This is a genomic window from Streptomyces sp. NPDC102279 (assembly GCF_044766365.1).
GTDB lineage: Bacteria > Actinomycetota > Actinomycetes > Streptomycetales > Streptomycetaceae > Streptomyces.
This window is the reverse complement of sequence record NZ_JBIWLU010000008.1, coordinates 133,378-248,720: the sequence shown is the minus strand read 5'-3', so window position 1 is coordinate 248,720 and position 115,343 is coordinate 133,378. Positions and strand designations below refer to the sequence as shown.

Annotated in this window: 91 protein-coding genes (1 of these 91 running past the window's edge); 41 read left to right on the top strand and 50 right to left on the bottom strand. The window is 72.2% G+C overall.

All coding sequences use genetic code 11. The annotated features are described in order from the left end of the window. Positions 1–370: the 5' portion of a hypothetical protein gene (locus ACIRQH_RS22215; protein WP_388931143.1), read on the bottom strand. It extends 146 nt beyond the left edge of the window; only the first 370 of its 516 coding nucleotides appear in the window; the start codon lies at positions 368–370; its stop codon lies beyond the left edge, outside the window. A gap of 392 nt (positions 371–762) precedes the next feature. Here ACIRQH_RS22215 and ACIRQH_RS22210 point away from each other — a divergent pair, with 392 nt between their 5' ends. Next, positions 763–1,290, top strand: a complete 528-nt coding sequence (locus ACIRQH_RS22210; protein WP_164370626.1) for a universal stress protein — start codon at positions 763–765, stop codon at positions 1,288–1,290. Positions 1,291–1,650: 360 nt separating this feature from the next. On the opposite strand, the gene glmS is transcribed toward ACIRQH_RS22210, so the two are convergent. After that, the gene (gene glmS, locus ACIRQH_RS22205; protein WP_358814912.1) at positions 1,651–3,468 is read right to left on the bottom strand and encodes a glutamine--fructose-6-phosphate transaminase (isomerizing); all 1,818 of its coding nucleotides are present in this window, start codon (positions 3,466–3,468) and stop codon (positions 1,651–1,653) included. Positions 3,469–3,481: 13 nt separating this feature from the next. After that, positions 3,482–3,739 (bottom strand): hypothetical protein, encoded by a 258-nt coding sequence (locus tag ACIRQH_RS22200; protein ID WP_355863081.1) that lies wholly within the window; start codon positions 3,737–3,739, stop codon positions 3,482–3,484. Between the two features lie 164 nt (positions 3,740–3,903). Here ACIRQH_RS22200 and ACIRQH_RS22195 point away from each other — a divergent pair, with 164 nt between their 5' ends. Beyond that, positions 3,904–5,475 (top strand): metallophosphoesterase family protein, encoded by a 1,572-nt coding sequence (locus ACIRQH_RS22195; RefSeq protein ID WP_358814911.1) that lies wholly within the window; start codon positions 3,904–3,906, stop codon positions 5,473–5,475. A gap of 75 nt (positions 5,476–5,550) precedes the next feature. Here ACIRQH_RS22195 and ACIRQH_RS22190 read toward each other — a convergent pair whose 3' ends face one another. After that, positions 5,551–6,441, bottom strand: coding sequence for a DUF4429 domain-containing protein (locus ACIRQH_RS22190; protein WP_358814910.1), 891 nt, complete (start codon positions 6,439–6,441; stop codon positions 5,551–5,553). A 116-nt stretch (positions 6,442–6,557) separates the two neighbouring features. Between ACIRQH_RS22190 and ACIRQH_RS22185 the strand changes: the two genes are divergently transcribed. After that, positions 6,558–8,153, top strand: a complete 1,596-nt coding sequence (locus ACIRQH_RS22185) for a beta-N-acetylhexosaminidase (protein WP_404226854.1) — start codon at positions 6,558–6,560, stop codon at positions 8,151–8,153. Positions 8,154–8,231: 78 nt separating this feature from the next. On the opposite strand, the gene ACIRQH_RS22180 is transcribed toward ACIRQH_RS22185, so the two are convergent. From ACIRQH_RS22180 to ACIRQH_RS22135, 10 genes are all read right to left on the bottom strand, one after another. Beyond that, entirely contained in the window at positions 8,232–10,004 is a 1,773-nt protein-coding gene (locus tag ACIRQH_RS22180; protein ID WP_388866039.1) for an IucA/IucC family protein, read from the bottom strand. Beyond that, positions 10,001–10,540: a GNAT family N-acetyltransferase gene (locus tag ACIRQH_RS22175; protein WP_358814907.1), complete on the bottom strand. Its 540-nt coding sequence runs from the start codon at positions 10,538–10,540 to the stop codon at positions 10,001–10,003. Before ACIRQH_RS22175 ends, ACIRQH_RS22180 begins: the two co-directional genes overlap by 4 nt. Next, positions 10,537–11,820 carry a lysine N(6)-hydroxylase/L-ornithine N(5)-oxygenase family protein gene (locus tag ACIRQH_RS22170; protein ID WP_404226853.1) on the bottom strand — a complete coding sequence of 428 codons (1,284 nt, stop codon included), beginning with the start codon at positions 11,818–11,820 and terminating at the stop codon, positions 10,537–10,539. Before ACIRQH_RS22170 ends, ACIRQH_RS22175 begins: the two co-directional genes overlap by 4 nt. Continuing rightward, positions 11,804–13,246, bottom strand: coding sequence for a lysine decarboxylase DesA (gene desA, locus ACIRQH_RS22165; protein WP_388866033.1), 1,443 nt, complete (start codon positions 13,244–13,246; stop codon positions 11,804–11,806). The genes ACIRQH_RS22170 and desA overlap by 17 nt, the downstream gene beginning before the upstream one ends. Before the next feature lie 176 nt (positions 13,247–13,422). After that, positions 13,423–14,298, bottom strand: a complete 876-nt coding sequence (locus ACIRQH_RS22160) for a siderophore-interacting protein (protein WP_404226852.1) — start codon at positions 14,296–14,298, stop codon at positions 13,423–13,425. A gap of 41 nt (positions 14,299–14,339) precedes the next feature. Beyond that, positions 14,340–15,389 (bottom strand): ABC transporter substrate-binding protein, encoded by a 1,050-nt coding sequence (locus tag ACIRQH_RS22155; RefSeq protein ID WP_388866027.1) that lies wholly within the window; start codon positions 15,387–15,389, stop codon positions 14,340–14,342. Between the two features lie 186 nt (positions 15,390–15,575). Continuing rightward, on the bottom strand, positions 15,576–16,736 hold the full coding sequence (locus ACIRQH_RS22150) for an acyl-CoA dehydrogenase family protein (protein ID WP_356172116.1): 1,161 nt from the start codon (positions 16,734–16,736) through the stop codon (positions 15,576–15,578). 11 nt (positions 16,737–16,747) lie between these two features. Next, on the bottom strand, positions 16,748–17,692 hold the full coding sequence (locus ACIRQH_RS22145) for a hydroxymethylglutaryl-CoA lyase (RefSeq protein WP_388866024.1): 945 nt from the start codon (positions 17,690–17,692) through the stop codon (positions 16,748–16,750). After that, positions 17,689–19,623, bottom strand: a complete 1,935-nt coding sequence (locus tag ACIRQH_RS22140) for an acetyl-CoA carboxylase biotin carboxylase subunit (RefSeq protein ID WP_388866021.1) — start codon at positions 19,621–19,623, stop codon at positions 17,689–17,691. The genes ACIRQH_RS22145 and ACIRQH_RS22140 overlap by 4 nt, the downstream gene beginning before the upstream one ends. A gap of 8 nt (positions 19,624–19,631) precedes the next feature. Continuing rightward, positions 19,632–21,248 carry a carboxyl transferase domain-containing protein gene (locus ACIRQH_RS22135; RefSeq protein WP_388866018.1) on the bottom strand — a complete coding sequence of 539 codons (1,617 nt, stop codon included), beginning with the start codon at positions 21,246–21,248 and terminating at the stop codon, positions 19,632–19,634. A gap of 96 nt (positions 21,249–21,344) precedes the next feature. On the opposite strand from ACIRQH_RS22135, the gene ACIRQH_RS22130 reads away from it, so the two are divergent. From ACIRQH_RS22130 to ACIRQH_RS22115, 4 genes are all read left to right on the top strand, one after another. Then, positions 21,345–21,947: a TetR/AcrR family transcriptional regulator gene (locus tag ACIRQH_RS22130; RefSeq protein WP_358814899.1), complete on the top strand. Its 603-nt coding sequence runs from the start codon at positions 21,345–21,347 to the stop codon at positions 21,945–21,947. A 107-nt stretch (positions 21,948–22,054) separates the two neighbouring features. After that, complete coding sequence (locus ACIRQH_RS22125; protein ID WP_358814898.1) at positions 22,055–23,212, top strand: acyl-CoA dehydrogenase family protein; 1,158 nt, start codon at positions 22,055–22,057, stop codon at positions 23,210–23,212. 34 nt (positions 23,213–23,246) lie between these two features. Next, positions 23,247–24,143 carry an acyl-CoA thioesterase gene (locus ACIRQH_RS22120; protein WP_388866014.1) on the top strand — a complete coding sequence of 299 codons (897 nt, stop codon included), beginning with the start codon at positions 23,247–23,249 and terminating at the stop codon, positions 24,141–24,143. 9 nt (positions 24,144–24,152) lie between these two features. Next, on the top strand, positions 24,153–25,139 hold the full coding sequence (locus ACIRQH_RS22115; protein ID WP_388866011.1) for a cation diffusion facilitator family transporter: 987 nt from the start codon (positions 24,153–24,155) through the stop codon (positions 25,137–25,139). A gap of 65 nt (positions 25,140–25,204) precedes the next feature. On the opposite strand, the gene ACIRQH_RS22110 is transcribed toward ACIRQH_RS22115, so the two are convergent. Continuing rightward, on the bottom strand, positions 25,205–25,993 hold the full coding sequence (locus tag ACIRQH_RS22110) for a phosphatase (protein ID WP_358814895.1): 789 nt from the start codon (positions 25,991–25,993) through the stop codon (positions 25,205–25,207). A 169-nt stretch (positions 25,994–26,162) separates the two neighbouring features. Here ACIRQH_RS22110 and ACIRQH_RS22105 point away from each other — a divergent pair, with 169 nt between their 5' ends. Next, on the top strand, positions 26,163–26,528 hold the full coding sequence (locus ACIRQH_RS22105; protein WP_388866008.1) for a DUF5713 family protein: 366 nt from the start codon (positions 26,163–26,165) through the stop codon (positions 26,526–26,528). 43 nt (positions 26,529–26,571) lie between these two features. On the opposite strand, the gene ACIRQH_RS22100 is transcribed toward ACIRQH_RS22105, so the two are convergent. Next, positions 26,572–28,356 (bottom strand): helix-turn-helix domain-containing protein, encoded by a 1,785-nt coding sequence (locus tag ACIRQH_RS22100; protein WP_404226851.1) that lies wholly within the window; start codon positions 28,354–28,356, stop codon positions 26,572–26,574. A gap of 166 nt (positions 28,357–28,522) precedes the next feature. Between ACIRQH_RS22100 and ACIRQH_RS22095 the strand changes: the two genes are divergently transcribed. The 3 genes from ACIRQH_RS22095 to ACIRQH_RS22085 all read left to right on the top strand — a co-directional run bounded on the left by ACIRQH_RS22095 (position 28,523) and on the right by ACIRQH_RS22085 (position 32,694). Continuing rightward, positions 28,523–29,983: a sodium:solute symporter gene (locus ACIRQH_RS22095; RefSeq protein ID WP_388866003.1), complete on the top strand. Its 1,461-nt coding sequence runs from the start codon at positions 28,523–28,525 to the stop codon at positions 29,981–29,983. A 63-nt stretch (positions 29,984–30,046) separates the two neighbouring features. After that, a complete protein-coding gene (gene speB, locus ACIRQH_RS22090) occupies positions 30,047–31,012 on the top strand; it encodes an agmatinase (RefSeq protein ID WP_081217395.1) in 966 nt (321 codons plus the stop codon). After that, positions 31,009–32,694, top strand: coding sequence for a thiamine pyrophosphate-binding protein (locus ACIRQH_RS22085; protein WP_358814892.1), 1,686 nt, complete (start codon positions 31,009–31,011; stop codon positions 32,692–32,694). Before speB ends, ACIRQH_RS22085 begins: the two co-directional genes overlap by 4 nt. Positions 32,695–32,776: 82 nt before the next feature. On the opposite strand, the gene ACIRQH_RS22080 is transcribed toward ACIRQH_RS22085, so the two are convergent. The 3 genes from ACIRQH_RS22080 to ACIRQH_RS22070 all read right to left on the bottom strand — a co-directional run bounded on the left by ACIRQH_RS22080 (position 32,777) and on the right by ACIRQH_RS22070 (position 37,768). Continuing rightward, on the bottom strand, positions 32,777–34,264 hold the full coding sequence (locus tag ACIRQH_RS22080; RefSeq protein ID WP_388931113.1) for an FG-GAP repeat domain-containing protein: 1,488 nt from the start codon (positions 34,262–34,264) through the stop codon (positions 32,777–32,779). A 192-nt stretch (positions 34,265–34,456) separates the two neighbouring features. Further along, positions 34,457–35,260 (bottom strand): endonuclease I family protein, encoded by an 804-nt coding sequence (locus tag ACIRQH_RS22075; RefSeq protein WP_388865997.1) that lies wholly within the window; start codon positions 35,258–35,260, stop codon positions 34,457–34,459. 222 nt (positions 35,261–35,482) lie between these two features. Beyond that, entirely contained in the window at positions 35,483–37,768 is a 2,286-nt protein-coding gene (locus ACIRQH_RS22070) for an ArnT family glycosyltransferase (protein ID WP_404226850.1), read from the bottom strand. Positions 37,769–37,983: 215 nt separating this feature from the next. On the opposite strand from ACIRQH_RS22070, the gene ACIRQH_RS22065 reads away from it, so the two are divergent. From ACIRQH_RS22065 to ACIRQH_RS22050, 4 genes are all read left to right on the top strand, one after another. Then, positions 37,984–38,907 carry a serine hydrolase gene (locus tag ACIRQH_RS22065; protein WP_404226849.1) on the top strand — a complete coding sequence of 308 codons (924 nt, stop codon included), beginning with the start codon at positions 37,984–37,986 and terminating at the stop codon, positions 38,905–38,907. Positions 38,908–39,039: 132 nt separating this feature from the next. Further along, positions 39,040–42,768: an ABC transporter ATP-binding protein gene (locus ACIRQH_RS22060; RefSeq protein ID WP_388865991.1), complete on the top strand. Its 3,729-nt coding sequence runs from the start codon at positions 39,040–39,042 to the stop codon at positions 42,766–42,768. A 118-nt stretch (positions 42,769–42,886) separates the two neighbouring features. Next, a complete protein-coding gene (locus tag ACIRQH_RS22055; RefSeq protein WP_404226927.1) occupies positions 42,887–43,276 on the top strand; it encodes a hypothetical protein in 390 nt (129 codons plus the stop codon). A 133-nt stretch (positions 43,277–43,409) separates the two neighbouring features. Further along, the gene (locus ACIRQH_RS22050) at positions 43,410–44,870 is read left to right on the top strand and encodes a S28 family serine protease (RefSeq protein WP_404226848.1); all 1,461 of its coding nucleotides are present in this window, start codon (positions 43,410–43,412) and stop codon (positions 44,868–44,870) included. Between the two features lie 22 nt (positions 44,871–44,892). Here ACIRQH_RS22050 and ACIRQH_RS22045 read toward each other — a convergent pair whose 3' ends face one another. From ACIRQH_RS22045 to ACIRQH_RS22035, 3 genes are all read right to left on the bottom strand, one after another. Then, positions 44,893–45,525, bottom strand: coding sequence for a hypothetical protein (locus tag ACIRQH_RS22045; RefSeq protein ID WP_358814885.1), 633 nt, complete (start codon positions 45,523–45,525; stop codon positions 44,893–44,895). Positions 45,526–45,635: 110 nt separating this feature from the next. Next, the gene (locus ACIRQH_RS22040) at positions 45,636–47,507 is read right to left on the bottom strand and encodes a glycoside hydrolase family 3 protein (protein WP_388865986.1); all 1,872 of its coding nucleotides are present in this window, start codon (positions 47,505–47,507) and stop codon (positions 45,636–45,638) included. A gap of 348 nt (positions 47,508–47,855) precedes the next feature. After that, the gene (locus tag ACIRQH_RS22035) at positions 47,856–48,767 is read right to left on the bottom strand and encodes a LysR family transcriptional regulator (RefSeq protein WP_388866469.1); all 912 of its coding nucleotides are present in this window, start codon (positions 48,765–48,767) and stop codon (positions 47,856–47,858) included. Between the two features lie 115 nt (positions 48,768–48,882). Between ACIRQH_RS22035 and ACIRQH_RS22030 the strand changes: the two genes are divergently transcribed. Together ACIRQH_RS22030 and ACIRQH_RS22025 are read left to right on the top strand one after the other, a co-directional pair. After that, on the top strand, positions 48,883–49,848 hold the full coding sequence (locus ACIRQH_RS22030; RefSeq protein WP_388865983.1) for an EamA family transporter: 966 nt from the start codon (positions 48,883–48,885) through the stop codon (positions 49,846–49,848). Beyond that, positions 49,845–51,119, top strand: a complete 1,275-nt coding sequence (locus tag ACIRQH_RS22025; protein WP_388865981.1) for a Gfo/Idh/MocA family protein — start codon at positions 49,845–49,847, stop codon at positions 51,117–51,119. Before ACIRQH_RS22030 ends, ACIRQH_RS22025 begins: the two co-directional genes overlap by 4 nt. Here the strand turns inward: ACIRQH_RS22025 and ACIRQH_RS22020 are convergent. Next, positions 51,116–52,084: a LysR family transcriptional regulator gene (locus ACIRQH_RS22020; protein WP_388865978.1), complete on the bottom strand. Its 969-nt coding sequence runs from the start codon at positions 52,082–52,084 to the stop codon at positions 51,116–51,118. The two genes, ACIRQH_RS22025 and ACIRQH_RS22020, sit on opposite strands and share 4 nt — an antisense overlap. A gap of 50 nt (positions 52,085–52,134) precedes the next feature. Here ACIRQH_RS22020 and ACIRQH_RS22015 point away from each other — a divergent pair, with 50 nt between their 5' ends. Next, the gene (locus ACIRQH_RS22015) at positions 52,135–52,803 is read left to right on the top strand and encodes an alpha/beta hydrolase (protein ID WP_358814880.1); all 669 of its coding nucleotides are present in this window, start codon (positions 52,135–52,137) and stop codon (positions 52,801–52,803) included. 73 nt (positions 52,804–52,876) lie between these two features. Here the strand turns inward: ACIRQH_RS22015 and ACIRQH_RS22010 are convergent, their stop codons facing one another. Together ACIRQH_RS22010 and ACIRQH_RS22005 are read right to left on the bottom strand one after the other, a co-directional pair. Next, positions 52,877–53,686, bottom strand: coding sequence for a sugar phosphate isomerase/epimerase family protein (locus tag ACIRQH_RS22010; protein WP_388865973.1), 810 nt, complete (start codon positions 53,684–53,686; stop codon positions 52,877–52,879). Between the two features lie 226 nt (positions 53,687–53,912). After that, the gene (locus tag ACIRQH_RS22005) at positions 53,913–54,962 is read right to left on the bottom strand and encodes a LacI family DNA-binding transcriptional regulator (RefSeq protein WP_358814878.1); all 1,050 of its coding nucleotides are present in this window, start codon (positions 54,960–54,962) and stop codon (positions 53,913–53,915) included. Between the two features lie 306 nt (positions 54,963–55,268). Between ACIRQH_RS22005 and ACIRQH_RS22000 the strand changes: the two genes are divergently transcribed. The 3 genes from ACIRQH_RS22000 to ACIRQH_RS21990 are packed head-to-tail and all read left to right on the top strand — an operon-like array spanning position 55,269 to position 58,401. Continuing rightward, positions 55,269–56,420, top strand: a complete 1,152-nt coding sequence (locus ACIRQH_RS22000; RefSeq protein WP_388865970.1) for a Gfo/Idh/MocA family protein — start codon at positions 55,269–55,271, stop codon at positions 56,418–56,420. Beyond that, positions 56,417–57,574, top strand: a complete 1,158-nt coding sequence (locus tag ACIRQH_RS21995; RefSeq protein WP_388865967.1) for a dihydrodipicolinate synthase family protein — start codon at positions 56,417–56,419, stop codon at positions 57,572–57,574. Before ACIRQH_RS22000 ends, ACIRQH_RS21995 begins: the two co-directional genes overlap by 4 nt. A 29-nt stretch (positions 57,575–57,603) precedes the next feature. After that, positions 57,604–58,401: a sugar phosphate isomerase/epimerase family protein gene (locus tag ACIRQH_RS21990; protein WP_404226926.1), complete on the top strand. Its 798-nt coding sequence runs from the start codon at positions 57,604–57,606 to the stop codon at positions 58,399–58,401. 185 nt (positions 58,402–58,586) lie between these two features. On the opposite strand, the gene rbsD is transcribed toward ACIRQH_RS21990, so the two are convergent. From rbsD to ACIRQH_RS21965, 5 genes are all read right to left on the bottom strand, one after another. Then, a complete protein-coding gene (gene rbsD / locus ACIRQH_RS21985) occupies positions 58,587–58,976 on the bottom strand; it encodes a D-ribose pyranase (protein WP_358814875.1) in 390 nt (129 codons plus the stop codon). Then, complete coding sequence (locus tag ACIRQH_RS21980) at positions 58,973–59,875, bottom strand: ribokinase (RefSeq protein WP_388865964.1); 903 nt, start codon at positions 59,873–59,875, stop codon at positions 58,973–58,975. The genes rbsD and ACIRQH_RS21980 overlap by 4 nt, the downstream gene beginning before the upstream one ends. Positions 59,876–59,966: 91 nt before the next feature. Beyond that, entirely contained in the window at positions 59,967–61,916 is a 1,950-nt protein-coding gene (locus ACIRQH_RS21975; protein WP_388865961.1) for a substrate-binding domain-containing protein, read from the bottom strand. Continuing rightward, on the bottom strand, positions 61,906–63,456 hold the full coding sequence (locus ACIRQH_RS21970; RefSeq protein WP_358814872.1) for a sugar ABC transporter ATP-binding protein: 1,551 nt from the start codon (positions 63,454–63,456) through the stop codon (positions 61,906–61,908). Before ACIRQH_RS21970 ends, ACIRQH_RS21975 begins: the two co-directional genes overlap by 11 nt. After that, positions 63,453–64,511 carry a LacI family DNA-binding transcriptional regulator gene (locus ACIRQH_RS21965; protein ID WP_404226847.1) on the bottom strand — a complete coding sequence of 353 codons (1,059 nt, stop codon included), beginning with the start codon at positions 64,509–64,511 and terminating at the stop codon, positions 63,453–63,455. Before ACIRQH_RS21965 ends, ACIRQH_RS21970 begins: the two co-directional genes overlap by 4 nt. 188 nt (positions 64,512–64,699) lie before the next feature. Between ACIRQH_RS21965 and ACIRQH_RS21960 the strand changes: the two genes are divergently transcribed. Further along, complete coding sequence (locus ACIRQH_RS21960) at positions 64,700–66,955, top strand: ATP-dependent RecD-like DNA helicase (protein WP_358814870.1); 2,256 nt, start codon at positions 64,700–64,702, stop codon at positions 66,953–66,955. Between the two features lie 242 nt (positions 66,956–67,197). Next, positions 67,198–68,487 carry a citrate synthase gene (locus tag ACIRQH_RS21955; RefSeq protein WP_355863166.1) on the top strand — a complete coding sequence of 430 codons (1,290 nt, stop codon included), beginning with the start codon at positions 67,198–67,200 and terminating at the stop codon, positions 68,485–68,487. Between the two features lie 602 nt (positions 68,488–69,089). Here the strand turns inward: ACIRQH_RS21955 and ACIRQH_RS21950 are convergent. The 3 genes from ACIRQH_RS21950 to ACIRQH_RS21940 form a co-directional block, all read right to left on the bottom strand. After that, complete coding sequence (locus tag ACIRQH_RS21950; RefSeq protein ID WP_404226846.1) at positions 69,090–71,333, bottom strand: heavy metal translocating P-type ATPase; 2,244 nt, start codon at positions 71,331–71,333, stop codon at positions 69,090–69,092. Positions 71,334–71,421: 88 nt separating this feature from the next. Beyond that, positions 71,422–71,661 carry a heavy-metal-associated domain-containing protein gene (locus tag ACIRQH_RS21945; RefSeq protein WP_388931080.1) on the bottom strand — a complete coding sequence of 80 codons (240 nt, stop codon included), beginning with the start codon at positions 71,659–71,661 and terminating at the stop codon, positions 71,422–71,424. A 235-nt stretch (positions 71,662–71,896) separates the two neighbouring features. Continuing rightward, positions 71,897–72,571, bottom strand: coding sequence for a TetR family transcriptional regulator (locus tag ACIRQH_RS21940; protein WP_388931077.1), 675 nt, complete (start codon positions 72,569–72,571; stop codon positions 71,897–71,899). A gap of 167 nt (positions 72,572–72,738) precedes the next feature. Here ACIRQH_RS21940 and ACIRQH_RS21935 point away from each other — a divergent pair, with 167 nt between their 5' ends. Together ACIRQH_RS21935 and ACIRQH_RS21930 are read left to right on the top strand one after the other, a co-directional pair. Then, the gene (locus tag ACIRQH_RS21935; protein WP_404226845.1) at positions 72,739–75,078 is read left to right on the top strand and encodes an MMPL family transporter; all 2,340 of its coding nucleotides are present in this window, start codon (positions 72,739–72,741) and stop codon (positions 75,076–75,078) included. A 52-nt stretch (positions 75,079–75,130) separates the two neighbouring features. After that, positions 75,131–76,174 carry a zinc-dependent alcohol dehydrogenase family protein gene (locus ACIRQH_RS21930; RefSeq protein ID WP_404226844.1) on the top strand — a complete coding sequence of 348 codons (1,044 nt, stop codon included), beginning with the start codon at positions 75,131–75,133 and terminating at the stop codon, positions 76,172–76,174. Between the two features lie 85 nt (positions 76,175–76,259). On the opposite strand, the gene ACIRQH_RS21925 is transcribed toward ACIRQH_RS21930, so the two are convergent. From ACIRQH_RS21925 to ACIRQH_RS21915, 3 genes are all read right to left on the bottom strand, one after another. Next, positions 76,260–76,835 carry a GNAT family N-acetyltransferase gene (locus ACIRQH_RS21925; protein ID WP_404226843.1) on the bottom strand — a complete coding sequence of 192 codons (576 nt, stop codon included), beginning with the start codon at positions 76,833–76,835 and terminating at the stop codon, positions 76,260–76,262. Positions 76,836–76,955: 120 nt separating this feature from the next. Further along, on the bottom strand, positions 76,956–77,156 hold the full coding sequence (locus ACIRQH_RS21920; protein WP_081217364.1) for an AlpA family transcriptional regulator: 201 nt from the start codon (positions 77,154–77,156) through the stop codon (positions 76,956–76,958). Between the two features lie 372 nt (positions 77,157–77,528). Beyond that, positions 77,529–78,494, bottom strand: a complete 966-nt coding sequence (locus ACIRQH_RS21915; RefSeq protein ID WP_388865937.1) for a sugar phosphate isomerase/epimerase family protein — start codon at positions 78,492–78,494, stop codon at positions 77,529–77,531. 123 nt (positions 78,495–78,617) lie between these two features. Between ACIRQH_RS21915 and iolC the strand changes: the two genes are divergently transcribed. From iolC to ACIRQH_RS21885, 6 genes are all read left to right on the top strand, one after another. Next, positions 78,618–79,568, top strand: a complete 951-nt coding sequence (iolC, locus tag ACIRQH_RS21910) for a 5-dehydro-2-deoxygluconokinase (RefSeq protein WP_358814862.1) — start codon at positions 78,618–78,620, stop codon at positions 79,566–79,568. Next, complete coding sequence (locus ACIRQH_RS21905) at positions 79,565–80,557, top strand: deoxyribose-phosphate aldolase (protein ID WP_404226842.1); 993 nt, start codon at positions 79,565–79,567, stop codon at positions 80,555–80,557. The genes iolC and ACIRQH_RS21905 overlap by 4 nt, the downstream gene beginning before the upstream one ends. Before the next feature lie 7 nt (positions 80,558–80,564). Beyond that, positions 80,565–81,407 (top strand): 5-deoxy-glucuronate isomerase, encoded by an 843-nt coding sequence (gene iolB / locus ACIRQH_RS21900; protein ID WP_388931066.1) that lies wholly within the window; start codon positions 80,565–80,567, stop codon positions 81,405–81,407. After that, entirely contained in the window at positions 81,404–83,287 is a 1,884-nt protein-coding gene (iolD, locus tag ACIRQH_RS21895) for a 3D-(3,5/4)-trihydroxycyclohexane-1,2-dione acylhydrolase (decyclizing) (protein WP_404226841.1), read from the top strand. Before iolB ends, iolD begins: the two co-directional genes overlap by 4 nt. A 14-nt stretch (positions 83,288–83,301) precedes the next feature. Then, positions 83,302–84,813 (top strand): CoA-acylating methylmalonate-semialdehyde dehydrogenase, encoded by a 1,512-nt coding sequence (gene mmsA / locus ACIRQH_RS21890; RefSeq protein WP_388865927.1) that lies wholly within the window; start codon positions 83,302–83,304, stop codon positions 84,811–84,813. A 477-nt stretch (positions 84,814–85,290) separates the two neighbouring features. Next, the gene (locus ACIRQH_RS21885; RefSeq protein ID WP_404226840.1) at positions 85,291–86,700 is read left to right on the top strand and encodes an APC family permease; all 1,410 of its coding nucleotides are present in this window, start codon (positions 85,291–85,293) and stop codon (positions 86,698–86,700) included. Positions 86,701–86,743: 43 nt separating this feature from the next. Here ACIRQH_RS21885 and ACIRQH_RS21880 read toward each other — a convergent pair whose 3' ends face one another. After that, positions 86,744–87,154 carry a GNAT family N-acetyltransferase gene (locus ACIRQH_RS21880; RefSeq protein WP_358814856.1) on the bottom strand — a complete coding sequence of 137 codons (411 nt, stop codon included), beginning with the start codon at positions 87,152–87,154 and terminating at the stop codon, positions 86,744–86,746. Positions 87,155–87,271: 117 nt separating this feature from the next. Between ACIRQH_RS21880 and ACIRQH_RS21875 the strand changes: the two genes are divergently transcribed. From ACIRQH_RS21875 to ACIRQH_RS21860, 4 genes are all read left to right on the top strand, one after another. After that, entirely contained in the window at positions 87,272–89,956 is a 2,685-nt protein-coding gene (locus tag ACIRQH_RS21875; protein WP_404226839.1) for an alpha/beta fold hydrolase, read from the top strand. After that, positions 89,953–90,816, top strand: a complete 864-nt coding sequence (locus ACIRQH_RS21870; protein WP_358814854.1) for an ABC transporter permease — start codon at positions 89,953–89,955, stop codon at positions 90,814–90,816. The genes ACIRQH_RS21875 and ACIRQH_RS21870 overlap by 4 nt, the downstream gene beginning before the upstream one ends. A 198-nt stretch (positions 90,817–91,014) precedes the next feature. Then, on the top strand, positions 91,015–92,628 hold the full coding sequence (locus ACIRQH_RS21865) for a von Willebrand factor type A domain-containing protein (protein WP_404226838.1): 1,614 nt from the start codon (positions 91,015–91,017) through the stop codon (positions 92,626–92,628). A gap of 177 nt (positions 92,629–92,805) precedes the next feature. After that, positions 92,806–94,725 (top strand): AMP-dependent synthetase/ligase, encoded by a 1,920-nt coding sequence (locus ACIRQH_RS21860; RefSeq protein ID WP_404226837.1) that lies wholly within the window; start codon positions 92,806–92,808, stop codon positions 94,723–94,725. Positions 94,726–94,811: 86 nt separating this feature from the next. Here the strand turns inward: ACIRQH_RS21860 and ACIRQH_RS21855 are convergent, their stop codons facing one another. Continuing rightward, positions 94,812–95,222, bottom strand: coding sequence for a rodlin (locus ACIRQH_RS21855; RefSeq protein ID WP_404226836.1), 411 nt, complete (start codon positions 95,220–95,222; stop codon positions 94,812–94,814). A 204-nt stretch (positions 95,223–95,426) separates the two neighbouring features. Beyond that, positions 95,427–95,840, bottom strand: a complete 414-nt coding sequence (locus ACIRQH_RS21850; protein ID WP_355863205.1) for a rodlin — start codon at positions 95,838–95,840, stop codon at positions 95,427–95,429. A 250-nt stretch (positions 95,841–96,090) separates the two neighbouring features. Here ACIRQH_RS21850 and ACIRQH_RS21845 point away from each other — a divergent pair, with 250 nt between their 5' ends. The 3 genes from ACIRQH_RS21845 (at position 96,091) to ACIRQH_RS21835 (ending at position 98,233) form a co-directional block, all read left to right on the top strand. Further along, positions 96,091–96,507: a rodlin gene (locus ACIRQH_RS21845; RefSeq protein WP_388865912.1), complete on the top strand. Its 417-nt coding sequence runs from the start codon at positions 96,091–96,093 to the stop codon at positions 96,505–96,507. A gap of 357 nt (positions 96,508–96,864) precedes the next feature. Further along, positions 96,865–97,122: a chaplin gene (locus ACIRQH_RS21840; protein ID WP_358814849.1), complete on the top strand. Its 258-nt coding sequence runs from the start codon at positions 96,865–96,867 to the stop codon at positions 97,120–97,122. Between the two features lie 103 nt (positions 97,123–97,225). After that, positions 97,226–98,233 carry a chaplin gene (locus tag ACIRQH_RS21835; protein WP_404226835.1) on the top strand — a complete coding sequence of 336 codons (1,008 nt, stop codon included), beginning with the start codon at positions 97,226–97,228 and terminating at the stop codon, positions 98,231–98,233. Between the two features lie 74 nt (positions 98,234–98,307). Here the strand turns inward: ACIRQH_RS21835 and ACIRQH_RS21830 are convergent, their stop codons facing one another. Next, positions 98,308–99,579, bottom strand: coding sequence for an NAD(P)-binding domain-containing protein (locus ACIRQH_RS21830; protein ID WP_358814847.1), 1,272 nt, complete (start codon positions 99,577–99,579; stop codon positions 98,308–98,310). Further along, complete coding sequence (locus tag ACIRQH_RS21825; protein ID WP_388931052.1) at positions 99,579–101,033, bottom strand: ATP-grasp domain-containing protein; 1,455 nt, start codon at positions 101,031–101,033, stop codon at positions 99,579–99,581. Before ACIRQH_RS21825 ends, ACIRQH_RS21830 begins: the two co-directional genes overlap by 1 nt. 237 nt (positions 101,034–101,270) lie before the next feature. Between ACIRQH_RS21825 and ACIRQH_RS21820 the strand changes: the two genes are divergently transcribed. After that, positions 101,271–102,632 carry a glycosyl hydrolase gene (locus tag ACIRQH_RS21820; protein ID WP_388865903.1) on the top strand — a complete coding sequence of 454 codons (1,362 nt, stop codon included), beginning with the start codon at positions 101,271–101,273 and terminating at the stop codon, positions 102,630–102,632. Between the two features lie 22 nt (positions 102,633–102,654). Here the strand turns inward: ACIRQH_RS21820 and ACIRQH_RS21815 are convergent, their stop codons facing one another. The 9 genes from ACIRQH_RS21815 to ACIRQH_RS21775 all read right to left on the bottom strand — a co-directional run bounded on the left by ACIRQH_RS21815 (position 102,655) and on the right by ACIRQH_RS21775 (position 113,716). Next, on the bottom strand, positions 102,655–103,782 hold the full coding sequence (locus ACIRQH_RS21815; RefSeq protein WP_404226834.1) for a GNAT family N-acetyltransferase: 1,128 nt from the start codon (positions 103,780–103,782) through the stop codon (positions 102,655–102,657). Further along, positions 103,779–104,435, bottom strand: coding sequence for a lipopolysaccharide biosynthesis protein (locus ACIRQH_RS21810; protein ID WP_358814843.1), 657 nt, complete (start codon positions 104,433–104,435; stop codon positions 103,779–103,781). The genes ACIRQH_RS21815 and ACIRQH_RS21810 overlap by 4 nt, the downstream gene beginning before the upstream one ends. A gap of 17 nt (positions 104,436–104,452) precedes the next feature. Then, positions 104,453–105,565 carry a glycosyltransferase gene (locus tag ACIRQH_RS21805; RefSeq protein ID WP_358814842.1) on the bottom strand — a complete coding sequence of 371 codons (1,113 nt, stop codon included), beginning with the start codon at positions 105,563–105,565 and terminating at the stop codon, positions 104,453–104,455. Then, positions 105,565–106,326, bottom strand: a complete 762-nt coding sequence (locus ACIRQH_RS21800) for a polysaccharide deacetylase family protein (RefSeq protein WP_358814841.1) — start codon at positions 106,324–106,326, stop codon at positions 105,565–105,567. The genes ACIRQH_RS21805 and ACIRQH_RS21800 overlap by 1 nt, the downstream gene beginning before the upstream one ends. Further along, complete coding sequence (locus ACIRQH_RS21795) at positions 106,310–108,142, bottom strand: lipid II flippase MurJ (protein ID WP_404226925.1); 1,833 nt, start codon at positions 108,140–108,142, stop codon at positions 106,310–106,312. Before ACIRQH_RS21795 ends, ACIRQH_RS21800 begins: the two co-directional genes overlap by 17 nt. Positions 108,143–108,471: 329 nt before the next feature. Next, entirely contained in the window at positions 108,472–109,875 is a 1,404-nt protein-coding gene (locus ACIRQH_RS21790) for an O-antigen ligase family protein (RefSeq protein WP_388865894.1), read from the bottom strand. A 4-nt stretch (positions 109,876–109,879) separates the two neighbouring features. Further along, the gene (locus ACIRQH_RS21785) at positions 109,880–111,313 is read right to left on the bottom strand and encodes an exopolysaccharide biosynthesis polyprenyl glycosylphosphotransferase (RefSeq protein WP_388931044.1); all 1,434 of its coding nucleotides are present in this window, start codon (positions 111,311–111,313) and stop codon (positions 109,880–109,882) included. Further along, entirely contained in the window at positions 111,310–112,509 is a 1,200-nt protein-coding gene (locus ACIRQH_RS21780; RefSeq protein WP_404226833.1) for a glycosyltransferase, read from the bottom strand. Before ACIRQH_RS21780 ends, ACIRQH_RS21785 begins: the two co-directional genes overlap by 4 nt. Before the next feature lie 40 nt (positions 112,510–112,549). Continuing rightward, positions 112,550–113,716: a DUF3344 domain-containing protein gene (locus tag ACIRQH_RS21775; RefSeq protein ID WP_388865885.1), complete on the bottom strand. Its 1,167-nt coding sequence runs from the start codon at positions 113,714–113,716 to the stop codon at positions 112,550–112,552. A 318-nt stretch (positions 113,717–114,034) separates the two neighbouring features. On the opposite strand from ACIRQH_RS21775, the gene chpG reads away from it, so the two are divergent. Both chpG and ACIRQH_RS21765 read left to right on the top strand, forming a co-directional pair. Continuing rightward, positions 114,035–114,274 carry a chaplin ChpG gene (gene chpG, locus ACIRQH_RS21770; protein ID WP_358814835.1) on the top strand — a complete coding sequence of 80 codons (240 nt, stop codon included), beginning with the start codon at positions 114,035–114,037 and terminating at the stop codon, positions 114,272–114,274. A gap of 227 nt (positions 114,275–114,501) precedes the next feature. Next, positions 114,502–115,167 (top strand): hypothetical protein, encoded by a 666-nt coding sequence (locus tag ACIRQH_RS21765; protein WP_388931038.1) that lies wholly within the window; start codon positions 114,502–114,504, stop codon positions 115,165–115,167. Positions 115,168–115,343 lie beyond the last annotated feature (176 nt).

Below are 115,343 nucleotides of genomic sequence, written 5' to 3'. Positions count from 1 at the left end.
CCCGCTGCTGCGGCGCCCGCTGCCGCTCGGACGACCGCGCGGCGTCCCGCTGTTGCTCGCGCAGGACCGCCGCGCCCCGCTCGGACCGGCGCAGCAGCACCAGGCAGGCTCCGGTCACGGCCGCGAGACCGAGGGCGGTGCCGGTCGCGCCGGCCAGTGAGGTGCCGTACCAGAAGAGGACCACGGGGACGAGGACACAGCTGAAGGCCGCCCAGCGGACCAGGTCGCTCACCGTGTCGGGCGCGGGCGCCGTCGCGGGGCGGGGGGCGGCGTGCGATCCGGGGTGCGCCGCGGGGCAGGATCCGGACGGGGGCGTGGCGGGGGAAGCGGACGGGGCGGAGGGAAGGGGGGCGGTGTCGGGTGCGGGCACGTTCTGCTCCCTGGTACTCCTGTGTTCTCCATGCTCTCCATGGCGGTGGCTGCGCAGGGTTCAACGCATGGTCGACCGGCCGGTCACTGCCCGGCGCCCTGTCTCCGCCGTCCGGCAGGGTGGTGCGGGCCCGCGCCAGAGGCACCGTACGGCCGGGAAAGCGCCCGTCCCCGGGTGAACCCTGCGCAAACCGCCTGTACGGGGCAGCAACCATTGCGTTACGGGCGCCTCTCATGCATGCTCCCTGGAACGCCGCGTAAGGCGCGCGCGATCTGGGCAGAGGAGGCGTGCCGCCGTACCCTTGGGGGTATGGGGTTGGGAAGATGTTTCCCAGACACAGCTCTGCCGATCGTTGTCGTCCCCACCACGAGGATCCAGACGCCGAGACAACCATGGCCGGTCACGAATTCTTCGATCACGCGGACCGCAAGCGCCCGCTCGCCGATCCCACGGCGGCTGAGCCCCTGGCGGCGGAAGCTCCGCGCCAGTCCTGCGATCCCGCTTTCAAGCACGGCGTCGTCGTCGGTTTCGACGGCTCGACGTCCAGCGAGCGCGCCCTCGCCTACGCGATCGGCATGGCTCACCGCTCCGGCTCGGGCCTGATCATCGTGCACGTGGCCAACCGGCTGCCCACCACGGTGTGGGCGGGCTGCGAGCCGCCCGTCTTCGTCGACGTCCCCGACCACCGCACCGAGGTGCTCGGACTGGAACTGGCCTGCGCCGAGTACCTCTCCGAGGTGCCGTGGATCCTGGTCGAGCGCGGCGGAGACATCTGCCACGAACTCGAAGAGGTGGGGCGGGAGTACGAGGCGGACGCGATCGTCGTCGGCTCCACGCACGGCATCGTCGGGCGCATCTTCGGCTCCGTCGCGGGGCGGCTCGCCAAGCGAGCCAGGCGCCCCGTGATCGTCATTCCCTGACGCTCCGTCGCCCCGGCCGTACCGATCCCGGGAGCGGGTTCCCCCTTCTGCGCGCGACGGGTCAACCTACCGGCGCGTAGCGGGTGTTCGTGCCCTGGTGGGGGGAATACACCGGACGCCGGTCCTTGTGGCGGCGACCGCCGGGACGCGGCACTTCGACCGCACCGGACAGCAGGACACTCCACGCCGCCCCAGGACTGCCGCGACGCGCCGCGGCCGGGGTGTGACGGCCACCGGCTGAGATCGGCGCGGGCCGGGGTATTGGGCGGCTCCGGCCCTTCGGGAACGGTCCCCGTGCGCAGGTGGCGCGCACGGGGACCGTTCATGTCCGGCTTTCCGTAAGGGACTTGGCGTGACGGACTACTCGACGGTGACCGACTTGGCCAGGTTGCGCGGCTTGTCGATGTCCCGGCCGAGCGCCAACGCCGTGTGGTAGGCCAGCAGTTGGAGCGGGATGCCCATCAGGATCGGGTCGAGCTCGTCCTCGTTCTTCGGGACGACGATCGTCTGGTCGGCCTTCTCCTGCTCCTGGTGCGCGACGGCGAGGATCTTGCCGCTGCGTGCCTTGATCTCCTCCAGGGCGGCGCGGTTCTTCTCCAGCAGGTCGTCGTCCGGGACGATCGCGACCGTGGGGAGCGCGGGCTCGATGAGGGCCAGCGGACCGTGCTTCAACTCGGAGGCCGGGTAGGCCTCGGCGTGGATGTACGAGACCTCCTTGAGCTTCAGGGAGGCCTCACGGGCCACCGGGTAGCCCCGGACGCGGCCGATGAAGAGCATCGAGCGGGCCTCGGCGTACTGCTCGGCCAGCTTCTTGATCTCGTCCTCGCGCTCCAGGATCTCGGAGATCTGCGCGGGCAGCTTGCGCAGGCCCTCGATGATCCGCTTGCCGTCGCGGACCGACAGGTCACGCGTGCGGCCGAGGTGCAGGGCGAGCAGCGCGAACGCCACCGTGGTGTTGGTGAAGCACTTCGTCGAGACGACGCAGACCTCGGGGCCCGCGTGGACGTACATGCCGCCGTCGGCCTCGCGGGCGATCGCCGAACCGACGACGTTGACCACGCCGAGCACCCGCGCGCCCTTGCGCTTCAGCTCCTGCACGGCGGCCAGCACGTCGTACGTCTCACCGGACTGGGAGACGGCGACGTACAGGGTGTCGGGGTCGACGACCGCGTTGCGGTAGCGGAACTCGGAGGCCGGCTCGGCGTCCGCGGGGATGCGGGCCAGCTCCTCGATCATCTGGGCGCCGATCATGCCCGCGTGGTACGAGGTGCCGCAGCCGAGGATCTTCACGCGGCGGATCTGACGCGCCTCACGGGCGTCCAGGTTCAGGCCGCCGAGGTGGACCGTCGAGAACCGGTCGTCGATCCGGCCGCGCAGCACCCGGTCCACGGCCTCGGGCTGCTCGTGGATCTCCTTGTGCATGTACGTGTCGTGGCCGCCCATGTCGTACGACGCGGCCTCCCACTCCACGGTGGTCGGCTCGGACGTCGTCCGGGTGCCCTCGGTGGTGTAGGTCCGGAAGTCGTCGGCCTTGAGGGTGGCCATCTCGCCGTCGTCGAGGGTCACGATCTGGCGGGTGTGGGTGACCAGCGCGGCGATGTCCGAGGCGACGAACATCTCCTTCTCGCCGATGCCGAGCACGACGGGGGAGCCGTTGCGCGCCACCACGATGCGGTCGGGGAAGTCGGCGTGCATCACGGCGATGCCGTAGGTGCCCTCGATGACCCGCAGGGTCTCGCGGACCTTGTCCTCCAGCTTCTCCTGCCCGGAGCGGGCGATGAGGTGGGTGAGGACCTCGGTGTCGGTCTCGGAGAGGAACTCGACGCCGTCCGCCTCCAGCTTCTTGCGCAGGTCGGAGGCGTTGTCGATGATGCCGTTGTGGACGACGGCGACCGAGCTGTCGGCCGACATGTGGGGGTGCGCGTTCACGTCGGAGGGGGCGCCGTGCGTGGCCCAGCGGGTGTGGGCGATGCCGGTGGTGCCGGCGAACCGCTTGGGGACCTTGGCCTCCAGGTCACGGACCCGGCCCTTGGCCTTGACCATCTTCAGGCCGGTGGCCTTCGGGGAGGTCACGACGATGCCCGCCGAGTCGTAGCCGCGGTACTCCAGGCGCTGCAGGCCCTCCAGGAGCAGCGGCGCCACGTCACGCCTGCCGATGTATCCGACGATTCCGCACATATATACGTATTCCTCAGCCGTAGACGATGCGGCGCAGCTGCCTGAGGCTGAGCTCGGGCGGCGCGACCGCGCGGTACTTCAGGTCCGCCTCGATCCGTTCGAAGATCGTCGCGTTCACCAGGCCCTGCGCCTGGAGTTCGCGGTGGCGGCGACGGACGTACTCCTCGGTCGTCTCGTCGAACCAGGCGAGCACGTCCTGGACCACGCGCAGCGCCTCGCCCCGGCTCAGGGGCGTGGACCGCGTCAGGTGATCAACAAGTTCGTCGTGCACCCGTTGATCCTGGGGTACCGAAAGGTGATTCGCAAGAATCCTGCCCGATATCGGGCAAGTGGTTGTTGAAACTCTTATGGACCGCTGTTTACAAGCTGTCCATGCGGCGTCTTGCGCCCCGTCGATTGCCGGGAGCAACTTCTGGACCCATGGACACTCCACGCATGGGCGTACCCGAGCGGCTCGCCGAGAACATGAGCATGGCCGAGCAGCACGAGTACCTTCGCGCCAAGTTCTCCCGGCGCAACATGATCAGAGGCGGCGCCGTGACCCTCGGCGCCGTCGCGGGCGGCGCCTTCGTGCCGGCCGCCGTCGCCCAGGCGGCGGTCCCGACACAGCGGACCTCCGCCCCCGCCTCGACGGAGAAGGTGGACGGCGCGCTCGTCGCCCCCTTCGGCCGCCACCTCGCCTTCGGCAACGACCCGCGCACCGAGATGACCGTCTCGTGGCAGGTGCCGACCGCGGTCAGCCGGCCCTACATCCGCATAGGCGCCCAGCCCTGGGACCTCTCCCGCAAGATCGACGCCGAGGTCCGCAGCCTCTACACCCCGGCCGGCGTGGGCGCGAGCGGCGACCACACCCAGTACTACCTGCACGCCAAGCTCACCCACCTGCGCCCCGGCAGGACGTACTACTACGGCGTGGGCCACGCCGGCTTCGACCCCGCCGCGCCCCACCTCCTCGGCACCCTCGGCACCTTCACCACCGCGCCCGACCGCGCAGAGCCGTTCACCTTCACCGCCTTCGGCGACGAGGGCGTCGGCTACCACGGCCTCGCCAACGACGCCCTGCTGCTCGCCCAGAACCCGTCCTTCCACCTGCACGCCGGCGACATCGCGTACGCGGACCCGTCCGGCGCGGGCAAGAAGGAGGACACCGGCTTCGACTCGCGCATCTGGGACCAGTTCCTCGCCCAGACCGAGACGGTCGCCAAGCAGGTCCCCTGGATGCCGGCCTACGGCAACCACGACATGGAGGCCTGGTACTCGCCCAACGGGTACGGCGGCGAGGAGGCGCGCTGGACGCTGCCCGACAACGGCCCCGACAAGGCCAACCTGCCCGGCGTCTACTCCTTCGTCCACGGCAACACCGCGATCATCTCGCTGGACGCCAACGACATCTCCTTCGAGATCCCGGCCAACCTCGGCATCTCCGGCGGCACGCAGACGAAGTGGCTGGAGACCCAGCTCAAGAAGTACCGGGCAGCGCGGGACATCGACTTCATCGTGATCTTCTTCCACCACTGCGCGTACTGCACCTCCACGGCGCACGCCTCGGAGGGGGGCGTGCGACAGGAGTGGGTGCCGCTGTTCGAGAAGTACACCGTCGACCTGGTGATCAACGGCCACAACCACCAGTACGAGCGCACCGACGTCATCAAGAACAACGCGGTCACCAAGAAGCTGCCGATCGGCGGCACGGCCTACCCGGAGACCGACGGCGTCGTCTACGTCACGGCGGGCGCGGCCGGCCGCAGCCTCTACGCCTTCACCGCCCCGGAGTCCTACGAGGGCAAGGAGAACGAGGTCGAGTCGGTCGCCTCCTTCGTCAACCTGAAGGACGGCAAGCAGAACGAGACGGTCACCTGGTCGCGCGTGCGCTACCTCAACTACTCGTTCCTGCGCGTCGACGTCACGCCGGCCTCCCGGGGCCGCCTGGCCACGCTGAAGGTCCGCGGCATCGCCGAGACCGGCGCCGAGGTCGACCACTTCACGGTCGCCCGCCGCGCCAAGTAGGCACCCCCGTACGCCCACGGCGCGGGGCGCGGGGTCGCTGAGCCCGCGATCGGGCGGTCCTCGACGCGTCTGTCGTCACAGGCGCTTGAGGACCGCCTGCTTGGCCAGCGCGAACTCCTCGTCGGTCAGGACGCCCTCGCGGCGCAGCTCGCCCAGTTCCCGGAGCCTGCGCAGCAGGGCGTCGTGATCGGCCTCGGACGCCGGTGCGGGAATCGCCGCCCGGCCCGCCTCCACGGCCCGTACGGCGGCCCCCTCGGGCACGGACGCCGCCGGATGCGGCAGCCGCGCCTGCACAGCCGCCGCGACCAGCGCCATCAGCGGGTCCTTCTTGAAGCCCCACAGCTCCACGGAGTTGGGGTCGAACTTCGGCGGCGCCTTCGTCTCCGCGCCCCGCACGGTGAAGCGCAGACAGCCGTTCTCCAGGCCGACCGCCGGATGCCACTCGACGGCCCTGATGTCGCCGAGAGCGAGCGTGCGCGCGCCGGCCGCCGACTTCGCCTCCTCCGTCTTCCAGTTCCATTCCAGGCGTACGGACTCGCCGTCGAAGGTCGCCGTGCCGTCACCGGCGGAGGCGGCCAGCGGAACCGCCGGGCCGGGCAGCAGATAGCCGTCGACGGGCCCCGCGGGCACCTCGTCGAGCAGCAGCGCGTTGCGCACCTCGTCCACGAAGTACTCGGCGACGCCCAACCGGTCCGCCTCGACCGTCAGTTGGTAGGGATCGTTCGGATCGCCGAGCTTGCCGCCCGTCGCCTGCAGCAGCGGGTCCGCGCCGTCGCGCAGCCGCAGCCTCAGCCGCCCCGACTTCTTGCCCTGCTCCAGCGATACACCCGCCAACGCGCCCAGCGGCACCGCCAGTTCACCCAGCTCCTTGCGCAGCAGGCCGACGTTCCTGTCCCGTCCCGGGGTCAGCCGCAGCGCGTCGCCGTCGAAGACCCAGGTGCCGTCCCGCTGGATGATTTCCGCCATGAGGGGGATTGTTCCACCGCGACTGCGGGAGAGTGGTCTCGACCAATTCGACGGCACGGTGAGCGGCCCACCCCAGGACCGGTCGGAGCCCGTGCCGGGCATCGATGGGAGCGCATGTGAGACAGCACCGCAGAACGCCCCGCCTTCTCGGAACACTGCTGCTCGTGGCCGCGGCCGGTATCTCCCTCACCGGAGCCGCCCCGACCGTACGGGCCACCCCCTCCACCCCCACACCGCTGGGCCGGGTCGTCCCCGCCCCCGCCTCCGTCGCCCCCGGCGGATCCCCGTACCGCGTCACCCCGGACACCCACATCCGCGTCGACGACTCCCACGCCGTCCGCGCGGTCGGCGCGTACCTCGCGGACGTCCTGCGGCCCTCCACCGGCTACCGGCTGCCCGTCACCGCGCACGGCGACGGGGCGATCCGGCTGCGGCTCGGCGGCAAGGGCCTCGGCGAGGAGGGCTACCGCCTCGTCAGCGGCAGGTCGGGCGTCACCATCACGGCCGGCCGGCCCGCCGGCCTCTTCCACGGCGTCCAGACCCTGCGCCAGCTGCTCCCCGCCGCCGTCGAGAAGAACTCCGTCCAGTCCGGACCCTGGCTGATCGCCGGCGGCACCGTCACGGACACCCCGCGCTACGGCTACCGCGGCGCCATGCTCGACGTCTCCCGGCACTTCTTCACCGTCCCCCAGGTCAAGCGCTACATCGACGAACTGGCCCTGTACAAGGTCAACAAGCTGCATCTGCACCTCAGTGACGACCAGGGCTGGCGCATCGCCCTCGACTCCTGGCCGCGCCTCGCCACCTACGGCGGCTCCACCGAGACCAATGGCGGGCCGGGCGGCTTCTACACCAAGGCCGACTACCGCGAGATCGTCCGCTACGCCGCCTCCCGCTACCTGGAGGTCGTCCCGGAGATCGACATGCCCGGGCACACCAACGCCGTGCTCGCCTCCTACGCGCAGTTGAACTGCGACGGTGTCGCGCCGCCCCTGTACACCGGCACCGAGGTCGGCTTCAGCTCGCTGTGCGTGAACAAGCCGGTGACGTACGACTTCGTGGGCGACGTCATCCGCGAACTGGCCGCGCTCACCCCGGGCGAGTACCTCCACATCGGCGGTGACGAGGCCCACTCCACCAGCCACGCCGACTACGTGACCTTCATGGACAAGGTGCAGCCCCTGGTCGCCAAGTACGGCAAGAAGGTGATCGGCTGGCACCAGCTCACCGGAGCCACTCCGGCGAAGGGCGCCATCGCGCAGTACTGGGGGCTCGACGACACCGACGCCGCCGAGAAGGCACAGGTCGCCCGGGCCGCGCAGAAGGGCACGGGCATCGTCCTGTCGCCCGCCGACCGGCTCTACCTCGACATGAAGTACACCGCCGACACCCCGCTCGGCCAGGACTGGGCCGGACTGGTCGAGGTGCGCAGGGCGTACGACTGGGACCCGGGCAGCTACCTCGACGGCGTGCCCGCCTCGGCCGTCAGGGGCGTCGAGGCGCCGCTGTGGACGGAGACGATCGTGACCTCCGCCGACATCGACGTCATGGCCTTCCCGAGGCTGCCCGGAGCCGCGGAACTCGGCTGGTCGCCCGCGTCCACGCACGACTGGGACACCTACAAGGTGCGCCTCGCCGCGCAGGCCCCGCGCTGGGACGCGCTCGGGATCGGCTACCACCGCTCGCCCCAGGTCCCCTGGCCCGCGGGCTAGCCCGGCATGCCGACGGGCGCCCCGGAGGACCGTCTCCGGGGCGCCCGCCCGTCTCTCGGGCTCCTGGGAGCCCGGTGCTCAGAACCCGGCGATCGGGTTCTTCAGCGTGCCGATCAGCTGGAGCGCACCCGACGGGTCCGCCAGGTCCACCATCTGCCGGTTGTCGCGCAGCTGGAGCCGGTTGAGGCAGGACAGCGCGAACTCGGGCGCGAACAGGTCGTACTGCCGGAACTTGTCCTCGAGTTCGGGCGTCGCCTCCTGGTAGGCGCGCACGGACTCGGCGACCGTTCGCCAGAAGCCGTCCTCGTCGAGGATGCCCTCAGCCGCCAACTGCGCCGCCAGGAACCGGAAGTAGCAGTCGAAGACGTCCGTGAAGATCGACAGCAGCTTCTTGTCCTCGGGGACCTCGACCCGGATCCGCTCCACCGCGGGCGGCAGCACCGCCTGCGGGTCCATCACCGCGATCTCCTCGGCGATGTCCTTGTAGACCGCCCGCCGCACCGCACCGTCCTTCAGGACGAGGATGACGTTCTCGCCGTGCGGCATGTAGACGAGGTCGTACGCGTAGAAGCTGTGCAGCAGCGGGGTGAGGTAGGCGCGCAGGTAGTCGCGCAGCCACTCCACGGGTGTCTGCCCCGACCGCTCGATCAGCGCGCCCGCGAAGGACGCGCCCTCGTGGTCGACATGGACCAGCGACGCCATCGTGGCGAGGCTCTCGCCCTCCCGGAGCGAGGACACCGGGCTCTCGCGCCACAGCGCGGCCAGCATCTTGCGGTAGGGGGAGTACCGGTCGGTGGCGGCCTCGTACTCAAGGTGCCGGTAGCCGACGGCGGCCCGCTCGCGGATGATCGACAGACCCGTCGATTTCAGCACCGGGTCGTTCTCGATCAGCTGCGCCAGCCAGTCGTTGATGGCCGGGGTCGCCTCCATGTACGCGGCGGACAGACCGCGCATGAAGCCCATGTTGAGGACGCTCAGCGCCGTCTTCACATAGTGCTTCTCCGGGCTGGTCTTGTTGAAGAACGTCCGGATCGACTGCTGCGCGAGGTACTCGTCGTCGCCCTCGCCGAGACAGACCAGGTTCCGCCGGGCGATCTCGGCGGCGAAGGTCACGGACAGCTTGTTCCACCACTGCCAGGGGTGGACGGGGATGAGCAGGTAGTCCTCCGGGTCGAGGCCCTGCCCGGACAGTGTCCGGGCGAACCGCCCAACCGTCTCCTCGCCCAGCTCGTCCCGCACGAAGGACTCGTACGCGATGCCGACCCCGGCCGTGAACGCGGCCCGGGAGCGGTGCGCGGCCAGCCAGACGAGCCGGACGGGGTGCGCGGTCTCGGGGGCGTAGGCGAGGTACTCCTGCACGCCGAAGCCGAGCCGTCCGTTGTTGGCGACGAAGCAGGGATGGCCCTCGGTCATGCCGGTCTCGATGGCCTGGAAGCCGGCGTCGGCCAGTTCACGGACCGGTGTCCGCGGCTTGGTCAGTTTGAAGCAGGTGCCCGAGAGCGTGGAGGAGATCTCCTCCAGATAGACCGGGAGGACCTCGTCGCTCAGCCCCAGCGACTCCTTCAGCTCGATGAAGAAGTCCATTGCCGCCAGGGGCAGTTCGGTGCCGTCACGGTGCCGGGTGATGGACTCGGCGTCCACCTGCCAGTGGTCGAGGGACCGACGCACCGCCGTGTAGCGGTAGCGGGTCTGCCCGTCGTCGCCGCGGACCTCGTAGCGGCCGTCCGGCAGCGGATCCGGAGTGATCAGCCGCTCGTGGGCGAACTCGGCGAGCGCCTTGCGGACGAGGAGGCGGTTGGCGGTGGCCCAGCGCTCGGGGGAGAGGTGGGCGACGCTGTCGGCGAGGGTCATGCCGCCACCGCCTTCGCGAACTGCTCCCGGGTGCAGAAGCTCAGCAGCGCCTGCTTCTCCGGCTTGCGGATCTCCCGCTCCGGCACGAAGCCGACGGCCTCGTTCAGGGCGTGCACCGCCCTGTTGCTCACGTCGGGCTCCACGACGACGCGCCGGGTGGCCGGGTCGGCGAACAGGTCCTCCATCACGGCGGTGATCACGGCGCGGGTGAAGCCGTGCACGGGGGTGTCGCTCGGCGCGACCAGGAAGTGCATGCCGACGTCGCCGGGTTCGGGCTCGTACAGCCCGACGAGTTCCACGTACCGGGGGTCGTAGCGCTCCATCAGGAAGGCGGGCTCGCCGTCCAGCAGGCCGAGGTGAGCGTCGTGGTGCTCACTGGCCGCGATGGCCATGTACTCGCGCTCCACGTCGTGCAGTTTCGCCTCCTGCATCATCCAGAAGGACGCCTTGGGGTGCGTCACCCAGCGGTGCAGCAGCGGGGCGTCCTCGACGGGGTCGAGGGGGCGGATGTCGAACGTGCCGATGGCGGTGGTCATACGGAGAACTCCTGGAACGCGATGGTCTTCTCGACCGGGTAGTACTCGGTGCCGAGCAGCTCGCGGATGATGTACGCGTTGCGGTACGCGCCCATGCCGAGGTCCGGCGAGGTGATCGAGTGCGTGTGGACGCCCGCGTTCTGCAGGAAGATCCCGCGTCCCGTGGTGTCGATGGCGTAGTTGCGGGCCACGTCGAAGTTGCCCTGGGTGTCGTAGCGAAGCCGGTCGCGGACCGGCGCGAGGAACGCCGGCTCCGTGTATCTGTAGCCCGTCGCGAGGATCAGGCCCTGCGAATGCAGTTCGTAGTCCTTGACCTGCTCCCGCTGGCGCAGGCCCAGCGTGTACACGCCGTTCTCGTGACGGACCGATTCCAGGGCGGAGTTGGTGAGGAGCCGCGCGGGGACCGGGCCGCCGAGGTTCTTCTGGTAGAGCAGGTCGAAGATCTCGTTGATCAGGTCGCCGTCGATGCCCTTGAACAGGCCCTTCTGCTCCGCCTGGAGGCGGTAGCGGGTCGGCTCGGGCAGTGCGTGGAAGTAGTCGATGTACTCCGGAGAGGTCATCTCCAGGGTGAGCTTGGTGTATTCGAGCGGGAAGAAGCGCGGCGAGCGGGTCACCCAGTTCAGCCGGTAGCCGTGGACGTCGATCTCGCTCAGCAGGTCGTGGAAGATCTCCGCGGCGGACTGGCCGCTGCCGACCAGGGTGATCGACTCCTTGGCCTGCAACTCCCGCTTGTTCTGCATGTAGCGGGAGTTGTGGATGAAGTCGCCGCCGAGACCCGCGCAGGCCTCCGGGACGTAGGGCTGGGTCCCGGTGCCGAGGACCAGGTGGCGGGCGCGGTACACCTCGCCGGCCTCCGTCCGCACGACGTACACCTCGGCATCGCCCTCGTAGGTCACGTCGGCGACCGTCGTCCCGAAGCGGACGCTGCTGAGCTTGTTCGCGGCCCAGCGGCAGTAGTCGTCGTACTCGACGCGCAGCGGGTAGAAGTTCTCGCGGATGTAGAACGAGTACAGGCGGCCCGATTCCTTCAGGTAGCTGAGGAAGGAGTACGGGGACGTCGGGTCGGCGAGGGTGACCAGGTCCGACATGAACGGGGTCTGGAGGTGGGCACCTTCCAGGAACATCCCGGAGTGCCACGCGAACGTGGGCTTCGACTCCAGGAAGACGCCGTCCAGTTCGGCGATCGGCTCGGTCAGGCAGGCGAGGCCGAGGTTGAAGGGCCCGAGCCCGATCCCCACGAAGTCGTAGGTCCTGTCCGTGGGTTCAGCAAGCGCGGTCAAGGGAGTCTCCCAGATACTGCTCGGCGTGGCCGGCGATCAGGTCGAGGACGGCGGCGATGTCGTCCACCGTCGTCTCGGGGTTGAGCAACGTGAACTTCAGGTAGTGGCGTCCGCCGACCTTGGTGCCCGCGACGACGGCGTCACCGGAGGCGAACAGGGCCTTGCGGGCGTACAGGTTGGCGCGGTCGATCTCGGCCGGGTCGGTGACGCCGGACGGGATGACGCGGAAGACGAGGGTGGAGAGCGAGGGCTCGACCACGACGTCGAAGCGCGGGTCGGCGGCGAGCAGTTCCCAGCCCTCGGCCGCCAGGTCGCAGACCTCGTCGAAGAGTTCGCCGATGCCGTCGGCGCCCATCACCCGCAGGGTCATCCACAGCTTGAGGGCGTCGAACCTACGGGTGGTCTGCAGGGACTTGTCGACCTGGTTGGGGATGCGCTCCTCGACCATCCGGCGCGGGTTGAGGTACTCCGCGTGGTAGGTCGCGTGGCGCAGCGTGGCCACGTCGCGGACCAGCAGGGCCGAGGAACTCACCGGCTGGAAGAAGGACTTGTGGTAGTCGACCGTGACGGAGTCGGCCCGCTCGATGCCGTCGATGCGGCCGCGGTTCTTCAGCGAGGCGAGCAGGCCGCAGCCGTAGGCCGCGTCCACGTGCATCCAGGCCCCGAACTGCGAGCACAGTTGGGCGACTTCGGGCAGCGGGTCGATGGAACCGAAGTCGGTGGTGCCGGCGGTGGCGACGACGGCCATGGGGACGAGGCCGTCCTCCTTGCAGCGCTCCAGCTCCCGGGCCAGGGCGAGCGTCTGCATGCGCTTGTCGTGGTCGACGGGGATCGAGACGACCGCGTCGGCGCCGAGGCCGAGGAGTTTGGCGGACTTCCTGACGCTGAAGTGGCTGACCTCCGAGGCGAAGATCCGCAGGTCGGCGAGGTTCTCCCACTTGCCCTCCTCGCGGGCCAGCAGCAGTGCCTGGAGGTTGGACTGGCTGCCGCCGCTGGTGAACACGCCGTCGGCGGAGGGCCCGAAGCCGATGCGCTCGTTCGTCCAGTCGATGAGCTTGCGCTCGATGAGGGTGCCGCCGGCCGACTGGTCCCAGGTGTCCAGGGAGGAGTTGACGGCGGAGAGCACGGCCTCGCCGAGCACGGCCGGTATGACGACCGGGCAGTTGAGGTGGGCGAGATAGCGGGGGTGGTGGAAGTAGATCGCGTCCCGGAGGTAGACCTCCTCCAGTTCGTCGAGGACGGCCGTCGTGTCATGGAGCGGCTTGTCGAGGTCGATCCCCTCGATGCGGGGAGTGAGGTCGTCGACCGTGACACCCGTGAACGGGCGCGTGGTGGTGGCGAGTCTGGCCGCCACCCGCTCGACGCCTTCGGTCACGGAGCGGCGATACCGGTCCGCGGTGGTGTCGTTGAGCAGGTGCGAGCGCATGTGGGGGTCCTCCGTGCGGGGGAGAGTCCGAGCGGGACAGGAGAAAGGGCGGGTCGCGACGTTCAACTTAGGTTAGCCTAACCTAAGTCGATCGGGCGACCCCGCCTCACCTGTGTCTTTCGTGCGGCACGTCTCGGTCCGGACTGCCGGGAGGCGCCGCGGTCGAGCAGCCCGGACTAGTCGGCCCGCTCCCGCAGTTGTTCCTCCGTCAGCCCCTGTCGCCAGTACCCCACGAAGGTGACGCGCCCGCGGTCGATGCCGCGTTCGCGCACGAGATGGCGGCGCAGTTCCCTCACGCGGCCGGACTCGCCCGCGATCCAGGCGTACGGGGCCCGCGCGGCCGGGAGTTGAGCTGCCCGCAGGGCGTCGAGCGCCAGGGAGGAGCTCGGCGGTCTCGCGTCGGAGCGTTCGTCCCGCACGAGCCAGGTGATCTCGGCGTCGGCCGCGGTCGCCGGTTCCAGGATGTCGCCGGCGTGCTGGACCTCCAGCCAGGCCCGGACGCGCAGGCCCGCCGGGAGCGACTCGAGGATGGCGCAGGCGGCGGGGAGGGCCGTCTCGTCGCCCCACAGGACCACCAGGTCGGTGTCGGCCGGCGGCCGGAAGCGGATGGCCCGGTTGTCCGCGAGGGCGGGGCCGAGCAGGACGACCCGGTCTCCGGCCCGCGCGCCGGACGCCCAGCGCGAGGCGGGCCCGGCGGGGACCGCCGCACCCGGGTCCGTGCCGTGCAGCACGAAGTCGATGTCGACCTCGGTGGGCACGCCGGGCCCGCGGCGCAGCGAGCGCAGGGTGTACGAGCGCATCACGGCGCGTACGTCGTCGGGGAGTTCGCGCCATCCCTGCCACCAGCCGTCGCCGAGCTCGACCGGCACGGCCGGCTCGCTCTGGCCTGGGTGCGGCAGGAAGAGGGAGAGGGACTGGTCGCGTCCGTCGGAGTGGAACGCCTCCAGGTCGGGCCCGCCGAAGGTCACCCGGACCAGAGACGGACCGAGCCGCCTCGTCCGTACGACCCGGAGGGAGAAGAAACGGAACGGGGCGGCTACGGCCGTCGTCATGAGTGCTCCTGAGTGATTGTCAGGGGATCACGGTGGGGGTGTCAGGCGACCTTCTTCGCGTTCTCGATGGCCTCGGCGAGCTTGTCGAGGATCGGGGTGCACTTGTCGTACGACAGGATCGGCTCGGGCGTGCGCGCGATGACCTGGCCGGCCTTGACGGCGGGCAGCTTCTTCCAGGTGGCCTCGGTGATGTCGGCCGGCTGGATGGTCGAGGTGCGGTCGTCCATGATGATGATGTCGGCCGGGTACTTGTCGACGTTCTCCCAGCTCAGGTTCTCGAACCAGCCGCCGCTGGCCTTCAGGGCCTTGGCGGAGGGCTCGACGATGTTCACGCCGAGGGCCTTGAAGTACTCCAGGTCGATGGAGAGGTTCGAGCCGGACACGTAGAAGATGTCCTGGCTCGCGCTGCCGGCGAGGACCTTGATCTCCGGGCGGGCCTTGGCGGCCTTGCGCAGCCGCTCGGCGGCCGTCTCGAACGTCTTCTTCGCCTCGACGATCTTCGCGGACTTCACGTCGGCGCCGAGCGACTCGGCCAGGGCGAGCATCCGCTGGAGCGGCTGCGGCATCTGCGTGTCGAAGACGGAGACGCCGACGCTGGGGGCCAGCTTGAGGATCTTGTCCTTGGACTCCTCGGGGACGTACCAGAGGGTGCCGGCGCTGTCGAACATCGTGGAGATCAGGACGTCGGGAGCCAGGCCCGCGTACTTCTCGATGTTGAACTGGCCCCACTCGTTGCCGAGAAGGGTCACCTTGCTGATGTCCATGTCGCCGGCCTGGACGTCGGCCTTGCCGTCCTTGGTCCTGGTCGGGCCGAACACACCCTTGACCTCGATGCCGTAGTCGAACAGGGCGGCGGCGACACCGGTGAAGGCGACGATGTTCGCCGGGGTCCTGTCCAGCCTCACCGTCGTGCCGCGGTCGTCCTTGAACGTCCACGGGCCGGACTTGGCGGCGGCCTTCGTCGCGTCCGAGCCACCGTTCTTCGAGGCGTCGTCGTCGCCACAGGCGGCGAGGACGGCACCGAGGCCGAGGGCGCCGCCCGCGGCGAGGATGCCGCGACGGGTGAGGTGGGTGGCACGGGCGTTGGGCATGAGGGTGACTGCTTTCGGCACGGGGCGGGGACGCCCGCCGGACAAGTTCGAGGATAGGTTAGCCTAACCTCACCATCTGTCCAGCGGGCCGGGGTGCTCCGCGGTCGGACGTACCGGGCGGAACACGGCGGACCGCCCGCGCCGGACCGCCCGCGCCGGACCGTCCTCGCCGAGGCCGCCGACGGATCAGCCCGTGAGCCCCAACTCCCGGGCGATCAGCATGCGCTGGACCTCGCTGGTGCCCTCGCCGATCTCCAGGATCTTGGAGTCGCGCCACATGCGGGCCACCGGGTACTCGTTCATGAAGCCGTAGCCGCCGTGGACCTGGGTGGCGTCACGGGCGTTGTCGACGGCGATCGTGGAGGAGTACAGCTTGGCGATCGCCGCCTCCTTCTTGAACGGCTCGCCCGCGACGAGGCGGGACGCGGCGTCGCGCCAGCCGACGCGGGCCATGTGGGCCTTCATCTCCATGTCGGCGATCTTGAACTGGATCGCCTGGTTGGCGCCGATCGGGCGCCCGAACGCGTGCCGTTCCTTCGCGTACGTGACCGACTCGTCGACGCAGCCCTGCGCGAGCCCCGTCGCGAGCGCGGCGATGGCGATGCGGCCCTCGTCCAGGATGCGCAGGAACTGGGCGTAGCCGCGGCCCTCTTCGCCCAGCAGGTTCGCCGCGGGCACGCGCACGTCGGCGAAGGACAGCTCGCGGGTGTCGGAGGCGTTCCAGCCGACCTTCGAGTACGGCGCCGCGACCGTGAAGCCCGGGGTGCCCGAGGGGACGATGATCGCGGAGATCTGCGGCCGGCCGTCGGGCTTGCGCCCGGTGACCGCGGTGACCGTCACCAGGCCGGTGATGTCCGTACCGGAGTTGGTGATGAAGCACTTGCTGCCGTTGATGACCCACTCGTCGGTGTCGGGGTCGAGCCGCGCCGTCGTACGGGTCGCGCCCGCGTCCGAGCCGCCGTCCGGCTCGGTCAGGCCGAACGCGCCGAGGATCTCACCGGAGCAGAGCCGGGGCAGCCACTCGGCCTTCTGGGCCTCCGTGCCGAACAGGTGGATGGGCATGGCGCCCAGCGAGACGCCCGCCTCCAGCGTGATGGCCACGGACGAGTCGACCCGCGCCAGCTCCTCCAGGGCGACGCCGAGGGCGAGATAGTCGCCGCCCATGCCGCCGTACTCCTCCGGGAACGGCAGCCCGAACAGGCCCATGCGGCCCATCTCCCGCACGATCTCGTACGGGAACTCGTGCCGCTCGTAGAGGTCACCGATCTTGGGGGCGACGACGTCGTGCGCGAACTCCTCCACCGTGCGGCGGAGTTCCTCGAGTTCGGGGGAGAGACGGTGGTCCAGGGACATGAGGATCACTCCTGGTGGGAGAGGGCTTTGACGGTGCGGGACGGGCTGGGTCGGCCCAGTTGTCCGGCCATCCACACGCTGGTGGCGGTGAGGCGGCCGAGGTCGACCCCGGTGTCGATACCGAGGCCCTGGAGCATCCACACGAGGTCTTCGGTGGCGAGGTTGCCGGTCGCGGACTTCGCGTACGGGCAGCCGCCGAGGCCGCCCGCGGAGGCGTCGACGGTGCTGACGCCGTGCTGGAGGGCGGCCAGGGTGTTGGAGAGCGCCTGGCCGTAGGTGTCGTGGAAGTGCACGCCGATCGAGCTGGTCGGTACGCCCTCCGCGTTCAGCTCGGCGAGCAGGGACTGCACATGGCCGGGGGTGGCCACGCCGATCGTGTCGCCGAGGCTCAGCTCGTCGGCGCCCATGTCCATGAGCGCCTTGCAGACCCGGACGACCTGGTGGACCGGGACCGGGCCCTCCCACGGGTCGCCGAAGCACATCGACACGTAGGCGCGGACCGTGAGGTGTTCGTCCTTCGCTCGGCGCACCACCGGATCGAACATGGCGAGCGCCTCGTCGAGGCCGCGGTTCAGGTTGGCCTTGGCGAAGGACTCCGTCGCGCTGGCGAAGACGGCCACGTGCCGGGCGCCGAGCGCGAGCGCCCGGTCCAGCCCGCGTTCGTTCGGCACGAGGACGGGGAGCGTCACCGGAAGGCCGGACACCTGAGGGAACAGCTGCTCGGCGTCGGCCAGTTGGGGAACCCACTTGGGGTGCACGAAGCTCGTCGCCTCGATGGTGGTCAGTCCCGCGTCGGCGAGACGGCGGATGAACTCCGCCTTGACCTCGGTCGGCACGGTCGCCTTCTCGTTCTGCAGACCGTCGCGCGCGCCGACCTCGTAGATCCGCACCCGGGCGGGCAGGTCCTGCGCCGGTACGGCCATCGGCAGGCCCAGTTCGGACGTGCTCATGCTGTCTCCGCCTCCTCGGCAGGGGTGACGACCGCGAGGACCTGGTCCATGGCGACCGTGGTGCCCGGCGTGACGTCCAGCTCGCTGACGGTGCCGGCGTGCGGCGCGGAGATGACGTGCTCCATCTTCATCGCCTCGACCACCAGCAGGCTCTGCCCGGCGGTCACCTCGTCGCCGACGGCGACCTTCACGACGGTCACCGTGCCCGGCATCGGGGCGGTCAGCGAGTCGGCCCCGGCGTGCGCGGAGCCGGTCAGCGACGCGGCCACCGGGTCGTGGTCGCGGACGTGCCAGGCGTCGCCGTCGCGGCCGATCCAGTCGGCGGCGCGGTGGAAGGTGTGGCGCACCCCGTCCAGGGTCACCGATACCTGTCCCTCGCCGACCGTGTGGGTGCCGCGCGGGGTGTACTCGACGGGGTCGAGGACCCGCAGCGAGAAGGCGGCCGGCTTGGGCGTGCCGCCCAGCCGCCAGCCGGTCGGCACGGAGAACGGGTCGGTCCAGCCGTCGCCCGCCGGGGTCAGCTCGGCGAGCCGCACGGCGGCGGCCGCCTCGTACACCTCCTCCGGCACCCCGTCCGGGACCAGGCCGGCCGCCTCGCGCTCGACCAGACCGGTGTCCAGGTCGCCGGCCACCACGTCCGGGTGGGCCAGCAGCCGGCGCAGGAAGCCCGCGTTGGTCTGGACGCCGAGGGTGACCGTGTCGGCGAGGGCGGCCCGCAGCCGGCGCAGCGCCGTCGGCCGGTCGGGGCCGTACGCGATGACCTTGGAGAGCATCGGGTCGTAGAGGCTGCCGACCTCGGTGCCCTCCGAGAGGCCCGAGTCGGTGCGCACTCCGTCGCCCTGGGGCTCGCGCAGCGCGAGCACCGTGCCGCCGGAGGGGAGGAAGCCGCGCGCGGGGTCCTCGGCGCAGATCCGGGCCTCCACGGCGTGCCCGGTGAGGGTGATGTCGTCCTGCTCGTAGGGGAGCGGCTCCCCGGCGGCGACCCGCAGCTGCCACTCGACGAGGTCGAGGCCGGTGACCAGCTCGGTGACCGGGTGCTCCACCTGGAGGCGGGTGTTCATCTCCATGAAGTAGTACGACGACGCGTCGCCGCCCGGGACGATGAACTCGACCGTGCCCGCGCCGCGGTAGCCGCAGGAGCGGGCCGCCTGGACGGCCGCCTCGCCCATCGCGGCCCGGGTGGCGGGGTCGAGGAACACGCTGGGCGCCTCCTCGATGATCTTCTGGTGGCGGCGCTGGAGCGAGCACTCGCGCTCGCCCAGGTGCACCACCCGGCCGTGCCCGTCCGCGAGGACCTGGATCTCGATGTGCCGCGGGCGGTCCACCCAGCGCTCGACGAGCAGGGTGTCGTCGCCGAAGGAGGCGCGCGCCTCGCGGCGGGCCGCGGCGATCTCGTCGGGCAGGGCGCCGGCGTCGCGGACCAGGCGCATGCCCTTGCCGCCGCCGCCCGCGCTCGGCTTCAGGAGCACCGGCACGCCGATCTCGTGGGCCGCCTCGATCAGTTCGGCGTCCGTCAGACCGCTGCCGGAGGAGCCGGGGACGACCGGGACCCCGGCCTTCTTCACCGTCTCCTTGGCGCGGATCTTGTCGCCCATGAGGGAGATCGCCTCGGGGGAGGGCCCGATGAACACGAGTCCGGCGTCCGCGCAGGCCTGCGCGAAGGCGGCGTTCTCGGCGAGGAAGCCGTACCCCGGGTGGACGGCCTGGGCGCCGGTCCTGGCCGCCGCCTCCAGCAGCCGCTCCACCGACAGATAACTCTCGGACGCGGGCGCCGGCCCGATCCGAACGGCCGTGTCGGCCTCCCGGACGTGCCGCGCGTCGGCGTCGGCGTCCGAGAAGACGGCCACCGAGCGCACGCCGAGCGCGCGCAGCGTGCGGATGACGCGTACGGCGATCTCGCCCCGGTTGGCCACAAGCACCGTGTCGAACATGGGTCCCCTCACATCCGGAAGACGCCGAACTGGGGGTCACCCAGGGGCGCGTTGGCACAGGCGGTCAGGGCGAGTCCCAGGACCTGCCGGGTCTCCATCGGGTCGATCACGCCGTCGTCCCAGAGGCGGGCCGTCGCGTAGTAGGCGTTTCCCTGGCGCTCGTACTGCTGACGGATCGGCGCCTTGAAGTCCTCCTCGTCCTCGGCCGGCCACGACTCGCCGCGTCCCTCCAGCTGGTCGCGCTTGACCGTGGCGAGGACCGAGGCGGCCTGCTCGCCGCCCATCACGGAGATCTTCGCGCCGGGCCACATCCACAGGAAGCGCGGCGAGTACGCCCGGCCGCACATCGAGTAGTTGCCCGCGCCGTACGACCCGCCGATCACGACGGTCAGCTTCGGCACGCGTGTGCAGGCGACGGCCGTCACCATCTTGGCGCCGTGCTTGGCGATGCCACCGGCCTCGTACTGGCGGCCGACCATGAAGCCCGAGATGTTCTGGAGGAACACCAGCGGGATGCCGCGCTGGTCGCACAGCTCGATGAAGTGGGCGCCCTTCTGGGCCGACTCGGAGAAGAGGATGCCGTTGTTCGCGACGATGCCGACCGGGTGGCCGTGGATCCGGGCGAACCCGGTGACCAGGGTCTGCCCGAACTCGGCCTTGAACTCGGCGAATCGGGAACCGTCGACCACGCGCGCGATGACCTCGCGTACGTCGTAGGGGGTGCGGGAGTCGACCGGCACCGCGCCGTACAGCCCGAACGGATCGACCTTGGGCTCGACCGACGGCTCCACGGACCAGGGCAGCTCCCCGCGCGCGGGGAGGGTGGCCGCGATGGTGCGGACGATCCGCAGCGCGTGCGCGTCGTCCTCCGCTAGGTGGTCGGCGACGCCCGACACGCGTGCGTGCACCTCGCCGCCGCCCAGCTCCTCGGCCGTGACGACCTCGCCGGTGGCGGCCTTCACCAGCGGCGGACCGCCGAGGAAGATCGTGCCCTGACCGCGGACGATCACGGCCTCGTCGCTCATCGCCGGGACGTACGCCCCGCCCGCCGTGCAGGAGCCGAGGACGGCGGCGATCTGCGGGATGCCCGCGCCGGACATCCGCGCCTGGTTGTAGAAGATCCGCCCGAAGTGGTCGCGGTCGGGGAACACCTCGTCCTGCATCGGCAGGAAGGCGCCCCCGGAGTCCACGAGGTAGATGCACGGCAGGCGGTTCTCCAGCGCGACCTCCTGGGCGCGCAGGTGCTTCTTCACCGTCATCGGGTAGTACGTGCCGCCCTTGACCGTGGCGTCGTTGGCGACGATCACGCATTCACGGCCGCTGACCCTGCCGATCCCCGCGACGACGCCGGCGGCCGGGGCCTGCCCGTCGTACATCCCGTCGGCGGCGAGCGGCGCCAGCTCCAGGAACGGCGAGCCGGGGTCGAGGAGGGTGTCCACGCGGTCGCGGGGCAGCAGCTTCCCGCGCGCGGTGTGCCGGGCGCGCGCCTTCTCGCCGCCGCCGAGCCGCGCCGCGGCCAGCTTCTGGCGCAGCTCCTCGCCCAGCGCGCGGTGCGCGGCCTCGTTGGCCCGCCAGGCCTCCGACGCGGGATCGGCCGCGCTCGTCAGCTCCGGTGCCTCGTGCATCCTGCGGTCCCCTCACCAGTGGTCGACCAGTTAATGAGCGTTAACGCATTTCCTTCAGGTTAACGACCGCTAACCTCCCTGTCTAGAATCACTTGTATGGCCATGAGAACCGACGCCCCCACCCGCCGCGAGCAGATCCTCAAGGAGGCGGCCCGGCTCTTCGCCGAGCGCGGCTTCCACGGTGTGGGCGTGGACGAGATAGGGGCCGCGGTCGGCATCAGCGGCCCCGGGCTGTACCGGCACTTCCCGGGCAAGGACGCGATGCTCGCCGAGCTGCTGGTGGGCATCAGCGGCCAGCTCCTCACCGGCGGCAAACGCCGCGTGGCCGAGGCCGACGGAGGCGCGGAGGCGCTGCTCGACTCGCTCATCGAGGGGCACATCGACTTCGCGCTCGACGACCGCCCCCTGATCACCCTGCACGACCGTGAGCTGGACCGGCTGCGGGACAGCGACCGCAAGCTCGTGCGCCAGCTCCAGCGCCAGTACGTCGAGCTGTGGGTGGAGGTGGTCCGCGAGGTGTACCCGGAGCTGGCCGAGCCCGCCGCCCGGTCGGCCGTGCACTCGGTCTTCGGCCTGCTGAACTCGACCCCGCACCTGGGGCGCCCCGGCGCACTCCCGGGGCGCGCGGTGACGGCCGGGCTGCTGCACCGGATGGCCCGGGGTGCCTTCGGGGCGGCCGCCGCGTCGCCGGGCGCGTGACGAGCGTCTCGGAGGGTGGCCCCTGGCGTCCGTCGTGACCGGCGGGTAACCTGATATCTGAGCAAGCGCTTAGACATGACCCAGATATTCAGGCGGAGGTGGCGGCGGTGCGCCGTACTGTGTTCAACGAGGACCACGAGGCGTTCCGGGAGACCCTGCGCGCCTTCATCGAGGCCGAGGTCGTCCCGGTCTACGACGAGTGGTTCGCCGCCGGCCAGGCGCCGCGCGACTTCTACCACAAGCTCGCCGAGCTGGGCGTCTTCGGCATCCGCGTCGACGAGGAGTTCGGCGGCGCCGGCATCGACTCCTACAAGTTCGAAGCCGTGATGTACGAGGAGACCGCGCGCGCCGGTGTCCAGTTCGGCGGCTCGGGCGTGCACGTGCTGCTCGGCCTGCCCTACATCAAGACGCTCGCCACCGACGAGCAGAAGAAGCGCTTCCTGCCGAAGTTCGTCACCGGCGAGGAGATGTGGGCCCTCGCGATGACCGAGCCGGGCACCGGCTCCGACCTCGCGGGCATGAAGACCACCGCCAAGCTCTCCGAGGACGGCACGCACTACGTCCTCAACGGCTCCAAGACCTTCATCACCGGTGGCGTGCACGCCGACCGCGTGATCGTCTGCGCGCGCACCTCCGCGCCCACCGCCGACGACCGCCGCTTCGGCATCTCGCTGTTCGCCGTGGACACCAAGGCCGAGGGCTACTCCATCGGCCGCAAGCTCGACAAGCTCGGCCTGAAGACCTCCGACACCGCCGAGCTGGCGTTCGTCGACGTGAAGGTGCCCGTCGAGGACCTGCTCGGCGAGGAGAACAAGGGCTTCTCCTACCTCGGCCACAACCTCGCCTCCGAGCGCTGGGGCATCGCCTTCGGCGCCTACGCGCAGGCCAAGGCCGCCGTCCGGTTCGCCAAGGAGTACGTCCAGGAGCGCACCGTCTTCGGCAAGCCCGTCGCGTCCTTCCAGAACACCAAGTTCGAGCTGGCCGCCTGTCAGGCCGAGGTGGACGCGGCCGAGGCCGTCGCCGACCGTGCCCTGGAGGCCCTCGACGCGGGCGAGCTGACCCCCGCCGAGGCCGCCAGCGCCAAGCTGTTCTGCACCGAGGTCGCGCACCGCGTCATCGACCGCTGCCTCCAACTGCACGGCGGCTACGGCTTCATGAACGAGTACCCGATCGCCCGCCTGTACGCGGACAACCGGGTCAACCGCATCTACGGCGGCACCAGCGAGATCATGAAGACGATCATCGCCAAGAACATGGGCCTGTAAGGCCCGCGAAACGACTGCACGGTACAACTGCCCCATGAGCGAGGCACTTCAGTCCCTCCTCGATCTGCTCGACCTCGAGCGGATCGAGGAGGACATCTTCCGCGGCCGGTCCCGTTCGGCCGTCGTCCCCCGCGTCTTCGGCGGGCAGGTGGCGGCGCAGGCACTGGTCGCCGCCGGGCGCACGGTCCCCGGGGACCGGCACGCCCACTCCCTGCACGCCTACTTCCTGCGGGCGGGCGACCCGGGCGCCCCCATCGTCTACACCGTGGACCGCATCCGTGACGGACGGTCCTTCACCACCCGCCGGGTGGTCGCCGTCCAGCACGGACAGCCGATCTTCCACCTCTCCGCGTCCTTCCAGACGTACGAGGAGGGACTGGAGCACCAGGCGGCGATGCCGCCCGCGCCCGACCCCGAGACGCTGCCCACGGCCGCCGAACTGCTGCCCCGGTACGCCGACCGCTTCTCCGGATCCGACGTCCTGGAACGCCTTCTGGAGACACGCGAGTCCGTCGACCTGCGCTATGTCGACGCACCGCCGTACGGCACCGTCGGCGAGGTCCGCGAACCGCGCTCCCAGGTGTGGTTCCGCACCAACGGCAAACTCGACGGCGCCGTCGACCAGCCGCTGCTGCACGTCGTCCTCGCCACCTACGTCTCCGACATGACCCTCCTCGACTCGATCCTCCTCGCGCACGGGCGCGGCGGCTGGGTGACCGGGGACGTCGTCGGGGCGTCCCTGGACCACGCGATGTGGTTCCACCGCCCGTTCCGCGCCGACGAATGGCTCCTGTACGACCAGGAGTCGCCGTCCGCGTCCGGCGGCCGGGGTCTCGGCCAGGCCCGCATCTACACCCGGGACGGCCGGCTGGCCATCTCGGTGATCCAGGAAGGTGTGGTCCGCGTCCCGCGCCAGCCCTTTCGCCGGTAAGACTGGGGCATGACTGAAGCAGCGCGGGACGAAGCGGCGGGGCCGGACGGCGGGGGCGAGAGCGTCGCCACGGTGATCGTCGCCGCCGTCGCCAATCTCGGGATCGCCCTCGCCAAGGCGGTCGCCGGCATCATCAGCGGATCCAGCGCGATGCTGTCGGAGGCCGCGCACTCGGTCGCCGACACGGTCACGGAACTCCTGCTGCTCACGGCCCTGAAACGCAGCGAGAAACCGGCCGACGAGGAGCATCCGCTGGGCTACGGCCCCGAGCGCTACATCTGGGCGCTGCTCGCCGCCGTCGCCACCTTCGTCGGCGGCGCGGTCTTCTCGATCTACGACGGCATCCACACCCTGGTCGCGGGGGAGGAGCTGGGCAACCCCCTCGTCTCGTACATCGTGCTCGGTGTCGCCTTCCTGCTGGAGGGCTTCTCCCTGCGGACGGGACTGCGGCAGGCCCGCGGGGAGGCCGCCCGCGTCGACACCACGTTCAAGCACTACCTGCGGCACACGCCGGACACCGCCGTGAAGGCCGTCGTCCTGGAGGACTCGGCGGCGCTGGTCGGCCTGGTGCTCGCCGCGGGCGGCCTGCTGGGCGGCCAGCTCACCGGCTCGGGCGTCTGGGACGGCGTCGCCTCGCTCCTCATCGGCGTGCTGCTGCTCTACGTCGCCTGGGTGCTCGGGCGGTCCAACGCGGAACTCCTCATCGGACGGCCGCTGCCCAAGGCGATGCGGGAGCGGATCCGGGCGGAGCTGCTGGCGGTCGAGCATGTGGAGGCCGTCCTGGAGCTGACCACGCTCGTGCAGGGGCCGCGCGAGGCACTCGTGGCCGCCAAGGTCGACTTCCGGGACGTGTCGACGGCGGCCCAGATCGAGTGGGCCTGCGAACAGGCCGAGGACCGGCTCCGGGCGGTGTTCCCCTCGGTGATCCGGGTCTACCTGGACCCGACGCCGGGGTACGCCCAGCGCCGCGCGGAGGGCCTGAACCCCTGGCCGTGACCGGGCTCGGACCGTTCACCCGGGGATCCGGCGCCACGCGCGTGTGCCGTACGGCATGCCGGGCGCTACGCCAGGCCGGCTTCCTTCAGCAGATACGCGGTCATCGGGTCGTAGTGGCGCGGGCTGACGACGTGGTCGTCGAGCGGGACCACGACCTGGACGGTGCCCTCCGCCTCGGCGAGGAACAGGGCCGGGTCGTTGGAGTCGGCGTACCCCACGGAGTCCACGCCCTGCTGGCCCGCGCGGCCCGCCCATCCGTGGTCGGCGACGACCAGGTCGGGCAGCGGCCGTCCCTCGCGCGCCAGGCCGTCGAGGATCGCGCGCATCGGCTCACCGGAGTGGGTGTGCCACAGCGTGGCCCCGTGCTCCAGCATGGCGACGTCCGCGAACTGCATGACGTAGCCCTCGTCCGTCTGGAGGCCTTCCGGGATCACCACGATCTCGCAGCCGGCGGCGCGCAGCGCGGCGGCCGTGGCCCGGTGCACATCGAGCAGACCGCCGGGGTGGCCGGTCGCGAACAGCACCCGCTGCCGCCCCTCGGCCGCCTTGCGCAGCCGGGCCGCGAGGCGGTCCAGACCGTCCACGGTCAGCTCGGGGTCGATGGTGTCCTGCCCGTACCGGAACTCCGGGTCGTCGTTGACACCGACCCGCTCCGCCATCACCGCGAGCACGTCCTGCTCGTCGGTCCAGCGGTCGCCGAGCTCCAGGCCGAGCCACCAGTTGCGCTCGCCGTTGGCCAACTTGCGGTAGTGGGAGAGGTTGTTCTCGCGGGGGGTGGCGACATCGCCCGCGATGCGGGTCTTCACGAGATGGTCGACAAGTTCGGCGCGGCTGGGAGTCCCGGGTATCGGCATACCACCATTGTGCCGGTGGGTTCCCGTCCGGGGCGCGGCCGTCCCGGTCGCTGGGACATGCGTCACTCGGGCGCAGGGGCCGGTGCGGCGCCGGGCCCCGGTGCGACCGGAGTCCGGGCGGGGCCCGTTGTCAGTGGCGTGGTGCAGGATCTTCCCCACGGGTCGAGTGATGTCCGACGGACGGGGGGAAGCAGTGGCGGTCACCAATGTTCAGGTGGGGGAGCACGCGTTCCTCCGCAGGCTGTACGGCGACGCGTACTACCCGGACCACGTGCTCGACCGCGGCCGGGCCGTCCTGCTCGGCCTGTGCGAGCGGATCGAGGCGGAGCGCCCCGCGGACCTCGCGGCGCTGTACGCGCTCACCCACGCGGCGACCGAGGAGTTCAACGCGCTGCAGGACGCCTTCGAGGAGGCGGACAGCGAGATCGAGACGGTCGCCCGCGAGGAGATAGCGGAGGACTTCTGGTTCGTGGCCTCGGCGTACGGATTCGCCGCCGCGGACGTGGAGGAGCTGATCGCCCCGCGGGACTGGTGAGTTCGCGGGAGCGGGGTTCTCCGGACCGTCGGCGGTCCGTGCCTCACCCCGCTCTGAGCGCGAACCACAACTCCATCCGTACGTCCGGGTCGTCGAGGTCCGCCCCCAGCAACGCCGAGCAGCGGGCGATGCGTTGGCGGACGGTGTTGCGGTGGACGGCGAGGGCCACCGCCGTCCGGTCCCAACTGCCGTGCAGGGAGAGCCAGGCACGCAGGGTCTCGGTCAGCGCGGGCGTCCCGGCGATCGGCGCGAGAAGAGCGAGGGCGTGGGCCTCGGCGTCGACCGCCGCGAGGAGATCGGCGAGCGCGGGACGGTCGCCGTGCCGGACCAGGGCGGTGCGGGTCGCCCGGGCCCGGGCCAGCGCGCGGGCGGCCTGCGTGTCGGCGGACGCCCAGGCGTCCGGGCCGGCGGGCGCGCTGACCCCGCAGGTCCAGCCCGGCTGCTCGGCCGGCGCGCGGTCACCGGGGACGAGGACGCGGACGACGTCACCGTCCACGTCGACCAGGGCGGTGCCGAGGGCGGCCCCGAGCGCGGTGGCGGTGACGGCGTCCGGGGCGGGCCCTTCGCTGCTGCGGCACGCGTGCACGACGGTCCACCGTTCGCCGCCGAGGAGCGGCGCCACCGCCTCGGGCGCGGCACCGAGCAGCATCCGCACCAGAGCCGCCGACCGGGCCGCACCGCTGCCGCTCTGCTGCTCCCCGGTCAGGAGCGAGAGCAGCACGGACGCCACGGAGGCGATCGTGTGGTCACCGGGGTCGCGGCGCGGCGCGGCGACGCCGAGCACGAACCCCTGACCGCTGCCGAGCGCGTAGGCGGCGAGGTGGACACCGCCGACGGTGTCGGTGGCGGAGGAGGGCGTGGGGGACGGGACGGGGGCGGCGCCACCCGGTCCGGCGGCCGGCCGGACGACCCCGGCAAGCTCGGCGAGGGCGGCCTCGGGAGGCGTCACGGTGACACGCGCGTCGGCCGACCCGGCCGCGGGCCCCCCGGCGGGGGGCGGGTTTGCGCGGGTGCTCGCGGACGCGCTGGGCCGGGAGCCGGGAGAGCTCGCGGGGGTGGCCGCGGGGTTGCCGGTGGCGGTGGCCGCCGAGCCCGCCGGGGAGGTGGACCTCGTGGCGCCTCGCCCGGAGATGCCCTCGGTCGAGGACGGGTCCGGGATCCTGCCGGTCCGGGCCAGTTCCGTGCCCTCCGGGCCGTACAGCACCGCGAGGCCGCCCACCCGCTGGGCGAGCTGCCGGAGCACGGCCGGGACCGGATCAGGGCGGGCCGCCGCTGCCGCGAGGCTCTGCTGCGCCTCGGTCACCCGCCGCAGTTCCGCCAGCCGGGCCTGCGCCATGAGCTGCCACACGGCGCGGGCGACCCCGGAGAACGTCGTCCGGGGCGGCACCTCCAGCAGAGGCAGACCGTGGGCGTCGCAGGCCGCGACCAGCGCGGGCGGCACCCGGTCGTGCACCGGCGCCAGTCCGAAGCCGAGAGCCGCCCCGCCCGCCGCGACGATGCGGGACACGTAGGCGTCGAAATACCCCCGCAGGCTTCCGGCGTCCCCGGTGCGGGTGGTGCCGTCCGGACCCGCGGGCGGCTGAGGGACGTGGACCCCGGCGGTCAGCAGCAGTTCGCCGCCCAGCAGGTAGGGATACGGGTCGGACATCTCCGAGGTGTGCGCCCAGCGGATCACGGTGCCGGGCCCGGCGGGACCGGCGATCTGCCGCAGGCCCAGGTCCTCGCGGGCGAGGAGCGCCGACAGCGCCACCGGGGGAGTCGGCGGGACGGCGGGGACGGACGGGGCTGACGGTGACTGCGGGTCCGGCACGGTGGACGGTTCCTCCATCCCGTTCGGATCGAATGGATGAAACGTACACTTCGCAGTCGCTTTCCGGCCACCTAGTGTCGGTCCGGACCGGCAGCCGTGGGTACGGGCGGATGTCCCCGCGATCAGTCGCCGGCTCGCCCCCCACCACCCGCACGACACGCCACCGAGAGCCCGGAGGACACCCATGGCCATCGACTACGCAGTGATCGTCGTCTATCTGGCCGGCATGCTGGCCATGGGCTGGTGGGGCATGCGCCGCGCCAAGTCCAAGAGCGACTTCCTCGTGGCGGGGCGGCGCCTCGGGCCCGCCATGTACTCCGGCACCATGGCCGCCATCGTGCTCGGCGGCGCGTCCACCATCGGCGGCGTCGGGCTCGGCTACCAGTACGGCCTCTCCGGGGCCTGGATGGTCTTCACCATCGGCCTCGGCCTGCTGGCCCTCAGCGTCTTCTTCTCCGCCCGCATCGCCCGCCTGAAGGTCTACACCGTCTCCGAGATGCTCGACCTGCGCTACGGCGGCCGGGCCGGCGTCATCTCCGGTGTCGTCATGTGGGCGTACACCCTGATGCTGGCGGTCACCTCGACCATCGCGTACGCCACGATCTTCGACGTCCTCTTCGACATGAACCGGACGCTCGCGATCATCATCGGCGGCTCGATCGTCGTCGCCTACTCGACGCTCGGCGGTATGTGGTCGATCACCCTCACCGACATGGTGCAGTTCGTCGTCAAGACCATCGGCGTGCTGCTCCTGCTGCTGCCCATCGCCGTCGTCAAGGCGGGCGGGTTCAGCGAGATGAAGGCCAAGCTGCCCACCGAGTACTTCGACCCGCTGGGCATCGGCGGCGAGACGATCTTCACCTACGTCCTCATCTACACGTTCGGCATGCTGATCGGGCAGGACATCTGGCAGCGCGTGTTCACCTCGCGCAGCGACAGGACGGCCAGGTGGGGCGGCACCGTCGCCGGCACCTACTGCCTGGTCTACGCCGTCGCCGGCGCCGTCATCGGCACCGCGGCCAAGGTGATGTACCCGAAGCTGCCCAGCGCCGACACCGCCTTCGCGACCATCGTCAAGGACGAACTCCCCGTCGGCGTGCGCGGCCTGGTGCTCGCCGCGGCGCTCGCCGCCGTGATGTCCACCTCCTCGGGCGCGCTCATCGCCTGCGCCACCGTCGCCAACAACGACATCTGGTCGCGGCTGCGCGGTGCCGTGAAGCCCGGCGCCGCCGAACACGACGAGGTCAAGGGCAACCGCGTCTTCATCCTGATCATGGGCGTCGCGGCGATCGGCACGGCGATCGCGCTCAACAACGTCGTCGAGGCGCTGACCGTCGCGTACAACCTGCTCGTGGCCGGACTGCTCGTGCCGATCCTCGGCGGACTGCTGTGGAAGCGCGGTACGGCGCAGGGCGCGCTCGCCTCCGTCGTGGTGGGCGGTCTCGCCGTCATCGGCCTGATGGCCGGGTACGGCATCCTCGCCAACGAGCCCGTCTACTACGGGCTGCTCCTCTCCCTGGCCGCCTACGTGATCGTCTCGCTGGCCACGCCCGCGACCGACGCCGCGGTGCTGGCCACCTGGCGCGAGCGGCTGGCCGGCCGCGACGCCGAACCCTTGTCCGAACCGGTCCCGGTTCACCAGTAGAGTCGTACTACTTGTACTTAGTTGTACATACGCGACGAAGCGTAGGAAAGAAGGCATCACCCCATGAGCAACGAGACGCCCCGCGGCCCCGTCGACTCGTCCCGCGTCCCGCGGTACGCCGGCCCCGCGACCTTCGCCCGGCTGCCGCGCCTCGACGAGGTCGGCACCGCCGACGTCGCCGTGGTCGGTGTGCCGTTCGACTCCGGCGTCTCGTACCGGCCGGGCGCCCGCTTCGGCGGCAACGCCATCCGCGAGGCGTCCCGGCTGCTCCGCCCCTACAACCCGGCCCAGGACGCCTCGCCGTTCGCCCTCGCCCAGGTCGCCGACGCCGGAGACATCGCGGCGAACCCGTTCAACATCAACGAGGCCGTGGAGACGGTCGAGGCCGCCGCCGACGAACTGCTCGGCACCGGCGCCCGGCTGATGACCCTGGGCGGCGACCACACCATCGCGCTGCCCCTGCTGCGCTCGGTGGCCAAGAAGCACGGCCCGGTCGCCCTGCTCCACTTCGACGCGCACCTCGACACCTGGGACACGTACTTCGGCGCCGAGTACACCCACGGCACCCCGTTCCGCCGCGCCGTCGAGGAGGGCATCCTCGACACCGAGGCGCTCTCGCACGTCGGCACGCGCGGCCCGCTGTACGGCAAGCAGGACCTCACCGACGACGAGAAGATGGGCTTCGGCATCGTCACCTCGGCGGACATCTACCGCCGCGGCGCCGACGAGGTCGCCGACCAGCTCCGCCAGCGCATCGGCGACCGCCCGCTCTACATCTCCATCGACATCGACTGCCTCGACCCGGCGCACGCGCCCGGCACCGGCACCCCGGAGGCGGGCGGCATGACCTCCCGCGAACTCCTGGAGATCCTGCGCGGACTGTCGTCCTGCAACCTGGTCTCCGCCGACGTCGTCGAGGTCGCGCCCGCGTACGACCACGCGGAGATCACCGCCGTGGCGGCGTCCCACACCGCCTACGAACTGACCACCATCATGTCCCGCCAGATCGCGGAGGCCCGGAACAAGTGACCCACGACCACGACCTGGTGCTCCGTCCCTCGGCGGCACAGACGGAGGCCGCGCTCAACCCGCCCCCCGGCCGCAACGGCGGAGACCTGGTCGTGGAGACCCTCTCCGGTCTCGGTGCGACGACCGTCTTCGGGCTGCCCGGCCAGCACGCGCTCGGCATGTTCGACGCGCTGCGCCGCTCCTCGCTCCAGTACGTCGGACTGCGCGTCGAGAACAACGCCGGGTTCGCGGCGGACGCCTACGGCCGGGTCACCGGCGAGGCCGCGCCGCTGCTGCTCTCCACCGGGCCCGGCGCGCTCACCTCGCTGGCCGCCCTCCAGGAGGCGCGGGCCGCCTCGGCACCGGTCCTCGCCATCAGCAGCCAGATCCCCACCGCGGGCCTGGGCGGCGGACGCCACGGCTATCTGCACGAACTCCCCGACCAGCAGGCCTCGTTCCGGGGCGTGGTCAAGTCCGTCCACACGGTCCGTACGCCGTCCCAGATCCCTTCCGCGATCGCCGCGGCCTGGGAGTCGGCGCTGACGGCCCCGCACGGACCGGTGTGGGTGGAGATCCCGCAGGACGTCCTCCTCGCCGAGACCTCCCTGCCCGTGGTGACGGCGATGGACGCCACCCCGGAGGATGTCGTCCCGCGCCCCGAACTCACCGCGCTGGCCGCCCACCTGCTCTCCACGGCCGAGCGCCCCGCGATCATCGCGGGCGGCGGTGTCGTGCGCGCCGACGCCTCCGGCAAACTGCGCCTGCTCGCCGAGACGTTGAACGCGCCGGTCGTCACCACCTTCGGCGGCAAGGGCGCCTTCCCGTGGGAGCACCCGCTGTCCCTCCAGTCCTGGCTGGAGGACCGGCACACGACCGACTTCCTGGAGGACGCCGACGTCCTGCTCGTGGTGGGCTCGGGGCTCGGTGAACTCTCCTCGAACTACTACACGTTCAAGCCCCGCGGGCGGGTGATCCAGGTCGAGGCCGACCTCGGCAAACTGGAGTCCAACCACCCGGCGCTCGGCATCCACGCGGACGCCCGCCTCGCGCTCTCCGCGCTCCTGGAGACGGTCGAGGAACGCCCCGACCCGTCGGCGGCGGACCGCGTGACCTCGGTGCTCGCCCGGGTCGCGGACCGTATCGCGGGCCAGGAACTCACCCTGGAACAGGACGTGCTGGCGTCCGTGCGCCGCGCCCTGCCGGCCACCTCGCCGTCCTTCTGGGACATGACGATCCTGGCCTACTGGGCCTGGTCGGCCTTCGACCCGCGCGGCGCCAACACCATGCACTCCGCCCAGGGCGCCGGCGGTCTCGGCTACGGCTTCCCGGCGGCGCTCGGCGCGGCCGCGGCCGACCCCTCCCGCCCGGTCCTCGCGGTGTCCGGCGACGGCGGAGCGCTGTACTCCATCGCCGAGCTGGCGACGGCGAAGCAGTACGGCCTGCCCGTCACCTGGCTCATCGTCGACGACGGCGGCTACGGCATCCTGCGCGAGTACATGACGGACGCGTTCGGCCAGGCCACCGCCACCGAGCTGTCCCGTCCGGACTACGTGGCCCTCGCCGAGTCGTTCGGTGTGCCGGGCACTCTCACCAGCCCCGGGACGCTGGAGGCGGACCTGGCCAAGGCGCTGGCCGTCCCCGGCCCCTCGGTGGTCGTCCTGCCCGCCGTGCTGCGCATGTTCGCGCCGACGCACCTGGACTGACCGGGACGGACGCGGCGGCGAAGACACGGGAGCGCCGGGGAGTGTGCGAGACACTCCCCGGCGCTCCGTCGTGTGCCGCCGGTCAGCGCAGGGACGCGCCGAAGCGGGCCTTCACGTCGGGCGCCGCGATGGTCTTCGGGCCGAACGCGAGGGCGGACGTGGTGGTCAGGCCGGTCGTCGTGCCGCGCAGCACCCAGACCGCGCCGGCCGAGGCGTTCTCGGCGGTCGAGGACGCGGCGAGGTCGCGGCGGCCGTTGCCGTCGACGTCCAGCAGCGCGGTGGCCACGCCGAACCGGTCGTCGGTCTCGGCGACGCCGGGCACGCCCGCGGTGTCCTGGTGGAAGACCTGGGTGCCGGCGCCCGTGACGCCGGAGGCGCCGCCGTGCACGAGCGCGACCGAGCCGGCGTCGACCACGCCGGCGACGTCCTCGCCGGCGACGCCGAGCGCGATGTCCGCGTAGCCGTCACCGGTGACGTCGGCGACCGAGACGGCCGAGCCGAGTTCGTCGCCCTCCTCCTGGACGCCCGGGAAGCCTGCCAGGTCCTGGTCGAAGGTCTGCACGTGGTCGGTGAGCCCGGCGGAGGAGCCGTAGGCGATCCGCACCTTGTCGTTCCAGCCGTCGGCGCCGACGACGACGTCGTCGAAGCCGTCGCCGTTCACGTCGCCGACACCGGTGCCCGACGCGGTCTGGCTGACGCCGTCACCGGGGGCGTCGGTGCGCTTGAAGCCCGTCGGGCTGCCGTACAGCAGGCGGTTGCCCCACGTGCCGTCACCGGTGTAGTACCACTGGACGATGTCGTCCCGGCCGTCGCCGTTGACGTCGCCGACCTGGCCGGAGACGACGGGGCCGGTGATCGAGTCGCCGTCCTCCTCGCAGCCGCCGCCGGTGGCGCAGGAGGCGTCGTCCTCGTCGTAGCCCCACCAGGCGGACTTGTCGAGGATGTTGAGAACGGCGGCCGGCTTTCCGGCGCGGGAGACGGGGCCCTTCCACAGGGTGGCCGGGGCGCCCGTGGGGTCGTCGCCGCCGACGGTCTGCGCGGAGAACAGGGCGAGGTCGGTGGTGCCGTCGCCGTCGAAGTCACCGGCCTGCGGCGCGGCGCCGTACCCGGCGATGGCCGTGCCCCCGGTGAGCCCGGAGGCGGAGCCCCACAGGACGACCGAGCCCGTCGTGCCGCCGGCGATCACGAGGTCGGTGTAGCCGTCCTTGTCCAGGTCGCCCTTGGTGAAGGTCGAGCCGAAGCGCTGGCTCGCGGTGGCCGAGCCGGGCACGCCCGTGGTGGAGCGGCTGACGATCTGCTTGTTCGCGGTGGACAGGCCACCGGCGGAGCCGTACATGATCGCCACGTACCCGGCCTTGGCCTTGCTCGACACGGTCGCGTCCGGCGCGCCGACGACCAGGTCGGCGTAGCCGTCCTTGTCGAAGTCGTCCTGGACGGCCGCCGATCCGGTGGCCGCCTGGGCGGTCGCGCCGGTGAGGGCCCAGGCGCCGGCTCCCCCGGCCAGCAGGGCGGCGGCGGCCAGGGGTGCGGTCAGCCGCGTGGAACGGTCGCGGCGTCGTGCTCGGGACATCAGGTGCTGCCTTTCGTCGTCTTCCGGACGCGGTGGTCCGACGCGTCCACGGAGTGCGACTCGGGCAGGGCGTCACTGGTTGTACACCCTGAGGCCATTGATTTGTCACCATCCGGTGACAGCGGGCCGTACGGGCCGCCTGAACTCCTGTGATCACTACGGGAGTTCAGGCGGCTACCGCGACCGTTGGGGCTACCAGATCGCTTCCACCCACTCCGGGTGGTCGATGAACGGGTTGCGGTTGTGCTGGTAGGTGTCGTAGATGACCTGGTTGCGCTTCTCCTCGAAGGCGCTCGGCGGGTCCTGCTCGTTCCACTGCTTCAGCACGGACAGCTTGCCGATGTACGGGGCGCTGCCGTTGTTCACCTTCTCGTCGGGCTCCAGGTCGGCGAACCCGTCGCCGCCGTCGTAGCGCACGGCCATGTAGAGGATCATGCGGGCCACGTCGCCCTTGTCCGCGTCGCGCGGCTCGAAGGAGTCGGAGTCCACGCGGCTGCCGCCGCCGTTGGTGACCGCGCTGCCGCCGTTGTCGAAGTCCAGGTTGCCGCGGATGCCGTTGACCTGGACGTCCGCCGGGCGCAGGTGGTGCAGGTCCGTGCCGGGGCCGGTCACCTCGCCGAAGTCGCCGTGCGACTTGGCCCAGGTGTGCTCACGGTTCCAGTCGCCGACGTCCCCGCCGTTGAGGGACTTGCTGCGGGAGACGCCGCTGTACAGCAGGATCACGTTGTTGCTGTTGTTCGGGTCCTGGTCGGTGGCCTTCAGCGCGTTCCAGACCGCGGAGTACGAGATCTTGGTCTGGCTGCTGATGATCGTGTGCAGCGAGGACTTGAGGGTCGTGCCGGTCTTGCCGACCGCGTTCTTGTAGTACGTGCTGTCGTACGAGGTGTTCGTCGCGCTCGCGGGGGACGCGGTCATGGCCGGGAGGGTGAGTCCGACAAGTACCGCGGACGTCGTCAGCGCCAGGGTCTTCCAGCGCCGTATGTGCGTGGCGGGCATGGGGGTGTCCGTTCTACGCGGGTTGAATGGAGCGGATAACCGGGAGCGTGGCATGGACATGCGGTGCACGGGGTTAATGCGAGGTGTCGGTTCTGTGTCGGGATTCAACAACCCGTGCAGTGTGCACGGGAGTTGGCGCGACGACGGCCCCCGACCGGGAGAGGGGTCGGGGGCCGTCGCGGCGGGTGCGCTCCTGGCGGCCCAGGAGCGGGTCCGCGGGGGTCAGTCGAGGTCGGAGGGGTCCAGCCGGTAGAGCGTCGACGCCGACGCGCCGCTGCCGTTCGACGTGCCGGAGCCGGCGGAGGAACCCGAGCCGGACGACTCGCCCGAGTCCGAGCCCGAAGTGGCCGCGGACGAGGACGACTTCTCGTACGCACTCTCCTTCACGGCGGTGCCGTTCTTCTCCACCCAGGCGGTGATCCGCGAACTGAGCGTGTTGCCTCCGCCCGCGCCGCCGCCCATGCCCCCGCCGAGCTGGATGTAGTGCAACTCGCCCGTGCGCACCAGCTCCTTGAGCCTGGTGAGCGTCATGGCCTTGTCCGAACCGGTGAAGCCGAACATCGAGATGACGGGCTCGCCGGTGCTGACGATCAGCTGCGACGCACTCTGCGAATTGGACACCGCCAGCAGCCACGTGGCGCCGTCCTGGTGCTTCTCCAGGTAGGTGACCAGGGCGGTGCTCGTCGTCCCGCCCATGCCGCCGCCCCCGCCGCCCGGAGCGGCGCCGGCGTCGCCGCCGGAGGAGCCGCCGGGGAACTCCGCGCCCCCCGTGCCCTCCTGGCCGCCGGGGAATCCGCTCGGGGGAGTGCCGCCGCCGTCGCCGGGTGCCTCACCGCCGGTCGCTGCCCCGCCGGGTGCCTCGCCGCCCGGCGCCTGGCCCCCGCCGGGGCCTCCGGCCTCGGCGTCCTGGCCGCCCTGTCCGCCGCCGGGGGCTCCGCCGCCGAAGCCGCCCCGGCCGCCGCCGGGACCGCCGCCGAAGCCGCCGCCCGTGGTGGGGCCCGCCGTCGGGTTCGTACCGCCCATGCCGCCGCCGGCCGAGCCCGCGGGTTCGGCGACCGCGTACGCCGCCGGGCCGGCCAGGGCCGCGACGACCGCCGCGGCCACCGACGCGGTCAGCAGCCGGGCACGGTTGCCGGAACGGCCGGCGAACAGGCCCCCGACGGCCAGCAGGGTCACGACGGCGACGGCCGGCCACAGCCAGCCGTTCCAGCCGTCCGGGCGGCGCAGCAGCACGACCGCCCAGATCCCGGTGACCGCCAGGCCCGCGGGCAGCACCCACGCCCAGCGGGCGTCCCCGCCGCGGAAGGCGCGCAGCAGCAGGACACCGCCCGCGCCGGTGAGCGCCGCGATGCCGGGGGCGAGCGCGGTCGTGTAGTAGGGGTGCATGGTGCCCTCGGCCATGCTGAAGGTCAGGTAGTGCAGGACGGTCCAGCCGCCCCACAGCAGCAGCGCGGCGCGGGTCGGATCGGTGCGCGGGGCCCGCCCGCGCAGCACGAGGCCGCCGACGAGCGTGATGGCCGCGAACGGCAGCAGCCAGGAGATCTGGCCGCCGAGGACCTCGTTGAACATCCGGCCGATGCCGGCGGTCCCGGCGAAGGTCCCTCCGCCGCCTCCGCCCCCTCCGCCGCCGTTGCCCTCGCCGCCCAGCACCCGGCCCAGGCCGTTGTAGCCCATGATCAGGTCCCAGGCCGAGCCGTCGGTGGAGCCGCCGATGTACGGGCGCTCCCCGGCCGGTACGAGGGAGACGGCGGCCGCCCACCAGAAGCTCGCGACGACCAGGGTCACCGTGGCGAGCGCCAGGTCGCGGACCTTCCGCGCCCAGGGGAGCCGGGAGGCGTACAGGTACACGGCGAGGACGGCGGGCAGGGCGATGTAGCCCTGGAGCATCTTGGTGTTGAAGGCGAGACCGAAGCAGACCGCCGAGCCGAGCAGCGGCAGCAGCCGGCCGGTACGGGTGGCCCGCAGGCCGAGCGCGGCGGCCCCGGCCATGAGCAGGACGAGCAGGGTGTCCGGGTTGTTGTCGCGGTTGATGGCGACCGTGATCGGCGTGAGGGCGAGGACGAGCGCGGCGAGTGAGGCGGCCGCGTGCCCGAAGTGGCGCTTCACGCTGGAGTGCAGGATCCAGATCGTGCCGAGCGCCGCGGCGACCATCGGCGCCATCATCTGCCAGGTGCCGAAACCGAGGACACGGCAGGACAGGCCCATGGTCATGAGCGCGAGCGGCGGCTTGTCGACCGTGATGAAGTTGCCCGCGTCGAGCGAGCCGAAGAACCAGGCCTTCCAGCTCTGCGTACCGCTGAGCACGGCGGCGCTGTAGAAGCTGTTCAGGCCGGAGGCCGACAGGTTCCAGGAGTACAGCACCGCGGCCAGCGCGAGAATCGCGAGCAGCACGGGCAGCGACCAGCGGGGCGCGTCCGGCGCGGCTTCCGCGGGGTCGGCCGCGCCGGGTTCCGGCGGTGCGTGGGGGGTCGTGGGGGCGTCGGGCAGGGGATCGGTGGCAGACGTCACCACCGCACGATGACCCGGACCGATGGGTACGGACTGTGCTCCTGCTGGGGGCGAGCTGTGGATACGCGGTCCCCGCCGCCCGAAAACCCGTACAGCTGGGACGCGCGGCTCCCGTCGTCAGAACGCCCGTACAACTTTCGTTCGCCTCGGTGAGTCATCTGGGGCGAGCGCGCCGGGGGTGCGCTCGTATCGGTCCAAGGGGATGGGAAGCCTCCATGACTCACCGGATATCCCGGGGTGCCCGTGTGCTCGCAGCGAGCCTGGGCGCCGGGGTGATCGTGCCGTTCGCGGTCGCCGCGGCTCCCGCCGCCGCCGCGCCGGCGCCCGCCGTCAGCTGTACGTCGGGCAAGGCCGGTCTGGCCGCCAAACTGCAGAAGGACATCACCGCCGCGCTCGCGGGCCGCAAGGGCACCGTCGCGGTCGGTCTCTACGACCGCGGCACCAGGACGACCTGCACGCTGCGGAGCACGTCCGCCTTCGACTCGGCCAGCGTGGTGAAGGTGACCGTGCTCGCCACGCTGCTGTGGGACGCCAAGAAGCACAACCGGTACCTGACGTCCCGCGAGACCAGTCTCGCCACCGCGATGATCACCCAGTCCGACAACAACGCGACCACCTCCCTGTGGAAGCAGCTCGGCACCACGAAGGTCAAGGGCTTCCTCGCCGCCGCCGGCATGACGGAGACCAAGCCGGGCGCCGACGGCTACTGGGGCCTCACCCAGATCACGGTCCGTGACGAGCAGAAGCTGCTCGCCCTGCTCACCGCCAAGAACTCCGTGCTGAGCGACAACTCGCGCGCCTACGTCCTGAAACTCATGGGCAAGGTCGTCTCCTCGCAGCGCTGGGGTACCCCGGCGGGGGCGCCGGCGTCGGTCGCGGTGCACGTCAAGAACGGCTGGCTCTCGCGCGCCACGAACGGCTGGCGGGTGCACAGCGTCGGCTCCTTCGACGGCGGCGGCCACGACTACATGATCACGGTGCTCACCCAGGGCAACAGCACCATGGACTACGGCGTCGCCACCATCCAGGGCGTCGCCCGGGCCATCCACAAGGACCTCGTCCCGGTCACCGTCAGTGCCCACCGGTACACGCCGACGTCGTCACCCCGGGAGGCCTTCCCCGCCCTTCCGTCGCACTGACCGCGCGGCCCTCGCCGCCTCCGCCCGTCCGGCCTCCGGGCCGGGCGGGCGCGGAATTGTTGCGGAGGGATGAAATCCGCTTCTTCCGGTGTTGGTGCCTCCGGCGGAGTGAGATCTACGGAAGGTACCGGCGTGGCGACGGAACGGGGATGGGCACGGCGACTCGCCGGGTACGCGTGGCGGTACCCGAAGGACGTGGTGCTCGCACTCGGGTCGTCCCTGGGCGGCATGGCCCTGATGGCCGTGGTCCCGCTGATCACCAAGGTGATCATCGACGACGTGATCGGCGACCACAGCCGCGGCATGGCCCCCTGGGCGGGCGCGCTGGTCGGCGCCGCCGTCCTCGTCTACGCCTTCACCTTCGTGCGCCGCTACTACGGCGGACGGCTCGCCCTCGACGTCCAGCACGACCTCCGTACGGACATGTACAGGACGATCACGCGCCTGGACGGGCGGCGGCAGGACGAGCTGTCCACCGGACAGGTCGTGGGCCGCGCGACCAGCGACCTCCAGTTGATCCAGGGCCTGCTCTTCATGCTCCCGATGACCATCGGGAACGTGCTGCTCTTCCTGATCTCCCTCGGGATCATGGCCTCGCTGTCCCTGCCCCTGACCCTGGTCGCGCTGGCCGTCGCCCCCGCCCTGTGGTTCGTCGCCAAACGCAGCCGCTCCAAGCTGCACCCGGCCACCTGGTACGCGCAGGCGCAGGCCGCCGCCGTGGCGGGCGTCGTCGACGGCGCCGTCAGCGGCGTCCGCGTGGTCAAGGGCTTCGGCCAGGAGGACCAGGAGACCGGCAAGCTGCGCGAGGTCGGCCGGCGGCTCTTCGCGGGACGCCTGCGCACCATCCGGTTGAACGCCAAGTACACCCCGGCCCTCCAGGCCGTGCCCGCGCTCGGCCAGGTCGCGATGCTCGCCGTCGGCGGCTGGCTGGCGGTGCGCGGCCAGATCACCCTCGGCACCTTCGTCGCCTTCTCCACCTACCTCGCGCAGCTCGTCGGACCGGTGCGGATGCTCGCGGTCGTCCTGACCGTCGGACAGCAGGCCCGCGCGGGCGCCGAGCGGGTCCTCGAACTCATCGACACCCGCCCGTCGATCAAGGACGGCACCAAGGACCTGCCCGCCGACGCGCCCGCCACCGTCGAGTTCGACGACGTGGCGTTCGGATACGAGGAGGGCCGGCCGGTCCTCGACGGGCTGAGCTTCGAGATCCGCGCCGGCGAGACCCTCGCCGTCGTCGGTACCTCCGGCTCCGGCAAGTCGACGGTCTCGCTGCTGATGCCCCGCTTCTACGACGTGACGCACGGCGCCGTCCTCGTCGGCGGCCACGACGTCCGCGAGCTGACCACCGAGTCGCTGCGCGCCGCGATCGGACTCGTCCCCGAGGACTCCTTCCTCTTCTCCGACACCATCCGCGCCAACATCGCCTACGGGCGCCCCGACGCCACCCAGGACGAGATCGAGACCGCGGCCCGCGCCGCCCAGGCGCACCGCTTCATCGCGGAGCTGCCCGCCGGCTACGACACCACCGTCGGCGAGCACGGCCTCACCCTCTCCGGCGGCCAGCGCCAGCGCGTCGCGCTCGCCCGCGCCATCCTCACCGACCCCCGGCTGCTCGTCCTCGACGACGCCACCTCCGCCGTGGACGCCCGCGTCGAGCACGAGATCCACGAGGCGCTGAGCCGCGTCATGGAGGGCCGCACCACCCTGCTGATCGCCCACCGCCGCTCCACCCTGAACCTCGCCGACCGCATCGCCGTCCTCGACGGCGGCCGGCTCGCCGACATCGGCACCCACGAGGAACTCCAGGCCCGCTCCGCGCTCTACCGGCGGCTGCTCACCGACCCGGACGAACTGGGCGGCGTCTCCCCGGGCCACGCCCGGCCTGCCGCGCCCCGCGAGGACACCTCCGTACGCGACGAACTGGACGCCGAGTTCGACGCCGAGCGCGGGGTGACGCCGCACCTGTGGACCGGTGACCGCGAACCCCGCGACACCGCGTTCGACGGGATGCCCGCCACCCCCGGTCTCCTCGCCCAGGTCGAGGCGCTGCCGCCGGCCACCGAGGTGCCGGACGTCGACGAGGCCCAGGCGGTCCGGGCCGAGGACTCCTACGGACTGCGCCGGCTGCTCCGCGGCTTCGGCGCCCCGCTGCTCGTCAGCCTCGCGCTGGTCGCCGTCGACGCGGTGATGACCCTGCTGCTGCCGGTGCTGATCCGGCACGGCATCGACCAGGGCGTCACCCGGGTCGCGCTCGGCGCCGTGTGGGCGGCCGCCGCCTTCGGCCTGGTCACCGTGCTCGTCCAGTGGGCGGCGCAGATCGGTGAGACCCGCATGACGGGCCGCACCGGCGAGCGCGTCCTGTACGCGCTGCGCCTGAAGATCTTCGCCCAGCTCCAGCGTCTCGGCCTCGACTACTACGAGCGGGAACTGACCGGCCGGATCATGACCCGGATGACGACCGACGTCGACGCCCTGTCGACGTTCCTGCAGACCGGCCTGGTCACGGCCTTCGTCTCCGTCGTCACCTTCTTCGGCATCATGGGCGCCCTCCTGATCATCGACGTCCAGCTGGCCGTGGTCGTCTTCGTGACCCTCCCGCCGCTCGTCATCGGCACGTTCTTCTTCCGCCGTGCGAGCGTCAAGGCGTACGAACTGGCCCGCGAGCGCGTCTCGCTCGTCAACGCCGACCTCCAGGAGTCGGTGTCCGGACTGCGGATCCTCCAGGCGTTCCGGCGCGAGGACGCGAGCGGAGCGCGGTTCACCGAGGGCAGCGACAGTTACCGCAGCGCGCGCATCCGCGGACAGTGGCTGATCTCCGTCTACTTCCCCTTCGTTCAGCTGCTCTCCTCGGTCGCCGCCGCGGCCGTGCTGATCGTGGGCGCCCACCGGATCGACGCCGGCACGCTCTCCACCGGCGCGCTGGTCGCCTACCTCCTCTACATCGACCTGTTCTTCGCGCCCGTGCAGCAGCTCTCGCAGGTCTTCGACGGCTACCAGCAGGCCACCGTCTCGCTGGGCCGCATCCAGGAACTGCTCCAGGAGCCGACCTCGACGAAGACCGCCGACGAGCCCCTCGACGTCTTGTCGCTGCGCGGCGAGATCGCCTTCGAGGACGTCGACTTCGCCTACGGGCCCGCCGACGCCGCCGAGGAGGCGCTCAGCGGGGTGTCGCTGCGCATTCCGGCGGGCCAGACCGTCGCCTTCGTCGGCGAGACCGGCGCGGGCAAGTCGACCCTGGTGAAGCTCGTCGCCCGCTTCTACGACCCGACCGGCGGGCGGGTCACCGTCGACGGCACGGACCTGCGCGCCCTCGACATCACCTCCTACCGGCACCGCCTCGGCGTCGTCCCCCAGGAGGCCTACCTCTTCCAGGGAACCGTCCGCGACGCCATCGCCTACGGCCGTCCCGACGCCGGTGACGCCGAGGTGGAGGCCGCCGCCCGGGCGGTCGGCGCCCACGACATGATCGCCACGCTGGAGGGCGGCTACCTCCACGAGGTCGCCGAGCGCGGACGCAACCTCTCCGCCGGACAGCGCCAGCTGATCGCGCTGGCCCGCGCGGAGCTGGTCGACCCGGACGTGCTGCTCCTGGACGAGGCGACCGCCGCGCTGGACCTCGCCTCCGAGGCGCTGGTCAACCAGGCCACCGACCGGCTCGCGGGCCGCCGTACGACGCTGGTCGTCGCCCACCGGCTGACCACGGCCGCCCGCGCCGACCGGGTCGTGCTGATGGACCACGGCCGCGTCGCCGAGGACGGCACGCACGACGAACTGCTGCGCCAGGACGGGCGGTACGCGGCGCTGTGGCGGACCTTCGTCGGCGACCCGGAGCCGGAGGAGCCGGTCGGCTCCACCGCCTGACAGCGGAGATCCGGCGGCGCGGCGGACGGGGAACGGGAGTCCCGCCGCCGCGCGCAACCGTCCGACGTACGTTCTGCGTCCGTACACCCGTACGCTGTTTGCGGTGGAAGGGGCGAGAGTGGACCGTGGTGCGATACGTCGACGGCTGGCGGTCGGCGTGGCCGTGCTGGCCGCGTCCGCGGTGCTCGCGCTCGTGAGCCCGGGCAGCGCCCAGGCCGCCCCCACCTCCTGCTCGGGCCGCAAGGTCCGCACCCTGTCCTTCACGACGGGCTCCGTGCAGGTCTACCGGCGCGGCGACTACGTCTGCGCCGTCACCGTCCCCAAGAAGCCGGGTGCCCGCAAGTGGATGTCCGTCAGCGTGCAGGCGCGCGGCGGCCGGCCGGTGGTCGACGCCGGGCGCTTCACCCGTCACGCGGGCCCGGTGACCGTCCACGCGGGCCACCGCTGCGTGCTGTTCAGGGGATCGGTCGGCTCGGGTTCGGTGAACTCCGGTTGGATCCTCTGCTGAGCCGTCGCGGGTTCGTCCGGCATTTCCGGCCGCATCACGACAAGCTCACAGGCTTCGCCCAAGGACCCCTGGTGTCACGGGAGTTGCTCCGCTAGGTTCCGGCGGACATCTGCCACATCCCAGGGGAGGGTGCATGCGCAAGGCGCTCAGATGGCTGCTGGCGCTCACGGTGCTCATAGGCACGGTGAGCACGGCCGGGGCCGCCACCGCGGCTCCGCCGGAGGCCCACGGCACCACCACCGGCACCACCGGCAGGGCGGGCGAGGACATCCTGGACCGCCTCCTCGCGATCCCGGGCATGAGCCTCGTCGAGGAGAAGCCCTACACGGGCTACCGGTTCTTCGTCCTGAACTACACCCAGCCGGTCGACCACCGGCACCCGTCCAAGGGCACGTTCCAGCAGCGCGTCACCGTGCTGCACAAGGACACCGAACGCCCGACGGTCTTCTACACCGGCGGCTACAATGTCTCCACCACGCCGAGCCGCCGCGAGCCGACCCAGATCGTGGACGGCAACCAGGTCTCCATGGAGTACCGCTACTTCACGCCGTCCCGGCCCGCGCCGGCCGACTGGTCCAAGCTGGACATCCGGCAGGCGGCCGGAGACCAGCACCGCATCTTCCAGGCCCTCGAACCGATCTACCACAAGAAGTGGATCTCCACCGGCGGCTCGAAGGGCGGCATGACCGCCACGTACTTCGAGCGCTTCTACCCGCGCGACATGGACGGTGTCGTCGCCTACGTCGCGCCCAGCGACGTCGTCAACGACGAGGACTCGGCGTACGACCGCTTCTTCACGCAGGTCGGCACCAAGGAGTGCCGCGACCGGCTGAACGCCGTGCAGCGCGAAGCCCTCGTGCGCCGGGAACCGCTGGAGAAGAAGTACGCGGCCGCCGCCGCCGACAACGGCTACACCTTCACCACCGTCGGCAGCCTCGACAAGGCGTACGAGGCCGTCGTGCTCGACTACGTGTGGGGCTTCTGGCAGTACAGCCTGCTCGCCGACTGCGACACGATCCCGGCGAACGCCGCCTCCGCCACCGACGACGAGATCTGGGACTCCGTCGACACGATCTCCGGCTTCTCCTTCTACACCGACCAGGGCCTGGAGCCGTACACGCCGTACTACTACCAGGCGGGTACCCAGCTCGGCGCGCCGACGATCCACTTCCCGTACATCGAGAAGAAGTACGTCCACTACGGCTACCAGCCGCCGCGGAACTTCGTGCCGCGTTCCATCCCGATGAGGTTCCAGGCGTCCGCGATGCGTGACGTGGACAGCTGGGTCCGCCACCACGCGCAGCACATGCTGTTCGTGTACGGCCAGAACGACCCGTGGGGTGCCGAACGCTTCCGTGTCGGTTCCGGTGCGCGGGACGCGTACGTCTTCACGGCCCCCGGGATGAACCACGGCGCGAACGTCGCCGGGCTCGCCGCCGACCAGAAGGCGCTCGCCACCGCCCGCATCCTCCAGTGGGCGGGCGTCGCCCCCGCGGCGGTCGTGGCGGACCCGTCGGCGGCCCGGCCCCTCGCGCCGTACGACGCGAAGCTCGACCGGCGCGACATCGAACGGGAGATGACCCTGCGCCCGTGAGTCCGCGGCTGCGCCCGCTCGCTCACACGGGGCGGGCGCAGCCCACCGGCCGCGCGCCGCCGAGCTGGACGTAGAGCGCCGTGACGGACGGGCACGCGGAGCGGGCGGTCACCGCCGACGTCACCCGGTACTCCGGGTGCTTCCTGCCCGTGCCGTCGCACGCCGTCTCCCGGACCTCGCCGCGGCCCGCGCCGTAGACGCAGTCCCCGACGATCGTGCGGGGACCGCCGCCGCCTCCCGGGTCGCCGGGGTGCGGGGGTTCGAGTTTGCGCATGCAGGCGTAGCCCTGGGGGACGGTGCCGTCGCCGTCCTCGTCGGAGGCCGGCCTGCTCTCGCTGATGTGCAGGACGAAGTCGGTGGTCGCCGGGCAGGCGGGGCCGTCCGCCACCTTGCCGTCGTGCCGGGCGACCACCCGGGCGGCGGCCCGTTCGCTGGTGCACGGCACCTCGGTGAAGCTGGTCGTGCCGAACGAACTGCACTCGTCACGGGCGAGGAAGACCGTCCCGTAGCCGGAGGAGCGCGTCGGCGCCGGGGACGGGAGGGGCTCGGCGGCCCCGGCGCCGGACCACCGGTCGCACCCCGTGAGGGCGGCCGCGACCAGCAGCAGAGCGGCCGTACCGCCCGCGGAACGCCGGAACACCGAGCTGGCTCGCATGGCTTCCCCCCAGACCCCCGCCCAGCGTGGCCCGCCGAGGCGGGCACACGCCAGACATCCGGGTCCCTTTGGCTCACTTGGGGGTGGGCCGCCGGGTGGGCTGCGTACGGCTAGTACGTCAGGCCGTACCCGATGGGATACAGCACCTGCGTCGGGTCGTCCGCCCGCTGGACGGCCACCGGGAGCGTGCCGCGCGGCTCCGCCCGGCCCGCGATCACCCGGGCGGCGGCCCGCACTTCGACGTCGATCCAGGAGTAGGCGGCCACGCAGGCGCCGACCCCCGGGAGCTGGGCGACGTCGTACGGGTTGCGGACGGAGACGGCGACCACCGGCACGCCCGTGGCGACGAGCCGCTCGACGAGGGTCTTCTGGGACCCGGTCGCCGTGACGTTGTACGTGGCGACGACCACGACGTCCGTGCCGCCCGCCGCCGCGACGGCCTCGGTGATCTTCGCCGACGTCGGTGCCGTGCCCGTGGACAGGGCGGTCGCGGTGAAGCCCAGTTCGGTCAGGGCGCCGGCGAGCACCGTGGTGGGCGGCCCGTCGGAGAGCGAGGGGGAGGCCGGGTCGGCGCCCACCACGAGCACCTTCGGGGTGCGCCGCCGGGACAGCGGGAGCAGCTTCTCCTTGTTGACCAGCAGGGTCGTGGTCCGCTCGGCGATCCGGTCGGCGGCCCGGAGGTGAGCGGGGGTGCCCACCACCCGGTCGACGGCCGCGTCCTTGACGTAGGGATCGCTCAGCAGGCCGAGCTTCGCCTTGAGCCGCAGGACGCGCAGGATCGATTCGTCGAGGCGGGCCTCGGTCAGTTCGCCGCCGCGTACCGCGTCCAGCACGGCGTTCCACGCGACGTGCAGGTCCGGCGGGTTGAGGAGCTGGTCGACACCGGCCTTCAGGGCGAGGACGGGGACGCGGTCGTCGCCGTACTTCGTCCGCACGCCCTCCATGCCGAGCGCGTCGGTCACCACCACTCCGTCGTAGCCGAGTTCGCCGCGCAGGATGCCGGTGAGGATCGGGTGGGAGAGGGTGGCGGGATCCCCGGCCGGGTCGAGGGCCGGGACCATGATGTGCGCCGTCATGATCGAGTCGATGCCGGCCCGGATCGCGGCCCGGAACGGCACCGCGTCGAGCGTCTCCCACACCTCGCGGGTGTGGGTGATGACCGGGAACCCGAAGTGGCTGTCGACGGCGGTGTCGCCGTGCCCGGGGAAGTGCTTGGCCGTGGCAGCGACGGCCGAGCTCTGGTACCCCTTCACCTCCGCCGCGACCAGGCCCGCCACCGCGTCCGGGTCGGCGCCGAAGGAGCGGACGCCGATCACCGGGTTGGCCGGGTTGACGTTCACGTCGGCGTCCGTGGAGTAGTCCTGGCGGATGCCGATCGCCCGCAGCTCGGCGCCGCTGATGGTGCCCACCGTCCGGGCGTCGGCCCGCGAGCCGCCCGCTCCCAGCGCCATGGCGCCGGGGAACAGTGTCGCGGGCTTGCCCACGCGGGCCACTATCCCGTGCTCCTGGTCGGTGGAGATGAGCACCGGCAGGCCGCGCGGCTGGTCCAGCGAGGCGCGCTGGATGCCGTTCGACAGGTCGGCGATCTGGTGCGGGTCACGGGTGTTGTGCGCCCAGGCGAAGTAGATGATGCCGCCGACGCGGTACTTGGCGATCAGTTCCTCGGCGGTCCTGACCCCGATCTCCGCGAGGTTGGCGTCGATGTCGGCCTGGTCGGGTGCGGTGGCCGAATGGCCGTAGACCCGCATCACGAACAGCTGGCCGACCTTCTCCTCCAGTGTCATACGGGACACGATGGCGCGCAGCGCCTTGTCGCCGTGCGGGGCGCGGTCCCCGGCCGCGTGAGCGACGGGCCCGGTGGCCAGTACGGCGGTGACGCCCGCCGTCGCGGCGAGAACCGTGCGCCGGGAGGGTCTTGACGGTGTGTTCGGTTCGGCCGGACCGGACGGTCCCGCGGTGCTTCCCGTGCTGGAGTCGCGCACAAGCGCTCCTTCCCTCGTGAAGGAAACTTCCAAGGAGCCACGAATATCCAGGAAGTTTCTTCCAGTCAAGGGTGTGCACAGTAACGGGGGGTGGGCCGCCACCGGCGCAGTTGGAGGGGGGCGCGCCGGTGACGGCGTGCTACCGGCCGCAGGCGGCGGAGAGGGTAAGTCAGCGATCGCAGCCAGCAGCGAGGCCGACACCGCTCTGCGGAGACTCATCCGGCAGCATGCGGTTGGGACGAAGCGGGAGGACCCGGGGTTCCCGGAATCGGGGAGAACGCCGCAAGTCGGTACGGACGGGACGCGGGGGGCCGGTGGTCCGCCCGGCCCGGGTGTCCGGACGCCGGCTCAGTGCCGGGCCGACACCGCCGGCCAGTGCGCCTGGAGGGTGCGGACCGTCTCCGCGATGGCCGGCCGGCGGGCCGCCCCCGAGCGCCACAGCGCGTACAGGCGGCGCACGGGCAGCGGATCGAGCGGCACCTCCACGACCCCGGCGGGCAGGGCGCCGCGGCCCAGCCGGGGGATGAGGGCGACGCCGAGGCCCGCCGCGACGAGGGCGACCAGGGTCGGGTTCTCGTCGGCCTGGTGGACGATGTCCGGTTCGCAGCCCGCCGCGCGCAGCGTGCGGACCAGCCAGTCGTGGCAGACCCGCCCCGGAGGCTGGCAGATCCAGCGCTCGCCGCCGAGGTCCTCCCGCCGCACCGAGGTCCGCCCGGCGAAGGGATGCCCGGCGGGAACGAGCAGGTCGCACAGGTCCTCGCCGATCGCGGCCTGCTCCACTCCGGGCGGCGCGGGCAGCGGGGCGATGTCCCAGTCGTGCGCGATCGCCAGATCGACCGCGCCCCGGGCCACCAGGTCGACGGACAGATGGGGGTCCACCTCCGTCAGCCGGGTGTCCAGCGCCGGATGGCGGACGGCCAGATCGGCCAGCACGGCGGGCAGCAGTCCGCGCGCGGCCGAGGCGAACGCGGCCACCGTCAGCCGTCCCGCGGGCAGTCCCCTGCGCTCCTCCAGCTCGGTCTCGGCTCGCTCCACGATCGCCAGCAACTGTTGAGCGGTGGCGGCGAGTTGCTCGGCCTGCTCGGTGAGCCGGACGCCGCGTCCCCGCCGCTCCAGCAGGACCGTCCTGGTCTCCCGCTCCAGCTTGGCGATCTGCTGGGACACCGCGGAGGGGGTGTAGCCGAGCGAGGCGGCGGCGGCACCGACCGTGCCGTGCACCGCCACGGCGTGCAGGGCGCGCAGGCGCTGGAGATCGAGCATGGGGGCCTCCCGGGACACGACATCGCTCGCCGCCAGCATACGTAAGCGTTCCTTCATCCATCCATGCAGAGATCAGCGCTGGTGCTACACGGTGCGGTCGTCCGATGCTCGACGCATGCGCCCCGCTCACATCGCTCTCGCCGTCCTCGTCGCCGCCGTCTGGGGCGTGAACTTCACCGTCATCGAGATCGGCCTCGACCACTTCCCGCCGCTCCTCTTCTCGGCCCTGCGCTTCCTGGTGGCCGCCCTGCCCGCCGTGTTCCTCGTGGGCCGCCCCAAGGTGGCGTGGAAGTGGATCGTGGCCGTCGGACTCGCCCTCGGCGTCGCGAAGTTCGGGCTGCTGTTCATCGGCATGGACGCCGGGATGCCCGCCGGACTGTCCTCCCTGGTGCTCCAGATCCAGGCGGTGTTCACGGCGCTCATCGCCTTCGCCTTCCTCGGCGAACGCCCCACCGGCCTCAGGGTGGCGGGCATGGCCGTGGCGCTGTGCGGCGTGGGGCTCGCCGCCGTCGACGAGGGCACGGCGGGACCGCTCGGCGCCTTCGCCCTGGTTATCGCGGCGGCCGCCTGCTGGGGCGTGTCCAACGTCCTCACCCGCAAGGCGTCCCCGCCCGACCCGCTCAACTTCATGGTGTGGGTGAGCACCGTCCCCGTCCTCCCGCTGCTCGGCCTCTCGCTGCTCACCGAGGGCCCCTCCCGCGACCTCGACGCGCTGCGCGCCCTGGACTGGCAGGGCGCCGGAGTCGTCGTCTACGTCGCCTGGGTCACCACCGTCTTCGGCTTCGGCGCCTGGGGCTGGCTGCTGCACCGGCATCCCGCGTCCACCGTCGCCCCCTTCTCGCTCCTGGTCCCGGTCTTCGGGATGTCGTCGGCGGCCCTGTTCCTCGGCGAGTCCGTCGGCCCGCTGCGCTGGGCGTCCGCGGCCCTGCTGGTGGGCGGGGTCGCGCTGACCTCACGGACGCCCCGGGCGGACCGGGCGGCGCGCACAGCGCTCTTGTCGAGCCCGGCGTCTGCGGTTAGCGTCCCCACGGACAGCGCTCACCGCGCCTTGGACCCGACCGGGAAAGCGGCCCACCGATGACCTTCGAAGCCCCCGCCGGCCCCGGCGCCGTCGTCACGCTCGCCGTCGTCGGTGCCGGCGACCGGGGGACCGGCCACGCGCGCTGGGCCCTGGACCACTCCCGGCGGGCCAGGGTGGTGGCCGTCGCCGAACCCCGCGAGACGCGGCGCCGCCGCTTCGCCGCCGCCCACGCCCTGCAGCCGGACGCCACCGTCGGCGACTGGCGGGACCTTGCCGCTCGCGGCCGGATCGCGGACGCCGTACTGATCTGCACCCTCGACCGCGAACACCTCGAACCCGTGCTGGAGTTCGCCGCCCTCGGCTACCACATCCTGCTGGAGAAGCCGATGGCCCTCACCGAGGACGAGTGCCGGCGGATCGTCGACGCCGTGGAGCGCGCGGGGGTGATCCTCGCGGTCGGGCACGTCCTGCGCTACACCCGCTACACCCGCGCGGTGAAGGAGGTCGTCGACTCGGGGCGGCTCGGCGACGTCGTCAACGTCCAGCACCTGGAACCCGTGGGCTTCTGGCACCAGGCGCACTCCTTCGTGCGCGGCAACTGGCGCAACACACAAGAGGCCACGTCGATGCTGATGGCCAAGTCCTGCCACGACATCGACTGGCTGCAGTACGTGCTCGGGCAGCCGCCCGTCCGCGTCTCCAGCTTCGGACGCCTCTCGCACTTCCGCCCGGAGAACCGGCCCGAGGGCGCCGCCGACCGTTGCCTCGACTGCTCGGTGGAGCCCGACTGCCCCTACTCCGCACGGCGTGAGTACGGCGACCGGCTCGCCCGCGGCGAACACCACTGGCCGCTCAGCGTGCTCCTCGACGACTTCACGCCCGACGCCCTGGAGACGGCCCTGCGCGAGGGCCCGTACGGGCGGTGCGTGTACGCCTGCGACAACGACGTCGTCGACCACCAGGTGGTGTCGATGGAGTTCGCCTCCGGGGCCACCGCCACCTTCACCATGACGGCGTTCACCGAACAGGCCGACCGCCGGACCCGGATCTTCGGCACCCGGGGCGAACTGCGCGGCGACGGCGAGAACGTGAGCGTCTACGACTTCTTGACCCGGACCGAGGAGGCCGTCGACCTCGGCCGTGCGGGCGGCATGGACGCGGCGGGCGGGCACGGCGGAGGTGACGCCGGCCTGATGGACTCCTTCGTCGCCGCGGTCGCCACCAAGAACCCCGGGCTGGTGAAGTCCGGCCCGCGCGAGTCCCTCACCAGCCACCTCACCGTCCTGGCCGCCGAACGCGCCCGGCACGCGGGCACCGTGGAGACCGTCTAGAGCCGGCCGCCACGACCGCCGGGCGGGTCGTGGCCCGCCAACTCTGCCGCCGTGGCGCGCAGTTGGTCGCGTACGGCGGTCAGGACCGGGTCGGCCTCCGCGCCGGCGCGGACGGCCGCGAACACGTTCCGGGACGGCTGCGCGCCCCGGGTGCCCAGCAGTGCGAGCCGCCGACCCTCGTACAGTGGCCGGACGAGCCGCGGGACCAGGGCCACACCCCGGCCCGCCTCGACCAGCGCTGCCAGGGCGCCCCAGTCGTCGACGGCGTGCCGGACGTCCGGGGTGAAACCGGCGGCGGCACAGACCGAACGGGCCACCGCGCCGCAGCAACTGGCCGGGTCGCCGATGATCCAGGGCTCGCCGGCCAGTTCCCGCAGATCGACCGGGCCGCCGCCCGCGAGGCGGTGACCGGCCGGCAGAGCCAGGTCCAGGCCGTCCCGGAGCAGGTCGAGACGGTGGTAGCGCCGGTCGGTGTGCGGGGGAGCGGCGGCGAAGTCGACGGCCACGGCGAGGTCGACCTGCCCGGCGTCCAGTGCGGTGAACAGGTCCGGGGGCTCCGCCTCGACGACATCGATCCGCACGTGCGGCAACCGGTCCGCCAGTGCCGTCAGCGCGTCCGGGAGAAGACCGAGGATGCCGCTGGAGAAACAGCCGACCGTGACCGTCCCACGACCGCCCCTGTCGTAGGCGGCCAAGTCCGTTCTGGCCCGCTCCAGTTGGGCGGCGATCAGATCGGCGTGCGCCAGCAGCACCCGCGCCTGCCCGGTCAGACGGACGCCCCGGCCGTCCCGTTCGGTCAACGGCACGCCCATCTCGCGGGCGAGCGCGGCGAGTTGCTGGGAGACGGCGGAGGGCGTGAGGTGCAGGGCCTCGGCGGTGCGGGCCAGGCTGCCCCGCCGTCGCAGCTCCCGCAGCACGGTCAGGCGACGCAGATCGACGGTGAAGGCCTCGCTTACCTGTTCCACCGGGAAAGATTAACTGGACCGATCGCCTCGCGGTCGGAAACGATCGGCCCATGACCACGGACGACCGGCGCGGGACCCCGCCCACCACCGACGAACAGCCCGCCACCCCGCTCACCGCGGAGGACGACGCGGGCGCCGAGCGGTCCTTCCTCATCCTGCACGGCTGGCAGAACCACCGGCCCGCCGGCCACTGGCAGCACTGGCTGGCCGACCGGCTCGGCGAACGCGGCCGGCAGGTCGTCCACCCGCAACTGCCGGACCCCGACACCCCGGACCCGGAGGCGTGGCTCGCCGAGTTCGCCCGCCACCTGGACGCGTTGCGGGGCACCGAGCGGGTGGTCCTCGCGCACAGCGCCTCCGCGGTGCTGTGGCTGCACGCCGTCGCCCGCGCGCTGCCGGGCCTGGACGGCGTCGACCGGGTGCTGCTGGTCGCCCCGCCCTCGCCCGCCGTCCTCGCGGGGCTGCCGGAGATCGCCGCGTTCACCCCGTCCGGGCTGGACCTGCGCGCACTGCCCGGGTCCACCCGTCTGGTCGCGGGCGACGACGACCCCTACTGCCCCGGGGGCGCCGACGCCGTCTACGGTGACCCGCTGGGCGTGCCGACGGAGATCCTGCCCGGGGCCGCGCACCTCGACCTGGACGCGGGGTACGGGCCGTGGCCGTCGGTCCTGGACTGGTGCTTCGACGGTTCGGTCCGGCTCACCGGCCGCACGGGGTAGCGCGGGACCAGGGCGTCCGCGCCCGGACCCCGGCCCGGCCCCGGTGTGCCGGGCCGCTCCTCACCACCGCTCCTCACCGCCGTTTCTCCGCCTCGCCCACGAGCCGGAGAAGGTGCTCGCGTCCCGCCCCCAGCAGCTCCTCCAGCGGCGCCGCCCGCTCGTACCACCGCTTCTCGTACTCCCAGCACAGCCAGCCGTCCCACCCGTTCCGCACCAGGACGTCCACGCACGCGCCGAGCGGGAGGACCCCCGAGCCGAGCGGCAGCGGGGTGGTGTCACCGGCCGACGCGATGTCCTTGACCTGTGTGTATCCGAGGAACGGAGACAGGGCGGGGTAGCTCTCGTCGGGGTCCTCGCCGCCGAGCCAGGTGTGCATCACGTCCCACAGGGAGCCGACGTGGTGGTGTCCGACCCGGCCGAGGATCCGCGTCGCGTCCGCGCCGGTGCGGTGCGAGTCGTGCGTCTCCAGCAGGATGCGCACGCCGAGGCCGGCGGCGTACTCCGCCGCCGTGCCGAGCCGCCGGGCGGCCGTCGCGTCCGACTCCGCCGCGCTCGCGCCGGGGTCGCCGCCGGGGAAGACGCGGACGAACGGAGCGTTCACGTCCCGGGCCAGCTCCAGCAGTTCACGTATCTCGCCCAGCACCGGAGCGTCGTCACCCGGCGCCGCGACCCGCGCGTACCCCGCGATGCCCAGCACGTCGATTCCGGCCGCCGCGAACTCCGCCGCCACGGCGGCCCGTTCGTCCGCGCCGATCCCGGGATGCACGGGCTCCTCCGGGTGCGCCCGCAGTTCGACCCCCTGATAGCCGTGGGCGACGGCCAGCCGCACGACATCCGCGACGGGCAGTCCGGGCACACCGAGAGTGGAGAACGCCAGCTTCATGGCCGGGACCCTACGGCCTGCCCGACCCACACCCAAGACCGCACGCGGGGTGCTCAGGGCAGGGGGGTCCGCCCCCGTACGGCCCGGGACCGGACGGGGGCGGAGCGCCGGGGATGCCCCGCCCGGGGAATCCGATCCGGGGAGTCCGGCCGGTGGTCGGCGACGGGGAGACCTCCGTTCCGGACCCGGAACCCGGCGTACCCGCCTCCGGGCACGTCGGGGAGGGTCACCCCCGGGGAGCCCCGGTGGACCCCCGCACCATCAACTCGCCCCGGACCGTGGCGATCCCACCCGGTGGGGGATCCTCGCGGCCCATGGCGACGCGGCCGGCGCGGGCGCCCGCCTCGGAGAGCGGCAGGCGTACGGTCGTGAGGGCCGGTACCGCGTCGACGCTGAACGGCAGGTCGTCGAAGCCCGCGACGGACACGTCGTCCGGGATGCGCAGCCCGGAGTCGCGCAAGGCCGCGCAGGCGCCCAGCGCGACCGTGTCGTTCGCGGCCACGATTGCGGTCAACTCCGGTTCGCGGCGCAGGAGTTCCAGGGTCGCCTCGTAACCGGAGCGGCGGTCGTAGCGACCGTGCACGGTGAGCCGCGGATCCTCCTCGACGCCGTGCGCGGCGAGCGCGGCCCGGTGGCCCTCCAGCCGGTGGCGCGTCGTCGTGCGCTCCTCGGGGCCCGCGATGTAGCCGAGCCGCCGGTGGCCGAGGCCGAGCAGGTGATCGGTGAGCTGCCGGCCGCCCCCGCGGTTGTCGAAGGTGAGCGCGATCGCGTCCGGCGCGTCCGGCGCGGGCGGCCGGCCGCAGAGCACCACCCGGGTGCCCGCCTCCGCCAGCCGGCGCAGCTTCGCGGCGACGGCGGCCGCGTGCCCCGCGTTCTCGATGGCACCGCCGGTGAGGACGACCGCGGCGGCGCGTTGGCGCTGGAGGAGTGTGAGGTAGGTGAGTTCGCGCTCCGGGGAGCCGCCGGTGTTGCACACGACCCCGAGCCGCTCGCCGCCCGCGCGCCCGCCGGGGCCGCCGATCTCGGACTGGATCGCGGCGGCCATGATCCCGAAGAAGGGGTCGGCGATGTCGTTGACCAGGATGCCGACGAGGTCGGACGTCGCGGCGGCCAGCGAGCTGGCGGGACCGTTCAGCACGTAGTCCAGCTCGTCCACCGCACGCAGCACCCGCTCCCGCGTGGAGGAGGCCACGGGATAGTTCCCGTTCAGCACGCGCGACACCGTCGCGGGAGAGACCTGCGCGCGGGCCGCCACGTCCGCCAGGGTCACCGTCATCTCGTCGTCCTCCGGTCGCGCGTCCCGCCGTACCTCGTCGTACGGCGGCTACGTCGTCGTGCCTGGTCCTGCCTCGTCGAACGGCGTCGAACACGGGGGCGAGGCCGAACGCGTTGCCTCCCGTGGTCGGGGTCCGTGCAGACCATACGGCCAACGGCCCCCGTTGTTCGCCCCCTCGAACAACTCGACCTGGCGACGGTCTTGTCCCGACCAGGGAACAGAGGCTAGCTTCTCACCGCATAGAAAGCGCTTGCTGTCATGCTCGTCCGAGCGTGCGCGGCGCCTGAGGCGTACGGAGGGAACGACGTGACACGCAAGACGGTGCGCATCGCCATGAACGGTGTGACGGGGCGCATGGGCTACCGCCAGCACCTCGTCCGCTCGATTCTCGCCCTGCGCGAAGAGGGTGGCCTCGACCTGGGCGACGGCACCGTGCTGTGGCCCGAGCCGGTCCTCGTCGGCCGCCGCGAGCCCGCCCTGCGCGCACTCGCCGAGCGGCACGGCCTCGACCACTGGTCGACGGACCTCGACGCGGTCCTCGCCGATCCGGACGTGGACCTCTACTTCGACGCCCAGGTCACCTCCGCCCGTGAGGAGGCCCTGCGCAAGGCCATCGCCGCAGGCAAGCACGTCTACACCGAGAAGCCGACCTCCACCGGCCTCGAAGGGGCGCTCGAACTGGCCCGGCTCGCGCACACGGCGGGCGTCCGGCACGGCGTCGTCCAGGACAAGCTCTTCCTCCCCGGGCTGCTCAAGCTCAAGCGGCTGATCGACGGCGGCTTCTTCGGCCGGATCCTCTCCGTCCGCGGGGAGTTCGGCTACTGGGTCTTCGAGGGCGACTGGCAGCAGGCCCAGCGGCCCTCCTGGAACTACCGGGCCGAGGACGGCGGCGGCATCGTCGTCGACATGTTCCCGCACTGGGAGTACGTCCTGCACGAGCTGTTCGGCCGGGTCACCTCGGTGCAGGCGCTCACCGCCACCCACGTCCCCCAGCGCTGGGACGAGCAGGACAAGCCCTACGACGCCACGGCCGACGACGCCGCCTACGGCATCTTCGAGCTGGAGGGCGGCGCGATCGCCCAGATCAACTCCTCCTGGGCCGTGCGCGTCAACCGCGACGAACTCGTCGAGTTCCAGGTCGACGGCGCGGAAGGATCCGCCGTCGCCGGGCTGCGCAACTGCCGTGTCCAGCACCGCGGTACGACACCGAAGCCGGTCTGGAACCCCGACATCCCGGCCACCTACTCCTTCCGCGACCAGTGGCAGGAGGTGCCCGACAACGCCGAGTTCGACAACGGCTTCAAGGCCCAGTGGGAGCTGTTCCTGCGGCACGTCTACGCCGACGCCCCCTACCACTGGGACCTCCTCGCGGGTGCCCGTGGCGTGCAGCTCGCCGAACTGGGCCTGCGCTCCTCGGCCGAGGGCCGCCGTCTCGCCGTACCGGAGATCGCGCTGTGACCATCCGACTCCCGGGCGCCGACGGCCGGTTGCGGGCCTACGAACCGCGCACCGACCCCCTCGCCGTGCTCCCCGGCGGCGCGCCCCTCGCCTCCCGCACGGTCTACTCGGCCGCGCACGTCGTCGCCGACCCGTACGCCGACGTCTCACCCGGCGCCCCCGCCGCCGTCGACTGGGACGCCACCCTCGCCTTCCGCCGCCACCTGTGGTCCCACGGCCTCGGAGTCGCCGAGGCGATGGACACCGCGCAGCGCGGCATGGGCCTCGACTGGGCCTCCGCCGCCGAGCTCGTCCGCCGCTCCGCCGCCGAGGCCCGCGCCACCGGCGGCGCCATCGCCTGCGGTGTCGGCACCGACCAGCTCACCGGCCCCTCCTCCCTCGCGGACGTCCGGGCCGCCTACGAGGAACAGCTCGCCCTCGTCGAGGAGTCGGGGGCCCGGGCGATCCTGATGGCCTCCCGCGCGCTCGCCGCGACCGCCGCAGGACCCGAGGACTACCTCGACGTCTACGGCCACCTGCTGCGGCAGGCCGCCGAGCCGGTGGTCCTGCACTGGCTGGGCCCGATGTTCGACCCGGCCCTGGAGGGCTACTGGGGCTCAAGCGACCTGGACACGGCGACCGAGGTGTTCCTGGACGTGATCGCCGCCCACCCCGACAAGGTGGACGGCATCAAGGTGTCCCTGCTGGACGCCCGGCGCGAGGTCGACCTGCGCCGCCGCCTCCCGGACGGCGTCCGCTGCTACACCGGCGACGACTTCAACTACCCCGAACTGATCGCGGGCGACGAACAGGGCTTCAGTCACGCGCTGCTCGGCATCTTCGACCCGCTCGGGCCGGCCGCCGCACGGGCCGTCCGCGTCCTGGACACCGGAGACGTCAAGGGATTCCGCGAACTCCTCGACCCCACCGTCGAGTTGTCCCGTCACCTCTTCCAGCACCCGACCCGCTTCTACAAGACCGGTGTCGTCCTGCTGGCCTGGCTCGCCGGCCACCAGGAGCACTTCACGATGGTGGGCGGACTCCAGTCGGCCCGCTCCCTGCCGCACCTGGCCCGTGCCTACGAACTGGCCGACGGCCTCGGTCTGTTCCCGGACCCGCGTCGCGCCGAGACCCGGATGAAGAGCCTGCTGGCCGTGTACGGAGTGACCTCGTGAACGGCCTCGACCGGTTCTCCGTCAACCAGATGACGGTCAAGCAGCTGTCCCTGCCCGACCTCGTGAAGGCATGCCTGACGCTCGGCGTCGGGGGCGTCGGCCTCTGGCGCGAACCCGTGCGCGCCTACGGCGTGCGGGCGGCGGCCGGACTGGTCCGTGACGCGGGCCTGACGGTGACCACCCTGTGCCGGGGCGGGTTCTTCACGGCCCTCGACCCGGCCGAGCGGGCGAAGGCCCTGGACGACAACCGCGCCGCGGTCGACGAGGCCGCGACGCTGGGCACGGACACCCTCGTCCTGGTGTCGGGCGGGCTCCCGGCCGGCTCGAAGGACCTGCACGGCGCCCGCGAACGCATCGGCGACGCCCTCGGTGAACTGGGCCCGTACGCCGCCGCGCGGGGCGTACGGCTCGCCATCGAACCGCTCCATCCGATGTACGCCGCCGACCGCTGCGTGGTCTCCACCCTCGCGCAGGCCCTCGACCTCGCCGAACGGTTCCCCGCCGAGCAGGTGGGCGTCACCGTCGACACCTACCACCTCTGGTGGGACGACACCGCCCCGGCCCAGATCGCCCGCGCCGGTGCCGCCGGACGCATCCACACCTTCCAGCTCGCCGACTGGACGACCCCGCTGCCCGAGGGCGTCCTCAACGGCCGCGGCCAGCTGGGCGACGGCTCGATCGACTTCCGGGAGTGGCGCGGGTACGTGGAGGCGGCCGGGTACACCGGGCCTGTCGAGGTGGAACTCTTCAACGACGGGCTGTGGGCCCGGGACGGTCACGCGGTGCTGGCCGAGACGGTGGCGCGGTTCCTGGAGCACGCCGGATGACCCCCGCGAAAAAAATCTTCAGAAGTCCGTGCAACCCTTCCGCCACCCTGCGGGTCGTACGTGGCATCAGGACTTCTGGAGGGGGATCTGGGGGGATCGCGGGGTTCTGATACGGAGGGGAAGCCGAGGGGCCCGGTCGACGGACCGGGCCCCTCGAAACTTTCGCGGGCGCCGCCCGCGCGGAGTCAGAAGAACACTCCGCAGCGCAGCAGAACGTTCGCGTACGGCCGGGCCTCACCCGTGCGGACCACGAGCCGCGCACCCGCGGACAGCGACTTCAGCTCCTCGTGACCGACCAGTTCGAGACCGGGCACGCGTGCCTCCAGCAGCTCCGCCGCCGCCGGGTTCGCCTCCCGCACCTCGCGCGCCGCCGTACCGCCCTCCACCACCAGCTCGGCCAGCAGCCCGTCCAGCACCTCCGCGAAGGAGGGCACACCCGCCCGGAACGCCAGGTCGACGACGCGCGGCCCCGCCGGGATCGGCATCCCCGCGTCGCACACCAGGACTCCGTCCCCGTGCCCCAACTCGGCCAGCGCGCCCGCCAGATGACGGTTCAGGATTCCGGCCCGCTTCACAGCGCGGCCACCTCCTCCGCTGTCGGGAAGGACTCCTGCGCCCCGGCCCGGGTGACCGCGGCCGCACCGACCCGGGCCGCGTACCCGGCGGCCTCCGGCAACGACTCCCCGCGCCCCAGGCGCCAGGCCAGCGCGGCGGTGAAGGCGTCACCCGCGCCCGTCGTGTCCACGGCCGCGACCCGCAGCGACGGCACCCGGACCCGGGCGCCGGCCCGCTCCGCCACCAGCGCGCCCGCCGCGCCCAGCGTGATGACCACCGAACGCGGGCCGAGCGCGAGGAGCGCCGTCGCCCAGTCCTCGGGGGAGTCCCCGAGGTCGTCCCCGGCGATCACCCGTGCCTCGTGCTCGTTCACGATCAGCGGGTCGCAGGCGGCGAGCACCTCGGCGGGCAGCGGGCGCGGCGGCGACGGGTTCAGCACGAGACGACTGCCCGCCGCGAGACTCCGTACGACCTCCACGACCGTCTCCAGCGGGATCTCCAGCTGGGCCGACACCACCCGGGAGGCCTGGAAGAGGCTCCCGGCGGCCCGGACGTCCTCCGGGGCGAGCCGGCCGTTGGCCCCCGGCGACACCACGATGCTGTTGTCCCCGGACGGGTCCACCGTGATCAGCGCGACCCCGGTCGGGGCCCCGCCGACGAGGACGCCGACGGTGTCGACGCCGGCCGCCCGCTGCGCGTCGAGCAGCAGCCGCCCGTGCCCGTCGTCGCCGACCCGGGCCAGAAGCGCCGTGCGCGCCCCGAGCCGGGCGGCGGCGACCGCCTGGTTGGCGCCCTTTCCGCCCGGGTGGACGACGAGATCGGAGCCGAGCACCGTCTCGCCCGCCGCCGGCCGCCGCTCGACCCGGACCACCAGGTCGGCGTTGGCCGATCCCACGACCAGAAGGTCGTAGTCGTACATGAACTGTCTCCCTGCAGAGATGAGTCGAGCCGATGTGCGCGGGACCGGGGACGGCGGGCGGCGGGTGCCGTCCGCCGCCCCCGGTCCGGTGTCAGCCGCCGAACCCGGCGACGTTCTCCTTCGTGACGACCTTCACCGGCACCTTCACCGTCTCCTGGACCTTCTTGCCCTCGGCGGCCCGCAGCGCGTTGTCCACCGCGATCCGGCCGAGCTCCTTCGGCTGCTGGGCGACGGACGCGTACAGCGTGCCCGCCGAGACCGCCTTCAGACCGTCGGGGGTGCCGTCGAAGCCGATGACCGACACCGACTTCCCGGCCTTCGAGCCGAGCGCCTTGACCGCGCCGAGCGCCATCTCGTCGTTCTCGGCGAAGACGCCGTCGACGTCGGGGTGCGCCTGGAGCAGGTTCGTCATCACGTCGAGGCCCTTGGTGCGGTCGAAGTCCGCGGGCTGCCGGGCGACGACCTTGATGCCCGGGTACGCCTTCAGACCCTCGGCGAAGCCCGCCCCGCGCTCACGGCTCGCGGACGTGCCGGCCAGACCCTGCAGGATCACGATCCTGCCCTTGCCGCCCAGCTTCTCGGCCAGCGCCTTCGCGCCCAGCTTGCCGCCGGCGACGTTGTCGGAGGCGACGAGCGCGGCCGTCCTCGCCTTGTTGACGCCCCGGTCGACGCCGACGACGGGGATGTCGGCCTTGTTCGCGGAGCGGACCGAGGGGCCCGCCGCGTCCGAGTCCACCGGGTTCACGATGATCGAGCCGAGCCCCGAACTGGTGAAGTTCTGCAGCTGGTTGGCCTGCTGCGAGGCGTCGTTCTGCGCGTCGGTGACCGTCAGGTCCGCCCCGCGCTTCTTCGCCTCCTGCTGCGCACCCGCCTTGATCTGTACGAAGAAGGGGTTGTTCAGCGTGGAGAGGGACAGTCCGACCTTCTGCGTCGTCGAGGCGGACGAGCCGCCGTGCACGAAGGACATGGCGCCGACGACCGCCGCCGCGACCACGGCCGCGATCACGTACGTCGCGGCCTGCTTGCGCCGGTCGCCGCCCGAGGCGCCCCCGGCGACGGGAGTCGCCCCGGCCTTGCGCCGCACGGTGTCGAGGAGCACGGCCAGCGCGATCACCACACCGATGACGACCTGCTGCCAGAACGCCGACACCGACAGGAGGTTGAGGCCGTTGCGCAGCACCGCGAGGATCAGCGCGCCGATGAGCGTGCCGGACGCCTTGCCGGTGCCGCCGGCCAGCGAGGCGCCGCCGATGACGACGGCCGCGATGGCGTCGAGTTCGTAGCCCTGCGCGGCCTGCGGCTGCGCGGAGGACAGCCGGGAGGCGAGCACGATGCCCGCGGCGGCGGCGAAGAGGCCGGAGAGGGCGTAGATCGCCAGCTTCTGCTTCTTGACGCGCAGGCCCGACAGACGCGCGGCCTCCTCGTTGCCGCCGATCGCGTACATGGAGCGGCCGATGTACGTACGGCCCAGGATCACGGCCGTGATCAGGCCCATGACGGCCATGACGAGGACCGGCACCGGCAGCCAGCCGCCGAGGGTGTCACCGAGGTGCGAGACCGAGTCGGGGAAGGCGATCGGGCTGCCCTGCGAGATCACCAGCGACAGACCGCGGCCCACCGACAGCATGGCGAGGGTCGCGATGAAGGGCGGCAGTTTGCCGTACGAGATCAGCACGCCGTTGACCAGGCCGCAGGCGATGCCGGTGGCGACCGCGAGGAGGACCGCGATCCAGACCGGTATGCCCTGCGAAGTCGCCGTCCAGGCGAGGACGGTGGCCGACAGGGCGGCGACCGAGCCGACCGACAGGTCGATGCCCGCCGAGACGATCACGAAGGTCACGCCGAAGGCGAGGATGGCGGTGACGGCGGCCTGGACGCCGATGTTCAGCAGGTTGTCCGTCGTCAGGAAGTCCCCGGACAGGGCCGACATCGCGACGACGAGGACGATGAGCGCGGTGAGCGCCCCGTTGTCGAGCAGCAGGCGGCGGACCGCGGAGGCTCCGCTCGCGCCCGCTGTGCCCGGTTGCGTGTCAGTGGCCACGGGGGGCCTCCTTGTCGTTCTCGTTCGTGGTGTCGTTCTGGTGCGCGGTGGTGTGTGTGCTGACGGCCAGGGCCATCACGGAGTCCTGGGTGGCTTGGTCCGCGGTGAGTTCGCCCGCGATCCGGCCCTGGGCCATCACGAGGACCCGGTCGCTCATGCCGAGGACCTCGGGCAGGTCGCTGGAGATCATCAGGACGGCGGCACCGGCGGCCGTCAGTTCGTTCACGAGCTGGTAGATCTCGACCTTGGCGCCGACGTCGATGCCCCGGGTCGGCTCGTCGAGGATCAGCACCTTGGTGTCGGCGAGCAGCCACTTGCCGATGACGACCTTCTGCTGGTTGCCGCCGGACAGGGTGCGCACGTGCTGGCCGAGTCCGGCCATCCGGACGCCGAGCTGTCCGGCGATCCGCGCGGCGGCGGCCCGCTGCCCCTTGAGGTCGACGAGACCGCCGTGTGTCGAGGAGCGCAGCGTGACCAGGCCGAGGTTCTCCTCGACGGAGGCGTCCAGGAGGAGCCCCTGCCCCTTGCGGTCCTCGGGCACGAGCCCGATGCCGGCCTCCATGGCCGCGTTCACGTCGCCGCGGCGCAGACCGGCCCCGGCGACCTTCACGGAACCCCGGTCGTAGGGGTCGGCGCCGAAGACGGCCCGGACCACCTCGGTGCGGCCCGCGCCCACGAGTCCCGCGATGCCGACGACCTCACCGGCCCGCACCTCGAAACTCACGTCGTGGAACACCCCGTCCCGGGTCAGCCCCTCGACGGTCAGCAACGCGTCGCCGGCGTCCGCCCGTTCACGCGGATACTGCTGCTCGATGGAGCGCCCGACCATGAGGCGGACGAGTTCGTCCTCGGGCGTGGACGCGGGCACCTGACCGACGCTCCGGCCGTCACGGATGACCGTGACCCGGTCGCCGAGGGCGGCGATCTCGTCCAGGTGATGCGTGATGAAGACGACGCCGACGCCGTCCTCACGCAGCCGGCGCACGATCCGGAAGAGCTTGTCGACCTCCTCCGAGGTCAGCACGGCGGTCGGCTCGTCCATGATCAGGACACGGGCGTCCAGGCTCAGCGCCTTGGCGATCTCCACCATCTGGAGCCGGGCGACGCCCAGTTCACGCACCCGCGCGCGGGGGGACACGTTCACGCCGACGCGCTCCAGGAGCGCCGCCGCGTCCGCTTCCATCGCCTTGCGGTCGATCAGCCCGAAACGGCGCGGCTGCCGGCCCAGGAAGATGTTCTCGGCGACCGTCAGATCGGGGACGAGGTTGAACTCCTGGTAGATGGTGGCGATCCCGAGGCGCTCGGAGTCCTGAGCGCCGTGGATCCGCACCTCCTCGCCGTCGACGAGGACGCGTCCCGCGTCGGGCCGGTAGGCGCCGGAGAGCATCTTGATCAGCGTGCTCTTGCCCGCGCCGTTCTCGCCGAGCAGGACGTGCACCTCGCCGCGGCGCAGATCGAAGTCGACACTGTCGAGCGCGACCACGCCGGGAAAGGTCTTGCGAATGCCCTCGATGCGCAGCAACTCTTCCTGGTCGCTCACGACTGGCTCCTTCGTACGGGGGACTGCTGTGCGGGGGCGGGCCGCACGGGGGCCGGACCGGTCGCGGGCGCACCGCACGAGCGGCGCACCACGAGACGGGCGGGGAGGGTGACGGACCGCGGGGTGCGTCCCTCGATGCGGTCGACCAGGGCGCGGACGGCGGCCCGGCCGAGTTCGCCCGTGGGCTGGGCGATGGCGGTGACCGGCGGATCGGTGTGCATGAACCACCGGATGTCGTCGAACGCGGCGAGCGCGATGTCGTCGGGGATCCGCAGCCCGCGCGCGCGGACCGCGTCCAGCGCGCCGAGCGCCATCAGGTTGTCGGCGGCGAAGACGACCTCGGGCGGCTCGGCCAGGTCGAGGAAGGCCTCGGTGGCGCGGCGTCCGCTCTCGGCCTGGAAGTCGCCCTGCCCGATGTAGGCGTCGGGCAGCGCGATCCCGAACACGGCGAGGGCCTCGCGGAAGGCCTCCACCCGTTCGCTGCCGGTCGTGGTGGCGGCCGGGCCCGCGATGATGGCGAGCCGGCGGTGGCCGAGACCGTGCAGATGGGCGACCAGGTCCCGGACCGCCGCGCGTCCGTCGGCCCGGACGACCGGCACGTCGAGGCCCGGGATCCAGCGGTCCACGAAGACCATCGGCGTCCCCGCGCGCGCGGCGTCCAGCATGCCGGGGGAGCCGCCGTCGGTCGGGGAGACCAGCAGGCCGTCGATGCGCCGGTCCAGCAGAGTCCGCACGTGATGGTCCTGGAGGTCGGGCCGCTCGTCGGCGTTGCCGATGATGACGCTGTAGCCGAGGGCCCGGGCCTCCTCCTCGACGGAGCGGGCCAGTTCGGTGAAGTACGGGTTCAGCACGTCGCTGATGACCAGGCCGAGGGTGCGGGTCTGATCGGTGCGCAGGGAGCGGGCGACGGCGTTCGGGCGGTAGCCGAGGCTCCGCACGGCGGCCAGCACACGGGTGCGCGCCTCCTCGCTGACCGACGGGTGGTCGTTCAGCACCCGCGAGACCGTGGCGGCGGACACGCCTGCCTCGGCGGCAACGTCCTTGATGCTCGCCATCGTCGCTCCACCTCCTCGTGGAATCGATTACACGGAGGATTGGAATCGATTCCACGGGCATTCGGCAACCCCCTGGCCGCATCCCGCAACCGGATTGTGATGTACCGCTTCCCGGGGCGCGGCCCCTTTCGTGCGGGTTTGTCCGCAGGGGTGACGGTGCTGTCGGAGGCGGACGGTACCGTCGGATCATGTCCACTCAGGCGGGGGCCGACCAGCAGGGCGAGCGGCGGCCGGCGACGCTGGAAGGCGTGCTCGAGCGCATCACGTACGCCAACGAGGAGAGCGGTTACACGGTCGCCCGGGTCGACACCGGCCGGGGCGCGGGCGACCTGCTCACGGTGGTCGGAGCGCTCCTCGGCGCCCAGGCCGGCGAGTCCCTGCGCATGGAGGGCCGCTGGGGCTCCCACCCGCAGTACGGCAAGCAGTTCACGGTGGAGAACTACACGACGGTGCTCCCCGCCACGATCCAGGGCATCCGCCGCTATCTCGGCTCCGGCCTGGTCAAGGGCATCGGCCCCGTCTTCGCCGACCGCATCACCCAGCACTTCGGACTCGACACCCTGCGCATCATCGAGGAGGAGCCGAAGCGGCTCATCGAGGTCCCCGGACTCGGCCCCAAGCGCACGGGCCGCATCGCCGACGCCTGGGAGGAGCAGAAGGCGATCAAGGAGGTCATGCTCTTCCTCCAGACCGTCGAGGTCTCCACCTCCATCGCCGTGCGCATCTACAAGAAGTACGGCGACGCGTCGATCTCCGTCGTGAAGAACCGGCCCTATCGCCTGGCCTCCGACGTCTGGGGCATCGGCTTCCTCACCGCGGACAAGATCGCCCGGTCCGTCGGCATCCCGCACGACAGCCCGGAGCGCGTCAAGGCCGGCCTTCAGTACGCGCTGTCCCAGTCCACCGACCAGGGCCACTGCTATCTCCCCGAGGAGCAACTGATCGCGGACGCGGTGAAGTTGCTCCAGGTCGACACCGGCCTGGTCATCGAGTGCCTGGCCGACCTCGCCGCGCCCGCCGAGGAGGGCGAGGAGCCCGGGGTGGTCCGCGAGAAGGTGCCCGGCCCGGACGGCGGCGACCCGGTGACGGCGGTCTACCTGGTGCCCTTCCACCGCGCCGAACTGTCGCTCGCCGCCCAGCTGTTGCGCCTGCTGCGCGCCGACCGCGACCGGATGCCCGGCTTCCGCGACGTGGCCTGGGACAAGGCCCTCGCCTGGCTGAAGAACAGGACGGGCACGGAGCTGGCCCCCGAACAGGAGGCGGCAGTCCGGCTCGCGCTCACCGAGAAGGTCGCCGTGCTCACCGGAGGCCCCGGCTGCGGCAAGTCGTTCACCGTCCGCTCGATCGTCGAGCTGGCCCGCGCCCGGCGCGCCAAGGTGGTCCTCGCCGCACCCACCGGCCGGGCCGCCAAGCGGCTCTCCGAGCTGACCGGCGCCGACGCGTCCACCGTGCACCGCCTGCTGGAGCTCAAGCCGGGCGGCGACGCGGCGTACGACAGGGACCGCCCGCTCGACGCCGACCTGGTCGTCGTCGACGAGGCCTCGATGCTCGACCTGCTCCTCGCCAACAAGCTGGTCAAGGCGGTGCCACCGGGCGCGCACCTGCTCTTCGTCGGCGACGTCGACCAGCTGCCCAGCGTCGGCGCGGGGGAGGTGCTGCGCGACCTGCTCGCCGACCGCGGCCCGGTCCCGGCGGTAAGGCTCACCCAGGTCTTCCGCCAGGCCCAGCAGTCCGGTGTGGTGACCAACGCGCACCGGATCAACTCCGGGCGGCACCCCGTCACCGACGGCATGAAGGACTTCTTCCTCTTCGTCGAGGACGACACCGAGGAGGCGGGCCGGCTCGCGGTGGACGTGGCGGCCCGTCGGATTCCGGCCAAGTTCGGTCTCGACCCGCGCCGCGACATCCAGGTCCTCGCGCCCATGCACCGGGGGCCCGCGGGCGCCGGCCATCTCAACGGCCTGTTGCAGCAGGCCATCACCCCCGGCCGCCCCGACCTCGCCGAGAAGCGGTTCGGCGGCCGTGTCTTCCGCGTCGGTGACAAGGTCACCCAGATCCGCAACAACTACGAGAAGGGCGAGAACGGCGTCTTCAACGGCACGGTGGGCGTCGTCACCTCCCTCGATCCCGTCGAGCAGCGCCTGACGGTGCGCACGGACGAGGACGAGGAGGTGGGGTACGAGTTCGACGAACTCGACGAGCTCGCCCACGCGTACGCGCTGACCATCCACCGGTCCCAGGGCAGCGAGTATCCGGCGGTGGTGATCCCGGTCACCACCAGCGCGTGGATGATGCTCCAGCGCAATCTGCTCTACACGGCGGTGACCCGCGCCAAGAAGCTGGTCGTCCTCGTCGGTTCGCGCAAGGCGATAGGCCAGGCGGTGCGTACGGTGTCGGCGGGACGCCGGTGCACGGCCCTGGACTTCCGGCTCTCCGGCGTCTGATCCGCAGCTTCTCCGGCCTGCGGAGCGGGGGGACGCAAAAAATGATCGATCAAATGAGTCACGAAGGTCACAGAGACCTTCCAGATGCGGGGTGGACGGGGCAGGATGAGCAGGTTGGCGGCACTGAGTGCCGCCAATAGGCCCAATGGTCGACCCCGAGTGCACTCTCCAGGGCCAAATGGGGGATGGTAGAGACAGTCAGGGCACCTCGAAGAAGAGGCACAACGTCGGTGAGGGATGACGTGAGCGACAACTCTGTAGTACTGCGGTTCGGCGATGGCGAGTACACCTACCCGGTGATCGACAGCACCGTCGGCGACAAGGGCTTCGACATCGGCAAGCTCCGCGCCCAGACCGGTCTGGTGACGCTGGACAGCGGGTACGGCAACACCGCCGCCTATAAATCCGCGATCACCTATCTCGACGGTGAGCAGGGCATCCTCCGCTACCGCGGCTACCCGATCGAGCAGCTGGCCGAGCGTTCCACCTTCCTTGAGGTGGCCTACCTGCTGATCAACGGTGAGCTTCCGAACGTCGACGAGCTCTCCACGTTCAAGAACGAGATCACGCAGCACACCCTGCTGCACGAGGACGTCAAGAACTTCTACCGGGGCTTCCCGCGCGACGCCCACCCGATGGCGATGCTGTCGTCGGTCGTCTCGGCGCTGTCCACCTTCTACCAGGACAGCCACAACCCGTTCGACGAGAAGCAGCGCAACCTCTCCACGATCCGGCTGCTCGCGAAGCTTCCGACGATCGCGGCGTACGCGTACAAGAAGTCGATCGGCCACCCCTTCGTCTACCCGCGCAACGACCTCGGGTACGTCGAGAACTTCCTGCGCATGACCTTCTCGGTCCCCGCGCAGGAGTACGAGCTGGACCCGGTCGTCGTCTCCGCGCTCGACAAGCTGCTCATCCTGCACGCGGACCACGAGCAGAACTGTTCGACCTCCACCGTGCGTCTGGTCGGCTCCTCGCAGGCGAACATGTTCGCCTCGATCTCCGCCGGCATCTCCGCCCTGTGGGGCCCGCTGCACGGCGGCGCCAACCAGTCGGTCCTGGAGATGCTGGAAGGCATCAAGGCCAACGGCGGCGACGTCGACTCCTTCATCCGCAAGGTGAAGAACAAGGAGGACGGCGTCCGCCTGATGGGCTTCGGCCACCGGGTGTACAAGTCCTTCGACCCGCGCGCGAAGATCATCAAGGCCGCCGCGCACGACGTCCTGTCCGCTCTCGGCAAGTCCGACGAGCTGCTGGACATCGCCCTCAAGCTGGAGGAGCACGCGCTCTCGGACGACTACTTCGTCTCGCGCAACCTCTACCCGAACGTCGACTTCTACACGGGTCTGATCTATCGGGCCATGGGCTTCCCGACCGAGATGTTCACGGTCCTGTTCGCCCTCGGCCGGCTGCCCGGCTGGATCGCCCAGTGGCACGAGATGATCAAGGAGCCCGGCTCCCGCATCGGTCGCCCCCGCCAGATCTACACGGGTGTCGTCGAGCGCGACTTCGTGCCGGTCGAGGGTCGCTGAGGCTCGTACGAAACGGTCGGGCCCCGCACGCGGGGCCCGCTGAGCCCGTACAAAGAAGCAGAAAACGGAAAGCGCCCTGCTACTGGTCCCCCCACGGGCCGGCAGTCAGGGCGCTTTCCTTGTCCCGGTGCGGATTCCCCCCACGGGATCCGGCCGGGCGTCTGCGGGACAGCGCCTGAATCGCTGTGTGCCGGCACGGGGGCCGGCGGTGAGCAGAACGAGCAGAACTCGTCATGCTGCGGTGGTGCGCGTGTTGCGGTCGGTGCGGTGCGATCTGCCGGGACCCGTACGGATCGGGAGGGCCGCTCAAAGCTCCCCGCTGTACGCGCCCCGGCGACGCAATTTCCGGGAACGTCCCCCAAGACATCCCCAGATGTCAGTCACGCCCCCCAAGACGCTTCTGACATCGCCAACTTAGACTCACGAACCCCTTCGATGGTTACGTTCACATCACTGTGATCTGTGTCTCTTGCATATGTCCTGAAGATAGGCAAGAGCCCCGATACGAGAATCGAGGTCCCAGCGTAAGGAAGATGCGCGAGCCTTGTGAAGAGCTTATGTGAGGCTGCCGTTGGACTCTAGGGGGACTCTTAACTCCGTCGTCACGAGAATGTCCGGAGCCGAAGGCTGTTCGTCACCACGAACACCGAGGAGAAGGCCATCGCCGCCCCCGCGATCATCGGGTTCAGCAGCCCGGCGGCGGCCAGCGGCAGCGCCGCCACGTTGTAGCCGAACGCCCAGACCAGGTTTCCCCTGATCGTCGACAGGGTCCTGCGCGCCAGCCGGATCGCGTCCGCCGCCACCCGCAGGTCCCCGCGCACCAGCGTCAGGTCGCTCGCCTCGATCGCCGCGTCCGTCCCCGTGCCCATGGCGAGACCCAGGTCGGCGGTGGCGAGCGCCGCCGCGTCGTTGACCCCGTCGCCGACCATCGCGACGCTGCGTCCCTCGGCCCGGAGCCGCTCGACGACGGCGACCTTCTCCTCGGGCAGCACCTCGGCGTACACGTGGGCGGCGTCGATGCCGACCGCCCGCGCGACGGCCTCGGCGACCGCACGGTTGTCCCCGGTCAGCAGGACCGGTGTGAGCCCGAGGGCCCGCAGGTCACGTACGGCCTCGGCGCTGGTCTCCTTGATCGTGTCCGCGACGGTCAGGACGCCCACTGCCGTGCCGTCCAGGGCGACCACGACGGCCGTGCGCCCCTCCGCCTCGGCGGCGTCCTTCGCCCGCGCCAGCGCGTCCGGGAGCGGATCGGGGAACCGGCCCACGGTGACCTCGTGACCCTCCACCCGGCCGCGTACGCCGCGGCCCGGCACGTTCTCGAAGTGCTCGGGCGCCGGAAGGTCGCCGACGCGCTTCCTGGCGCCTGCCGCGACGGCCCGGGCGACCGGGTGCTCGGAGGCGTGCTCCAGGGCACCGGCGAGCCGCAGGACGTCCTCCTCGGCGGTGCCCTCGGCGACGTACACCTCGTGGAGGCTCATGCGCCCGGTCGTCACCGTGCCGGTCTTGTCCAGGACGACGGTGTCGACGCGGCGGGTGGATTCCAGGACCTCGGGTCCCTTGATGAGGATGCCGAGCTGGGCTCCCCGGCCGGTTCCGACCATCAGGGCGGTCGGCGTGGCCAGGCCCAGCGCGCAGGGGCAGGCGATGATCAACACCGCGACGGCGGCGGTGAACGCGGCGGCCGGGTCGCCGGTGGCGGCGATCCACACCGCGGAGGTGCCGAGGGCGATGAGCAGCACGACGGGCACGAAGACCCCGGAGATCCGGTCGGCGAGCCGCTGCACCTCCGCCTTGCCGTTCTGCGCGTCCTCCACCAGCCGGGCCATCCGCGCGAGCTGGGTGTCGGCGCCGATCCGGGTGGCCTCGACGACGAGACGGCCTCCGGCGTTCACGGTCGCGCCGGTGACGGTGGCGCCGACGGTCACGTCCACGGGCACGGACTCGCCCGTCAGCATGGACGCGTCGACGGCCGACACGCCTTCGACCACCGTGCCGTCGGTGGCGATCTTCTCGCCGGGCCGGACGACGAAACGGTCGCCGACGGCCAGCCGCGCCACGGGGACGCGGACCTCGCGGCCGTCCCGCAGGACGGTGACGTCCCGGGCGCCCAGTTCCATCAGGGCCCGCAGGGCCGCTCCCGCGCGCCGCTTGGAGCGGGCCTCCAGGTAGCGGCCGAGCAGGATGAAGGCGATGACGCCGGAGGCGACCTCCAGATAGAGCGTGGAGGCCCCGTCCGTACGGGAGACGGTGAACGAGAAGCTGTCCCGCATGCCCGGCATCCCCGCGTCGCCGAAGAACAGCGCCCACAGGGACCAGCCGAACGCCGCGAGGGTGCCGACCGAGACGAGGGTGTCCATGGTGGCGGCGCCGTGCCGGGCGTTCGTCAGGGCGGCCCGGTGGAAGGGCAGTCCGCCCCAGACCACGACGGGCGAGGCGAGCGTCAGGGCGAGCCACTGCCAGTTCTCGAACTGCAGGGGCGGGACCATCGACATCAGGACGACGGGCAGCGCGAGCAGGGCGGAGACGGTCAGGCGCCGGCGCAGGGAGGCCGTCTCGGGGTCCTCGTCGGCGGCGGGCGGCGCGGTCTCCTCCGGCGCCGGCGGAGGGGGTTCCTCGGCGGTGTAACCCGTGTTCACGACGGTGGCGATCAGGTCGGCGACCTGTACCCCCTGCGGGTACGAGACCCTGGCCTTCTCCGTCGCGTAGTTGACGGTGGCGGTGACGCCGTCCATGCGGTTGAGCTTCTTCTCCACGCGGGCGGCGCAGGAGGCGCAGGTCATCCCGCCGATGGAGAGCTCGACCTGCGAGGCCCCGTCGACGGCTATCTCGGGTGGTGCGGTGGACATCGTCCGGCTCCCGGAGTCAGCCGGTCCGTGCGGAGGCAGTATCAGCTGGTCGGCACGTCCCGGTGCGGAGGGGAAGGGTGCGGGCCGCTCAGGCCCGGGCGGCGAGCTCGAAGCCCGCCTCGTCGACCGCGGCGCGGACGGCGGCCTCGTCGAGGGCGGCCTCGGAGACGACGGTGACCTCACCCGTCGCGGCGACGGCCTTCACCGAGCTGACGCCGGGGATCTCGGAGATCTCGCTGCTGACGGAGCCTTCACAGTGCCCGCAGCTCATCCCGCTCACCTGGTAGACGGCGGTGACGGAACCCGGGGTGTCGGTCTGGGCGGTCATGGCGTTACTCCTCGTCGAGGCGTGTGCTGCGTACGGGTGCGGAAAGGGACTCCGGGAACCCAGGGTTCCCTCCCACTGTCGCCAGGCTATACCCCTAGGGGGTATTAATCCAACCGACCTCGGGGTGGATCGGCGCCGCCGATCACCGTTGATTTGTCCGCACTTTATGGCAGATGCCGGGGATGTCGCTGCCGCTGCGGGCGGGCGCGCTCGCGCCGACCGGAGCCGTCGGGCCTCAGGCGCTGCCGGAGGCTCCACTTTCGAGCAGCGGTTCCAGATAGCGGTACATGACCGTCTTCAGCTCGGTGATGTACGCGTCCCGTTCGGCACCCTCGTGGGCCATGACCAGCGTGAGGCCCGCCTTGAAGAGCATGAGCGTCATGTTCGCGGCACGGCTGCGTTCGTCGGCCGGGCGGTCGGGCAGGCGGGCCGCCATCAGGTCCTCCACCCGGGTGAGGATCGCGCCGTGCAGGGTGCTGATCTCCTCGACGATCCGTCCCGGGGTGTCGGGGGCGTGCATCAGGACCCCGAAGGCGGGGTTCTGCACGTTGAACGCGATCAGCGGGTCGAGCACCGCGTCGAGCATCCGGTCGAGCGGGAGGCCGGTGTTCTCGGTGGCGAGGGCCTGCCCGTGCGAGGTGGCCCAGTGCTCCAGCAGCTGGTCGCTGAGGCCGACCGCGATGGCTTCCTTGTTCGGGAAGAACTGGTAGAGCGTGCCGGGTGAGACGCCGGCCTCGCGCGCGATCGCGTTGGTGCTCGCGCCCGTGTAGCCGGACCGGCAGAACACCGAGGCCGCGGCCTCCAGGAGCTGGGCGATCCGGCGTTCGCCGCGCGCCTGACGGCGGCGCGGCTTCTCCTCGACGCGCTCCTGCGGCGCCGGCGACTCCTCGGTCTGCTGATTCTCGGGCACGGGTTATCCCCAGCTTCTCGGGACGCGATTGACAAACACGAGCGGTCACTCGCATTCTTGCGGAACGCGAGCGATGACTCGTGTTTGCCGATTCTATGGCAATGGGCGACCCATGCTGCCTGCACGGAAGCGGGCCATCTGGGTCACGGTGAAGGGGACACCGCATCATGTCCGAAGTCAACAGCGCGGGTGACGGCCCCGCGACGGGCCCCGGCCAGGGGAAGCGCGAGGCCGCGGACCTGGGCACGGACCCCGGCCCGGCCCGGGGCGCGGGCGGGAACGCGGAGGGCCTCGGCACCGGCGCGCGGCTCGGCGGCTGGACCCGGTTCGTGACCGCACGGCCCCGCCTCTCCCTTCTCGTCGCCCTGCTGCTGACCGCGCTCGCCGTGGTCGCCGGCAGCGGCGTCGCCGACCGGCTGGGCAGCGGAGGCTGGGAGGACCCGACCGCCGAGTCGACGTACGCGACCAAGGCGCTGGAGCGGGAGTTCCCCGCCTCGCAGCCCAACCTGCTGCTCCTGCTGGACGCGGGCGGCTCCTCGGTGGACGACCCCGCCGTCGCCGCGGAGGCGAAGCGCATCACGGCGCGGCTGGCCGCGGAGCGGGGCGTCACCGGCGTCGGGTCGTACTGGCAGTCCGGTTCCCCCGCCCTGAAGGCCGGGGACGGTCACGAGGCGCTGATCGCCGCGCGGATCACCGGCGACGAGACGGCGGCCGCCGACACCCTGGACCGCCTCGCCCCCTCGTACCGCGGCCGGAGCGGGCCCGTCGAGGTCGAGATCGGCGGACCCGTCGCCGTGCGGCACGAGATGCAGACGACAATCCGCGAGGACCTGACCCGGGCCGAGCTGATCGCCCTGCCGGTGACCCTCCTGCTGCTGGTCATGGTCTTCGGCAGCGCGATCGCGGCCCTGCTGCCGCTCGGCGTCGGCATCTTCGCGATCCTCGGCACCAACGCCGTGCTGCGCGGACTCACCGAGGTCACGGACGTCTCGGTCTTCGCGATGAACCTGACGACGGCCCTCGGACTCGGCCTCGCCATCGACTACGCCTTGTTCGTCGTCCGCCGCTTCCGCGAGGAGCTGGCCACCGGTGCCGCACCGCGCGCCGCCGTCGGCACCACCCTGCGCACCGCGGGCCGCACCGTGCTCTTCTCCTCCCTTACCGTCGCGGTGTCGCTCGCCGCGATGCTGCTCTTCCCGCAGTACTTCCTGCGCTCCTTCGCCTACGCCGGCATCGCCGTGGTGCTGCTGGCCGCCGGAGCCGCCCTGATCCTGCTCCCGGCGGCCCTCGTGCTCCTCGGCCACCGGGTCAACGCCCTGGACCTGCGGCGCCTGTTCCGGCGCGGCGCGCCCCGGGCCGCCGACGGCGGGGCCGCCTGGGGCCGGATGGCCTCCCTCGTGATGCGCAGGGCGCCGCTCTTCGTCGTGGCCACCACCGCCGGTCTCATCGTCCTCGGACTGCCCTTCCTGGGCGTCAAGTTCGGCACGGCGGACGACCGCCAGCTGCCCTCGACGGCCGAGTCCCATGTCGTCCAGCAACACGTCCGCGACGGCTTCCCGGGCAGCCCCGGCGGCGGCCTGAAGATCCTGGCCGAGGGCCCGGCCACCACCACCCAGTACGCCGAGTACGGCAAGCGGATCGCCGCCCTGCCCGAGGTGCGGCGGGTGGACGGACCCCTGGTGAAGGGGGACGCGGCCTACTTCACGGTGCTGCCCAAGGGTGAGGCGGTGGACGAGGGCGCCCAGCGGCTGGTGGGTGAACTGCGCTCCACGAACGCCCCGTTCGCCACCTCGGTGACCGGCACGGCCGCCGTCCTCGTCGACTCCAAGGACGCGATAGGCGACCGGCTCCCATGGGCCGCCGCGTTCATCGCCGTCGTCACCCTGCTCCTGGTGTTCCTGCTGACCGGCAGCGTGCTGATCCCCGTGCAGGCCGTGCTGCTCAACGCGCTCAGCCTGACCGCGATGTTCGGCGCGGTGGTCTGGGTCTTCCAGGACGGCCACCTCTCCGGCCTCCTCGACTTCACCAGTTCCGGTTCCATCGAGACGACGCTCCCGGTCCTGATGTTCTGCGTCGCCTTCGGCCTGTCCATGGACTACGGCGTGTTCCTCCTCTCCCGCATCAAGGAGGAGTACGACCACACCGGCGACCACCAGCAGGCCGTCCGCTTCGGGCTCCAGCGGACCGGCGGACTGATCACCGCCGCCGCCGTCATCCTCGCGGTGGTGATGGTCGCCATAGGCACCTCGCGGGTGGCCAACACCAAGATGCTGGGCCTGGGTATCGCGCTCGCCGTCCTGATGGACGCGATGGTCGTCCGCAGCCTGCTGGTCCCGGCGGTCATGCGCCTCACCGGCCGTGCCACCTGGTGGGCGCCAGGACCGCTGCGCCGCTTCCACGACCGGTTCGGCCTGAGCGAAGGGGAGGCGTCCACGGCGAGGCCGGCGCCGTCACCCGCGCTCGCGGGCGAGCCGGAGCCCGACCGGGATCCGGTGGAGGCCGGCTGAGGAGCCCTTAGGGTTCCCCGCGGAAGGTCATCTCCGGAGGAGGGCGGGACCCATGCGGGCAGTGGTGTTCGAGCGATACGGGGAACGGGCCGAGGTCCGGGAGGTCGCTGACCCGGAGCCGGAGGAGCATGGAGTGGTGGTGCGGGTCGGGGCCACCGGCCTGTGCCGGAGCGACTGGCACGGCTGGATGGGCCACGACCCGGACATCGCCCTGCCGCACGTGCCGGGCCATGAACTGGCCGGTGTCGTCGAGGCGGTGGGGTCCCGGGTGACCGGCTGGCGCGCCGGTGACCGCGTGACCGTCCCGTTCGTCTGCGCCTGCGGGAGCTGCCCGGCGTGCGCGGCGGGTGACCAGCAGGTCTGCGAGCGGCAGACCCAGCCGGGCTTCACACACTGGGGCTCCTTCGCCGAGTATGTGGCGCTGGACCACGCGGACGTGAACCTGGTCGCGGTCCCGGAGGAGATGTCCTTCGGAACGGCCGCGTCGCTGGGCTGCCGGTTCGCCACGGCGTTCCGCGCGGTCGCCGTCCAGGGGCGGGTGAGCGCGGGGGAGTGGGTCGCGGTGCACGGGTGCGGCGGCGTCGGCCTGTCGGCGGTGATGATCGCGGCGGCGTCCGGGGCGCGGGTCGTGGCCGTCGACGTGTCCCCGGCGGCGCTCGATCTGGCACGGAAGTTCGGGGCGGCGGAGTGCGTGGACGCCTCCGCCGCGGCCGACCCCGCGGAGGCGGTGCGTGACCTGACCGGCGGCGGCGCGCACGTGTCCCTGGACGCCCTCGGGTCGCCCGCCACCTGCGCCGCCTCGGTGAACGGACTGCGCCGCCGCGGACGCCATGTCCAGGTGGGCCTGCTGCCCTCGCCGACCGGCGTCACCCCGGTCCCCATGGCCCGGGTGATCGGCCTGGAGCTCGAACTCCTCGGCAGCCACGGCATGGCGGCCCACGCCTACCCCGCGATGCTGGAGCTGGTCCGCGCCGGAGTCCTGCGGCCCGATCTTCTCGTGACGTCCGCCATCGCCCTGGACGCGGCCCCGGCCGCGCTGGCGGCCATGGGGTCGGCGCCGGGCTCGGGTGTGACGGTCATCGAACCGTGGGCCTGAGCGCTGAACCGGCCCACCTGGACGCCGACCTCCGCTGGATGAACACCCACCCGCGCGGCGAGGGTGTGAGGGTGCGGGTCGGGGGTCAGGCCGCGGTTGCGGTGGGACGGCCCCGGTGGGCGGCCCATTCGTGGTCCAGCACGGACATCCGTACGGCGTCGATCCACTCCCCGTCGTGCAGCAGCGTCTGCCGCTCGACCCCCTCGGCCACGAAGCCGGCCTTCTCGTAGGCACGCCGGGCCCGCGGGTTGAAGGTGAAGACGTGCAACGAGACGCGGTGCAGGCCCAGTTGCTCGAAGGCGTGGCCCAGGATCAGCCGGGTGGCCTCGGTGCCGAGACCGCGGTCGCGGCCGCGCGGACCGACGAGGATACGGAACGTGCAGTTGTGATTCCGCGCGTCCCACTCGAACAGGACGGCCTCGCCGACCAGTTCACCTGTGGCGCGGTCCACCACGCCGAGGTCCATCCGGTCGGTCTGCGCGGCCCGGGTGCCGTACCACTGGCGCAGCCGTTCCGCCTCGAACTCCTCGACGGGGCTGCCGGTGAGCCGCAGGACGTCGGGGTCGCGCAGGATCTCCGCCATCACCGGGGCGTCGTCCACGGTGAACGGGCGCAGCACGGTCTTCTCGCCGGTGAGCATGGGTTTCTCGGAGAAGCTCATCGGTGGATCATCGACGGACGCACGGCGGTGCGGCAATCGAATTAGGTGCTGCCGGGGAGCGGGAGCGTAACCGCCCTGACCCGGTGCCCCACCGGAGACGGGGCGCCGGGCCAAGGGTGGTCAGTCGGTTCTGCGTCCCCGGTTTCCGGGGCGGGAGGCGACCCAGGCGCGGACGGTGTCCGCGTACCAGTAGGGCTTCCCGCTCTCGACGTGGTCGGGCGGAGGAAGCAGCCCGTGCTTGCGGTAGGAACGCACCGTGTCCGGCTGCACCTTGATGTGCGCGGCGATCTCCTTGTACGACCAGAGTCTGGGGTCGGTCATGCGTGGCACCTCCCTGCGCGCGCCGCGGCGGCGGCCTGGTGCGGCCGGCGGGGGAGCCGGGGCGCTGCGCTGGTGATCACAAAGCCTGTGCCCCTTGAACGACACGGACCGAGCGCCGGGCAGCGCCTGTCGACCGGGTGTGACGCAAGACCCGCGTACACGGGACATCTGTGACACGGAGGTGTTTTTTGTGACACGGGTGACGCATTGGCATGTGAGGGGCAACTCCTTGTGGCCGCACCGGGAGGGCTGCGCGCTCACCAGCGGGGCCGCGAGGCGGAGTCCGACGCCGGGGCCACGGGTCCCACCGGCCCCGAGTTCCACAGGTCCCCAGGTACGCGGAGCCCCGCAGGACCTCAGCCCCGCAGGACATCAGGCCCCGCAGGACCTCAGGAACGCACGGGTGCGCCGGGCGATCGGCAGGGGCTTGTCCGGCGGACACGGGTACATGTCCTGCTCGACGATCGCGAAGAGGTCGACGCCGAGCTGCTGCGCGGCGGCCAGGACGGGTTCCAGCGCCGGTACGCCCGACGGCGGTTCGCACATCACGCCGCGCGCGACCGCGGGCCCGAACGGGACCTCCTCGGCGCGCACCGAGGCCAGCACCAGCGGGTCCACCTGCTTGAGGTGGAGGTAGCCGATGCGTTCGCCGTACGTCTCGATGAGCTTGACGCTGTCGCCGCCGCAGTAGGCGTAGTGGCCGGTGTCGAGGCACAGGGAGACCAGCGACGAGTCGGTCGCGTCGAGGAAGCGCGTGACGTTCTCCTCGCTGTCGATGTGCGTGTCGGCGTGCGGGTGGACGACGATCCGCAGTCCGAAGCGCTCGCGCACCTCGTGGGCGAGCCGCTCGGTCTGCGCGGTGAGACTGCGCCACTGCGTCGGGGTCAGCGTGCTGTCCTCCAGCACGGCGCCCGTCTTGTCGTCGCGCCAGAACGCCGGGATGACGACCAGGTGTTCCGCGCCCATCGCCTGGGTCAGCGCGGCGATGTCCGCGACGTGCTCCCAGGTCGACTCCCAGACCTCGGGCCCCCGGTGCAGCCCGGTGAAGACCGTCCCCGCCGAGACGGTGAGCCCGCGCCGGGCCGTCTCCTCCCTGAGGACGGCGGGATCGGTGGGCAGATAGCCGTAGGGGCCCAGCTCGATCCACTCGTACCCGGAGCCGGAGACCTCGTCGAGGAAGCGCTGCCAGGGAACCTGCTGCGGGTCGTCGGGGAACCAGACGCCCCAGGAGTCGGGAGCCGAACCGATCCGGATGCGCGACAGTGAGGACGAAGGCGACGACTCCGGCGACGGCTGGTGCTCGGACCGCGGCGATGACTGAGGTGACAACGACGTCATGGGCGCCAGCTTCCGGCGGCTCCGAAGAGGTGTCAAGGGCCTCGTCCGAATGTCCGGACAAAACGTTGACAGGGCTCCCCGCGCGGGACTACACCTGGGGGCAGCCGGAGGGAAGGGATCGGGATGGCGTACGAGTTGATCACCATGGGGCGGATCGGGGTGGACCTCTACCCGCTGCAGGCGGGGGTGCCGCTGGCCCGGGTGACGTCCTTCGGCAAGTTCCTCGGCGGCTCGGCGACGAACGTCGCGGTGGCCGCCGCGCGACTCGGACGGCGTACGGCCGTCATCACCCGGACGGGTGATGATCCCTTCGGTGTCTATCTGCACGACGCGCTGCGCGGTTTCGGCGTCGACGACCGCTGGGTCACCGCGGTCCCCGGACTGCCCACCCCCGTCACCTTCTGCGAGATCTTTCCCCCGGACGACTTCCCGCTCTACTTCTACCGCCTGCCCAAGGCCCCCGACCTGGAGATCGACGCGCACGAACTCGACCTCGAAGCCGTCCGGGACGCCCGGGTCTTCTGGGTCACCGGCACGGGGCTGTGCGCGGAGCCCAGCCGCACGGCCACGCTCGCGGCGCTGGCCCACCGCGGCCGGTCCGGTACGACGGTCTTCGACCTCGACTGGCGCCCCATGTTCTGGCAGGACCCCGCGTCGGCCCGCCCCTTCTACAAGGAGGCACTGCGCCACACCACCGTCGCCGTCGGGAACGTCGACGAGGTGGAGATCGCCACCGGGGAGCGCGACCCGCACACCGCCGCCGCCGCCCTGCTGGCCGCCGGTGTGGAACTCGCCGTGGTCAAGCAGGGCCCCAAGGGTGTGCTCGCCGTCCACCGCGACGGCACCTGCGCCGAGGTCCCGCCCCTGCCGGTCGAGGTCCTCAACGGCCTCGGCGCGGGCGACGCGTTCGGCGGGTCCCTCTGCCACGGGCTGCTCGCCGGCTGGGATCTGGAGCGGATCATGCGCTACGCGAACGCGGCGGGCGCCATCGTCGCCTCCCGCCTGGAGTGCTCCTCCGCGATGCCGACCGCGCGCGAGGTCGAGGACGCGATCGCCGCCGGAGCGGTGCGGTGAGGGCGGGTCACGTCGGGGGCGCGCACCAGGAGCCGGGCGGCGACGCGGGTCCGCCGGCCGACCCCGCCGCCCGGCCCACGGCCTACGCCCCGCTCCGCCCGCCGTCCCCCCGCGTCGACGTCGCCCGCCTCGCGCGGACCCGTGCCCGGCACCCCGGGGCGGTCGCGGAGGTCGCCGCACGACGGGTGCGCAGACCCCTGCTCGACGACTCCGGCCGGCTGATGATCATCGCCGCCGACCATCCGGCGCGCGGCGTGCTGGCCGTCGGTGACCGCGCGCTCGCCATGGCGAGCCGCGCCGACCTGCTGGAGCGGCTCTGCCTCGCGCTCTCCCGCCCCGGCGTCGACGGCGTCCTCGCCACCGCCGACATCCTCGACGACCTGCTGCTGCTCGGCGCCCTCGACGACAAGGTGGTCATCGGGTCGATGAACCGGGGCGGCCTCGCCGGTTCGGCCTTCGAACTGGACGACCGGTTCACCGGACACCGCCCCCAGGACATCGAACGGTCCGGCTTCGACGCGGGGAAACTGCTGCTGCGCATCGACTACGACGACCCGGGCTCGCTGCGCACCCTGGAGTCGGCCGCCCGCGTGATCGACGCGATGGCGGAACGTCAACTCCCGGTCTTCGTCGAACCGTTCCTCTGTCGTCGCCGGGAAGACGGCACCCTGCGCAACGATCTGGGCGCCGAGGCCGTCACCAAGTCCCTCGCCGTCGCCGCCGGCCTGGGCGGCAGTTCGGCGTACACCTGGCTCAAGGTCCCGGTCACCGAGAACCCCGACGACATGGCCCGTGTCATGGAGACGTCCACGCTGCCCGCGGTGCTGCTGGGCGGAGATGTCGGCGAGGACCAGGAGGGTGCGTACGAGAAGTGGCGCGGTGCGCTCCAACTCCCCACGGTGCAGGGTCTGGTGGTCGGACGTTCGCTGCTCTACCCGGCGGACGGCGATGTCGCCGCGGCCGTGGACACCGCCGTGGGGCTCCTGTGAGGAGCGCGTGAGCCGTCCGGGCGCCGGGCTGCACGTGCCGAGAGGCACCGCCGCCGACGCCCACTACGCGCTCGACATCGACCCCGCGCGGGCCGGCTGGACCCACAGCGCCCTGCGGATCGTGGAACTGGCAGCAGGGGGTACTCATACCTTCACCGCCGGCGACAGCGAGTGGATCGTGCTCCCGCTCGCCGGCGGCTGCACGGTCCGCACCAAGGACGGCATGGACGAGAACGAGTTCCATCTCCTGGGCAGAGAGGGCGTGTTCGACGGAGTCACCGACTTCGCCTACGTGCCCCGTGACGCCCTGGCCCATATCGCCTCCGGCGTGGGAGGCCGCTTCGCCCTGGCAGGAGCGAAGTGCGAGCGCCGACTCCCCGCCCGCTACGGCCCCGCGCCGGAGGTTCCCGTCGAGCACCGCGGCAGCGGCGTCTGCGCCCGCCAGGTGCGCAACTTCGCCGCCGCGGACGTCTTCGCGTGCGACCGGCTGATCGCCGTCGAGGTGATCACCCCCGGCGGCAACTGGTCCTCGTACCCGCCGCACAAGCACGACGAGGACGTGCCCGGGGTCGAGTCCCGGCTGGAGGAGATCTACTACTTCGAGATCGACGGCCCGAACGGATTCGGCTATCAGCGCGTATTCCCTTCCCGTGAGGGCGGTTCGGACGTCCTCGCCGAGGTCCGCACCGGCGATGCCGTCCTCGTCCCCGACGGATGGCACGGCCCGTCCATCGCCCAGCCCGGCCACGCCATGTACTACCTGAACGTCATGGCGGGGCCGGGCAGGGACAGGGAGTGGCGGACCCGCTTCCACCCGGGACACGCAGAGAGCACAAGGGGATACCGATGACCTCGACGACGAGGCTGACGGTCGCGCAGGCGCTGGTGCGGTTCCTGGCCGCCCAGCACACCGAGCGGGACGGCGCGCGACACCGGCTGATCGGTGCCACCTGGGGCATCTTCGGGCACGGGAACGTCGCCGGGATCGGCCAGGCGCTCGTCGAGTACGCGGACGTCATGCCGTACCACCAGGGCCGCAACGAACAGGCGATGGTGCACGCGGCGGTCGGCTACGCGCGGCAGAGCAACCGGCTGTCGACGCACGCCGTGACGACCTCCATCGGCCCCGGCGCCACCAACCTCGTCACCGGCGCGGCACTCGCCACGGTCAACCACCTGCCCGTCCTGCTGCTGCCCGGCGACGTCTTCGCGACCCGCCCCGCCGACCCGGTGCTCCAGCAGCTCGAGGTGCCCTTCGCCGGCGACGTGTCGGTCAACGACTGCCTGCGCCCGGTGTCGCGCTACTTCGACCGGATCTCCCGCCCCGAGGCGCTGATCCCGGCGGCCCTCCAGGCGATGCGCGTGCTCACCGACCCCGTCGACACCGGTGCCGTCACGCTCGCGCTGCCGCAGGACGTGCAGGCGGAGGCGTACGACTGGCCCGAGGAGTTCTTCGCCGAGCGGACCTGGACCGTGCGGCGCCCGGCCAGCGACCCCGGCGAGCTGGCCGCCGCCGTCGCCGCGGTCCGCTCGGCCAGGCGTCCGCTGATCGTCGCGGGCGGCGGGGTCCACCACAGCCGCGCCGAGGAGGCCCTCGCCGAACTGGCCTCCGCCACGCGCATACCGGTGGCCTCCACCCAGGCGGGCAAGGGCTCGCTGCGCTGGGACCACCCGCAGGACGTCGGCGGCATCGGGCACACCGGCACGGCGACCGCCGACGAGCTGGCCCGCACCGCCGACCTGGTGATCGGCGTCGGCACCCGCTACACGGACTTCACGACCGCCTCGGGCACCCTGTTCGGCGCCTCCGGTGTCCGCTTCCTCAACCTGAACGTCGCCGCGTACGACGGTCACAAGCTCTCCGGCATCCCGCTGATCGCCGACGCGCGCGCCGGTCTGGAGGCGCTCACCGGGGCGCTGTTGCCCCACCGGCACCGCGCCGAGCCCGCCTACGTCACCGAGTACACGGACGACAAGGAGCGCTGGGAGTACCGCGTCGACGCGGCCTACGAGGCCGAGGACATCGACATCCGGCCCACCCAGCCGCAGGTCCTGGGCGTCCTCGACGAGCTGGTCACCGAGGACGACATCCTGATCAACGCGGCCGGTTCGCTCCCGGGTGACCTGCACAAGCTGTGGCGGGCGCGGTCACGGGACCAGTACCACGTCGAGTACGGCTACTCGTGCATGGGCTACGAGATCCCGGCCGCGATCGGCGTCCGGATGGCGGCCCCGGACCGGCCCGTGTGGGCGCTGGTCGGGGACGGCACGTATCTGATGAATCCGACCGAGATCGTCACCGCCGTCCAGGAGGGCGTCGCGATCAAGGTCGTCGTCCTGCAGAACCACGGGTACGCGTCCATCGGCGGCCTCTCCGCCTCGGTGGGCGCCGAGAGGTACGGCACCGCCTACCGCTACCGCGCGGCGGACCGTACGTTCACGGGGGCGCCGCTGCCGGTCGATCTCGCGGCCAACGCGGCCAGCCTGGGCATGCGGGTTCTGCGCGCGAAGACCGTGCGTGACCTGCGGACCGCCCTCGCCGAGGCGCGTGCCGCGGACACTCCCACTTGTGTCTACGTGGAGACCGAAACGGCAGACACAGTGTCGGGCGCGCCTCCGGCCCAGGCCTGGTGGGATGTACCCGTGGCCGAGACCGCGACCCGATCGTCGGCGGTGGCGGCCCGCGAGGAGTACGACCGGCACGTCGCCGCCCGACGCCGCCATCTGTGAAGGAGTTTTTGGCCATGACGAAGACCGTCGACCACTGGATCGGTGGCAAGCCCGTTGGAAACGCCGCGGGCGCCTCGGGTACGTACGGGCCGGTCACGGACCCGGCGACCGGGGCCGTGACCACGCGGGTCGCGTTCGCGAGCGTCGAGGAGGTCGACGCCGCGGTCGCCGCCGCGAAGGACGCGTACGCGACGTGGGGCACCTCGTCGCTGGCCAAGCGGACCTCGATCCTCTTCAAGTTCCGCGCGCTGCTCGACGCCCACCGCGACGACATCGCCGCGCTGATCACCGCCGAGCACGGCAAGGTCCACTCGGACGCGCTCGGCGAGGTCGCGCGCGGCCTGGAGATCGTCGACCTGGCGTGCGGGATCACCGTGCAGCTGAAGGGCGAGCTGTCGACCGAGGTGGCCTCCCGGGTCGACGTGTCCTCGATCCGCCAGTCGCTCGGCGTCGTCGTGGGCATCACCCCGTTCAACTTCCCGGCCATGGTGCCGATGTGGATGTTCCCGATCGCCATCGCGTGCGGCAACACCTTCGTCCTCAAGCCGTCCGAGAAGGACCCGTCGGCCGCGATGAAGCTCGCCGAGCTGCTGGCCGAGGCCGGTCTGCCCGAGGGCGTCTTCAACGTCGTACACGGTGACAAGGTCGCCGTCGACCGTCTCCTGGAGCACCCGGACGTAGCGGCCGTGTCCTTCGTGGGTTCGACGCCGATCGCCCGGCACATCCACACCACCGCCGCCGCCAACCACAAGCGCGTGCAGGCTCTGGGCGGCGCCAAGAACCACATGCTGGTCCTGCCGGACGCCGACCTGGACGCGGCGGCCGACGCCGCCGTCTCCGCCGCCTACGGGTCGGCCGGCGAGCGCTGCATGGCGATCTCCGCGGTCGTGGCGGTCGGCTCCATCGGCGACGAGCTGGTGGCCAGGATCCGTGAGCGCGCCGAGAAGATCAAGATCGGTCCCGGCAACGACCCGGCGTCCGAGATGGGCCCGCTGATCACCGCCGCCCACCGCGACAAGGTCGCCTCGTACGTGAGCGGCGCCGCCGCCCAGGGCTCCGAGGTCGTCCTCGACGGCACGGGCTACACGGTCGAGGGCCACGAGGACGGCCACTGGATCGGCCTCTCGCTCCTGGACCGGGTGCCGGTGACGGCGGACGCGTACAAGGACGAGATCTTCGGCCCGGTGCTGTGCGTGCTGCGCGTGGACACCTACGAGGAGGGCGTGGCGCTGATCAACGCGTCCCCCTTCGGCAACGGCACCGCGATCTTCACCCGGGACGGCGGCGCCGCCCGCCGCTTCCAGCTGGAGGTCGAGGCGGGCATGGTCGGCGTGAACGTGCCGATCCCGGTCCCCGTCGGCTACCACTCCTTCGGCGGCTGGAAGGACTCCCTCTTCGGGGACCACCACATCTACGGCAACGACGGCACGCACTTCTACACCCGCGGCAAGGTCGTCACCACCCGCTGGCCGGACCCCTCCGAGGCTCCGACAGGCGTCGACCTGGGCTTCCCGCGCAACCATTGAGCATCCGGTGCCCCGTCTCCGTCGCCCACCGGGCGGAGACGGGGCACCGTCGTGTCCGGGCTCCTTCCGCCCGGCCGTGGTGTTCCTCATCAGCTCGGTGGCGTTCCGGGTCCGTGCGGCCGGAGGCGTCCGGAGTGCGGACCAATCCTGGCGAGTTTCGGGGTCTCGACTGCGGTTCTCGTCATGCGGTGATGAAACGGGTACCGCAGGCGAGTTGGAGGAAGCACCTTCGAAAGCAAGGTCATATTCGACTGGGTATTGATGATTGTCACGTATAGGCGCCGAAGCCTGGGAATGCGATGTGACGTGCGTCGCTCCGCTACTGCGGATTCCGTAGGTAAACGGCCATTGACGCAACGGTTTCCGTCAAGGTTCCATCAACGCGGGAGCGGACGACGAGACGTACGACACGAGCCGCCGGAGGCGATAACGCTCCCGCCCGAACCACCTGACGAACGAGTCGATCGGAACCGCTTCATGACCGACACGCTCCGCCCTGTCGAGACCGCCGTCCCGGACGCCGCGCCCACGGCGACCGAGAACCCCCAAAAGCTCAAGCGTTCCATCGGAATCGTCGGCGGCACCCTGCTGACGCTCTCGTGCGTGACACCCGCGTCGACGCTGTTCGTCGTGGTTCCCGACCTGTTCTCGTCCCTCGGCACGGCCACCGCGCTCACCATCGCGATCGGCTCCGTGCTCTGTATCGCCGTGGCGTTCTGCTACTCGGAGCTGGGCACCCTCATCCCCAGCGCCGGCGGTGAGTACGCCATGGTCTCCACGATGGCCGGACGCCTCGCGGGCTGGCTGGTCTTCGTGCTCTCCCTGCTGGTCGTCATGATCGTGCCGCCGGTGATCGCCATGGGCACCGCGGACTACCTGGCGCCCATCGTGCATCTGAACCCCTCGATCGCCGGCGCCGCGGTGATGCTCCTGGCCACCCTCGCGGGCCTGCTCGACCTGCGCGCCAATGCCTGGATCACCGGCATCTTCCTGGTCCTCGAAGTCATCGCCGCGGCGGTCGTCGCCGTCCTCGGCTTCGCGCACAGCGAGCGCGGCGCCGGCAGCCTCGTCTCCATGCAGGTCTCCGGCTCCGGCGGCCACACGGACACCGTGACGGCCATGCTGGTCGTCTCGGGGCTCGCCATCGCCCTCTTCATCACCCAGGGCTTCTCGACCGCGGTCTATCTCTCCGAGGAGCTGGAGGACCCGCGCCGCAACGTCGCCCGCACGGTCCTCGCCACGCTCGCCATCTCCACCGTCATCATCCTGGTCCCGGTCGTCGCCATCACCATGGGCGCCCCCGACCTGTCCGCCCTCACCGGCGGCGACATCAGCACGATGGTCACGGCCTGGTCCAACTCCGCCGTCGGCACCTTCGTCAGCCTCTGCGTGGCCCTCGCGATCATCAACGCGGGCATCGTCATGGTCATCCAGAACTCCCGCGTCCTGTTCGCCTCGGCCCGTGACAAGGCGTGGCCCGCCCCGGTCAACAAGGGACTGTCCCGGCTCGGCCGCTTCGGCTCGCCCTGGGTCGCCACCCTCCTGGTCGGCGTCCCCGGCGCGGCCCTCTGCTTCGTCAACCTGGACACGCTGTACGGCGTGACGGGCGTCTCCGTGACGGCGATGTACCTGCTCGTCGCGGTCGCCGCGCTGCTCGCCCGGCGCGACCGGCACCGCCACACGCCCGCCTGGCGGATGCCGTTGTGGCCCGCCGTCCCGGTCGTGCTGATCGCGGTCCTCGCCTACATCCTGACCCAGCAGGAAACGGTCTACCTGCTGTGGACCGGCGGCATCACCGCGGTCGCCACCCTGTACTGGGCCTTCTACCTGCGCCCGCGCCGTGGGACCCGCTGGCTGGTGTCGATCCCGGAGGACGAGCAGGTCTGACCGGCACCCCCGGAGCGCCCGGCCCTCCGCGGGACGGGCGGCCTCAGCCGAACTCCCACGTCACCACCGTGCACGTCCCGTCGTCCTTGCCCCCCGCACTGCGGTACACGGCAAGGGCGACGTCGTTCCCGGTGTCCACGCCCACCCACATCCCGTAACAGCCGCGTTCCCGTGCCAGGGAGGCGAGTTCACGGACCAGCGCCCGACCGGTCCCGCGCCGCCGGAACGGCTCCGCCACCGCCAGCTCGTACAGGAACATCTCGGTGCCCTTGTCCGGGTGCACGGTCTCGACGCCGCTGACGAAGCCGACGGGCTCCTCGTCCTCGTAGGCCAGGTACAGGTGATGCCCCTGGGTCTCCAGGAACCGCCGCGCCCACTCGGGACGCACGGGGTTGTCGAAGAGGTACTCGGCGGCGGTCAGTTCCCCGACGGCGGTGGCGCGGCGCATCTCCATGGGCCCGTTCGTACCACGGACGCGGTACGCGGAGGCCGCACCGTACTCCCGTGGGAGGGGCCCCGGTTCAGCCGGGCGGCTGCCCCGGATGTCCGTGGGCACCCGTACCGTTGAGGCATGGATCTTCGACTGCCCCGGCCGCGTCTGCCGCGCCGGGGACGCCTGCCCGCACGGACGGACGCGCGAGCCCGCTGGAGGTGGGCGGCCGCCGCCGCGGCCCTCGTCGTGCTCGCCGGCGCGGGTACGTGGACGGCCGTCGCCTCCGACGACCCCCAGGGCGTGCACCGCAGCGACCGGATGATGTCCATGGGCGGCGGCGTGCGGATCGACACCTCCTACTTCACCACGGGCCCCTCCACACAGCGCCGGCCCGCCGTCCTCCTCGCGCACGGCTTCGGCGGCAGCAAGGCGGACGTCCGCGGCGAGGCCGAGAAGCTGGCCCGCGACGGGTACGCGGTACTGACCTGGTCCGCCCGCGGCTTCGGCAGGTCCACGGGGAAGATCGGACTGAACGACCCGCGGGGCGAGGTCGCCGACGCCTCCCGGCTCATCGACTGGCTGGCCGAGCGCCCCGAGGTCCGGCTCGACAAGAGCGGCGACCCGCGCGTGGGCATGGCCGGCGCGTCCTACGGCGGGGCCGTCTCCCTGCTGACCGCGGCCCACGACCCGCGCGTCGACGCCATCGCCCCGTCCATCACGTACTGGAACCTCGCCGACGCCCTCTTCCCGAACGGCGTGTTCAAGAAGGTCTGGGCCGGCCTCTTCATCAACTCGGGCGGCGGCTGCGAGCGGTTCGAGGCCGACCTGTGCGCGATGTACAACCGGGTCGCGGAGTCCGGGAAGCCGGACGCCGCGGCGGAGAAGCTCCTCCAGGAGCGCAGCCCCGAGGTCGTCGCCGACCGCATCAAAGTCCCCACCCTCATCGCGCAGGGCCAGACGGACTCCCTCTTCCCGCTCGGCCAGGCCGACGCGATGGAGAAGGCGCTGCGCGCCAACCGCGCGCCCGTGAAGGTCGACTGGATCTCCGGCGGGCACGACGGCGGCGACATGGAGGCGGACCGCGTCAGCTCCCGCGCCGCGTCCTGGTTCGACCGCTACCTGAAGGACGACAAGGGCGCCGACACCGGCCCCGCCTTCCGCGTCACCCGCACCGGAGGCATCGACTCCACCGACGGCGCCGCCCTGCTGCGCGGCGCGAGCGCCGACCGCTACCCCGGACTGGAGAGCGGCCGGCACACCGTCGCGCTGACCGGCCGGGAGCAGACCTTCCAGAACCCGGCCGGCGCCAGCCCGCCCGCCATCTCCGCCCTGCCCGGGCTCGGCGACTCGGGAGGCCTCACCCAGCTCTCCTCCCTGGGTGTCGGCATCGGCATCGACTTCCCCGGCCAGTACGCCCACTTCCAGTCCGCGCCCTTCCGGGACGACCTGCGCGTCACCGGCTCGCCCACGGTGACGGTGCACGTGCGGTCCAGCACCGACGACGCCGTCCTCTTCGGGAAGGTGTACGACGTCGGCCCGGACGGCAGGCGTCAGGTGCTGCCCTCCCAACTCGTCACCCCCGTGCGCGTGGAGGGCGCGAAGTCCGGCAAGGACGTCCGCCTCACCCTTCCCGCCGTCGACCACGAGGTCCAGAAGGGCCACCGGCTCCGCCTGGTCCTCGCCTCGACGGACCTCGGCTACGCCTCCCCGGCGGCCCCGGCCACGTACACCGTGTCGCTCAAGAGCGCGCTCCAGGTGCCGACGGCCCCCGGCGTGACGACCGCCGCGGCCCCGCTCCCCTCCTGGGTGTGGTGGCTGCCGGTCGCCGGCGCGCTCGCCGCGCTGGCCCTGCTGTTCACCGGCCGCCGCCGCACCACCGCCCCGGCGCCCGACCCCGCGCTCGCCGAGGTCCCGCTCCAGATCACCGACCTCAGCAAGCGGTACGCGAAGTCGGCCGACCGGTACGCGGTGCGCGACCTGGCGTTCCGGGTGGAGAAGGGGCAGGTCCTCGGTCTGCTCGGGCCGAACGGCGCGGGCAAGACGACCACTCTGCGCATGTTGATGGGCCTCATCAAGCCCGACGACGGCGAGATCCGTGTCTTCGGGCACGCCATCCGCCCCGGCGCTCCCGTCCTCTCCCGGGTCGGCGCGTTCGTCGAGGGCGCCGGCTTCCTCCCGCACCTCTCCGGCCGGGAGAACCTGGAGCTGTACTGGCAGGCCACCGGCAGGCCCGCCGAGGACGCCCACCTCGAAGAGGCCCTGGAGATCGCCGGACTCGGCGACGCGCTGGCCCGCGCCGTACGCACCTACTCCCAGGGCATGCGCCAGCGCCTCGCCATCGCGCAGGCCATGCTCGGCCTCCCGGACCTGCTGATCCTCGACGAACCGACCAACGGCCTGGACCCGCCGCAGATCCGTGAGATGCGCGGGGTGATGATCCGGTACGCCGCGGCGGGCCGCACCGTCATCGTCTCCAGCCACCTCCTCGCCGAGGTCGAGCAGTCCTGCACCCACCTGGTGGTCATGGACCGCGGCCGGCTCGTCCAGGCGGGCCCCGTCGCCGAGATCATCGGCTCCGGCGACACCCTGCTCGTCGGCACTGGAACACCCCTCGACGCACCCCTCGTCGAGAAGGTCGGCGCCCTCCCGGGCGTCGTGTCGGCCCTCGCCACCGACGACGGACTGCTCGTCCGTCTCGGCGCCGACGGCAGCGCGCAGCGGCTCGTCGCCGAACTCGTGCGGCTCGACGTGCCGGTGGCGTCGGTGGGACCCCACCGCCGGCTGGAAGACGCGTTCCTCACCCTGATCGGAGGCTCCGCATGAGCACGCTCGTCCAGCGGACCGAGACGGCGGACGGGTACCGGGCGCGCCGCACCCTGCCGCTGCGCGTGGAGCTGATCCGCCAGCTGAAGCGCCGCCGCACCCTAGTGATGGGCGCGATCCTCGCGCTCCTGCCCTTCGTCCTCGTCGCGGCGTTCGCGATCGGCGGCGGGCCGGGCGGGCGCAACGGCCAGGTCACCCTGATGGACACGGCCACCGCGTCGGGCGCCAACTTCGCCGCGGTGAACCTGTTCGTCTCCGCCGGATTCCTCCTGGTGATCCCGGTCGCCCTGTTCTGCGGCGACACCATCGCCTCGGAGGCCAGCTGGTCCTCCCTGCGCTACCTGCTGGCGGCCCCCGTGCCGAGAACGCGGCTGCTGTGGTCCAAGCTCACCGTGGCGCTCGGCCTCAGCCTCGCCGCGATGGTCCTGCTGCCGGTCGTCGCGCTCGCCGTCGGCACCGCCGCCTACGGCTGGGGCCCGCTGGAGATCCCGACCGGCGGCGCGCTCTCCGCGGGCACCGCCACCCAGCGCCTGCTCGTCGTGATCGCGTACATCTTCGTGTCCCAACTGGTCACCGCGGGGCTCGCGTTCTGGCTGTCGACGAAGACGGACGCCCCGCTCGGCGCGGTCGGCGGTGCGGTCGGCCTGACCATCGTCGGCAATGTCCTGGACGCGGTCACCGCCCTCGGCCACTGGCGCGACTTCCTGCCCGCCCACTGGCAGTTCGCCTGGGCCGACGCCGTCCAGCCCACCCCGGAGTGGGGCGGCATGATCCAGGGCACGGCGATCTCGGTGACGTACGCGCTCGTGCTGTTCGCCCTCGCCTTCCGCGGCTTCCGGCACAAGGACATCGTGTCGTAGCGGCGTCCTCGGGTGCCGCCGGCCGAAGCCGGCGACACCTCCAGGTCTCCGGAAGATCACCCACCGGTCTCGAAGCCCCGTCGCCGTGGCCGGTTCGAGACTCTTCCGCAACGCTCCTGAGCGCTCGTCCGGGCCCCCTCGGCCGTCACAGTCACACACGTCGGGCCGCACAAGGGCCGTACGAGCGAGGGGGCACGGATGGGGAAGAACCACATACACACAGCGTCCGGCGGAGGAACGGGGCCCGGCACGGCCCGGACGGCGGGCCGTCGGCGCCCGGGTGTTCCGCTGCTCGCCCTCGCCGCGGCCGGCGCGGTCCTGCTCACCGGATGCGGCGCGGGGGGCGGCGACAACTCCTCCGACGGCAGCAAGTCGCGCCACAACATCCCGCTCCCGGGCAGGCCGACCGGCGGCAGCGCCGAGCGCGACCAGCAGGGCGAACAGTCGGACGCCCCCGACGCCACCCCGTCGGCGGACTACCTCTCCACCTTCGCCCTCGACGTCGACACGGCGTCGTACGGCTACGCCCGCCGCTCCCTGGCGAGCGGCCGCGCACCCGACCCGTCCACGGTCCGTCCCGAGGAGTTCGTCAACAGCTTCCGCCAGGACTACGAACGCCCCGAGGGCGACGGCTTCTCCGTCACCGTCGACGGCGCCCGCACCGACGACGCGCGCTGGTCCCTCGTCCGGGTCGGCCTCGCCACCCGCGCCGCCGAGACCGAGAGCCGCCGCCCGCCCGCCGCCCTCACCTTCGTCATCGACATCTCGGGCTCCATGTCCGAACCCGGCCGCCTCGACCTGGCCCGCGCCTCCCTGGACGTGATGACCGACCGGCTGCGCGACGACGACTCGGTCGCCCTGGTCACCTTCAGCGACGAGGCCGAGACCGTCCTGCCGATGACCCGGATCGGCGACCACCGCGACCGCGTCCACAAGGCGATCGACCGCCTGGAGCCGACCGACTCGACCAACCTCGGGGCGGGCGTGCGGACCGGCTACGCGACCGCCGTCGACGGCCTGCGCGAGGGCGCCACCAACCGCGTCGTCCTCGTCTCCGACGCCCTCGCCAACACCGGCGACACCGACGCCGACAGCATCCTCGAACGGATCTCCTCCGCCCGCCGCGAGCACGGCATCACCCTCTTCGGCGTCGGGGTCGGCAGCGAGTACGGCGACGCGCTCATGGAACGCCTCGCCGACAAGGGCGACGGCCACACGACGTACGTCTCCAGCCGCGACGACGCCTACACCGTCTTCTGCGACCAACTCCCGCAGAACATCGACCTCACGGCCCGCGACGCCAAGGCACAGGTCGCCTTCGACCCCGAGACGGTCGAGCAGTTCCGGCTGATCGGCTACGACAACCGCAAGGTCGCCGACGACGACTTCCGCGACGACCGGGTGGACGGCGGCGAGGTCGGCCCCGGCCACACCGTCACCGCGCTCTACGCCGTCCGCACCCGCCCCGGCGCCTCCGGCCGGCTCGCCACCGCGACCGTCCGCTGGCTCGACCCCGACAGCCGCAGCCCGCACGAGAACTCCGGCCGACTGTTGACCGGCTCGCTGCGCGACGACGTCTGGGCCGCCCCGCCCACCTTCCAGATCACCGCCGTGGCCGCCTACTTCGCCGACGCCCTCCGCTCGGGCGACGCCCGCTGGAGCGCCCTGCCCGGCGGGCGCCCGCTCGACGAACTCGCCGCACGCACCCGCGACCTGGCGCGTGCCACCGACGACAAGGACGTCGAGGCACTCGCCACCGCGATCGGTCAGGCCGACGACCTGAACGTCTGCGACCCGGACTGCGTCCGGTAGCCGGCCGGGACCGGCGGCGGACCCGGACCGGTGGCCGGTCGGCCGCCCCACGCGGCCGGCCGCCGGTCCCCACCGGAGGACCCCGCCCCCCGCAACTGATCGTGCGCGACCCATTGAATTTCTGTTACGCACGAGTAAGTTGACCCCGGAGTAAGGACCCTGCGACCGGGAGCCGTGATGGGCGTACGCAAGGATCTGAAGCGGGCGAAGCGGCGTACGGGTCTGCCGAGCCGCGGTCAGGTGGAACTGGTCAGGGACGAGAGCGGTACGGTCCGCGAGGCACGTACCGCCCGTCTGGCACCGGCCCCCACCACCGGGAGCACGGCCGACCTGCCGTTCACCAACGCGGCCGAGGCCCCCGACGCGATCGTCCTGCGCCGGCCGGAGTACGGCGCGTGGACCCCGGTGACCGCCGCCGCCTTCGCCCGCGAAGTCACCGACACGGCCAAGGGGTTGATCGCGGCCGGCCTCGAACCCGGCGGCCGGGTCGCCGTGATGTCCCGTACCCGCTACGAGTGGACGGTCCTGGACTTCGCCGTCTGGGCGGCCGGCGGCCAGACCGTCCCCGTCTACGCCACCTCCTCCGCCGCACAGGTGGAGTGGATCGTCCGGGACTCCGGCGCCCGCCTCGTGATCGTCGAGACCCCCGGCAACGCGGCCACCGTGGCCGCCGGCACCGCCGGCCACCCCGAACCCCCGGCCCTCTGGCAGCTCGACGCGGGCGGCCTCGGTGAACTCGCGTCCCTGGGACGGGACATCAGCGACGAGGAGGTCGGCAAACGCCGCGCCGCGCTCACCCCCGACACCGTCGCGACGATCTGCTACACCTCCGGGACCACCGGCAGACCCAAGGGCTGTGTCCTCACCCACGCCAACCTGCACGCCGAGGCCGCCAACACCGTCGAGCTGCTGCACCCCCTCTTCAAGGAGGTCACCGGCCAGACCGCGTCCACCCTCCTCTTCCTGCCGCTCGCCCACATCATGGGCCGCACCCTGCAGATCGCCTGCCTGATGGCCCGCATCGAGCTGGGCCACTGCCCGAGCATCAAGCCCGACGAACTCCGGCCCGCGCTCAAGGAGTTCCGGCCCACCTTCCTGGTCGGCGTGCCGTACCTCTTCGAGAAGATCCACGCCACCGGCCGCGCCACCGCCGAGAAGATGGGCCGCGGCGCCTCCTTCGACCGCGCCGACCGCGTCGCCGTGCGCTTCGGAGAGGCGTACCTGAACAAGTTCCTCGGCACCGGCAAGGGGCCCGGCATCGGCCTGTACGCCGCCTGGGCGCTCTACGACCTGCTGGTCTACCGCCGTATCCGCAACGAGATCGGCGGCCGCGCGCACTACGCCATCAGCGGCGGCTCCCCGCTCGACCGCGACCTCAACCTGTTCTTCTACGCCGCCGGAATCCTCGTCTACGAGGGCTACGGCCTCACCGAGACGACCGCCGCCGCCACCGTCGTCCCGCCGCTCGGCCCGCGCCCCGGAACGGTCGGCCTGCCGGTCCCCGGCACCGCCGTGCGGATCGCCGACGACGGCGAGGTGCTCGTCAAGGGCGGTGTCGTCTTCGGCGCCTACTGGAACAACCCGGCGGCCACCGACGCCGCCCTCACCGACGAATGGTTCGCCACCGGCGACCTCGGCGCCCTGGACCAGGACGGCTACCTGACCATCACCGGCCGCAAGAAGGACATCCTCATCACCACGGGCGGCAAGAACGTCTCTCCCGCGGTTCTGGAGGACCGGCTGCGCAGCCGTGCCCCCGTCGGACAGTGCCTCGTCGTCGGCGACAACCGCCCGTTCGTCGCGGCCCTGATCACCCTCGACCCGGAGGCGGTGACGCACTGGCTCGCCGTCCGCGGACTCCCCGCCGACACCCCGCTCTCCGACCTCGTGGGCGACCCGCGGATGCGCGCCGACGTCCAGAAGGCGGTGGACCACGCCAACGCGGCCGTCTCCCGTGCGGAGTCCATCCGCGCGTTCGCCCTGGTGGAAGGGGAGTTCACCGAGGACAACGGCCTGCTCACGCCGTCCCTGAAGGTGAAGCGGCACGCGGTCACGACGGTGCACGCGGCCGACATCGAGGCACTGTACGGAAAATGACGGGTCCTGCGGCCGGTCCGGTCGCCGGACACGCGAACAGCGGGCCGCTCCGAAGAGCGACCCGCTGTCCGTGGAACCGGGGGTGATCAGCTGCCGAGGGAGCCGTTGCCCGACAGGACCGGGATGTTGTCCAGGATGTGCGACAGCGGCTCGTCGCCCTTGGCCTGGGTGGAGTTCTCGGTGCACTGCTGGTTCTGCGGCGCGGAGAGGACCGGCACGTCCTGCAGGACGGTGACCGGGATGGCGCCGATGAGCGAAGCCAGGTTCGCCTTGACGGGCAGGCCGACGCAGGGCTTGTTCAGCGAGCCCTGCACGAGCGAGAGCTGGGGGCTCATGTCGCCGTGCGTGGCCTGGTTGCCGTACTTCTGGACGGAGCCGTTGCCGTTGGTGGTGGTGACGCCGTCATCGTTGCCGATGGCGAGCGCCTGCGGCGCGGCGGCAGCCGAGACACCGGCGATGGAAGCGGCAATGGCCGCGGTCGCCCAGAGCTTCTTCATGTTCGTTTTGCCCTTTCGAAGAGCGGACTCCGAGCGGAGCCGCGTCATGATCAACAGTGCTGCGGATCGTGTGGTTGCGGGGTGTGCCCCGAATGGCCCACGGAATGTCTCCGGGGCCGGGACGTCGCCGCCGCTGTCGTCGTGGAGGTGACAGCGGCAGCGGGCCGCCGGAGGTGCCGACGGCCCGCTGTACGCGGCGACGGGTCAGCTGTGGGCCGAGCCGTTGCCCGACAGGACCGGGATGTTGTCCAGGACGTGCGACAGCGGCTCGTCGCCCTTGGCCTGGGTGGAGTTCTCGGTGCACTGCTGGTTCTGCGGGGCCGACAGGATCGGCACGTCCTGGGCGACGGTGACCGGGATGAGGCCCACGAGCGACGCGAGGTTGGCCTTGGCCGGCAGGCCGATGCAGGGCTTGTTCAGGGAGCCCTGGATGAGCGCCATCTGCGGGCTCATGTTGCCGTACGTGGCCTGGTTGCCGTAGATCTGCGCGGCGCCGTTGCCGTTGGTGGTGGTGACGCCACCGTCGTTGCCGATGGCCAGCGCCTGCGGCGCGGCGGCAGCCGTGGCTCCGACGACGGAAGCGGCGATTGCCGCAGCAGCCATAACCTTCTTGATCACTTGCTGATCCCTTCTGGAGTAACCCCGTCCACCGGAGCGACCTGGACAACTGAACCCGGCCCGCATAGTTGCTGCGATTCACCCCAATGGCCCATGTGCGAGGTGTGAACGTCACGTGCTCGGGCCAGAGGTTCCGTGAATTCGGACGCTGTGAACGGTCCGATCGGGTGACGTCGCGGAACCAATCCCGCCGGCTCCGGTTGGTGTGGGAGCAGGAATATGTGTCACAGCAGGAAAGGAACCCGGAGAAATGCTCAAGAAGGCAATGGCCGTGGCGGCTGTCGCGGCTTCCGTCGTCGGTGTCTCGGCGGCGGCCGCCCCGCAGGCGCTGGCCATCGGCAACGACGACGGCGTCACCACCACCAACGGGAACGGTGCCGAGCAGTCGTACGGTAACGCCGTCGCCAAGGGCAACCTGAGCCCGCAGGCCTCGCTCGTGCAGGGCTCGCTGAACAAGCTCTGCCTCGGTGTCCCGGTCAAGGCCAACGCGGGCTCGCTCGTCGGCATCCTCGTCCCGGTCACCGTTCTTCAGGACGTGCCGGTCCTGTCCGCGCCGCAGAACCAGCAGTGCGCCGAGAACTCCACCCAGGCCAAGGGCGACGAGCCGCTGTCGCACCTCGTGGACAACATCCCGGTCCTGTCGGGCAACGGCTCGGCCCACAGCTGACCCCTGGCCGGGCCCGGGCCGCGCGCTTCGTCCGACGCGCGCGGCCCGGGCCCGGCTTCGCGTCCCCGCCCGTACGGGGGACGCCTTTTCCCTGCTGAAATCCCTCTCGGGTGAACACTCCCCGGGAACTCTTCTCTCTTTTTCCAGGGAAACGCTTCTTCTTCGCCTTGCCCCCAAAAGAAGCGTTTCTCCTGCTGTGGCCGCTTGTGCGTCCCTTCCCCTCAGGGCGATTCGAGTGAATTACCAAGCGGCGCGCGCTGCGCAGTTTCTTCGGTCGTCCATCTCTCGTTTACAGCCTGCAGGTCATGGTGCGAGCCGTTCAAGTTGTGCTCGCTCGGTTTCGGCCGACAAAGGGGCATGGCCGCAGAGAAGGGAAAGCACGTGAAGCACAAGAAGAGCGCTGCTGTCGTCGCCGGCGCGATCATGGCCCTGGGCATGGCTGCCCCGGCCTTCGCGGACGCGGGTGCCGAGGGTGCCGCCGTCCACTCTCCCGGTGTCCTCTCGGGCAACGTGATCCAGGTTCCGATCCACATCCCCGTCAACGTGTGCGGCAACTCGATCAACGTGATCGCCCTGCTGAACCCGGCGTTCGGCAACACCTGCGTCAACGACTGACGCTCTCGGCACCTCAGCCCCCCGGCTGTGCCACGGCCGGCCTTGGACCGCAGTGCGGCCCGAGGCCGGCTTCCTCACTTCTACCAGCAGGAAGACAACAAGAGTGCGACAGAACCTGAGTAGGGGAGTGGTCGTGGCGGCGGCCGCGACAAGCATCATGTCCCTGTACGCCAGCCCGGCCTTCGCGGACTCCGGCGCGGTGTCGGCCGCCTCGGGCTCGCCCGGCGTCGCGTCGGGCAACAACGTGCAGGTCCCGGTGAACGTGCCGCTGAACGCCTGCGGCAACACGGTCGACGTGGTCGCGGCGCTCAACCCCGCCTTCGGCAACTCCTGCGCCAACGTGCCGGGTTCGCACGGCAGGCACGCCGCGCCGCGCATCCCCGCCCAGCAGGACACCGGCTCCGGTCACGGCGGCTCCGGCCACTCGGGCGGCCGCCACGGCGACGGAACGTACGGCGGCGGAACGTACGGCGGCGGCCACGGCGATTCCGGCCACGGGGACCGGGGTCACGGTCACTCCGGGTACGGCGACTCGGGTCATGGCCACTCGGGTTACGGCGACTCCGGCTATGGCGACTCGGGTTACGGCGACTCGGGGTACGGAGACTCCGGCCACGGCGGATACGGCCACGGTCACCACGGCGGTCACGGCGGCTCCTCCGCGCACGGCGCGGCCCACGGCTCTCCGGGTGTGTTCTCCGGCAACCACGCCGGCACCCCGGTGGACGCCCCGGTCGAGGTGTGCGGCGACACCGTCGACGTGATCGCCCTGCTGAACCCGGCGTTCGGCAACCAGTGCGGCCACCAGCACACCCCGGGGGGCCACGGGTCCACCCCGGACGAGTCCTGCACCCCGCCGCACACGCCTCCGCGGACACACGAGCACCCTCCGACCGAGACGCCGTTCACGCCCGTCTCGTACACCCCGCCGACCACGGTCCACGAGCAGCCGCCCGCGCCGCCCGCCCCGGAGCACCACCGGTCCGCGCCCCCCGCCGAGCTGGCGGAGACCGGCGGTACGGGTCTGCCGGCGACCGCGGCCGTCAGCCTGTTCCTGCTCGCCGGCGGCACGGTGATGTACCGGCGGAGCCGGGTCGCGTCCCGTCCGTGACGCCACGGGGTGCCGGATGCGTCCTCGCGTCCGGCACCCGAATCGTCGGGCCCCCGGTCCCCGGGCCCGTCCGGTCATTTCCGGGCGCCGATCCCCTCGTCCGATCCCCTCGGCCGGCGTGACGCGGGCGCCGGAACCCGTGCGCCGACCGGGCCTGTGCGCAGCCGGCGCCGTACGCCCCGCACGAGGGTGTCCGCGGTGAAACCGGCGCCCTGCACGAAACGCATGGCGGGTCCGAAGGCGGACGCGGTGACCAGGCCCGCCATGAACAGCCCCGGCACCGAGGACTCGAAGTCCCTGCCGACGGCGGGGGAACCGTCGGGCAGGGCCGTCACGCTCGTGCGCAGTTCGTCGGCGAGCAGGCCGAGCCGGTCGCGCCGGCCCCGGAAACCGGTGGCCGCGATGACGTGGTCGGTCTCCAGACAGGTCGGCGTCCCGTCCAGGTCCACCGTCTCGACGCGCAGGCCGATCCCCGACGCGTAGGCCGACGTGACCTCGTGACCCAGCATCAGCTCGACGACGGGCTCGACGCGGTCGCGCAGCCACCAGGCGCCCGCGGGCCCCAGCGCGGTGGCCGCGATCCGGGTCCGGGTGGGTTCCGGGAGCCGCCGGAAGAGGCCGGGGCGCTCGGCGTAGAACCAGTTGCGCCAGCCGCAGCCGAGACCGCTGTGCGGGGCACGGGCGGCCCGCCACCACGGCCGGTCCCGGACGGGCGGCACGTCGTTCCAGTTCAGCCGGCCCGCGCGGGCCAGCACCCGCACACGGGTGCCCTGTTCGGCGAGCAGGGCCGCCGTCTCCAGCGCGGCCTGGCCCCCTCCGATCACCGTGACGTCGCGGTCCCGGAAGCGGGAGAGGTCGCCGTGGTGGCTGCTGTGCGACACCTGCTCGGGGCCGAGGTCACGCAGCACGGACGGCACCTCGACGAAGGGCATCACGCCGACGGCGAGGGCGACCGTCCGGGCGCGCAGCACCTCACCGTCGTCGACAAGGGCCTCGAACCCGCCGGGGCAGGTCCGCACGCGGACGACCGTGCGTTCGTCGACGTGGGGCACGGCGTTGCGGGCGAACCACAGGCCGTACGAGGCGAACATCCCGACCGGGATCGGCTCGCCGTGCCGGGCGGTCACGCCGCGGCCGGCGCAGTACGTCTCCAGGCGCCAGCGGCCCTCCGGGTCGGAGAGGTTCGACGCCCAGGGCTCCGACTTCAGGAACATGGCGCCGGGCATGTGGTCCCGCCAGGAGGCCATGGGGCGGCCGAGGACGCGCAGGCTCAGCCCGGCAGCCGCGGCGTGGGACGCGATGGACAGGCCGTAGGGTCCGGCTCCCACCACCAGGAGGTCGTACATCAGCGGCTGCTCGCTTTCTCGTCGTCGGCAAGGGAGCCGGCCGCGGGGTCGGCCGACGGGGCGGGCGGGGGAGCGGGCAGCGCGACGGTCCTGACGTCCGGCCGGGTGACCGCTTCGCCGCGCGGGCGGACGACCGTCGGGTCCGGGCCGGGGGCGACCGGCCCGTCCGCGGGGAGCGCGATCTCTTCGAGTGCCTCGGTCACCGCCGCCGGCTCCCGCCCCGCCGTGCCACCCGCCGTGGCGTCCTCGGCCTCCTGCGGCGTGGCAGGCCCGCAGAGCAGACGGCCGGCGCGCTGGGTCAGACGGCGCGGCACGTGCCGGGTCCACAGGCTCCACATCGCCCGGCCCGGGGCGGGATCGTCCGGTGCGTGCCAGGCGAGTTCGCGTCCGCCGGAGCGGGGCCGCAGGGCGCCGAGCGGCGCGTAGTTCTCCACGACGAACGCGCGGCCCGGGAGAGGAACCGGATCGGGCAGCGGACGGTGGGTCAGGTCCAGGTGCAGGGCGCGGACGACGTCCAGGCCGCCGCCGTCCTCGAAGAGCCGGAACTGCGCGCCGGGGCGGGGGTTGAAGTCGAGCAGGTGGTAGCGGCCCGTCGTGCCGTCCCTGCGGAAGTCGAGGTCGAAGATGCCCCGGTAGCCGAGGGCCCCGGTGAGCCGTTCGACCAGCGTCTCCAGTTCGGGGTTGGGCGTCCAGCGGCCGACGGCCGTGAGGCCCGCGCCGCGCGGCCAGGACAGGTGCTTGCGGCCTGCGCCGCCGCCGTGCGTCGCTCCGGACCGGCCCACGTATCCGTGGAAGAACCAGTCGCGGTCGGGCCCCGGCGGCAGGAAGGCCTGGAGCAGCAGCGGGCTGCCCGCCTCCGCGCTGCGCAGATAGAGGGCCTGTGCCTCCTGCGCCGAGCGGACCACGACGGTGCTGCGCAGTCCGGTCCCGGCCGGGATCAGCCAGGGGCGGCTCCACTTGGCCATCACCGGCAGCCCCAGCTGCCAGGCCGCGGCGGCGGCCTGTGCCGGGCTCTCCGGGATCAGGGTCACCGGGTGCGGAACACCCACGCTCGCGCAGACGGCGGCCAGTTCGGCCTTGTCGGCGACGCGTTCGGCGAGGTCGCCCGGCTGCTGCGGCAGCAGATACCCCTCGGCGAGGTCCTCGCCCATGCGGCCCACCGCCAGCGCGCTCGCGTCATCCATCGGGACCAGTACGGCCGGCCGGGACACCCGGGCGGCCACTCGGCGCAACACCGCGGCGATGTCCGCGGTGGACGAACCCGGCGGCGGCGGGGGGTGCATCTCGCACACAAAACGCGATCTGCGGACGGGACTTCCCTCCAAATCGGCGACGACGTGAACCTCCACGCCGGCTCTGCCGAGGGAGCGCACGGCTCCCAGAGTTCCGTGGTGAAAGGGGTTCCGGTCGATGCGCAGCAGGACGGCGGGGACCCGGGTGTCGAGAATCTGCACGGGCTTTTCCTTCGGATCGGCGACAGGGTCGTTGTAGGGGTGGGGAATGCCGTGGGGGGCGTTCTCGGAAAAGGGCCGGGAGGTCTGGTGGTGGACGCGCTGACGGGTGGGTCACCCGTGAGAGTGATCATCAGGTCCGAAGGCAGGGGCCTCGGTTGGCGGAATGGGTATTCGTATGACTGAGTGTCAGTAATCGGAGATGTAAATCCGAGAAGTAAGAGGGAGAGAGGAGCAGGCATGGCCCCACAGCAGCATCGGCCCCGGAACAGAAGGCTGGCGTTCGTCGCGGCCGGCATCGTCACGTCGGTCGCGCTCGCGTCGGGTCCGGGATACGCCGTGGGCGCCGGGGTGGGTCGGGTCGGCGATCCGCCGGCTCCGACGCCCACGGTGGTGGCACCGCCCGCGGCCTCCTCGACCACCGGCGGGGCGCAGACCCCGCCCCCGGTCAGTCCGCCGGTCGGCACGCCCGCCGTGTCCGGCAAGCCCGCGGCGACCGGCGCGACACCCACGCCCACCGCACAACCGGCCGTCCAGCAGCCCGCCTTCGGCGCCTACCTGGACTACGGCGCCAGGGGTATCGCCCGGATCGCCCAGCTCAGCGAGTGGCTGGGCGGCACCGAACTGCGCGTCGGGCACACGTATCTGCCCGGCGACCGCTGGAGCAACATCGAGGGCGCGCCCGGCTTCCTGGACGCCTGGGCGGACTGGCGTCGCGAACAGGCCGACCGGATGCTCGTCCTCAACGTCCCGATGATGGAGCGCAACGAGGAGGGGGTCTCCGACAGCGAGGTCAGGAGCCTGCTCGCCGAGGCCGCCTCCGGAGCGTTCGACAGCCACTTCCGGGCGCTGGCCGAGCGTCTCGTCGAGCTGAAGGTGCCGGACACCGTCATCGTGCTCGGCTGGGAGATGAACGGCATCACGTACACCCATCGCTGCGGTCCCGACCCGGAGGCCTGGAAGAAGTACTGGAACAGAATCGTCACCACCATGCGCGCGGTGCCGGGGCAGAAATTCAAGTTCGATTTTGCCCCGAACCGCGGCCAGGACGGCGTTCCCTGGACACAGTGCTATCCCGGGGACGACACGGTCGACATCATGGGCATGGATTCGTACGACCAGCCGTCGGGGCTCTCATTCGACGAGCAGGTGAAGGAGCCGTACGGGCTTCAGGAGCAGGTCGACTTCGCGAAAGCCCACGGCAAGCCCATTTCCTATCCCGAATGGGGGCTGTTCCGCAACGGCGACAACGCGGAGTACATGAAGCGCATGCTCGGCTGGATCGACGAGCACAAGCCGCTCTACAACACCCTCACCGACTACTGCCCGCACGGCGTGTGGCAGTGCGAGGACAACCCGAAGGCGTCCCAGGCCTACCGTGCCGCGCTGTCCGGCCGGACCGACCCGACGGCCCCGCAGTCGCCGGAGCCGACTCCCACGCCGACACCCAAGCCGACGCCGAAGCCCGAGCCGGCCAGGCCGACCACGCCCGTTCCCCTTCCCCCGCCGAACTGTTCGCCGCTGGACCTGGGCGACTGGGTGGAGTACTGGATGGGCGGGAAGCTGTGCCTGCGCTTCGACTGGTGGTCGCGCAACCGGTGAACCCCGGGTGGCGGCGGGTCGTTCAGGGCCTGCCGCCACCGCGTTCCCTCCAACTGCGCAGCAGCTCCTTGCCCCGCCGGCGCGCGGCGACGTCGCAGACGACCGCCGACATCAGCGGCGCGGTGAACCGGCGGGCGAGGAGCAGCCGCTGGTTGACGACCGGCTCCGGACGCCAGTGGCGTTTGTACGGTTCGTCGCCGCGCAGCAGGCTCAGGGTCCTGCGGCCGCCCGCCCCGGTGTGCCGGGAGCACGCGTTCAGGAGCATCACCGCGACGTCGGCCTTGCGTTCGCGCAGCCGTGGATGGGCGCCGTACAGATAGCCGCCCGCCAGGCGGGGCGACAGCAGCGTGAGGTCCACGGCGACCACCATGTCGTCGAGGTGGAACTCGGTGACCACCGCGTCCCCGGAACGCACCATCGGGACCACCGAGCGGACCAGATGCTCGGCGAACCGCTCCTGGAGGTGCTCGGTCGTCACCTTCCGGCCCTGCCACTGCAACTGGTGCAGTTCGAGCAGCCGGCGCAGCGCGGCGTCCACCTCGTCGAGACCGACGACCCGTTGTTCGACCCCCAGCGAGGTGAGCTTGCGCAGCTTCGCCCGGACGCGCTGGGCCTTGGCCGAGGGCAGCCGGCCCACCAGCTCCTCCATGGAGGCGGCGGGCAGCTCCAGGCACAGCGAGTCGCCCACCCGGCGGCGCGGTCCGCTCCAGCGCTCGTAGATCCGTTCCACCGCGCCGCCGGGACGGACCTCGCGGAAGTCGATCAGCGCGGTGCGGGCGGCGGCCGACAGACCCTCGGTGAGCGTCGCGGCCCACCGGTCGGCCTGCTCGTCGTCGAGGAGCACGTCCGCGTAGTCGGAGATCGCCCCGCCGAGCGGCACGAGGGCGGGCAGGGGGCGGCGGACCAGCATCAGGGGTGCGACCGCCCGCAGCTCACCGTCCTCGCGGACGACCACCAGACGCAGCCGGCCCGGTGTCCCGTACGACAGCCACCACGAGTGCAGCCAGGCGTGGCTCTGGAACGCGGTGACGGCGCCGCACCGGCGGTACAGGCGATCCCAGGCGGGCGCCAGTTCCGCGAACTCCCGCTCGTCGGTGATGAGTTCCGCTCGCGCGGTCCTCCGTACGTCGGTCCGGAGCGTCTCGGTCACAGCGCTCCGTGCACATCGGCGGCGGTGGCGGGGCTCGGCACGGAGGCCGGCCGGGCCGCGTCGGAGGACCGGCGGGGACGGACCAGCAGCACGAGGCCGCCGAGCAGGCCGCCCGCGCTCGCGCCGACCAGACCGGTCACCGTCGCCGACGCGGAGGACGCCGAGGTCGGCTTCACCGCGCGGGAGAACGACAGGAGCTGGACGTGCGTGTCCTTCTGGCTGTCGTTGGCGTGCTGGGTCAGCGAGCGCGTGACCGCGTTGGCCATGTCGGCGGCGCGGTCGGGGCGCGAGGAGGTGGCCGAGACGGCGACCATCGGGGCGTCCGGGGAGGTCGCCGTCCGCACGTCGGCCTGCAGCGTCCTGACGGGAACACCGGCCCACACCTGCGCGTCGCCGAGAACCGCGAGCTGGGTCGCGACCCGGCCGTACGCCTGGGCGAAGCCGAGCGCGGCCGACGGGTCGCCCTTGTCGGTCGGCACGGCGATGACATAGCTCGTCGCCGTGTAGGTCGGGGTCTTCACCACGCCGTACGCGCCGCCGAGCAGGCCGCCGAGCACGGCTCCGGCGGCGAGCAGCGACCACGGCGGCATGGTCTTCGCCCGGGCGAGGCCCGTTCCCGCGGAACGGTGGCCCCTGGTGAGGTTTTCGGACATGAGGAACTCACTCCAGTTCAGGTGCGCGAGACAGCGGCCGCGTACACGTCCATGAGCTGTGCGGCGCTGCGGGTGATGCAGTAGTGGTGGGCGGCGTCCGCGGCCGCGCGGGGGGCCGGGCCCTCCGTACGGGCGCGGGCCAGGGCGCGGACGAACGAGTCCGGGTCGCCCCCGACCCGCACGGCGCCGCGGGCCGCTTCGGGCGGCAGGTCCTCGACGGCCGGGCAGGAGACGTACAGCACCGGCAGTCCGGCCGCCATCGCCTCCACCACGGCCAGCCCGAACGCCTCCTCGGGGCTGGGCGAGGCGAGGACGTCCATGGCTCCTATCAGCGACGGCAGGTCGGCGCCGGGGGAGCCCCCGGTGGGGCGCTCGCCGGTGAACAGCACCCGGTCCGCGACCCCGGCCTCGTGCGCGGCCCGCCGCAGCACGCTCTCCTCCGTGCCGCCGCCGACGAGCAGCAGCCAGCAGTCGCCGGGCAGTTCGGCCAGCGCCCGGATCAGGACGTCGAACCGCTTGCCCGCCGCGAGGCGCCCGACCCCGCCGACGACGTACGCGCCCTCCGGCAGCCCGAGCCTGCGGCGGGTGCGTTCGCGCAGCACCGGGTCGAAGCGGAAGCGGGCGACGTCGACACCGTTCGGCACGACCTCGATGCGCGGCCCGGGCACGCCCCAGCGGCGCAGCCGGTCGGCGACCGTGGGGGACACGGCGACGGTGGAGCGGCCGAGCCGCTCACTGGCCAGGTAGAGGGCGCGGACGCCGGAACTGAGCCGGCGCCCCTCCATCTGGGAGTCGCCGAGGGAGTGTTCGGTGGCCACGACGGCCTTCACCCCGGCCAGCCGCGCGGCGAGCCTTCCGTAGACGCACGCCCGGTAGAGGTGGGTGTGCACGAGGTCGTAGCGGCCCGCGCGGATCACCTTCACCAGCCGGGGGAGCGCCCCGAGGTCACGGTTGCCGGCCATGCCGAGGTCGATCACGCGCACACCGTCGTCGGTGAGTCCGGCGGCGACGGCACCCGGGTTGGTGAGCGTCACGACGTCGCACTCGACGGGCAGATGGCGCAGCAGCAGCCGCAGTTGCTGCTCGGCGCCGCCGACCCCGAGGCCGGTGATGATGTGCAACGCCTTCATCAGAGCCCCTCGACGGGGCGCCGGCGCAGGCGGTGCAGCTTGTGCTTCAGGAGCAGGCGTACGGGGGTGTCGTTCTCGCCGACGTGCACGCGGGGAAGGGCGTGCGGGCCGGTCAGCGGTCCGGGGTCGATCGCGCACCCGTAGCCGTACCCGGCGTCGCGGACGGCGGCGACGACCCGCTCGTCGACGGTCCCGTAGGGGTAGCAGAAGCCCTCGACCGGAGCACCGATCAACTCCGAGAGCACCGCTCTGCTCTCCGCGACCTCGGCGTGCAGCACCGTGTCGTCGGCCTTCGTCAGATCGACGTGGGTCAGCCCGTGCGAGCCGACCTCGACGCCCTCGGAGGCGGCGGCGAGCCGGATGCCCTGCTTCGACAGCAGCGGCTTGCGGGGGCCCAGCGGATCCCAGCCGTTGTCGCCGCCGAGCCGCCCGGGCAGCACGAAGAGGGTGGCGCCGAAGCCGTACCGGTGCAGGACGGGGAGCGCCGCGTCGACGAAGTCCGCGTACCCGTCGTCGAAGGTGAGGCCCACCAGGTCACGGCCCTCGCCGCGGGCGCGTGCGGCGAGCAGGTCCGTCATCCCCACCCCGCGCAGCCCGCGGCGGCGCAGCCAGCTCAGCTGCTGGTCGAGGCGGTCCGGGGAGACGGTGATGCGGTACGGGTCGTCGGAGCAGTCCCCGACGGAGTGGTACATCGCCACCCAGGGCGGTGCGTCGAGGGAGTTCGTACCGGTACGTCTGCTGCTGTCAGCGGAAACGGGCATGCGGAACCCTTCGTGTGACGGAACGGAGTGCGGGTGCGAACCCCTCGACCCGGAGGATCCAGGCCAGCAGGGCGAAGACGACGGTCACGACCGTGCCGCCGAGGACGAGGCCGAGCAGCGGGGAGTCCGGGCGGCTCGCGCACAGACCCCCGGCCACCGCGGCGACCAGCGCGGCCCGCAGCGGTTTGCCGATCTCGGTCAGCACCCGGCGGGTGCGGATCGGCACACTGCGCGGACCCGTGCCGTACAGCAGGAGCACGGCGCTGAGGGTGATGCCGGTGGCGTTGGCGGCGGCGATGCCGCACACCCCCCACGGGCCGACGGCCAGGACGCCGATCCAGGAGGTCGCGATGATCCCGGCGGTCATCGCGAACAGCGGGTACCAGGTGGGGCGACCCGAGGAGAAGTACGAGCGCACGAGCGCGCCGACCAGGGTGTGGCCGAGCAGCCCGAGCGCGTACACGCGCATGACCGACGCCGTGGCGGCCGTGTCCGCGGCGGTGAACGCGCCCCTCTGGAACAGGAGCTGGATGATCTGCGGGGCACACGCGGCGACCGCCGCCGCGCCCAGCAGCACCGTGCAGGACACGAGCGCCAGATCGCGCTCCACCCGGTCACGGGCCCGCTCGGTGTCCCCTTCCGCGATCGCCTGCGCGACCACCGGGAAGGTGACCGTGCACAGCATCAGCGAGAGGACCATCGGCATCTGCGCCACCTTCTGCGCGTAGTTCAGATGCGAGATGGCCCCGGCGGGCAGCGAGGAGGCGAGGAAGCGTTCGACGAGGACCTGGGACTGCCGGCAGAGCGCGAAGAGCAGCACCGTGCTGACGAGCGTCAGGTCCATCGGGCGGGCCGGCTCGCCCTCCAGGAGCTCGCCGGCCGACTCCTTGCGCCGTAGCTGCCGCCCCACCGAGGGCAGCTGCGCCACCACCATCAGGGCGCCGCCGACCGCGACCCCGAGGGCCGCCGACCGCACGCCCCAGCGGCTGCCGAGCACGAACATCGCCCCGATGATCCCGGCGTTGTACGCCACGTAGATCGCCGCCGGAGCGACGAACCGGCGGTGCGCCCGCAGGGCCGCGCTGCAGTAGCCGGCCAGTCCGAAGGAGAACACGCAGGTCGCGGTCAGCCGGGTGCAGTCCACCGCGAGCCGGGGGTCGGGCAGGCCGGGCGCGAGCGCCTCGACGAGGTAGGGGGCTCCGGCGATCAGCAGCGCGCCGACCGCGGCGAAGGCGAGCGTCAGCCGCGGCAGGGTGGCGGCGACCAGGGCCCGTACGGGATCCCCCGCGTCCCCCCGCGCACGCCGGGCGACGGCCACGCTGAACAACGGGACCAGCACGAAGGCCAGTCCGTCCTCGATCAGCAGCGTCGCCGCGAACTCCGGGACCGTCCACGCGACCAGGAACGCGTCCGTGTCCGATCCGGCTCCGAACAGGTGGGCGAGGGCCTGGTCCCGGCCGAGGCCGAGGACGGCACCGGCGATCGAGAGCGCGATGGTGACGAGCGCGGCCTTGGCGAGGAACCGGTTGGAGGCGGCCGCTTCGGACCGGCTCTCCTTCTTCCGGGCGTTCGGGGGATCGGCGGGGCCGCCGGGCCCGGTGGAGGACGGCGGATCGGTGCGGGCGGCGCGGGCGGCCCGGGCGGTGGGGAGCGGGAGGGGTTCCGCGGAGGGCGCGGCGCCGGCAGCGGACCGCCCGCCGCTCCCGTGCGGGTCACCTACCGGGGTGTCGCTGCCGGGCCGGTCCGCCTGTTCCGCGAAGGCTCGGCTGTTGCCGCCGCTTCCGGTTCCGCCGCCCGCCGTGGTCCCGATGCCCATGCCGGTGCCGCTGCCCGCTGAGGTCGGACCGCCGGGACCGCCCCCCAGGACAGCCGTTGCCGATTCCGTGGCTGTGCCGAAGCTCGCTGTCGTGCCCGGTTCCGGCGCTGTGCCGAGGGCCGCGACCGTCGTGAACTCCGCTGCCGTCCCGGTGGCGGTGCCGGTGGCCGCCGGGTAGGCGGCCTCGCTTCCGGTGGTCGGTCCGCCGTCCGGGTCGATGCCCGTGACCGGGGGGCCGCTCTCGCCCCTGTTCGTGCCCGCCGCCCCCGTGTTCGCGCCCTCGTTCGCGTCCGTGTCCGCGTCTTCCCCCGCCCTGGGCGGCCTCACCGTCATCGCGCCGTGGCCTCCTCGGGTACGGAGGGGGCCGCGACGGTGGCCTCCGGGCCGGCCGGGGTCGCCGGGTCGACCAGCGCCCACCAGCCGATGAGGCCGAACACGACGGCGGTCAGCACCGTGGAGGGGCCGCCGATGTCCGCGTACACGAAGTCGGTCAACTGCCAGACGAGCAGCCCGCACGCGACGAGCGCGCAGTCCGTGCCCGCCGGGATCCGGGCCCCGGTGGACGGGGTTCCCGGGGGTGTGCGGCGGATCCGGACGAGCCCGCGCAGCGCGCACACCAGCAGCGCGAGCCAGCTGCCGACCAGCGAGAGCAGCCCGATGAGGCCCTGCTCGCTGAGGACGAGGAGGTACATGTTGTGCGGCGAGAGCAGCGCCTGCTTGTGGAAGGCGGAGCCCGCGCCCGCGATGTCGCTGCCCGCCGAGAGCGCGAGCGAGGCGTGGCCGTCACGGTTGTCGGGGAATCCCTTCAACCCGACCCCTGTGAGCGGGTGTTCGCTCCACATGTCGGTGGCGGCGGCCCACATCGTGTACCGGTCGACGACCGACTGGTCCGGCGCGTCCGTGACCTGCGTGATGCTCGCGATGCGCTCCTGGAGCATCGCGGTGCCGACGCCGAGGCCGCCCACCAGGATCACCCCGGTGGCGAGAACCACCGCGCCCACCTTCGCCGCGCGCCGCAGGCCCGCGAGGACCAGCTGCGTTCCGCAGGCCACGGTCGTGGCGATCCAGGCACCCCGGCTGAACGAGAGGGCGAGCGGCAGCAGCAGGGCCAGCGCGCACGCCATGGCGACCGCGCGCTGTCGTGCCGCACTCGTCCCGAGGGCCAGAGCCACCGCGCACACCAGCCCGAACGCGACGACCGTCGCCATCCCCATCACGTCCGTCGGCCCGAAGGTGCCGACCGCGCGGACGTCCTCGCCCTGGTACGAGGCGCCGGTCCCGGTGACGTACTGCTGCACGCCGACCGCCCCCTGCCACAGCGCCAGGCCGACGAACGACCAGGCCAGCAGCCGGAAGTCGCTCCGGTCGCGCACCGAGAGCAGGACGGCGGCGGGGACCAGCACGAAGATCTGGAGGTAGCGGGCGAGGCCGGTGATCCCGGCCCCCGGGTCCGCCGCGCCGACGGCCGCGACCGCGATGCCGACCACGGGGAGCCCGAGCACCAGCGCGGCGGTCGCGGACAGCGGGCGCCTACGGGCCCGCACCAGACGGATCGCGCAACTCACCACGACCACACCGGACATGGCGTCCGCGATGTTCGCGCCGCCCTCGCCGCCCGGCGCGATCGGCAGCCCGAGCAGGGCGATCACGACGACGACCGGCAGCACCGGCAGCGCCCGCCGCAGGACGGAGATCACACTGCCCAGAGGGGTGACGTGCGGGGCGGCGCTCATCGGCTCAGCTCCCCGTCGGACGGACGAGCGCGGCGGCCGTGCGCAGCAGGATGCAGATGTCCTGCCACAGCGACCAGTTGTCGATGTAGGCGTTGTCGAACCGGCAGCGGTCCTCGATCGAGGTGTCGCCGCGCAGCCCGTGCACCTGGGCGAGCCCGGTGATGCCGGTCCGCATCCGGTGCCGTGCCGCGTAGCCGGGGTACGTCTGGCTGAACTTGGCGACGAAGTAGGGGCGTTCGGGGCGTGGGCCGACCAGGCTCATGTCCCCCCAGAAGACGTTCCACAGCTGGAGCAGCTCGTCGAGCGAGGTGCGCCGCAGGAAGTGGCAGAACGGGCTCATCTTGAGCTCGTCGGCCACGCTCCAGCGGGTCGCCGCCTCGTGCGCGTCGACCGGGCGGTGGGTGCGGAACTTCAGCAGGGTGAAGGGCCGGCCGTCCTTGCCGATGCGCTGCTGCCGGAACACCACGCCCGGCCCGTCGCTCAGCCGCAGGACCACCGCGCACAGCAGCAGCAGTGGACTGACCAGGAGCAGGAGCGTCCCGGAGACGGCGACGTCCAGCAGGCGCTTGCCGACGCTGGAGCGGCGCAGCGTCATGGAGAGCCGGCGGCAGGCGAAGCCGGCCAGCGTGTGTCGCCCGTCCCGCTCGTACGACGGGGAGTCCGCGTCGACCTCCCACAGCTCGCAGCCCGCCTCCGCCAACGCCCGCAGCATCGGCGCGCGTTCGGCGGCCGGCTCCACCACGAGCACGGACCGCACGCCGTTCTGGATGAGGGCCCGCTGCACCTCCTCACCGGTCGTCAGGACCGGCAGGCCCTCGACGCCGGCCGGCTGGTCGGCGACGACGCCGACCGGCCGGACCCCGCAGTTCGGGTGGCGGTGGAAGGCGGCCGCCACGCGTTGAGCCGTCGCGGCGGGGCCGACGACCAGGGCCGCGCCGGGGCGCAGCGCGAGGGCGCGGCGGCGGCGCAGGTGCACCGTGCCGCGGCCCGCGCAGCTGATCGCCGACTGCGCCGCGCAGCCGAGGGCGAGCGTCCACGCGGAGAGCGCGGCGTCCGGGACGAACGCGGCGACCAGCGCGGCGAGCGTGCACCAGGTGACCACGATCCGGGCACACAGGGTGGGCAGTTCGTCGAGCAGAGCAGGGACGGGCGCCGGACGGTACAGCGACGCCCGCGCGTTCAGAGCGACCACACCGACCAGCAGTCCGACGACGAACAGCGGGTGCCGGCTCTCCGTGAGCGCCTGCCCGGTCGCCATGGCCGCGACGGCGTCCACGGCGACCAGCGGCACCCAGGCGGCGCGCCGGGCCGCGGTCCGCCGGCCGGCCGGAAATCTGAAGCCGCCGTCGGTCCCGCGTTGAGGGATGACCGAGACGGGCGAGAATCCGTACTCCCGGGGCTGTGCGCCGGGGGAGGGAACGGTGCTTTCCGCAGTCACGAGTGGATGGACTCCCTGCACTCGGTGTGGTCCCCGCACGTGGCGCTCCCGGCGTGCTGCGCCGGTACACCGGCCAGCAGTTCGCGGTACACCCCCGCGACCGCGTCGGCCGTGAGGCGCACGTCGTGCGTGGTCAGTACATGACGGCGCCCCTGGTGACCGAGCGACTCGCGCAGCTCCGGTTCCAACAGCAGTGCGCCGATCGACTCGGCGAGCGGTTCCGGCTCCCGCGCGGGGACCAGGCAGCGGGGGTGGTGGCCGGCCGGAAGGCTCTCCCTGGCGCCGTCCACGTCCGTCATCACGACCGGACGGCCGCAGGCCATGGCCTCCAGAGGAGCCAGCGCCATGCCCTCCCAACGGGACGGCAGGACCACGAGATCGGCGGCCTGGTACCAGGGCACGGCGTCGTCGGCGGCCCCGGCGAACACCACGCCATGTGGTGCTCCAGCCTGCAACCGGGCCGTGTCCGGACCGTCCCCGACGAGCACCAGCCGGGCCCCGGGAACCTGGCGCAGCACCGCGTCCCACGCCTGCAGCAGGACGTCCTGCCCCTTCTGCCGGCACAGCCGTCCCACGCACACCACCAGCGGGGCGGCCGGGTCGACCCCGGCGAGCTGGGGGAGACCTGCGCGTACGGCGTCCGCGGGGGCGGGACGGAAGCGTTCCGGGTCGACCCCGTTGGGGATCACCCGCCACTGGGCGCGCACTCCGGCGTGCACGCCTGTCGTGCGCTCCGCGTCGCTCACGCACACCACCCGGGAGGCCCAACGCGCCCCCCACCGTTCCCACCGGAGCGCCAGCGCGGCCGCGGTGCCGTCGACCGCCTCGAACGACCAGGCGTGCGGCTGGAACACGGTCGGTACCCGTCCGCGCAGGGCGAGCCGGGCCGCGAGTCCCGCCTTCGCGCTGTGCGCGTGCACCACGTCGGGCCGCACCCGCGCCAGCACCCGCCCGAGCCGGCGCACCTCCTGCGGCAGCAGCCGCCCCGGCGCGCGCGTCGCCTGCCAGGGCCGTACGTCGGCGCCGAGCTCCCGCACCTCCCGGGCGAAGGCGTTGCCGTCCGGGCAGGCGACGGTCACCCGGGTTCCGGCGGCCAGTTGCGCCCGGACGAGGTCGGCGACCACCCGGGCGACGCCGCCGTCGACCGGCTGCGTGACGTGAAGGACACGCGGCGGAGGGTCGGTTGACAGATACATGCGCGGTTCCTTGCTCACGGGCGGCGCGCCGGGGCGCGCGTCACTGCTTCGCGTCGACGGCGGCGAACAGTGCCCCGACCCAGGCCGCGTCCCGGTGCGAAACGATCCGGAAGGCCAACTGGTCACCCCCGGAGCGGATCCCCTTGCCGAATTCGAGAACATCCGAGTCGTAACCGAGCGTGTTCGAGTACGCGGGCACCCGCTTCGTCACCGCAGGTCCGGGCTCGCTGATGGTCGAATTCAGCACATCGTCACGGGGGTTGGCGGAGTCGCTCAGCACCGTCGGCGCGCCGGGTCCGGTCGAAAGGGCGAGCGAGTCACCCGTACTGCCGCGGTCGCCGTTGTACGCGACCAGGCCCACCCGGCCCCTCACGGTCCCGGGGACGGACATCGGGCCCAGCGGTACGGACCGCTCCTCGTCCGGGCCCAGCGTCCCGAAGCCGTCCCACACGGACAGATGTCTGAGCGGCTCCGCCTTCTTCTCGTACGCCACCACCAGCGTCCAGCCGCCCCACGCACCGGCGGCCGTCCTGCCCTTGGCGACGTTGACCTGGGCCACGGTCCACAGTCCCGCGCCGCTCGCCCTCACCAGCCGGGTGACGTCCGCCGAGGCCTGGAACGCGTCGGCCCCGTGCGCCACCCGGTGCCCGACCACGCTGTCCGCGAGCAGCGCCTTGTACCGGCCGCCGGGCTCGGCGATCAGCACCCGGCCGTTGTCCTTCGGCGGCTTCTGTTCGCCGACGCGGAGGTTGCCGCCCCAGTACAGGCGCGCGTACGTGACGTGCGCCCCCTTCGGCAGACGGACCTCGGAGCGGCTGGAGTTGTAGGTGTTCGGGTCCTTGTCGACGTCGATGTAGAACATGTCGAAGTCGCCGTTGGCGGCCCGGCCGCCCGCGCGGGCGGTGGAGCACGCGCTCGCCGCGGAGTGGGTGACGCGGGGTGCGGCCGCCCGGCCCTTGGAGCCGGAGGTCTTCGCGGGGGCCTCGGGGCGCTCGGCCTGCGCGGAACCGCGGCAGCTGATCGAGGAGTTCGCGGCCCGCACGATCCCGCCGTGCTGGAGTGCGTGGTACCGCTGCGTGAAGGCCAGACTCTCCGCCTCCGCGGCGGGTCCGGCGGTGGTCGCGGCGGCGGCCGGCGCCCACAGGGTGGCGAGGGCCGAGCAGCCCACCATCGCACGGCGCAGCAGCAGACCCGGGGAAATAGGCATGACCGGCGGTGCCCTTTCGGGGAAAAGGTTCTGGACCAGCGGAGGGATGGACATCTGCGGATCGGATCGGTGCGCGCCGGCTCCCCGTCTCTCTTCCGGCGCCTGTCGGCGTCTGGGCACAGACGCCCTCGGGAGGGGGCCGACTCTAGCTGTTGTCCGTATTTATGGGTGAAACCTGTGATGTGTGTCGGATTCGTGAAGCCCGACGGTTTGCGAGATCACCCCTTTGGAGGCACAACCCGCATGCGCGCCGCGCGTTGAATGCAGAGCCGGGCAACCCGCCCGGATGTTGTGTCGACTTCCAAGGAGCATTTCTCCATGTCGCGTATCGCTAAGGGCCTGGCCCTGACCTCCGTTGCCGCCGCCGCCGTGGCCGGCACCGCCGGCATCGCCGCCGCCGACAGCGACGCGCACGGCGCGGCCGCCCACTCCCCGGGCGTCCTGTCGGGCAACGTCCTGCAGGTTCCCGTCCACATCCCGGTCAACGTCTGCGGCAACACCGTGAACGTCATCGGTCTGCTGAACCCCGCGTTCGGCAACACCTGCGTCAACGGCTGACGTCTGCGCGGACCTTCCCGCCGGCCGTCCTCCCCAACGGGAGGGCGGCCGGTTCGCGTTGCCCCGAACGGGGGAGACCCGAATCGGGCTTCGGCATGGCTCCCCACCTGCGGCGATGGCGGTGGTAGGGGCGACGGAGAGTTACCTGGAGCGTTCGAACGGTTGCAGGGAGCGATGACTGCTTTCACGGTGGAGTCAAGATCCGAGCACCACCGAAGGGAACATCCATGCGTGCTCTGCCCGCCCGGCGCCTCGCGACCTCCGCACTCTGTGCCACGCTTCTGATCGGGATCGCCGCACCGGCCTCGATGGCCGCCGACAGCGACCTGCCGCGTGGCCACAGCCATGCGGCAGCGCCCGTACCCGGCGCGGACGCGCTTCTGGCGCAGACCAAGACCCTGGGCGACATAGGCGGTGTCCTGGCCCCGGTCACCGCCCTGGTCGACGCCGCGCTCAAGGCGGACGACGGCCAGATTCCCGCCGACCAGGCGGCGACGCTCGGCCAGGCCGCGAAGGACGCCATCGCCAAGGTCACCGCCGCGGCTCCGGTCGCGCCGCCGGCCGCCGTCCCCGCCGTCCCGCCCGTCGCGCTCCCGGCCGTGCCCCCGCTGTCCAAGAGCGGCGAGCGCCCGCGGGCGCTCGCCGCCGCGGACGTCAAGGCCGACGCGCTGACGGCCCTGCAGACCGCCGTCGACTCGCTGGTCAAGGCGGTCACGTCGGGAGACGCCGGTTCGGTCGTCCCGGCGGCCACGGCCGTGGTGACCGGCCTCGTCAACTTCGTCGTCGCCACCGTTCTCGGCGGCGGCCTGCCGGCGCCGAACCTGCCGGGTCTCCCGGCCCTTCCGGCGCTGCCGACCAGTGCCCTCCCGACTGGTTCGCTGCCGGTTTCCTGACGGTCCGGCACCTGAACCGGGCCTCGCGCCCACCGGCCGCCGCGCCCCCCCCCCCCCCGGGGGGGGCGGGGGGGGGGGGGGGGGGCCCCCCCCGGGGCGGCCCCCCACGGATATTGGAAAGCGGCCCCCCCGGGCATAGGTGGGGGGGCCGGAATTTTTTTGACCGGGGGTTTACG

Bases quoted from the DNA above. Each gene is read 5' to 3' on its own strand.
- chpG (WP_358814835.1), top strand. From the start codon at position 114,035: ATGTCGCGTATCGCTAAGGGCCTGGCCCTGACCTCCGTTGCCGCCGCC.
- ACIRQH_RS22180 (WP_388866039.1), bottom strand. From the start codon at position 10,004: ATGACCCTCGCCGACAGCGTCGCCCACCTCTCCCCCGAGCGCTGGGCC.
- ACIRQH_RS21875 (WP_404226839.1), top strand. From the start codon at position 87,272: ATGGATCTTCGACTGCCCCGGCCGCGTCTGCCGCGCCGGGGACGCCTG.
- ACIRQH_RS22030 (WP_388865983.1), top strand. From the start codon at position 48,883: ATGCGCCCCGCTCACATCGCTCTCGCCGTCCTCGTCGCCGCCGTCTGG.
- ACIRQH_RS22025 (WP_388865981.1), top strand. From the start codon at position 49,845: ATGACCTTCGAAGCCCCCGCCGGCCCCGGCGCCGTCGTCACGCTCGCC.
- ACIRQH_RS21870 (WP_358814854.1), top strand. From the start codon at position 89,953: ATGAGCACGCTCGTCCAGCGGACCGAGACGGCGGACGGGTACCGGGCG.
- ACIRQH_RS22210 (WP_164370626.1), top strand. From the start codon at position 763: ATGGCCGGTCACGAATTCTTCGATCACGCGGACCGCAAGCGCCCGCTC.
- ACIRQH_RS21820 (WP_388865903.1), top strand. From the start codon at position 101,271: ATGGCCCCACAGCAGCATCGGCCCCGGAACAGAAGGCTGGCGTTCGTC.
- mmsA (WP_388865927.1), top strand. From the start codon at position 83,302: ATGACGAAGACCGTCGACCACTGGATCGGTGGCAAGCCCGTTGGAAAC.
- ACIRQH_RS22110 (WP_358814895.1), bottom strand. From the start codon at position 25,993: ATGCCGATACCCGGGACTCCCAGCCGCGCCGAACTTGTCGACCATCTC.
- ACIRQH_RS21920 (WP_081217364.1), bottom strand. From the start codon at position 77,156: ATGACCGACCCCAGACTCTGGTCGTACAAGGAGATCGCCGCGCACATC.
- ACIRQH_RS21865 (WP_404226838.1), top strand. From the start codon at position 91,015: ATGGGGAAGAACCACATACACACAGCGTCCGGCGGAGGAACGGGGCCC.
- ACIRQH_RS22065 (WP_404226849.1), top strand. From the start codon at position 37,984: ATGACTCACCGGATATCCCGGGGTGCCCGTGTGCTCGCAGCGAGCCTG.
- ACIRQH_RS22045 (WP_358814885.1), bottom strand. From the start codon at position 45,525: ATGCGAGCCAGCTCGGTGTTCCGGCGTTCCGCGGGCGGTACGGCCGCT.
- ACIRQH_RS21950 (WP_404226846.1), bottom strand. From the start codon at position 71,333: ATGTCCACCGCACCACCCGAGATAGCCGTCGACGGGGCCTCGCAGGTC.
- ACIRQH_RS21885 (WP_404226840.1), top strand. From the start codon at position 85,291: ATGACCGACACGCTCCGCCCTGTCGAGACCGCCGTCCCGGACGCCGCG.
- ACIRQH_RS22015 (WP_358814880.1), top strand. From the start codon at position 52,135: ATGACCACGGACGACCGGCGCGGGACCCCGCCCACCACCGACGAACAG.
- ACIRQH_RS22175 (WP_358814907.1), bottom strand. From the start codon at position 10,540: ATGACCACCGCCATCGGCACGTTCGACATCCGCCCCCTCGACCCCGTC.
- ACIRQH_RS21840 (WP_358814849.1), top strand. From the start codon at position 96,865: ATGGCCGCAGAGAAGGGAAAGCACGTGAAGCACAAGAAGAGCGCTGCT.
- ACIRQH_RS22115 (WP_388866011.1), top strand. From the start codon at position 24,153: ATGACTGAAGCAGCGCGGGACGAAGCGGCGGGGCCGGACGGCGGGGGC.
- ACIRQH_RS22100 (WP_404226851.1), bottom strand. From the start codon at position 28,356: ATGGAGGAACCGTCCACCGTGCCGGACCCGCAGTCACCGTCAGCCCCG.
- iolC (WP_358814862.1), top strand. From the start codon at position 78,618: ATGGCGTACGAGTTGATCACCATGGGGCGGATCGGGGTGGACCTCTAC.
- ACIRQH_RS21855 (WP_404226836.1), bottom strand. From the start codon at position 95,222: ATGAAGAAGCTCTGGGCGACCGCGGCCATTGCCGCTTCCATCGCCGGT.
- ACIRQH_RS21965 (WP_404226847.1), bottom strand. From the start codon at position 64,511: ATGGCGAGCATCAAGGACGTTGCCGCCGAGGCAGGCGTGTCCGCCGCC.
- ACIRQH_RS22160 (WP_404226852.1), bottom strand. From the start codon at position 14,298: ATGACGACGGCCGTAGCCGCCCCGTTCCGTTTCTTCTCCCTCCGGGTC.
- ACIRQH_RS22050 (WP_404226848.1), top strand. From the start codon at position 43,410: ATGCGCAAGGCGCTCAGATGGCTGCTGGCGCTCACGGTGCTCATAGGC.
- ACIRQH_RS21960 (WP_358814870.1), top strand. From the start codon at position 64,700: ATGTCCACTCAGGCGGGGGCCGACCAGCAGGGCGAGCGGCGGCCGGCG.
- ACIRQH_RS22135 (WP_388866018.1), bottom strand. From the start codon at position 21,248: ATGCACGAGGCACCGGAGCTGACGAGCGCGGCCGATCCCGCGTCGGAG.
- speB (WP_081217395.1), top strand. From the start codon at position 30,047: ATGAGCAACGAGACGCCCCGCGGCCCCGTCGACTCGTCCCGCGTCCCG.
- ACIRQH_RS21810 (WP_358814843.1), bottom strand. From the start codon at position 104,435: ATGTCCGAAAACCTCACCAGGGGCCACCGTTCCGCGGGAACGGGCCTC.
- ACIRQH_RS22140 (WP_388866021.1), bottom strand. From the start codon at position 19,623: ATGTTCGACACGGTGCTTGTGGCCAACCGGGGCGAGATCGCCGTACGC.
- ACIRQH_RS22195 (WP_358814911.1), top strand. From the start codon at position 3,904: ATGGGCGTACCCGAGCGGCTCGCCGAGAACATGAGCATGGCCGAGCAG.
- ACIRQH_RS22155 (WP_388866027.1), bottom strand. From the start codon at position 15,389: ATGCCCAACGCCCGTGCCACCCACCTCACCCGTCGCGGCATCCTCGCC.
- ACIRQH_RS21805 (WP_358814842.1), bottom strand. From the start codon at position 105,565: ATGAAGGCGTTGCACATCATCACCGGCCTCGGGGTCGGCGGCGCCGAG.
- ACIRQH_RS21990 (WP_404226926.1), top strand. From the start codon at position 57,604: ATGACGGTCAAGCAGCTGTCCCTGCCCGACCTCGTGAAGGCATGCCTG.
- ACIRQH_RS21830 (WP_358814847.1), bottom strand. From the start codon at position 99,579: ATGTACGACCTCCTGGTGGTGGGAGCCGGACCCTACGGCCTGTCCATC.
- ACIRQH_RS22145 (WP_388866024.1), bottom strand. From the start codon at position 17,692: ATGAGCACGTCCGAACTGGGCCTGCCGATGGCCGTACCGGCGCAGGAC.
- ACIRQH_RS21775 (WP_388865885.1), bottom strand. From the start codon at position 113,716: ATGCCTATTTCCCCGGGTCTGCTGCTGCGCCGTGCGATGGTGGGCTGC.
- ACIRQH_RS21915 (WP_388865937.1), bottom strand. From the start codon at position 78,494: ATGACGTCGTTGTCACCTCAGTCATCGCCGCGGTCCGAGCACCAGCCG.
- glmS (WP_358814912.1), bottom strand. From the start codon at position 3,468: ATGTGCGGAATCGTCGGATACATCGGCAGGCGTGACGTGGCGCCGCTG.
- ACIRQH_RS21980 (WP_388865964.1), bottom strand. From the start codon at position 59,875: ATGTACGACTACGACCTTCTGGTCGTGGGATCGGCCAACGCCGACCTG.
- ACIRQH_RS22075 (WP_388865997.1), bottom strand. From the start codon at position 35,260: ATGCCCGCCACGCACATACGGCGCTGGAAGACCCTGGCGCTGACGACG.
- ACIRQH_RS21795 (WP_404226925.1), bottom strand. From the start codon at position 108,142: ATGGGCATCGGGACCACGGCGGGCGGCGGAACCGGAAGCGGCGGCAAC.
- ACIRQH_RS22005 (WP_358814878.1), bottom strand. From the start codon at position 54,962: ATGACGGTGACCCTGGCGGACGTGGCGGCCCGCGCGCAGGTCTCTCCC.
- ACIRQH_RS22120 (WP_388866014.1), top strand. From the start codon at position 23,247: ATGAGCGAGGCACTTCAGTCCCTCCTCGATCTGCTCGACCTCGAGCGG.
- ACIRQH_RS21945 (WP_388931080.1), bottom strand. From the start codon at position 71,661: ATGACCGCCCAGACCGACACCCCGGGTTCCGTCACCGCCGTCTACCAG.
- ACIRQH_RS21930 (WP_404226844.1), top strand. From the start codon at position 75,131: ATGCGGGCAGTGGTGTTCGAGCGATACGGGGAACGGGCCGAGGTCCGG.
- ACIRQH_RS22010 (WP_388865973.1), bottom strand. From the start codon at position 53,686: ATGAAGCTGGCGTTCTCCACTCTCGGTGTGCCCGGACTGCCCGTCGCG.
- ACIRQH_RS22190 (WP_358814910.1), bottom strand. From the start codon at position 6,441: ATGGCGGAAATCATCCAGCGGGACGGCACCTGGGTCTTCGACGGCGAC.
- ACIRQH_RS21800 (WP_358814841.1), bottom strand. From the start codon at position 106,326: ATGCCCGTTTCCGCTGACAGCAGCAGACGTACCGGTACGAACTCCCTC.
- ACIRQH_RS21935 (WP_404226845.1), top strand. From the start codon at position 72,739: ATGTCCGAAGTCAACAGCGCGGGTGACGGCCCCGCGACGGGCCCCGGC.
- ACIRQH_RS22130 (WP_358814899.1), top strand. From the start codon at position 21,345: ATGGCCATGAGAACCGACGCCCCCACCCGCCGCGAGCAGATCCTCAAG.
- iolD (WP_404226841.1), top strand. From the start codon at position 81,404: ATGACCTCGACGACGAGGCTGACGGTCGCGCAGGCGCTGGTGCGGTTC.
- ACIRQH_RS21860 (WP_404226837.1), top strand. From the start codon at position 92,806: ATGGGCGTACGCAAGGATCTGAAGCGGGCGAAGCGGCGTACGGGTCTG.
- ACIRQH_RS21780 (WP_404226833.1), bottom strand. From the start codon at position 112,509: ATGTATCTGTCAACCGACCCTCCGCCGCGTGTCCTTCACGTCACGCAG.
- ACIRQH_RS21790 (WP_388865894.1), bottom strand. From the start codon at position 109,875: ATGAGCGCCGCCCCGCACGTCACCCCTCTGGGCAGTGTGATCTCCGTC.
- ACIRQH_RS21925 (WP_404226843.1), bottom strand. From the start codon at position 76,835: ATGAGCTTCTCCGAGAAACCCATGCTCACCGGCGAGAAGACCGTGCTG.
- ACIRQH_RS21845 (WP_388865912.1), top strand. From the start codon at position 96,091: ATGCTCAAGAAGGCAATGGCCGTGGCGGCTGTCGCGGCTTCCGTCGTC.
- ACIRQH_RS22105 (WP_388866008.1), top strand. From the start codon at position 26,163: ATGTCCGACGGACGGGGGGAAGCAGTGGCGGTCACCAATGTTCAGGTG.
- ACIRQH_RS22035 (WP_388866469.1), bottom strand. From the start codon at position 48,767: ATGCTCGATCTCCAGCGCCTGCGCGCCCTGCACGCCGTGGCGGTGCAC.
- ACIRQH_RS22095 (WP_388866003.1), top strand. From the start codon at position 28,523: ATGGCCATCGACTACGCAGTGATCGTCGTCTATCTGGCCGGCATGCTG.
- desA (WP_388866033.1), bottom strand. From the start codon at position 13,246: ATGCGCTCGCACCTGCTCAACGACACCACCGCGGACCGGTATCGCCGC.
- ACIRQH_RS21880 (WP_358814856.1), bottom strand. From the start codon at position 87,154: ATGGAGATGCGCCGCGCCACCGCCGTCGGGGAACTGACCGCCGCCGAG.
- ACIRQH_RS21765 (WP_388931038.1), top strand. From the start codon at position 114,502: ATGCGTGCTCTGCCCGCCCGGCGCCTCGCGACCTCCGCACTCTGTGCC.
- ACIRQH_RS22080 (WP_388931113.1), bottom strand. From the start codon at position 34,264: ATGTCCCGAGCACGACGCCGCGACCGTTCCACGCGGCTGACCGCACCC.